At 54.5% G+C, this 96330-nt stretch carries 94 protein-coding genes, 2 tRNA genes and 1 other RNA gene; 40 read left to right on the top strand and 57 right to left on the bottom strand.

All coding sequences use genetic code 11. The features are described 5' to 3' along the window. Nucleotides 1–407 precede the first annotated feature (407 nt). The 5 genes from rnpB to garP all read right to left on the bottom strand — a co-directional run bounded on the left by rnpB (nt 408) and on the right by garP (nt 5207). An RNA gene (gene rnpB, locus ABLU67_RS26490) (RNase P RNA component class A) lies at nt 408–786 on the bottom strand. Nucleotides 787–818: 32 nt separating this feature from the next. After that, nucleotides 819–1964 (bottom strand): glycerate 2-kinase, encoded by a 1146-nt coding sequence (gene garK, locus ABLU67_RS26495; protein WP_025108329.1) that lies wholly within the window; start codon nt 1962–1964, stop codon nt 819–821. A 65-nt stretch (nt 1965–2029) separates the two neighbouring features. Beyond that, entirely contained in the window at nt 2030–2920 is an 891-nt protein-coding gene (gene garR, locus ABLU67_RS26500; RefSeq protein ID WP_004105999.1) for a 2-hydroxy-3-oxopropionate reductase, read from the bottom strand. A gap of 144 nt (nt 2921–3064) precedes the next feature. Beyond that, nucleotides 3065–3844, bottom strand: a complete 780-nt coding sequence (garL, locus tag ABLU67_RS26505) for a 2-dehydro-3-deoxyglucarate aldolase (RefSeq protein WP_048260510.1) — start codon at nt 3842–3844, stop codon at nt 3065–3067. A gap of 28 nt (nt 3845–3872) precedes the next feature. Beyond that, entirely contained in the window at nt 3873–5207 is a 1335-nt protein-coding gene (gene garP / locus ABLU67_RS26510; protein WP_064375026.1) for a galactarate/glucarate/glycerate transporter GarP, read from the bottom strand. Between the two features lie 518 nt (nt 5208–5725). On the opposite strand from garP, the gene garD reads away from it, so the two are divergent. After that, a complete protein-coding gene (gene garD, locus ABLU67_RS26515) occupies nt 5726–7297 on the top strand; it encodes a galactarate dehydratase (protein WP_172868753.1) in 1572 nt (523 codons plus the stop codon). A 60-nt stretch (nt 7298–7357) separates the two neighbouring features. Here garD and ABLU67_RS26520 read toward each other — a convergent pair whose 3' ends face one another. Next, entirely contained in the window at nt 7358–8167 is an 810-nt protein-coding gene (locus tag ABLU67_RS26520) for a DeoR family transcriptional regulator (protein WP_064358301.1), read from the bottom strand. Between the two features lie 250 nt (nt 8168–8417). Between ABLU67_RS26520 and kbaZ the strand changes: the two genes are divergently transcribed. The 9 genes from kbaZ (at nt 8418) to ABLU67_RS26565 (ending at nt 17775) form a co-directional block, all read left to right on the top strand. Continuing rightward, the gene (gene kbaZ, locus ABLU67_RS26525; protein ID WP_221841989.1) at nt 8418–9719 is read left to right on the top strand and encodes a tagatose-bisphosphate aldolase subunit KbaZ; all 1302 of its coding nucleotides are present in this window, start codon (nt 8418–8420) and stop codon (nt 9717–9719) included. 12 nt (nt 9720–9731) lie between these two features. Beyond that, a complete protein-coding gene (gene agaV, locus ABLU67_RS26530) occupies nt 9732–10205 on the top strand; it encodes a PTS N-acetylgalactosamine transporter subunit IIB (protein WP_038423719.1) in 474 nt (157 codons plus the stop codon). A 10-nt stretch (nt 10206–10215) separates the two neighbouring features. Further along, nucleotides 10216–10995 carry a PTS N-acetylgalactosamine transporter subunit IIC gene (agaW, locus tag ABLU67_RS26535; protein WP_009651887.1) on the top strand — a complete coding sequence of 260 codons (780 nt, stop codon included), beginning with the start codon at nt 10216–10218 and terminating at the stop codon, nt 10993–10995. Continuing rightward, nucleotides 10985–11863, top strand: coding sequence for a PTS N-acetylgalactosamine transporter subunit IID (agaE, locus tag ABLU67_RS26540; RefSeq protein WP_004125554.1), 879 nt, complete (start codon nt 10985–10987; stop codon nt 11861–11863). Before agaW ends, agaE begins: the two co-directional genes overlap by 11 nt. A 17-nt stretch (nt 11864–11880) precedes the next feature. Next, entirely contained in the window at nt 11881–12315 is a 435-nt protein-coding gene (agaF, locus tag ABLU67_RS26545; protein WP_004125557.1) for a PTS galactosamine/N-acetylgalactosamine transporter subunit IIA, read from the top strand. Next, nucleotides 12312–13442, top strand: coding sequence for an N-acetylglucosamine-6-phosphate deacetylase (nagA, locus tag ABLU67_RS26550; RefSeq protein ID WP_348852599.1), 1131 nt, complete (start codon nt 12312–12314; stop codon nt 13440–13442). The genes agaF and nagA overlap by 4 nt, the downstream gene beginning before the upstream one ends. 304 nt (nt 13443–13746) lie before the next feature. After that, nucleotides 13747–14901, top strand: coding sequence for an SIS domain-containing protein (locus ABLU67_RS26555; RefSeq protein ID WP_025108320.1), 1155 nt, complete (start codon nt 13747–13749; stop codon nt 14899–14901). Nucleotides 14902–14913: 12 nt separating this feature from the next. Continuing rightward, a complete protein-coding gene (gene kbaY, locus ABLU67_RS26560; protein ID WP_004125566.1) occupies nt 14914–15786 on the top strand; it encodes a tagatose-bisphosphate aldolase subunit KbaY in 873 nt (290 codons plus the stop codon). 99 nt (nt 15787–15885) lie between these two features. Beyond that, nucleotides 15886–17775 carry an enterotoxin gene (locus ABLU67_RS26565; RefSeq protein ID WP_116280636.1) on the top strand — a complete coding sequence of 630 codons (1890 nt, stop codon included), beginning with the start codon at nt 15886–15888 and terminating at the stop codon, nt 17773–17775. Between the two features lie 34 nt (nt 17776–17809). On the opposite strand, the gene rsmI is transcribed toward ABLU67_RS26565, so the two are convergent. After that, nucleotides 17810–18670 carry a 16S rRNA (cytidine(1402)-2'-O)-methyltransferase gene (gene rsmI / locus ABLU67_RS26570; RefSeq protein ID WP_009651852.1) on the bottom strand — a complete coding sequence of 287 codons (861 nt, stop codon included), beginning with the start codon at nt 18668–18670 and terminating at the stop codon, nt 17810–17812. Nucleotides 18671–18733: 63 nt separating this feature from the next. Here rsmI and ABLU67_RS26575 point away from each other — a divergent pair, with 63 nt between their 5' ends. From ABLU67_RS26575 to dolP, 4 genes are read left to right on the top strand one after another with little or no spacing between them, the layout of a single operon-like run. Continuing rightward, nucleotides 18734–20815 carry a penicillin-binding protein activator gene (locus ABLU67_RS26575; RefSeq protein ID WP_134898699.1) on the top strand — a complete coding sequence of 694 codons (2082 nt, stop codon included), beginning with the start codon at nt 18734–18736 and terminating at the stop codon, nt 20813–20815. Beyond that, the gene (locus ABLU67_RS26580; protein ID WP_014226966.1) at nt 20773–21159 is read left to right on the top strand and encodes a YraN family protein; all 387 of its coding nucleotides are present in this window, start codon (nt 20773–20775) and stop codon (nt 21157–21159) included. The genes ABLU67_RS26575 and ABLU67_RS26580 overlap by 43 nt, the downstream gene beginning before the upstream one ends. 22 nt (nt 21160–21181) lie before the next feature. After that, nucleotides 21182–21772: a DnaA initiator-associating protein DiaA gene (gene diaA / locus ABLU67_RS26585; protein WP_002918211.1), complete on the top strand. Its 591-nt coding sequence runs from the start codon at nt 21182–21184 to the stop codon at nt 21770–21772. A 9-nt stretch (nt 21773–21781) separates the two neighbouring features. Continuing rightward, complete coding sequence (gene dolP, locus ABLU67_RS26590) at nt 21782–22357, top strand: division/outer membrane stress-associated lipid-binding lipoprotein (RefSeq protein WP_004125578.1); 576 nt, start codon at nt 21782–21784, stop codon at nt 22355–22357. Between the two features lie 106 nt (nt 22358–22463). On the opposite strand, the gene ABLU67_RS26595 is transcribed toward dolP, so the two are convergent. Together ABLU67_RS26595 and ABLU67_RS26600 are read right to left on the bottom strand one after the other, a co-directional pair. After that, nucleotides 22464–23504 carry a permease gene (locus tag ABLU67_RS26595; protein WP_032720217.1) on the bottom strand — a complete coding sequence of 347 codons (1041 nt, stop codon included), beginning with the start codon at nt 23502–23504 and terminating at the stop codon, nt 22464–22466. Nucleotides 23505–23573: 69 nt separating this feature from the next. After that, on the bottom strand, nt 23574–24224 hold the full coding sequence (locus tag ABLU67_RS26600; protein ID WP_025108140.1) for an NAD(P)H-binding protein: 651 nt from the start codon (nt 24222–24224) through the stop codon (nt 23574–23576). A 128-nt stretch (nt 24225–24352) separates the two neighbouring features. Here ABLU67_RS26600 and ABLU67_RS26605 point away from each other — a divergent pair, with 128 nt between their 5' ends. Continuing rightward, nucleotides 24353–24871 carry a type 1 glutamine amidotransferase domain-containing protein gene (locus ABLU67_RS26605; protein ID WP_025108141.1) on the top strand — a complete coding sequence of 173 codons (519 nt, stop codon included), beginning with the start codon at nt 24353–24355 and terminating at the stop codon, nt 24869–24871. On the opposite strand, the gene ABLU67_RS26610 is transcribed toward ABLU67_RS26605, so the two are convergent. Beyond that, nucleotides 24851–25294 carry a YhbP family protein gene (locus tag ABLU67_RS26610; protein WP_025108142.1) on the bottom strand — a complete coding sequence of 148 codons (444 nt, stop codon included), beginning with the start codon at nt 25292–25294 and terminating at the stop codon, nt 24851–24853. The genes ABLU67_RS26605 and ABLU67_RS26610 overlap by 21 nt on opposite strands. A gap of 55 nt (nt 25295–25349) precedes the next feature. Here ABLU67_RS26610 and ABLU67_RS26615 point away from each other — a divergent pair, with 55 nt between their 5' ends. After that, nucleotides 25350–25634: a GIY-YIG nuclease family protein gene (locus ABLU67_RS26615; protein WP_004854522.1), complete on the top strand. Its 285-nt coding sequence runs from the start codon at nt 25350–25352 to the stop codon at nt 25632–25634. Here the strand turns inward: ABLU67_RS26615 and ABLU67_RS26620 are convergent. Both ABLU67_RS26620 and ABLU67_RS26625 read right to left on the bottom strand, forming a co-directional pair. Then, nucleotides 25621–26124, bottom strand: coding sequence for an N-acetyltransferase (locus ABLU67_RS26620; protein ID WP_004125592.1), 504 nt, complete (start codon nt 26122–26124; stop codon nt 25621–25623). The genes ABLU67_RS26615 and ABLU67_RS26620 overlap by 14 nt on opposite strands. Continuing rightward, the gene (locus ABLU67_RS26625; protein WP_004854523.1) at nt 26118–26642 is read right to left on the bottom strand and encodes an SCP2 domain-containing protein; all 525 of its coding nucleotides are present in this window, start codon (nt 26640–26642) and stop codon (nt 26118–26120) included. The genes ABLU67_RS26620 and ABLU67_RS26625 overlap by 7 nt, the downstream gene beginning before the upstream one ends. A 221-nt stretch (nt 26643–26863) precedes the next feature. On the opposite strand from ABLU67_RS26625, the gene ABLU67_RS26630 reads away from it, so the two are divergent. The 3 genes from ABLU67_RS26630 (at nt 26864) to ABLU67_RS26640 (ending at nt 29897) form a co-directional block, all read left to right on the top strand. After that, the gene (locus ABLU67_RS26630) at nt 26864–27859 is read left to right on the top strand and encodes a peptidase U32 family protein (protein WP_004106058.1); all 996 of its coding nucleotides are present in this window, start codon (nt 26864–26866) and stop codon (nt 27857–27859) included. Between the two features lie 8 nt (nt 27860–27867). After that, nucleotides 27868–28746: a U32 family peptidase gene (locus ABLU67_RS26635; RefSeq protein ID WP_025108144.1), complete on the top strand. Its 879-nt coding sequence runs from the start codon at nt 27868–27870 to the stop codon at nt 28744–28746. Nucleotides 28747–28889: 143 nt separating this feature from the next. Beyond that, nucleotides 28890–29897 carry an LLM class flavin-dependent oxidoreductase gene (locus ABLU67_RS26640; RefSeq protein WP_032693258.1) on the top strand — a complete coding sequence of 336 codons (1008 nt, stop codon included), beginning with the start codon at nt 28890–28892 and terminating at the stop codon, nt 29895–29897. Nucleotides 29898–29929: 32 nt separating this feature from the next. Here the strand turns inward: ABLU67_RS26640 and mtr are convergent, their stop codons facing one another. The 12 genes from mtr to ABLU67_RS26700 form a co-directional block, all read right to left on the bottom strand. Next, complete coding sequence (gene mtr, locus ABLU67_RS26645; protein WP_025108146.1) at nt 29930–31174, bottom strand: tryptophan permease; 1245 nt, start codon at nt 31172–31174, stop codon at nt 29930–29932. Between the two features lie 144 nt (nt 31175–31318). Then, nucleotides 31319–33280, bottom strand: coding sequence for a DEAD/DEAH family ATP-dependent RNA helicase (locus tag ABLU67_RS26650; RefSeq protein ID WP_014839626.1), 1962 nt, complete (start codon nt 33278–33280; stop codon nt 31319–31321). Next, complete coding sequence (yrbN, locus tag ABLU67_RS26655; RefSeq protein WP_085954934.1) at nt 33273–33353, bottom strand: protein YrbN; 81 nt, start codon at nt 33351–33353, stop codon at nt 33273–33275. The genes ABLU67_RS26650 and yrbN overlap by 8 nt, the downstream gene beginning before the upstream one ends. A gap of 100 nt (nt 33354–33453) precedes the next feature. Further along, nucleotides 33454–34338, bottom strand: coding sequence for a lipoprotein NlpI (gene nlpI, locus ABLU67_RS26660; RefSeq protein WP_004854535.1), 885 nt, complete (start codon nt 34336–34338; stop codon nt 33454–33456). Between the two features lie 107 nt (nt 34339–34445). After that, nucleotides 34446–36584, bottom strand: a complete 2139-nt coding sequence (gene pnp, locus ABLU67_RS26665) for a polyribonucleotide nucleotidyltransferase (protein ID WP_009651902.1) — start codon at nt 36582–36584, stop codon at nt 34446–34448. Nucleotides 36585–36825: 241 nt separating this feature from the next. Continuing rightward, nucleotides 36826–37095: a 30S ribosomal protein S15 gene (gene rpsO / locus ABLU67_RS26670; protein ID WP_002918244.1), complete on the bottom strand. Its 270-nt coding sequence runs from the start codon at nt 37093–37095 to the stop codon at nt 36826–36828. 147 nt (nt 37096–37242) lie between these two features. Then, a complete protein-coding gene (gene truB / locus ABLU67_RS26675) occupies nt 37243–38187 on the bottom strand; it encodes a tRNA pseudouridine(55) synthase TruB (protein WP_046878318.1) in 945 nt (314 codons plus the stop codon). Further along, on the bottom strand, nt 38187–38588 hold the full coding sequence (rbfA, locus tag ABLU67_RS26680) for a 30S ribosome-binding factor RbfA (protein ID WP_004106092.1): 402 nt from the start codon (nt 38586–38588) through the stop codon (nt 38187–38189). Before rbfA ends, truB begins: the two co-directional genes overlap by 1 nt. Before the next feature lie 91 nt (nt 38589–38679). Further along, nucleotides 38680–41370, bottom strand: coding sequence for a translation initiation factor IF-2 (gene infB, locus ABLU67_RS26685; protein WP_025108147.1), 2691 nt, complete (start codon nt 41368–41370; stop codon nt 38680–38682). Between the two features lie 24 nt (nt 41371–41394). Continuing rightward, nucleotides 41395–42882, bottom strand: a complete 1488-nt coding sequence (gene nusA / locus ABLU67_RS26690) for a transcription termination factor NusA (RefSeq protein WP_004854539.1) — start codon at nt 42880–42882, stop codon at nt 41395–41397. A gap of 27 nt (nt 42883–42909) precedes the next feature. Further along, nucleotides 42910–43362 carry a ribosome maturation factor RimP gene (gene rimP, locus ABLU67_RS26695; RefSeq protein WP_004125659.1) on the bottom strand — a complete coding sequence of 151 codons (453 nt, stop codon included), beginning with the start codon at nt 43360–43362 and terminating at the stop codon, nt 42910–42912. Between the two features lie 206 nt (nt 43363–43568). Further along, a tRNA-Met gene (locus tag ABLU67_RS26700) sits at nt 43569–43645 on the bottom strand. A 308-nt stretch (nt 43646–43953) separates the two neighbouring features. Between ABLU67_RS26700 and argG the strand changes: the two genes are divergently transcribed. Beyond that, nucleotides 43954–45297 (top strand): argininosuccinate synthase, encoded by a 1344-nt coding sequence (gene argG / locus ABLU67_RS26705; RefSeq protein ID WP_004106101.1) that lies wholly within the window; start codon nt 43954–43956, stop codon nt 45295–45297. A gap of 154 nt (nt 45298–45451) precedes the next feature. On the opposite strand, the gene ABLU67_RS26710 is transcribed toward argG, so the two are convergent. The 6 genes from ABLU67_RS26710 to rlmE form a co-directional block, all read right to left on the bottom strand. Further along, nucleotides 45452–45538: transfer RNA gene (locus tag ABLU67_RS26710), tRNA-Leu, on the bottom strand. Between the two features lie 14 nt (nt 45539–45552). Then, entirely contained in the window at nt 45553–45882 is a 330-nt protein-coding gene (secG, locus tag ABLU67_RS26715; RefSeq protein ID WP_004106103.1) for a preprotein translocase subunit SecG, read from the bottom strand. 229 nt (nt 45883–46111) lie between these two features. Further along, entirely contained in the window at nt 46112–47449 is a 1338-nt protein-coding gene (glmM, locus tag ABLU67_RS26720) for a phosphoglucosamine mutase (RefSeq protein ID WP_014226977.1), read from the bottom strand. After that, entirely contained in the window at nt 47442–48290 is an 849-nt protein-coding gene (gene folP, locus ABLU67_RS26725) for a dihydropteroate synthase (RefSeq protein ID WP_014226978.1), read from the bottom strand. Before folP ends, glmM begins: the two co-directional genes overlap by 8 nt. 98 nt (nt 48291–48388) lie before the next feature. Further along, a complete protein-coding gene (ftsH, locus tag ABLU67_RS26730) occupies nt 48389–50323 on the bottom strand; it encodes an ATP-dependent zinc metalloprotease FtsH (protein ID WP_004854549.1) in 1935 nt (644 codons plus the stop codon). A 99-nt stretch (nt 50324–50422) separates the two neighbouring features. Next, nucleotides 50423–51052 carry a 23S rRNA (uridine(2552)-2'-O)-methyltransferase RlmE gene (rlmE, locus tag ABLU67_RS26735; protein ID WP_004106110.1) on the bottom strand — a complete coding sequence of 210 codons (630 nt, stop codon included), beginning with the start codon at nt 51050–51052 and terminating at the stop codon, nt 50423–50425. A gap of 124 nt (nt 51053–51176) precedes the next feature. Here rlmE and yhbY point away from each other — a divergent pair, with 124 nt between their 5' ends. Beyond that, nucleotides 51177–51470 carry a ribosome assembly RNA-binding protein YhbY gene (yhbY, locus tag ABLU67_RS26740; RefSeq protein WP_004139797.1) on the top strand — a complete coding sequence of 98 codons (294 nt, stop codon included), beginning with the start codon at nt 51177–51179 and terminating at the stop codon, nt 51468–51470. A 152-nt stretch (nt 51471–51622) separates the two neighbouring features. Here the strand turns inward: yhbY and greA are convergent, their stop codons facing one another. Continuing rightward, nucleotides 51623–52099: a transcription elongation factor GreA gene (gene greA / locus ABLU67_RS26745; RefSeq protein ID WP_004854554.1), complete on the bottom strand. Its 477-nt coding sequence runs from the start codon at nt 52097–52099 to the stop codon at nt 51623–51625. Nucleotides 52100–52333: 234 nt separating this feature from the next. Here greA and dacB point away from each other — a divergent pair, with 234 nt between their 5' ends. Continuing rightward, nucleotides 52334–53767 (top strand): serine-type D-Ala-D-Ala carboxypeptidase, encoded by a 1434-nt coding sequence (gene dacB / locus ABLU67_RS26750; RefSeq protein WP_064358312.1) that lies wholly within the window; start codon nt 52334–52336, stop codon nt 53765–53767. A 45-nt stretch (nt 53768–53812) separates the two neighbouring features. Here dacB and cgtA read toward each other — a convergent pair whose 3' ends face one another. The 4 genes from cgtA to rplU all read right to left on the bottom strand — a co-directional run bounded on the left by cgtA (nt 53813) and on the right by rplU (nt 56650). Next, nucleotides 53813–54985, bottom strand: a complete 1173-nt coding sequence (cgtA, locus tag ABLU67_RS26755) for an Obg family GTPase CgtA (RefSeq protein ID WP_004125676.1) — start codon at nt 54983–54985, stop codon at nt 53813–53815. A 15-nt stretch (nt 54986–55000) separates the two neighbouring features. Then, entirely contained in the window at nt 55001–55966 is a 966-nt protein-coding gene (locus ABLU67_RS26760; RefSeq protein ID WP_014226981.1) for a DMT family transporter, read from the bottom strand. 95 nt (nt 55967–56061) lie between these two features. Then, a complete protein-coding gene (rpmA, locus tag ABLU67_RS26765; protein WP_003861831.1) occupies nt 56062–56319 on the bottom strand; it encodes a 50S ribosomal protein L27 in 258 nt (85 codons plus the stop codon). Nucleotides 56320–56338: 19 nt separating this feature from the next. Further along, on the bottom strand, nt 56339–56650 hold the full coding sequence (rplU, locus tag ABLU67_RS26770; protein WP_004106123.1) for a 50S ribosomal protein L21: 312 nt from the start codon (nt 56648–56650) through the stop codon (nt 56339–56341). A gap of 260 nt (nt 56651–56910) precedes the next feature. Between rplU and ispB the strand changes: the two genes are divergently transcribed. Continuing rightward, nucleotides 56911–57882 (top strand): octaprenyl diphosphate synthase, encoded by a 972-nt coding sequence (gene ispB / locus ABLU67_RS26775; protein ID WP_004854564.1) that lies wholly within the window; start codon nt 56911–56913, stop codon nt 57880–57882. A gap of 197 nt (nt 57883–58079) precedes the next feature. Next, nucleotides 58080–58352, top strand: a complete 273-nt coding sequence (gene sfsB, locus ABLU67_RS26780) for a DNA-binding transcriptional regulator SfsB (protein WP_004854566.1) — start codon at nt 58080–58082, stop codon at nt 58350–58352. A gap of 55 nt (nt 58353–58407) precedes the next feature. Here the strand turns inward: sfsB and murA are convergent, their stop codons facing one another. The 7 genes from murA to mlaF form a co-directional block, all read right to left on the bottom strand. Beyond that, a complete protein-coding gene (gene murA / locus ABLU67_RS26785; RefSeq protein ID WP_004854569.1) occupies nt 58408–59667 on the bottom strand; it encodes a UDP-N-acetylglucosamine 1-carboxyvinyltransferase in 1260 nt (419 codons plus the stop codon). Nucleotides 59668–59721: 54 nt separating this feature from the next. Further along, complete coding sequence (ibaG, locus tag ABLU67_RS26790) at nt 59722–59976, bottom strand: BolA family iron metabolism protein IbaG (protein ID WP_004106141.1); 255 nt, start codon at nt 59974–59976, stop codon at nt 59722–59724. Nucleotides 59977–60111: 135 nt separating this feature from the next. Next, a complete protein-coding gene (mlaB, locus tag ABLU67_RS26795) occupies nt 60112–60402 on the bottom strand; it encodes a lipid asymmetry maintenance protein MlaB (RefSeq protein WP_014839634.1) in 291 nt (96 codons plus the stop codon). Continuing rightward, nucleotides 60402–61037, bottom strand: a complete 636-nt coding sequence (gene mlaC / locus ABLU67_RS26800; RefSeq protein ID WP_004125682.1) for a phospholipid-binding protein MlaC — start codon at nt 61035–61037, stop codon at nt 60402–60404. Before mlaC ends, mlaB begins: the two co-directional genes overlap by 1 nt. An 18-nt stretch (nt 61038–61055) precedes the next feature. Further along, the gene (mlaD, locus tag ABLU67_RS26805) at nt 61056–61607 is read right to left on the bottom strand and encodes an outer membrane lipid asymmetry maintenance protein MlaD (RefSeq protein WP_014226983.1); all 552 of its coding nucleotides are present in this window, start codon (nt 61605–61607) and stop codon (nt 61056–61058) included. A gap of 4 nt (nt 61608–61611) precedes the next feature. Further along, nucleotides 61612–62394, bottom strand: coding sequence for a lipid asymmetry maintenance ABC transporter permease subunit MlaE (gene mlaE, locus ABLU67_RS26810; RefSeq protein WP_004125690.1), 783 nt, complete (start codon nt 62392–62394; stop codon nt 61612–61614). A gap of 7 nt (nt 62395–62401) precedes the next feature. Continuing rightward, nucleotides 62402–63214, bottom strand: coding sequence for a phospholipid ABC transporter ATP-binding protein MlaF (mlaF, locus tag ABLU67_RS26815; protein ID WP_004125691.1), 813 nt, complete (start codon nt 63212–63214; stop codon nt 62402–62404). Nucleotides 63215–63423: 209 nt separating this feature from the next. Here mlaF and ABLU67_RS26820 point away from each other — a divergent pair, with 209 nt between their 5' ends. The 11 genes from ABLU67_RS26820 (at nt 63424) to npr (ending at nt 71315) form a co-directional block, all read left to right on the top strand. Further along, complete coding sequence (locus tag ABLU67_RS26820) at nt 63424–64401, top strand: calcium/sodium antiporter (protein ID WP_004854581.1); 978 nt, start codon at nt 63424–63426, stop codon at nt 64399–64401. Nucleotides 64402–64415: 14 nt separating this feature from the next. Beyond that, nucleotides 64416–65402, top strand: a complete 987-nt coding sequence (kdsD, locus tag ABLU67_RS26825; RefSeq protein ID WP_004854583.1) for an arabinose-5-phosphate isomerase KdsD — start codon at nt 64416–64418, stop codon at nt 65400–65402. 14 nt (nt 65403–65416) lie between these two features. Continuing rightward, entirely contained in the window at nt 65417–65983 is a 567-nt protein-coding gene (gene kdsC / locus ABLU67_RS26830) for a 3-deoxy-manno-octulosonate-8-phosphatase KdsC (protein ID WP_004854584.1), read from the top strand. Next, nucleotides 65980–66555 carry an LPS export ABC transporter periplasmic protein LptC gene (gene lptC / locus ABLU67_RS26835; RefSeq protein WP_004854587.1) on the top strand — a complete coding sequence of 192 codons (576 nt, stop codon included), beginning with the start codon at nt 65980–65982 and terminating at the stop codon, nt 66553–66555. Before kdsC ends, lptC begins: the two co-directional genes overlap by 4 nt. Further along, the gene (gene lptA / locus ABLU67_RS26840; protein WP_004125703.1) at nt 66524–67069 is read left to right on the top strand and encodes a lipopolysaccharide ABC transporter substrate-binding protein LptA; all 546 of its coding nucleotides are present in this window, start codon (nt 66524–66526) and stop codon (nt 67067–67069) included. The genes lptC and lptA overlap by 32 nt, the downstream gene beginning before the upstream one ends. Nucleotides 67070–67075: 6 nt before the next feature. Then, entirely contained in the window at nt 67076–67801 is a 726-nt protein-coding gene (gene lptB / locus ABLU67_RS26845; protein WP_004125705.1) for an LPS export ABC transporter ATP-binding protein, read from the top strand. A gap of 47 nt (nt 67802–67848) precedes the next feature. Beyond that, nucleotides 67849–69282 (top strand): RNA polymerase factor sigma-54, encoded by a 1434-nt coding sequence (rpoN, locus tag ABLU67_RS26850; protein WP_025108150.1) that lies wholly within the window; start codon nt 67849–67851, stop codon nt 69280–69282. A 22-nt stretch (nt 69283–69304) separates the two neighbouring features. Further along, nucleotides 69305–69592 carry a ribosome hibernation promoting factor gene (gene hpf, locus ABLU67_RS26855; RefSeq protein ID WP_004106167.1) on the top strand — a complete coding sequence of 96 codons (288 nt, stop codon included), beginning with the start codon at nt 69305–69307 and terminating at the stop codon, nt 69590–69592. A gap of 65 nt (nt 69593–69657) precedes the next feature. Then, nucleotides 69658–70146 carry a PTS IIA-like nitrogen regulatory protein PtsN gene (ptsN, locus tag ABLU67_RS26860; RefSeq protein ID WP_004854593.1) on the top strand — a complete coding sequence of 163 codons (489 nt, stop codon included), beginning with the start codon at nt 69658–69660 and terminating at the stop codon, nt 70144–70146. A 45-nt stretch (nt 70147–70191) separates the two neighbouring features. Then, a complete protein-coding gene (gene rapZ, locus ABLU67_RS26865; protein WP_004106169.1) occupies nt 70192–71046 on the top strand; it encodes an RNase adapter RapZ in 855 nt (284 codons plus the stop codon). After that, the gene (gene npr, locus ABLU67_RS26870) at nt 71043–71315 is read left to right on the top strand and encodes a PTS phosphocarrier protein NPr (protein WP_004106170.1); all 273 of its coding nucleotides are present in this window, start codon (nt 71043–71045) and stop codon (nt 71313–71315) included. Before rapZ ends, npr begins: the two co-directional genes overlap by 4 nt. Nucleotides 71316–71367: 52 nt before the next feature. Here the strand turns inward: npr and mtgA are convergent, their stop codons facing one another. From mtgA to ABLU67_RS26890, 4 genes are all read right to left on the bottom strand, one after another. Further along, nucleotides 71368–72093, bottom strand: coding sequence for a monofunctional biosynthetic peptidoglycan transglycosylase (gene mtgA, locus ABLU67_RS26875; protein WP_014226984.1), 726 nt, complete (start codon nt 72091–72093; stop codon nt 71368–71370). Beyond that, nucleotides 72090–72743: an isoprenoid biosynthesis glyoxalase ElbB gene (gene elbB, locus ABLU67_RS26880; protein ID WP_014226985.1), complete on the bottom strand. Its 654-nt coding sequence runs from the start codon at nt 72741–72743 to the stop codon at nt 72090–72092. Before elbB ends, mtgA begins: the two co-directional genes overlap by 4 nt. Nucleotides 72744–72977: 234 nt before the next feature. Continuing rightward, nucleotides 72978–75317, bottom strand: coding sequence for an aerobic respiration two-component sensor histidine kinase ArcB (arcB, locus tag ABLU67_RS26885; protein WP_014226986.1), 2340 nt, complete (start codon nt 75315–75317; stop codon nt 72978–72980). 131 nt (nt 75318–75448) lie between these two features. Continuing rightward, nucleotides 75449–76384 carry a TIGR01212 family radical SAM protein gene (locus tag ABLU67_RS26890; RefSeq protein WP_014226987.1) on the bottom strand — a complete coding sequence of 312 codons (936 nt, stop codon included), beginning with the start codon at nt 76382–76384 and terminating at the stop codon, nt 75449–75451. 673 nt (nt 76385–77057) lie between these two features. Between ABLU67_RS26890 and gltB the strand changes: the two genes are divergently transcribed. Then, complete coding sequence (gene gltB, locus ABLU67_RS26895) at nt 77058–81518, top strand: glutamate synthase large subunit (RefSeq protein ID WP_025108152.1); 4461 nt, start codon at nt 77058–77060, stop codon at nt 81516–81518. A 9-nt stretch (nt 81519–81527) separates the two neighbouring features. Then, a complete protein-coding gene (gene gltD / locus ABLU67_RS26900) occupies nt 81528–82946 on the top strand; it encodes a glutamate synthase subunit GltD (RefSeq protein ID WP_004854608.1) in 1419 nt (472 codons plus the stop codon). A gap of 53 nt (nt 82947–82999) precedes the next feature. Here gltD and ABLU67_RS26905 read toward each other — a convergent pair whose 3' ends face one another. From ABLU67_RS26905 to zapE, 9 genes are all read right to left on the bottom strand, one after another. Continuing rightward, the gene (locus ABLU67_RS26905; protein ID WP_219558644.1) at nt 83000–83560 is read right to left on the bottom strand and encodes a hypothetical protein; all 561 of its coding nucleotides are present in this window, start codon (nt 83558–83560) and stop codon (nt 83000–83002) included. Next, a complete protein-coding gene (locus ABLU67_RS26910) occupies nt 83551–85944 on the bottom strand; it encodes a fimbrial biogenesis usher protein (RefSeq protein WP_064380283.1) in 2394 nt (797 codons plus the stop codon). Before ABLU67_RS26910 ends, ABLU67_RS26905 begins: the two co-directional genes overlap by 10 nt. A 9-nt stretch (nt 85945–85953) precedes the next feature. Next, a complete protein-coding gene (locus ABLU67_RS26915; RefSeq protein ID WP_224398802.1) occupies nt 85954–86685 on the bottom strand; it encodes a fimbria/pilus chaperone family protein in 732 nt (243 codons plus the stop codon). 85 nt (nt 86686–86770) lie between these two features. Then, complete coding sequence (locus tag ABLU67_RS26920) at nt 86771–87451, bottom strand: DUF1120 domain-containing protein (protein WP_032751486.1); 681 nt, start codon at nt 87449–87451, stop codon at nt 86771–86773. A gap of 754 nt (nt 87452–88205) precedes the next feature. After that, nucleotides 88206–88694, bottom strand: coding sequence for a ClpXP protease specificity-enhancing factor (gene sspB, locus ABLU67_RS26925; protein ID WP_014226996.1), 489 nt, complete (start codon nt 88692–88694; stop codon nt 88206–88208). Nucleotides 88695–88697: 3 nt separating this feature from the next. Continuing rightward, nucleotides 88698–89336 (bottom strand): stringent starvation protein SspA, encoded by a 639-nt coding sequence (gene sspA, locus ABLU67_RS26930; RefSeq protein WP_014226997.1) that lies wholly within the window; start codon nt 89334–89336, stop codon nt 88698–88700. A 311-nt stretch (nt 89337–89647) separates the two neighbouring features. Further along, nucleotides 89648–90040, bottom strand: coding sequence for a 30S ribosomal protein S9 (gene rpsI, locus ABLU67_RS26935; protein WP_000829815.1), 393 nt, complete (start codon nt 90038–90040; stop codon nt 89648–89650). A gap of 15 nt (nt 90041–90055) precedes the next feature. After that, a complete protein-coding gene (gene rplM / locus ABLU67_RS26940; RefSeq protein ID WP_004106200.1) occupies nt 90056–90484 on the bottom strand; it encodes a 50S ribosomal protein L13 in 429 nt (142 codons plus the stop codon). 219 nt (nt 90485–90703) lie between these two features. Further along, complete coding sequence (gene zapE / locus ABLU67_RS26945) at nt 90704–91837, bottom strand: cell division protein ZapE (protein ID WP_224385169.1); 1134 nt, start codon at nt 91835–91837, stop codon at nt 90704–90706. 190 nt (nt 91838–92027) lie between these two features. Between zapE and zapG the strand changes: the two genes are divergently transcribed. From zapG to degS, 3 genes are all read left to right on the top strand, one after another. Then, entirely contained in the window at nt 92028–92426 is a 399-nt protein-coding gene (gene zapG, locus ABLU67_RS26950) for a Z-ring associated protein ZapG (protein WP_004854637.1), read from the top strand. Between the two features lie 172 nt (nt 92427–92598). Then, on the top strand, nt 92599–93966 hold the full coding sequence (gene degQ, locus ABLU67_RS26955) for a serine endoprotease DegQ (RefSeq protein WP_014226999.1): 1368 nt from the start codon (nt 92599–92601) through the stop codon (nt 93964–93966). Nucleotides 93967–94052: 86 nt separating this feature from the next. Further along, nucleotides 94053–95114, top strand: coding sequence for an outer membrane-stress sensor serine endopeptidase DegS (gene degS, locus ABLU67_RS26960; RefSeq protein ID WP_009651894.1), 1062 nt, complete (start codon nt 94053–94055; stop codon nt 95112–95114). A 27-nt stretch (nt 95115–95141) separates the two neighbouring features. Here the strand turns inward: degS and ABLU67_RS26965 are convergent, their stop codons facing one another. Both ABLU67_RS26965 and ABLU67_RS26970 read right to left on the bottom strand, forming a co-directional pair. Continuing rightward, entirely contained in the window at nt 95142–95846 is a 705-nt protein-coding gene (locus tag ABLU67_RS26965) for a hypothetical protein (RefSeq protein WP_025108158.1), read from the bottom strand. Nucleotides 95847–96055: 209 nt separating this feature from the next. Then, nucleotides 96056–96330, bottom strand: a 275-nt coding sequence (locus ABLU67_RS26970; RefSeq protein WP_348852600.1) for a sodium ion-translocating decarboxylase subunit beta, incomplete at its 5' end; no start/stop codon positions are given.

Here is a 96330-nt window from a genome sequence, read left to right on the forward strand (position 1 = left end):
CTGGCAGGGGTTTTCTGAAAAGTTGAAGCTGACCGTTAAGCCGCTTTCTTTTGGGGTATAGCGTCGTGAACAGTCATTCATCTGTCCTGTATTTCAACCTGCCGTATGAAGCAAAAACCCCCGCCATCGCTGGCAGGGGTTTTCTGAAAAGTTGAAGCTGACCGTTAAGCCGCTTTCTTTTAGGTATAGCGTCGTGGACAGTCATTCATCTGTCCTGTGTTTTAAACTGCCGTATGAAGCAAAAACCCTCGCCATTTCTGACGAGGGTTTTCTTTGAATGAGGAAGCTGACCGTTAAGCCGCTTTCTTTTGGGTATAGCGTCGTGGACAGTCATTCATCTGCCCTCTGTTTCAACCTTTAGCCGAAAACAAAAACCCCCGCCATTTCTGACGAGGGTTTTCTTTGAATGAGGAAGCTGACCGTTAAGCCGGGTTCTGTCGTGGACAGTCATTCATCTAGGCCAGCAATCGCTCACTGGCTCAAGCAGCCTACCCGGGTTCAGTACGGGCCGTACCTTATGAACCCCTATTTGGCCTTGCTCCGGGTGGAGTTTACCGTGCCGCGAACTGTTACCAGACGCGCGGTGCGCTCTTACCGCACCCTTTCACCCTTACCTGATCCCACTTACGTGGGCCATCGGCGGTTTGCTCTCTGTTGCACTGGTCGTGGGCTTGCGCCCCCCAGGCGTTACCTGGCACCCTGCCCTATGGAGCCCGGACTTTCCTCCCCTCCGCCCGTCTCCCCCGAAGAGGACGACGACGAAGCGGCGACTGTCTGGTCAGCTTCGGCGCGAAGTATAGAGGGTTTACCGACGGTTGTCATCCTTCTGTCGCCATCCCAACCTGCAATGTCGCCGCAATATTACGCGACGCATGATAAATATTGTCCGCCGCGCCGCGAAACGCCTCTTCGAGCGTCGTTACGCTGGTCAGCACGCTAAACACCGCATCAATCCCATACTGGTGAACCACGCCGACGTCCCGGGTCAGACTACCGGCAATGCCAATTACCGGCTTATGATACTTTTTCGCCACGTTCGCCACGCCAACCGGCACTTTACCGTTAATACTCTGGCTATCCAGCCGGCCTTCACCGGTCACCACCAGCGAACAATCGAGGATATGCTCTTCCAGATTCAGCGCCTGGGTCACGATTTCAATCCCGCTGCGTAATTCAGCGTTCAGGAACGCCATCAGCGCTGCGCCCATGCCGCCCGCCGCGCCCGCGCCGGCAACCTGCTTCACATCGACATGCAGATCGGCCTTAATAACGTCCGCATAGTGCGCCAGGTTGCTGTCAAGCTCGCGGATCATCGCTTCGGTAGCCCCTTTCTGCGGACCAAATATCCTTGATGCGCCAGTATCGCCAGTCAGCGGATTGGTGACATCGCAGGCGACCCGAATAGCGCAATCATGCAGTCGCGCGTCAAGACCGGAGAGATCTATCGAATTGAGGCTACACAGACTACCGCCGCCGTTGCCAATCTCCGCGCCATTGGCATCGCAGAGACGCGCGCCCAGCGCCTGAACCATTCCCGCGCCGCCGTCATTGGTGGCGCTGCCGCCAATGCCAATGATGATATTTTTCGCCCCATGATCCAGCGCCTGCAAAATCAGCTCGCCGGTACCGCGCGACGTCGTCAATAGCGGGTTACGCTGAGCGGGCGGAACCAGCCCCAGCCCGCTGGCCGCAGCCATTTCGATAAACGCGGTTTTGCCGTCTCCGGAAAGCCCCCAGCAGGCATTAACCGGAACACCCAGCGGCCCCGTCACGCAGGCGCTCATTTCGGTTCCCTGCGTCGCGGCAATCATCGCCTCAACGGTACCTTCTCCGCCATCGGCGAGAGGAACCTTCACGTAGAGCGCATCGGGGAAAATTTCCCGAAAACCTTTTTCTATAGCCTGAGCAACCTCGGTGGCCGAGAGGCTTTCTTTATAAGAGTCTGGGGCGATTACGATTTTCATAGTTATGTAGCCTGACAGTGCCGCGCGAGGCAAGAATTACAGGGCGCGCATCCGCGCCCTTCTTGTTAGCGAGTGACTTCCACTTTCGCCAGTTTTTCGTAGTAGCATGCAAGCGCGCTGTGGTCGGCGGTACCCAGACCGTCGGCGCGCAGCGCCTGCATCATCTCCATCACCGCGGCGGTCAGCGGCAGCTGGGCGCCCACGCCGTGAGAAGTGTCCAGCGCATTCGCCAGATCTTTGATATGCAGATCGATACGGAAACCCGGCTTGAAGTTGCGGTCCATCACCATTGGCGCTTTGGCATCCAGTACGGTGCTTCCGGCCAGCCCGCCGCGGATGGCCTGATATACCAGATCCGGGTTCACGCCCGCTTTGGTCGCCAACGTCAGCGCTTCGGACATCGCCGCAATGTTCAGCGCCACGATCACCTGGTTGGCCAGCTTGGTCACGTTGCCCGCGCCGATCTCGCCGGTATGCACCACCGAACCCGCCATCGCTTTCAGCAGATCGTAATATTTGTCGAAAATCGCTTTATCACCGCCCACCATCACCGACAGCGTACCGTCGATGGCCTTCGGTTCGCCGCCGCTGACCGGCGCATCCAGCATATCGACGCCTTTCGCTTTCAGCGCTTCGCTGATTTCGCGGCTCGCCAGCGGCGCGATGGAGCTCATATCGATCAGCACGGTGCCCGGCTTCGCGCCTTCAATAATGCCGCCTTCACCCAACGCCACCTCTTTCACGTGCGGGGAGTTCGGCAGCATGGTGATGATCACATCGCACTGCTCGGCAATCGCTTTCGCTGACGCGGCGGTTTCTGCGCCTGCGGCAATCACTTCGGCAATCGCTTCCGGGTTACGGTCAGCAACCACCAACGAGTAACCTGCCTTGAGGAGGTTTTTACTCATTGGTTTACCCATGATACCGAGGCCAATAAAACCAACTTTCATTGTCATGTCTTTATCTCTCTAGTTTCGGTGGTGGTTATACCCTTCACCTTTCAAGCTGCCTCTTCGTTGGCGGCCTTCGCTCACCCCAGTCACTTACTCGTGTAAGCTCCTGGGGATTCGCTTAGTTGCCACCTTGATGCAGCTCGAAATTTATTGGGTAGATTTCTTAAAGGAGTCAGCCAGCTTCTGCGTGGCAGAACGGAAAACGCCCAGGTCGCTGCCGACGGCAACAAAGGTCGCGCCCCATTCCAGATAGCGGCGCGCGTCGGCTTCAACCGGCGCCAGAATGCCGCTCGGCTTACCGTGCTTTTTCGCGCTGGCAAAAATATGCTGAATAGCTTTCTGCACTTCCGGATGGGAAGCATTGCCCAGATGGCCCAGCGCAGCGGCCAGATCGCTTGGGCCGACAAAAATACCGTCAACGCCCGGCGTGGCGGCTATCGCATCAACGTTATCCACGCCCTGCTGGCTCTCAATTTGCACGAGAATGGTGATGTTGTTGTTCGACTGCGCGAAGTAATCCGGCACGGTGCCAAACATATTGGCGCGGTGCGAGACGGATACACCGCGAATGCCTTCTGGCGGATAGCGGGTTGAGGCGACGGCGTTAACCGCCTGCTCTTCCGTTTCGACAAACGGAATCAGGAAGTTATAAAAACCGATATCCAGCAGACGCTTAATAATCACCGGCTCGTTGGTCGGTACGCGAACGACCGGCGCGCTGGCGCTGCCTTTCAGCGCCATCAGCTGCGGGATAAAGGTTGAGATGTCGTTCGGCGCATGTTCGCCGTCCAGTACCAGCCAGTCGAAACCTGCCAGACCTAAAACTTCGGTGCTAATCGGGCTCGCCAGCGCGGACCAGCAGCCGATCTGAACCTGATGCGCCGCCAGGGCCGCCTTAAATTTGTTCGGGAAGATATCGTTGTTCATCGTTTATACCTTGTCACTTAACCGTTAATTATTTCTGCAGTTCCATGCGTTTGATGTCGCCGACCACAAACAGATAGCAAACCATCGCCATCAGGGCTGAGCATCCGACGAAGACCAGCGCTGCGTTGAATGAGTGCAGCTCGCTCACCAGGTAACCGATAACCAGCGGGGTTACGATGGAAGCGACGTTACCAAATACGTTAAAGACGCCGCCGCACAGGCCGACAATCTCTTTCGGCGCGGTATCGGAAATCACCGGCCAGCCCAGCGCGCCGAACCCTTTACCGAAGAAAGCCAGCGCCATCAGGGTCACCACCAGCGCGGTGTTATCGGTGTAGTTACACAGAATGATGGTGGAAGCCAGCAGCATTCCGAGGACGATCGGCAGCTTACGCGCCACGGTGATGGAAAAACCGCGTTTAATCAGATAGTCGGAGAACACCCCGCCCAGCACGCCGCCGGCAAAACCGCACAGCGCCGGAATCGATGCGACCAGACCCACTTTCAGAATCGACATGCCCTTTTCCTGCACCAGATAAATCGGGAACCAGGTGAGGAAGAACCAGGTGATGGTATTGATAAAATATTGGCCGAAGAACACGCCCAGCATCATGCGGTTGGTCAACAGCTGCTTGATATAGTGCAGTTTAGGTCCGCTGGTCGCCGCGCTGCCGGGCTTTTTATGGTCCATATCAACGACGGCGCCGTTCTCGGAGATAAACTTAAGCTCCTCCTGCGTCATGCGCGGATGGTCGGTGGGGTTATGGATCAGTTTTACCCACAGGCCGGTCAGCACAAAGCCAATCACGCCCATGACGGTGAAGACGTGCTCCCAACCCCAGGCAAAGGTCAGCCAGCCCAGCAGCGGCGAGAACAGCGCCAGGGAGAAATACTGCGCGGAGTTAAAGATCGCCGATGCGGTCCCGCGCTCTTTCGTCGGAAACCACGCCGCGACGATACGGGCGTTTGCCGGGAAAGATGGCGCTTCAGAGAAACCCAGCATAAAGCGCATAAAAAACATTGAGATACCCGCCCACGCCAGTGGAAACATATCCACAAAGCCTTGCAGGAAGGTAAACAGCGACCAGAAGAACAGGCTGTAAGAGTAGACTTTCTTCGAGCCAAATTTATCGAGCAGCCAGCCGCCGGGGATCTGCATCAGCAGGTAGGCCCAGCCGAAAGCGGAGAAAATATAGCCCATCGAGACCGCGCTCAGCTGCAGCTCTTTCGCCACCTCTGTACCGGCGATCGAGAGCGTCGCCCGGTCGGCATAGTTAACAGCGGTAACAATGAAAATGATCAACAGAATTAAATATCGAGTTGGCACTTCCTTTTTCTGTTCTATCGTTGCATCCAGACTCATCTAATATTCCTCAGGTACAACACACCTTCCATTATTTATTTTGGTGTGATTCTTCATTATTCAGAAATCAATATCAGGAGGTATCGATTTACTTATCCGGCGCATTGCAAGCATGACTCAGTATAATCAGCTTGCGAGCGTTAAACACTGTGCATATAACCTGTAAATGGCGTTTAATTATCGTTATTGTTGTGCAAATGCAATAATCAGTGGGCGCTGTTCCACAGTTCCAGCGTTTTCCCTTTTTAACGTATTCGCCCGCGCAGCAATGGGTGATTTAGATCACATTTTCAGATTCAAACACCTGACATTCTCTATTTCACAAATCTGCACATCAGAAATTGAATATACCCTAAATATTTCGAGTTGCATGAAGGCGGCAACGCAGGGAATCCCCAGGAGCTTACTAAAGTAAGTGACTGGGGTGAGCGAGGAAAGCCAACACATATGCAGCTTGAAATATGATGGGTATAAACGTTTTATTTTATTATTCGCACCTTGCTGGAGAATACTGGACAATGGCTGACATTGAAATTAGACAAGAATCGCCAACGGCGTTTTATATAAAAGTAGACGAAACGGATAACGTGGCGATTATTGTTAACGATCGCGGTTTAAAGGCCGGAACGCGTTTCCCTGACGGACTCACGCTCGTTGAACATATCCCGCAAGGCCATAAAGTCGCGCTGGTCGATATTCCCGTCCACGGTGAAATTATCCGCTATGGCGAGGTGATTGGCTATGCGGTACGCGATATTCCGCAGGGCAGCTGGATTGACGAATCGCTGGTCGAACTACCGAAAGCGCCGCCGCTGCATACCCTCCCGCTGGCGACCAAAGTCCCGGCGCCGCTGCCGCCGCTGGAAGGCTATACCTTCGAAGGCTATCGCAACGCCGACGGTAGCGTGGGCACCAAAAACCTGCTCGGCATTAGCACCAGCGTGCACTGCGTGGCGGGCGTCGTCGATTATGTGGTGAAAATTATCGAACGCGAGCTGCTGCCGAAGTATCCCAACGTCGATGGCGTTGTGGGTCTGAACCACCTGTATGGCTGCGGCGTGGCGATTAACGCCCCAGCGGCGGTCGTCCCGATCCGCACCATTCATAACCTGGCGCTCAATCCAAACTTCGGTGGCGAAGTGATGGTGATTGGCCTTGGCTGCGAAAAACTGCAGCCGGAGCGCCTGCTGGAAGGCACCGACGATGTGAAAAGTATCCCCGTGGATAGCGCCAGCATCGTCAGCCTGCAGGATGAGAAGCACGTTGGTTTTAAATCCATGGTGGATGACATTCTGCAGGTCGCCGAGCGCCACCTGGAGAAGCTGAACCAGCGCCAGCGTGAAACCTGCCCGGCCTCCGAGCTGGTTGTCGGTATGCAGTGCGGCGGCAGCGATGCGTTTTCTGGCGTCACCGCCAACCCGGCGGTGGGCTACGCATCCGATCTGCTGGTGCGCTGCGGGGCGACCGTTATGTTCTCGGAAGTCACCGAAGTGCGCGATGCGATCCACTTGCTGACGCCGCGCGCCATCAACGAAGAAGTCGGAAAACGCCTGCTGGAGGAGATGGCCTGGTACGATAACTATCTCGATATGGGCAAAACCGACCGCAGCGCCAACCCCTCCCCGGGCAACAAGAAAGGCGGCCTGGCGAACGTCGTCGAGAAAGCGCTGGGCTCTATCGCTAAATCCGGGAAGAGCGCGATTGCCGAAGTGCTCTCTCCGGGGCAGCGCCCGACCAAACGCGGGCTGATTTACGCCGCGACGCCGGCGAGCGACTTTGTCTGCGGTACTCAGCAGGTGGCTTCCGGGATCACGGTGCAGGTCTTTACTACCGGTCGCGGTACGCCGTACGGCCTGGTCGCCGTGCCGGTCATAAAAATGGCGACGCGTACCGAGCTGGCAAACCGCTGGTATGACTTAATGGATATCAACGCGGGAACCATCGCCACCGGAGAAGAAACCATCGAAGAGGTAGGGCTGAAGTTGTTTGAATTTATTCTTGATGTCGCCAGCGGCCGCAAGAAGACCTTCTCGGATCAGTGGGGATTGCACAATCAGCTGGCGGTGTTTAACCCGGCGCCGGTGACGTGATAATCCTTAGCAGAAAAGCCGGGCGGCGGTGAATGAGCATCGCCCCCGGCGTATCAATATTTACGCATTCACCAGAATGACTTCAACGCCGCTCTTACGCAGCCCCTCCAGGCTTTCTGGCGGGATACCATCATCAACGATGATGGTATCGATCCGCTGAGTGTCGACGATCTTATGCAAGCTGGAACGGTTGAATTTTGTCGAGTCGGTGACCACGATAATGCGCTCCGCAACCTCACACATCCGACGATTTAGTCTGGCCTCGTCTTCATTATGGGTGCTGACGCCCCGCTCCAGATCGATCGCATCAACACCAAGAAACAGCATATCAAAGTGGTAATTTTGCAACGACTGTTCTGCCTGGTCGCCATAGAACGAAAGCGATTGACGACGCAAGTGCCCACCGGTCATCAACAGCTCAACACCATCCGCTTCAAGTAATGCATTAGCAACATTCATACCGTTGGTCATAGCAATAACGTCAGTATGCTCGCGCAGCAGACGGGCGATCTCATATGTCGTGGTACCGGAATCGAGAATAACGCGATGCCCCGGCCCGATCAGCGCAATAGCAGCTCCGGCGATACGCCGTTTTATCGCCGTATTCAGCGAGCTTTTATCCTCAACAGAAGGCTCTCCGCCGGGGATATTACTGTCGCAAATCAGTGCACCACCATAAGCCCGAACGGCGATCCCCTGCTTTTCTAGAAACGCAAGATCGTTACGGATCGTCACCGTAGAAACGCCGAACAATTCAGAAAGATCGTTCACCTGCACGCTTCCATGCTGCCGCAACCGCTGGATGATCTGCTCCCGTCTTTCGCTGGTACCGGGTACCCGCTTATCTGCAGAATGGTCTGTGTTGCTCATAAGAAATCCTTTAACTAATTCTTTCGTTTTATTTCGTTTTCCTTATTAACGCCTTTCTTTTACCCGAATGCAAGCCCCGCGATAGGTATCTCAGCCCATAAACTCGCCGCAAAACACTTTCATTATGTTTCTTTTGTGAAACAGATCGGAAAACTATTATCTTTCGTTTTATTTTTATAACACCATGATGCAGTATAAAATGAAACAAAACGAAAGATAATTATCATAACCATCCAACCTGGAGAGGAAAGTGAAACATCTGACGACTATGGTGGAACAGCATAAACGGGGGAAAGCAAACGGTATATATGCCGTTTGTTCGGCGCATCCACTAGTTCTGGAGTCTGCAATACGCTACGCACATGCTAACCGAACTCCTCTGCTGATCGAGGCAACCTCCAATCAGGTTGATCAGTTTGGCGGTTATACGGGAATGACCCCAGCTGATTTTCGCCACTTTGTCTGCCAACTGGCCAACTCGCTTGATTTCCCCGAAGAGCAGTTAATTCTGGGCGGCGACCATCTCGGCCCAAATCGTTGGCAGCATCTGCCAGCAGAGCAGGCGATGGCCAATGCTGACGGTTTGATCAAAAGCTACGTGGCTTCTGGATTTAAAAAAATCCATCTTGATTGCAGCATGTCCTGTCAGGGCGATCCGGTTCCGCTAACCGATGCTATCGTCGCTGAACGTGCTGCACGTCTGGCAAAGATTGCCGAGGAAACCTGCGTGGAGCAGTTCGGCGAATCGGATCTCGTCTACGTCATTGGCACCGAAGTGCCTGTACCAGGCGGTGCCCACGAAACATTAGCCGAGCTAGAGGTCACTACACCCGATGCGGCACGCGCCACGCTGAAAGCCCATCGCCATGCGTTTGAAAAACTGGGTCTGAATGCCATCTGGTCCCGCATCATTGCCCTGGTTGTGCAACCCGGCGTCGAGTTCGATCATACGCACATCATAGATTACCAACCGCAAAAAGCCGTCGCTCTGAGCAAAATGGTTGAAGCTTACGACACGTTGGTATTCGAAGCACACTCCACGGATTACCAGACGCCGCAATCTTTGCGCCAGCTAGTGAAAGATCACTTCGCCATTCTGAAAGTTGGTCCGGCGTTGACTTTCGCCCTGCGCGAAGCGCTGTTCTCGCTAGCAGCCATTGAGGAGGAGCTGTTGCCGGCCAAAGCCTGCTCTGGCCTGCGTCACGTACTTGAGAGCGTAATGCTCGATCGCCCGGAATACTGGCAAAGCCACTATCACGGCGATGGCAACGCACGTCGTCTGGCCCGCGGCTACAGCTATTCCGATCGCGTTCGTTATTACTGGCCGGACAGCCAGATTGATGACGCATTCGAAAGATTGGTTCGCAATCTGGCGGGTGAGCCAATCCCGCTACCGCTTATCAGCCAGTATTTACCTTTGCAGTACGTAAAAGTACGCGAGGGAGATCTCAGTGCCACGCCGCGGGAACTCATCATGAGCCACATTCAGGACATACTGCAGCAGTACCATGCCGCCTGTCAGGGCGTTACTTCCATAACGGATAACAACTAAGAGGAAAACGCTATGCCAAATATCGTACTGAGTCGTATTGACGAAAGACTCATCCATGGCCAGGTAGGCGTACAGTGGGTCGGATTTGCGGGGGCAAATCTGGTACTGGTCGCTAATGATGAAGTCGCTGAAGACACCGTGCAGCAGAATCTGATGGAAATGGTTTTGGCCGAAGGGATTGCCGTACGTTTCTGGTCGCTGCAAAAAACGATCGATAACATTCACCGCGCCGCCGACCGGCAGAAAATTTTACTGGTATGCAGAACACCGACTGATTTTCTCAAGCTGGTCGAAGGCGGTGTGCCCGTCACACGCATCAATGTGGGAAACATGCATTACGCCGAAGGTAAAAAACAAATTGCCAAAACTGTTTCTGTCGACGCGAACGATATCAGCGCCTTTAACGGTCTGAAAGCGTCCGGAGTGGAATGCTTCGTTCAGGGTGTCCCGACAGAACCTGCTTTGGATCTCTTTAAACTACTTTGAGGGATTCACAATGGAAATTAGTCTGTTGCAGGCTTTTGCATTAGGTATTCTCGCCTTTATTGCCGGCCTCGATATGTTCAACGGTTTAACACACATGCACCGTCCAGTGGTACTTGGGCCGCTGGTTGGTCTGATTCTGGGCGATCTGCATACCGGTATTTTAACCGGCGGCACGCTGGAACTGGTGTGGATGGGTCTGGCGCCGCTCGCTGGCGCTCAGCCGCCTAACGTCATTATTGGCACTATCGTGGGAACAACTTTTGCCATAACCACCGGCGTGAAACCTGACGTGGCTGTAGGGGTCGCCGTACCGTTTGCCGTCGCAGTACAAATGGGCATTACCTTCCTGTTCTCCGTCATGTCCGGCGTGATGTCCCGCTGCGATCGCATGGCCGCAAATGCCGATACAGCAGGTATTGAACGGGTTAACTATCTGGCGCTGCTGGCGCTAGGCATTTTCTACTTCCTTTGCGCTTTCCTGCCAATTTACTTCGGAGCAGAACACGCGAAAACCGCCATTGATGTGCTGCCCGAACGTCTGATTGACGGCCTGGGCGTTGCAGGCGGCATCATGCCCGCTATCGGCTTTGCCGTACTGCTAAAAATCATGCTGAAAAACGTCTATATCCCTTATTTCATCATAGGTTTCGTTGCCGCGGCCTGGCTCAAGCTTCCGGTCCTGGCTATCGCCGCGGCCGCGCTGGCAATGGCGCTGATCGATCTGCTGCGTAAATCTCCCGAACCGACTAAACCAGCGGCACAGAAAGAGGAATTCGAAGATGGCATCTAACCAACATACCTTGTCGAATACGACTGAAAATGAAGAAACGCTGCTCACCGGGGTGAATGAAAACGTCTATGAAGATCAGAATATTGGCGCCGATCTCACTAAAAAAGACATTAACCGCGTGGCCTGGCGTTCCATGCTGCTGCAGGCTTCTTTTAACTATGAGCGTATGCAGGCATCTGGTTGGCTATACGGTCTGCTACCCGCGTTGAAAAAGATCCATACCAACAAACGCGATTTGGCCCGAGCCATGAAAGGCCATATGGGATTCTTTAATACCCATCCTTTCCTGGTGACGTTTGTTATTGGCATCATTCTGGCAATGGAACGCTCCAAGCAGGATGTCAACAGCATCCAAAGCACCAAAATCGCCGTTGGCGCACCGCTCGGTGGGATTGGCGATGCCATGTTCTGGCTGACGCTGTTGCCGATCTGCGGCGGGATAGGAGCCAGCCTGGCGCTGCAAGGCTCTATCCTTGGCGCAATAGTCTTTATCGTGTTGTTTAACGTCGTCCATCTCGGTCTACGCTTTGGTCTGGCGCACTATGCATATCGAATGGGCGTCGCAGCAATTCCGCTTATCAAAGCGAACACAAAGAAAGTGGGTCATGCGGCGTCAATCGTTGGGATGACGGTCATTGGGGCGCTGGTAGCAACCTATGTTCGCCTGAATACGACGCTCGAAATCAAGGCCGGCGATGCGGTGGTTAAACTGCAGGCCGACGTTATTGATAAATTGATGCCCGCATTTTTGCCGCTGGTCTATACCCTGACCATGTACTGGCTGGTACGCAGAGGCTGGAGTCCGCTGCGCCTTATTGGCATCACCGTGGTTCTGGGCGTCGTCGGTAAATTCTGTCACTTCCTGTAAAGCAAAAGAGGTCAGAGATGTTAGGTATCATTTTGACGGGGCATGGCGGATTTGCCAGCGGCATGGAAAAAGCGATGAAGCAGATCCTCGGCGAGCAGTCTCACTTTATCGCTATCGATTTTCCTGAGACTTCCACCACCGCGCTGCTTACCTCGCAGCTTGAGCAGGCTGTTGGAGAACTGGACGGCGAAGAAGGCCTCATATTCCTGACCGACCTGCTCGGCGGGACGCCATTCCGCGTTGCATCAACACTGGCGATGCAAAAAACCGGCCGTGAAGTGATTACCGGCACCAACCTGCAGCTACTGCTGGAAATGGTGCTGGATCGCGATGAACTCAGCGGCGAGGCGTTTCGCATACAGGCCCTGGAGTGCGGGCACCGTGGCTTGACCAGTCTGGTGGACGAGCTAGGACGCTGTCGCGAAGAGAGCACCGCCGAGGAAGGGATATGACACAAATTCTGCGCGCCAGACGTCTGCTGACGGAACAAGGCTGGCTGGACGATCATCAACTGCGTATTGAAGAGGGTGTCATTACGGCAATAGAGCCTATCTCCATGGGAACCATGCTCCGTGATGCTGAGCTACTCGCTCCCGCTTACATCGATACTCACGTCCACGGTGGCGCCGGGGTCGATGTGATGGACGATGCTCCGGATGTACTTGATAAACTAGCCATGCACAAAGCACGTGAAGGGGTTGCCGGCTGGCTCCCCACCACCGTTACGGCTCCGTTAGAGACGATACACCGAGTGCTGGCGCGTATAGCGCAACGCTGCTATTCCGGAGGTCCCGGAGCGCAGGTGCTGGGAAGCTATCTGGAAGGTCCTTATTTTACGCCGCAGAACAAAGGCGCTCATCCTGCGGAATGGTTCCGCGAACTGGATCTCGCAGAACTGGATGAAATGATAGCCATTTCTCGCGATACCCTGCGCGTGGTTGCGCTGGCACCGGAAAAAACCGGAGCACTTCAGGCGATTAACCATCTGAAGCATCGAGGTCTGCGGGTAATGTTGGGGCATAGCGCGGCGACCTGCGAGCAAACCCGGAGCGCTTTTGATGCCGGTGCGGACGGGCTGGTGCATTGCTATAACGGTATGACGGGATTACACCATAGGGAACCGGGCATGGTTGGCGCAGGGTTAACCGACGCACGTGCATGGCTGGAACTTATCGCCGACGGACACCACGTTCACCCCACTGCCATGAAGCTATGCTGCTGCGCGCAAGACCGGATAGTACTAATTACCGATGCGATGCAGGCCGCGGGAATGCCTGACGGGAGCTATACCTTATGCGGCCAAAAGGTAGAGATGCGTGGTGGTATTGTGCGGACCGCTTCCGGTAGTCTGGCGGGCAGTACGCTTTCGGTAGATGCGGCGGTTCGTAATATGGTCGAACTCACCGGTATCTCCCCTGAGAATGCTATCCATATGGCTTCACTACATCCAGCCCGTCTGCTGGGAATCGACAATCAGTTAGGTTCGCTAAAGGCCGGTAAACGCGCCAGCGCCATCGCCCTCAACGGTGGACTGCATTTACAAGGGATATGGATTCAGGGCCAGGTTTTCCCTCTATAGCCCTTCATTAAACGTCATAGTGGCCTTCGACTTACGATCGCAAGGCCTTTACTTTCTTTTCCTTTCGTAAAACAAAACTCTCACGTTGCTTTCATGGGATTTATTATCCATTTATCAATTACATATATAAAACCCCCGCTCCCTCGATCACAAATTTCGTTTTATTTCATTTTGCATCATTGAACTTTCGATTTCTTTCCTATAAATTTTAATCAATCGATCACATGAACAAGTGAAACAAAACGAAAGATAGCGACAATTTGCCAGCGTCTGATGTGGAGTTCACAAGATAAGGACTTACGTTATGTCAGAAATTTATACCCCTGCTGCCGCGGCGACCGGAACCTGGACAGAAGAAGAGATTCGTCAGCAGCCTGTCTGTTGGATGCACTCACTGAAAAACATCGACAATATTCGTCCGGCGATCGACAACTTTCTCACGCCACTGCTGCATAAAAACGATCTGCGGATCATCCTGACCGGAGCTGGCACTTCGGCATTTATCGGCGAAATCATCGCTCCATGGCTTGCTAATCACAGCGCAAAAAACATTAGCGCGGTACCAACTACCGATCTAGTTACCAATCCGATGGATTACCTGAACCCGGCGCATCCGCTACTGCTGGTCTCCTTCGCCCGTTCCGGCAACAGCCCGGAGAGCGTAGCCGCCGTTGAGCTGGCAAACCAGTTCGTCCCGGAGTGCTATCACCTTTCAATTACCTGCAACGAAGCGGGTAGCCTTTATCAAAACGCTCTTGAGAACGGGAACGCCTTTGCGCTATTGATGCCAGCAGAAACGCACGATCGCGGCTTTGCGATGACCAGCAGTATTACCACAATGATGGCCAGTTGCCTGGCGGCCTTTGCGCCAGAAGTTATTAACAGCCAGACATTCCGCGATGTGGCCGATCGCTGCCACGCAATACTGACCTCACTCGGCGATTTCAGCCACGGCGTATTTGGCAGCGAGCCCTGGAAGCGGATCGTTTATCTCGGCAGCGGTGGGTTACAGGGCGCTGCGCGTGAATCGGCGTTAAAGGTCCTGGAGCTAACGGCGGGTAAGCTGGCAGCGTTCTATGACTCACCGACCGGTTTCCGCCATGGACCAAAATCACTGGTCGATAACGAAACGCTGGTTGTGGTGTATATATCTAGCCACCCTTACACCCGCCAATACGATCTCGACCTGCTGGCAGAACTACGGCGCGATCGGCAGGCCATGCGTGTGGTGGCCATCGCCGCGGAGAGCGATGCCGTTATTGAAGCTGGCCCACATATTCTTCTGCCGCCAGCGCGTCACTTCGTAGATGTAGAACTGGCCTTCTGCTTCCTGATGTACGCCCAGGTATTCGCACTTACGCAGTCGATCGCCGTAGGAAATACGCCGGATACCCCCTCCGCCAGCGGCACGGTTAACCGCGTAGTGCAGGGCGTCGTTATTCATCCATGGCTGGCTTAAGAGGATCCGATCATGAGTATTATTTCTACCAAGTATCTCCTGCAGGATGCCCAGGCAAAAGGCTACGCGGTACCCGCGTTCAACATCCATAACGCCGAAACGATCCAGGCGATTCTGGAAGTGTGCAGCGAAATGCAATCACCCGTGATCCTCGCCGGAACCCCGGGTACTTTTAAGCATATTGCGCTGGAGGAGATCTACGCGCTATGCCGCGCCTACTCCACCAGTTTCGGCATTCCGCTGGCTCTGCATCTCGATCACCATGAATCGCTGGAAGATATTCGCCGGAAAGTGGACGCAGGCGTACGCAGCGCCATGATCGACGGCAGCCACTTCCCGTTTGAAGAGAATGTGAAACTGGTAAAATCGGTGGTGGATTTTTGCCATGCCCGCGACTGTAGCGTAGAAGCTGAACTCGGACGCCTGGGTGGAGTAGAAGACGACATGAGTGTGGATGCGGAAAGCGCGTTTTTGACCGATCCGCAGGAAGCCAAACGTTTTATTGAGCTAACGGGCGTAGATAGCCTGGCCGTAGCGATTGGTACGGCTCATGGCCTTTACACCAAAAAACCCAAAATCGACTTCCAGCGTCTGGCGGAAATCCGTGAAGTGGTGGATATTCCGCTGGTACTCCATGGCGCAAGCGATGTGCCTGATGAGTATGTTCGCCGCACCATCGAACTGGGTGTGTGCAAAGTCAATGTCGCTACTGAACTGAAAATCGCCTTTGCTGCTGCGGTGAAAAAATGGTTTGCCGAAAACCCGCAAGGTAACGATCCGCGTTATTACATGCGCGTTGGCATGAACGCGATGAAAGAGGTGGTACGCAGTAAGATCGCCGTATGCGGGTCGGCCAACCGCCTTTTACAAATCGCCGAAGCCTGAGTGTAGCCAGCCCCCAGCACCTCCCCCTTACCAAAGCGTTAACCCAATGGAGGCTAACGCTGCTTACCTCTGAAAAAAACGAAAACAAGGACTTTTCTCATGAAAAAAACGCTCAATGTTTCGTTACTGGCTCTGCTTATTTCCAACGGGGCTTTCGCCGCCCAATATGCACTGGATAGCGAATACCTTGCCGTTTCATTTAACGATGCGAATTCTGTGATGGCGCTTAAAGACGTTAAATCACAGCATCAGCTTTCACCCGAAGAGCTTTTCTTTCTTACTCTTCCGGATGAAGCGGTCATTCACGCCGCTGACTTTAAAATAAAGCATGTGGATAAGAAAGATAACACCATTATCATTGATTATGCTCATCCGGATTTTAACGTCGAGGTAAAACTGAATCTGGTTAAAGATAAATACGCCAGCATTGATTATACGATTACCGCCCTCGGGAAGGCGCAAGAGGTCTCGAAAATCACGTTTTTCCCCACCAGAAAACAGTCTCAAGCCCCGTGGGTAGAAGGTTCAATAAATAGCTCGCCGATTATTGCTGATTCATTTTTTATATTGCCGAATAAACCTGTAGTGAACACCTGGGCTTATGAAGCAACCACTAATCTTAATGTTAAACTAAAAACACCTTTACAGCCAGGCACCGCCGTTAGCTATACCACCTGGTTCGGTACATTCCCGGAAATCAATCAGCTACGCCGAAGCGTCAACCAGTTTATCGATGCGGTTCGCCCGCGGCCCTATAAGCCCTATCTGCACTACAACAGCTGGATGGATATTGGATTCTTTACCACCTATACCGAACCCGAAGTTCTACAGCGTATGGATGAATGGAATAAGGAATTCATTACCGGACGCGGTGTAATGCTGGATGCCTTCCTGTTAGATGATGGCTGGGATGATCGGACCGGAAGATGGTTATTTGGCCCGGCTTTTAGCAACGGATTCAGTAAGGTAAGAGAAAAAGCCGATAGCTTGCATAGTTCAATCGGACTCTGGCTTTCTCCCTGGGGCGGATATAACAAGCCGCGGGATATTCGCGTATCCCATGCTAAAGAATATGGCTTCGAAACCGTCGATGGAAAATTTGCGCTCTCCGGCCCTAACTATTTTAAAAACTTTAATGCACAGATTATTAATTTAATTAAAGAAGAGCATATCACTTCATTTAAACTGGATGGTATGGGGAACGCAAATTCACATATTAAAGGTAGTGAGTTCGCATCTGACTTCGATGCGTCAATTGCCCTACTTCATAATATGCGTAGCGCCAACCCAAATCAGTTTATTAATTTAACCACCGGGACCAACGCCAGCCCCTCATGGCTGTTCTATGCTGACGCTATCTGGCGTCAGGGTGATGACATTAATCTCTACGGTCCCGGCACGCCAGTACAGCAATGGATGACTTATCGGGATGCAGAAACCTGGCGCTCTATCGTACGAAAAGGTCCACTATTTCCACTTAACTCACTGATGTACCACGGCATAGTTAGCGCTGAAAACGCCTATTACGGGCTTGAGAAGGTACAAACGGATAGCGACTTTGCCGATCAAGTATGGAGCTATTTCGCTACCGGCACCCAGCTACAAGAGCTTTACATCACACCGTCCATGCTCAATAAAGCGAAATGGGATGTCCTGGCGCAGGCGGCAAAATGGTCCCGCGCTAACGCCGATATATTAGTCGATACCCACTGGGTGGGCGGCGATCCGACTGCGCTGGAAGTGTATGGTTGGGCATCCTGGAGCAAAGAAAAAGCTATCCTGGGGATACGTAACCCATCGGATAAACCGCAGCAATACTATCTCGACCTGACGAAAGCATTTGAGCTTCCGCATGGGGCAACATCAAACTTCACGTTAAGAAGCATCTACGGGAGCAATTCGACATTCCCTGATAAATACCAGGCCCCAATTGTCGTCACGTTGCAGCCATTACAGATGCTTGTATTCGAAGCAACCCCCGCTAAATAAGGTATTGGCCCGGGCAATCGCCCGGGCATTCTGCTTACCCCTGCTGCTCCAGGGCATACTTATACAGGGCGTTTTTCTTCACGCCGTGGATTTCCGCAGCCAGCGCGGCGGCTTTTTTCAGCGGCAGCTCAGCCTGCAGCAGGGCCAGCGTACGCAGCGCTACCGCCGGCAGCGCCTCTTCCTGCGCTTTAAAACCTTCTACGATCAGCACCATCTCGCCTTTACGGCGATTTTCGTCCTCTTTCACCCATGCCAGCAGCTCGCCGATCGGCGCTCCGTGAATCGATTCCCAGGTTTTGGTCAGCTCACGCGCCAGCACCACGTAGCGGGACTCCCCCAGCACAGCGCAGATATCCTCCAGGCTTTCCAGCAGACGGTGGGTAGACTCATAAAAAATAATCGTCCGCGGCTCTTCTTCCAGCGCCTTCAGCGTATCGCGACGCCCTTTGGATTTGGCAGGCAGAAAGCCTTCATAGCAGAAGCGATCCGAAGGCAGACCCGCCGCGCTCAGCGCCGCAATCGCCGCACAGGGGCCGGGCAGAGGCACCACGCGAATATTAGCTTCACGGCAGGTGCGCACCAGATGATAGCCGGGATCGTTAATCAGCGGCGTTCCGGCGTCGGAAACCAGCGCGATGTTTTGCCCCGCTTTAAGCTTCGCCACCAGCGTTTCCGCCTTTTGCTGCTCGTTGTGGTCATGAAGCGCGAATAAACGGGCGTTGATCGCAAAATGCTGCAGCAGCAAACCGGTATGGCGGGTATCTTCCGCTGCAACTAAATCAACGGCTTGCAACACTTCCAGCGCGCGTTGCGTGATATCAGACAGATTCCCTATCGGAGTGGGCACAATATAGAGCTGTCCCTGAGAATTATCTGCTGATTCGTGTTGTTTCATTGTCTCGTCCGTATTGCCGAATTAATATTGAGCATTGAGCCAAAAAAATATCACTGGACACATATGGTACCGTCAACATTTCTTCGTTCTAAACCCGTGCGTTGTCTGCCCGTACTGCTGGCCGCGCTGATCTTTGCCGGCTGCGGTACCCATACTCCGGATCAAAGTACGGCGTATTTGCAGGGTACGGCTCAGGCAGACTCCAGTTACTATCTGCAACAGATGCAGCAAAGCACGAATGATAGCAAGACCAACTGGCAATTACTCGCCATTCGTGCACTGCTGAAGGAAGGTAAGAAACCGCAGGCGATCGACCTGTTCAACCAGCTACCGTCTAATCTCAACGGTGCGCAAAGCCGCGAAAGGTCGCTGCTGGCGGTGGAAGTGAAGCTGGCGCAGAACGATTTCCAGGGCGCGCAGACGCTGCTCAGCAAGCTCGACCCGGCAAGCCTTGAGGAGAACCAACTGCCCCGCTACTGGCAGGCGCAAATTGACGCCAGCCAGGGTCAACCCTCGCTGAACCTGCTGCGGGCCCTGATTGCCCAACAGTCGCTGTTAAGCCTGCCTGCGCAAAAGCAGAAAAACATCGACGCGACCTGGAAAGCGCTCACCGCCATGACCAAAGATCAGGCCAACGCGCTGGTCATTAACGCCGATGAGAACGTCCTGCAGGGCTGGCTGGATCTGCAGCGCATGTGGTTTGATAACCGCAGCGATCCGACGATGCTCAAGGCGGGAGTGAAAGACTGGCAGACTCGCTACCCGCAAAATCCGGGGGCGAAAATGCTGCCGACGCAGCTAGTGAATATGCAGAACTACCAGGCCGCATCGACCAATAAAATCGCCCTGCTGCTGCCGTTAAACGGCCAGGCGGCGATTTTTGGCCGCACGATCCAGCAGGGCTTTGAAGCGGCGAAGAACGGCGCGCCTGCCGTTGCAGGAAGCGCAGTACCCGCCCAGGTCGCCCAGGCGGCGAACGTTGCCGAAAGCGCCGTAGTCAGCCCATCGCAGGCGGAGGTCACCGATCTGACGACCACCAATAACGCTCAGACCCCGGTACAGGCGCCAGCGGCCGACCAGGCGCAAACCGCGGCGCCGGTCACCGCGCCGGCGGCAGTACAAGCCCCGACGCCGGAGGCCACCAGCCAGCCGGCGGAAACGCCGCAGGCTCAGGCAGTCGCCGCAACGCCAGCCAACCCTTCCGCAGAACTGAAAATCTACGACACCACCGCTCAGCCAATGAGCCAGCTGCTGGCCCAAGTGCAGCAGGATGGCGCGACCATCGTCGTCGGTCCGCTGCTGAAAGATAATGTCGAAGATGTCATCAAGAGCAATACCTCGCTGAACGTGCTGGCGCTCAATCAGCCGGAAAAAGTCGAAAGCCGGGCCAATATCTGCTATTTCGCCCTCTCGCCGGAAGACGAAGCCCGCGACGCGGCGCATCACATTCACGATCAGGGCAAACAGACTCCGCTGCTGCTGGTGCCTCGCGGCGCCCTGGGCGATCGGGTGGTTACCGCCTTCGCCAACGAGTGGCTGAAGCTGGGGGGCGGTACTGTCCTGCAACAGCGCCTGGGCTCCACCGCCGAGCTGCGCGGCAGCGTCAACAGCGGTATTTCGCTAAGCGGTACGCCGGTCTCAACCCTGCCGTCAGCGCAGGACAGCGCCCTGAGTAGCCCGAGCGATGTGCCGGTCAGCAGCACCGGCGGCGTCGACGCCGCGTATATCCTGGCCACGCCGGAACAAATCGCTTACATCAAACCGATGATCGCCCTGCGTAACGGCAGTCAGAGCGGCGTAACGCTCTACGCCAGCTCCCGCAGCGCCCAGGGGACTTCCGGACCGGACTTCCGTCTGGAGATGGAAGGTCTGCAATATAGCGAGATCCCGATGCTGGCGGGAAGTAATCCTGCCCTGCAGCAGCAGGCGCTGGCCGCCGTTCGTAACGACTACTCGCTGGCGCGCCTGTACGCCATGGGCGCCGACGCCTGGTCCCTTGCCAACCATTTCTCGCAGATGCGCCAGGTTCCCGGCTTTGAGCTGAACGGCAATACCGGCGATCTTACGGCCACGCAGGATTGCGTGATCAACAGGAAACTGTCATGGCTCAAATACCAGGGTGGGCAAATCGTCGCGGCCAACTAAGTAAACAGACCGGCGATGCCTGGGAAACCCAGGCGCGCCGCTGGCTGGAGAGCCAGGGTCTGCGCTTTATCGCCGCCAACGTCCGCGAGCGCGGCGGCGAGATAGACCTCATCATGCGCGACGGCAGCGTCACCGTCTTTGTCGAAGTACGCTATCGTCGCAGCGCAAACTACGGCGATGCCGCCTCCAGCGTGACGCCGCAAAAGCAACAAAGACTGCTCAAAGCCGCGCGTCTGTGGCTCTGCCGACAGAATGGGAGCTTTGAGACTGTGGATTGCCGTTTCGATGTGGTAGCCTTCACCGGAAACGACATCCAATGGCTAAAAAACGCCTTTGGCGAATAGCGTAAACGAATTAAGGGATCCCGTGCTCGACAGAATCAAAGCCTGCTTCACCGAAAGCATTCAAACCCAAATTGCAGCAGCGGAAGCACTCCCGGACGCCATCTCACGTGCGGCGATGACGCTCGTTCAGTCGCTGCTGAACGGCAACAAAATCCTCTGTTGTGGTAATGGCACTTCCGCCGCCAACGCACAGCATTTTGCTGCCAGTATGATTAACCGTTTTGAAACAGAGCGTCCTGGTTTACCCGCCATTGCACTAAATACCGATAATGTGGTCTTAACCGCAATTGCCAACGATCGCCTGCATGACGAAATCTATGCTAAGCAGGTGCGAGCGTTGGGACACGCCGGCGACGTGCTGCTGGCGATTTCTACGCGCGGCAACAGCCGGGACATCGTGAAAGCCGTGGAAGCGGCGGTCACCCGCGATATGACTATCGTGGCGTTAACCGGTTATGACGGCGGTGAACTGGCTGGCCTGTTAGGGCAGCAGGACGTCGAAATCCGCATTCCGTCGCATCGCAGCGCGCGAATTCAGGAAATGCACATGCTCACCGTCAACTGTCTGTGCGATTTGATCGATAACACGCTTTTTCCACACCAGGACGATTAAGGAGAACACATGAAGGCTCTCTCGCCCCTCGCCATTCTGCTGTCTGCGCTACTGCTTCAGGGATGCGTTGCTGCCGCGGTAGTCGGAACGGCAGCAGTCGGCACTAAAGCCGCGACGGACCCGCGTACGGTAGGTACTCAGGTGGACGACAGCACGCTGGAGCTGCGCGTTAACAGCGCGCTGTCGAAAGATGAACAAATTAAGAAACAGGCCCGCATCAACGTGACCGCCTACCAGGGCAAAGTTCTGCTGACCGGGCAGTCCCCAACGTCCGATCTCTCCGCGCGCGCGAAGCAAATCGCTATGGGCGTAGAAGGTACGACGGAGGTGTTTAACGAAGTGCGTCAGGGCCAGCCGATCGGCTTAGGAACCGCGTCTTCGGATACCTGGATCACCACCAAAGTCCGCTCCCAGCTGCTGGGTACCGACCAGGTGAAATCCTCCAACGTGAAGGTGACAACCGAAAACGGTGAAGTGTTCCTGATGGGTCTGGTCACCGACCGTGAAGGACGCGCGGCGGCGGATATCGCCAGCCGGGTGAGCGGCGTGTCTCGCGTCACCACCGCCTTTACCTATATCAAGTAAGCGTCTCTGCCCCCGGCTTGCGCTACGCTGAGCCGGGCTACGGGTTCACCGTTGGCTGTGGGCCGGTAGCCCGGACAGGCGCGCAGCGCCGCCTCCGGGAAGATCATCAGAGTAAAGCGACTCCCCCGACCACCGCGCCGCACAGCGCCACCAGCCCACCGGTCAGCCACAGCGCCTTCGCCGGGAACGCTTTACGCAGCATAATCAGTGACGGTACGCTGACAGCAGGCAGCGTAATCAGCAGCGCCAGCGCGGGCGCCATGCCCATTCCTGCCAGCATCATGGTCTGCACAATCGGGATCTCCGCCGCCGTCGGTATCACAAACAGGCAGCCGGCAATCGCCATGGCAATCACCCAGAACAGCGTATTCTCCACCACGCCATCGGCGTGAGGGAATAGCCACACCCGCGCAGCGCCCAGCACCAGAACCGCCAGAATATAAACCGGGATGGTATTCCAGAACAGCGTCCACAGCGCGCGCAGCCAGCGGCTGAAGAAGCCGTCCTGCCCCGTTGTGACCGACATTTCAGGCACGGGAACCGGCTGCGTCGCCGCTTCTTTCACCCATTTCTGAACCAGCGTGGCGACCACCAGTACGGTCGCCAGTCCCGCCAGCAGGCGAATCAGCGCAAACTGCCAGCCCAGCACGAAGCCCATAAACACCAGCGTCGCCGGGTTGAGCAGCGGATTGCCCAGCCAGAATGCCAGCGCGCCGCCCATGGATACCTGCTGTTTACGCATTCCCGCAGCCACCGGCGCGGCGCAGCAGGTGCACATCATCCCCGGTAGAGAGAATGCGGTCCCCAGCAGCGTACCGCGAAAACGCGATTGCCCTAACGTGCGCCGCAGCCAGTCACGCGGGATCAGCACCTGAATGAGCGATCCCAGCAGCACGCCTAATACCGCCGCTTTCCATACCGCCAGGAAATAGACCAGCGCGTAATCCCAGGCCGCAGCGAAAGGATTCGCATCGCTATTTGCAAGAATGGATTTGCCGATACTGTGCGTCTCAGCGGCGGTAAAGGCTTTGCCGTAATAGGGCTGCCATTTAACGAACCACAGACCAACGATAACGACGAGAAAAAACAGCGCGGGCTTCCACCATTGAAACGGTGCTGCCGCCTGAGATGAAGACTGACCAGCCATAGCATTCCCCAGGGAGTGTCATGATAAATTGAGGACATGAATACTACGCCTCCGGGGAAACTTTGGAAATCAGTAATCCCCCGCGCGCGCGGCCCTCTCGCGCAGCTGCGACGAGGAGAGAATGCGGACGCCTTCCTGCGCGGGCGAGAGCGCCTCCGCGAGTAGCGCGCTTGCCACGTCCCGCGCGTCTATCGATTTCAGGTTTCCCGGCAGCAGGCTAAAAAGCGGCGCAAGGAGCGTCTCGCCGGCGCGTTTTTTTTCGCGCTCGCCTACCAGCATTGATGGACGGGCAATCGTCAACCTCGGCCACTGCTGCGCAATCAGCGCCTCTTCCATCTCGCCTTTTACCCGATTATAGAAAAAGGGGGAATGCGCGTTCGCCCCCATCGCGCTGACCACCAGCATATGCTGCGCGCCCAGCTTTTTCCCCACCAGCGCGGTATCAATGACCAGCGTATAATCGGCATGCACAAACGCCTCTTTGCTTCCCGCTTCCCGGCGGGTAGTTCCCAGGCAGCAGAAAACAATATCGACCGGATCGACCACCTGCGCCAGCGCGTCCGTGAGCTGCGGATCGTGGGGGTTAAATACGCCGGAGATATCGGTCAGCGGCCGACGCGTGGGCGCAGCAATGGACTTAACATCCGGCGCGTTGAGTAGCATTCGCAGTAAGTGACCACCAACTAACCCGGTTGCCCCCGTTAACAGTACCTGACTCATCGAAACTCCTTTGCAGATTTTTCTATGTTGCGATCCCAGCCTCATGTTCCAGACTTAATACTCTACGAGGTAATTATCCATCATCATCAGGGAAATGCCTCATTCCACACCGAAACACTGGAGGAAGAATGAGTAAGAAGATAGCCGTTTTAATTACCGACGACTTTGAAGACTCCGAGTTCACCTCACCCGCGGACGCCTACCGTCTGGCCGGACACAAGGTGGTGACCATTGAAAAACAGGCGGGGAAGAAGGTAAAAGGGAAAAAAGGGGAAGCTGAAGTCGTCATCGATAAAGCCATTGATGACGTCAGCCCTGCCGACTTCGACGCCCTGCTGCTGCCAGGCGGATATTCACCGGACTCGCTGCGCGGTGACGAACGCTTTGTCACCTTCACCCGCGATTTTGTCAACAGCGGCAAACCGGTCTTCGCCATCTGCCATGGTCCGCAGCTGTTGATTAGCGCCGATGCGATTCGCGGGCGTAAGCTGACGGCCGTGAAGCCTATCGTAGTCGACGTGAAAAACGCCGGTGGCGAATTCTATGACCAGGAAGTGGTTATCGACAACGAACAGCTGGTGACCAGCAGAACCCCGGACGACCTGCCGGCCTTTAATCGTGAAGCCTTACGCCTGCTCGGCGCCTGATTCGCGCAGCCAGTGCAGCTTTTTCCCAAAGCCCAGCGTGTTATCGGTGAACTTAAGCTCATCGGGACGAATCTCCCAGACGGATGCCGATAGCATGCGGGCGACAGGAAAACGGCTGACGTAGCGCTTGCGCATCGCCGCCTCTTCTTCCCCGGTGAGGCGGCGAATTTTACCTTTGAACTGTACGCCGCGGATCAGCGCCACGCTCTTTGGCTGGCCATTGACCGTCCCGGCCACGTTGGCGCTTTCCCCGGTCATTTGGCCGTGGCGCGTTTTTTCATCGCTGAGCAGATAAAATGCGACCTTCTCCGGGTCATAAACGTAAAAAGCATTGGCGCACCACAGCTCATCATCGCGGGCGACGCACCAGGTCACGACGTGCTGCTTACCCAGCCAGCGGCCGATCGCGGCGAGCGTATCCATCTTTACTCTCCAGTATGTTATGGTGCTCACACCTTAACATAGCGACCTCTGTACCGTGTGCTGGTTTCTCTATCTGATTCGTACCGCCGATAATCGTCTTTATACCGGGATTACCACCGATGTTTCACGCCGCTTTTGCCAGCACCAGACTGGCAAGGGCGCGAAAGCGCTGCGTGGAAAAGGCGAGCTTGAGCTGGCCTTCAGTCAGGAAGTTGGTGAACGCTCACTAGCGTTGCGGCTTGAGTATCGTATTAAGCAGCTAACGAAGCGCCAGAAAGAGCGCCTCGTTGCCGGGGACGGTTCATTTGAGGCGCTGCTGGAAAGCCTCAGAAGCGATTAAAGTGGTCGCTATATTCGACCAGCCCGCTCACGCCGTTCAGCGCGTCATCGGCCAGACGATGCACCTGGAAAGCCTCAGCGCTATCGGGCCAGCGGCAGCGCAGATCGAAACGCGCCGCGGGTTCAAAGCCCAGACGGCCATACAGCGCCGGATCGCCAAGCGTCACGACGGCGGCATAGCCAAACTCGTTCAGGGAATCGAGCCCTTCATAGACCAGCTGACGCCCGATGCCCTGACCGCGGTAGCTTTCATCGACCGCCAGCGGAGCCAGTCCAACCCACTGCAGCTCTTCGCCTTCGACGGCGACCGGGCTAAAGGCCACGTAGCCTACGACCTGACCTTCGTCATCCGTCGCCACCACGCCCAGCGTGATCAGGCCATCTTCACGAAGACTGTGCACCAGCTGCGCTTCCGCGTCGCCGCCGAAGGTACGACGCAATAGAGCATCGATACCCGGCGCATCAATCCCAATCTCTACTCGAATCAGCATGCCTCACCTACCGATGTCTGTTCAGGTTTCTGCGGGCCTTTCAGGCCAGCTTCAACAAAGTCCGCCAGCTGCAGCAGCATAATACGCAGCGCCTTTGGCATCTGCTCCAGCTCAATGGCATCCATCAGGTTTTTTACATACAGTCCCAGCTCGGTATCGCCTTCGATAACCAGGCGACGCTGGAAGAACAGCGTATCCGGATCCTGCTTACGCGCCGCGATCATCAGCAGGTCGCTGGCGTCGGCGCTGAAGCTAACGTCCGCTTCAGCCGCAGGGCTGACCACCAGACGACCGTCCACCACCGAGGTATACCACAGCAGGCCGATGTCGCGCACATGAATACTTAACCAGCGCCCCTCGAGAAACTCCAGTTCCCCATCCGCCAGCGCCTGGCGAAATTGCCAGCTTAATACCTGTTCCAGCACCTGGCGCTTGAGGGCAAATGGCGCCAGCTTAACCGGCACGCTCATCATCGACGGGCCAAAGTGAACCAGTTTGGAACGCAGTTTATCCAACACAAGCTTTACTCCATGAATGCAATAGTTCCTCTATTGTGCCATATCAAATAAACGACATAGCGGCGTAAATCAACAAAATCACGATGCCGGGCCGCAGGTATTGATCCCGCCAATACGCTTTTAACTGCCTCAAATCAAAAATTGTCACCAAAAGGTTAACTAAAATCCCAGCTCATTAACCATCCAGCGTCCCTGACGGGCCGCGTTTTTCAGGAAAAATTATGGAGCTGCTCTGCCCAGCCGGTAACCTTCCGGCGCTTAAGGCGGCCATCGAAAACGGCGCCGATGCCGTCTATATCGGGCTGAAAGATGACACCAACGCCCGCCACTTTGCCGGCCTTAATTTCACCGAAAAGAAACTGCAGGAAGCCGTCAGCTTTGTGCACCAGCATCGTCGCAAACTGCATATTGCCATTAACACCTTCGCGCATCCTGATGGTTATGCCCGCTGGCAGCGCGCGGTCGACATGGCGGCGCAGCTGGGCGCCGACGCGCTGATCCTCGCCGATATCGCGATGCTGGAATACGCCGCCGAGCGTTATCCGCATATTGAGCGCCACGTTTCCGTCCAGGCCTCGGCCACCAACGAAGAGGCGGTAAAGTTTTATCATCGCAATTTTGACGTCGCCCGCGTGGTACTGCCGCGCGTGCTGTCGATTCACCAGGTCAAACAGCTGGCGCGCGCCACGCCGGTGCCGCTGGAGGTTTTTGCCTTCGGTAGCCTGTGCATTATGGCGGAAGGACGCTGCTACCTTTCCTCTTATCTGACCGGCGAATCGCCGAATACCGTCGGCGCCTGTTCGCCGGCGCGCTTCGTGCGCTGGCAGCAAACGCCGCAGGGGCTGGAATCACGCCTTAACGAAGTGCTGATTGACCGCTATCGGGACGGTGAAAACGCCGGCTATCCCACCCTCTGTAAAGGGCGGTATCTGGTCGACGGCGAACGCTACCACGCGCTGGAAGAGCCCACCAGCCTGAACACCCTGGAGCTGCTGCCGGAGCTGATGGCGGCAAATATTGCCTCGGTCAAAATCGAGGGCCGCCAGCGCAGTCCGGCGTACGTCACCCAGGTGGCGAAAGTCTGGCGTCAGGCGATCGATCGCTGCAAAGCCGATCCGCAAAACTTCGTACCGCAGTCCGCGTGGATGGAGACCCTCGGTTCCATGTCCGAAGGGACGCAAACCACCCTTGGCGCCTATCACCGTAAATGGCAGTGAGAACAGCAATGAAATATTCATTAGGGCCGGTGCTTTATTACTGGTCAAAAGAGACGCTGGAAGATTTTTACCAGCAGGCGGCAAGCTGCAGCGCGGACACGATTTACCTCGGCGAAGCGGTATGCAGCAAACGTCGCGCCACCAAAGTCGGCGACTGGCTCGACATGGCAAAAACGCTGGCGGGAAGCGGTAAACAGGTGGTGCTTTCCACCCTCGCGCTGGTGCAGGCGTCCTCGGAGCTGGGCGAACTGAAGCGCTATGTCGATAACGGCGAATTTCTGATTGAAGCCAGCGATCTCGGCGTCGTTAACCTGTGCGCGGAACGTAAGCTGCCGTTCGTCGCCGGGCACGCGCTTAACTGCTACAACGCCGTCACCCTGCGTCTGCTGCTCAAGCAGGGCATGGTGCGCTGGTGTATGCCGGTCGAACTTTCCCGCGACTGGCTGGCGAATTTGCTGACCCAGTGCGACGAGCTGGGCATTCGCGACCGGTTTGAGGTAGAGGTCCTGAGCTACGGTCATCTGCCGCTGGCCTACTCCGCCCGCTGCTTTACCGCGCGCTCGGAAGACCGGCCGAAAGACGAGTGTGAAACCTGCTGCATAAAATACCCTAACGGGCGCGACGTGCTTTCGCAGGAGAACCAGCAGGTGTTCGTCCTCAACGGCATTCAGACCATGAGCGGCTACGTCTACAACCTCGGGAATGAGCTAAGCACCATGACCGGGCTGGTGGATATGGTTCGCCTGTCGCCGCTGGGTAGCGAGACCTTCGCTATGCTGGACGCCTTCCGGGCGAATGAAAACGGCGCGGCGCCGCTGCCGCTGACGGCGAACAGCGACTGCAACGGCTACTGGCGACGACTGGCCGGGCTGGAATTGCAGAGCTGATTAACCGCTCACTTTGTTAATGGCTATCGCTGCTTTTTAATGCACTATTAAAGATGCAGCTTTTCTGGCTGGCGTATCCTGGATACGCCAGGCTGGAAGAAGACCTTCAATCTGATGACGATGCTGTAGCAAAGTGAGCCTTTATGACTGACAAATCTGTTTCGTTCTCGGTGCTCGATCTGGCGCCGATCCCGCAAGGTTCTTCCGCAAAGGAAGCCTTCTCCCACTCTTTAGACCTGGCGCAGCTGGCGGAAAAGCGCGGCTATCACCGCTACTGGCTGGCCGAACACCATAATATGGTCGGTATCGCCAGCGCGGCGACTTCCGTACTGATTGGCTACCTTGCCGCGAATACCACCACTCTGCATCTGGGCTCCGGCGGCGTGATGCTGCCGAACCATTCGCCGCTGGTGATTGCCGAGCAGTTCGGTACGCTCAATACGCTCTACCCGGGACGCATCGATCTCGGCCTTGGCCGCGCGCCGGGCAGCGATCAGCCAACCATGCGCGCGCTGCGTCGCCATATGAGCGGCGATGTCGATAACTTCCCGCGCGATGTCGCGGAGCTGGTGGACTGGTTCGACGCCCGCGATCCTAACCCGCACGTGCGCCCGGTTCCCGGCTATGGCGAGAAGATCCCGGTCTGGCTGCTCGGCTCAAGCCTGTACAGCGCCCAGCTGGCGGCGCAGCTTGGGCTGCCGTTTGCCTTTGCCTCGCACTTCGCCCCGGATATGCTCTTTCAGGCTCTGCACCTCTACCGCACCCACTTCCAGCCGTCAGAGCGGTTAGCGAAGCCGTACGCGATGGTATGCATTAACATTATTGCCGCCGACAGCGACAGAGATGCGGAATTTCTGTTTACGTCCATGCAGCAGGCGTTCGTCAAACTGCGCCGCGGCGAGACCGGACAGCTGCCGCCGCCGGTGCAAAATATGCATCAGCTGTGGTCCGCTTCAGAGCAGTACGGCGTCGAAAAAGCGCTGAGCATGTCGCTGGTCGGCGATAAAGCGAAAATCCGTCACGGGCTGGAGTCGATCCTGCGGGAAACCCAGGCCGATGAAATCATGGTCAACGGCCAAATCTTCGATCATCAGGCGCGCCTGCATTCATTTGATTTGGCGATGCAGGTGAAAGAAGAGCTTCTCGGATAGTGAAAAATGCGGCATTTCTGCCGCATTTTCAACTAGTGATAGGTGGGTAATACGTTAAAGCTCGACAGGAAATGCACGATAACGTTACCCAGCCCGAACAGCAGGACCAAAGCAATCATCGGCTTTCCACCCCAAACGCGAAACAATGGGCTACCAAAGCGTTTGCGCGATGCGCGAGCCAGCAGCGCCGGTACAATTGCCGCCCAGATCGTCGCCGCCAGCCCCGCATAGCCGATCGCGTAGAGGAATCCGTTCGGCCACAGCAGGCCACCCGCCATCGGCGGAACAAAGGTGAGAAGCGCGGTTTTAAAGCGTCCCAGCGCGGAGTCATCGAACCCGAACAGATCCGCCAGATAATCAAACAGACCGAGCGTCACGCCAAGGAATGAACTGGCAACGGCAAAGTTCGAAAAAATGACTAACAGCAGATCCAGACTCCGGCTGTTCAGTACCCCACTGAGCGCCTGGACCAGGACATCTATGTTGCCCCCCTTCTGCGCAATACCGATAAACTCAGGGCGTGGGATATTACCCATCGTCACCAGCAGCCACACCACGTACAGGCCCAGCGCCAGCAGCGTACCGTAAACCAGACACTTAACGATTGTGCGCGGATCTTTGCCGTAGTACTTCATCAGGCTCGGCACGTTGCCGTGATAGCCGAAGGACGCGAGGCAGAACGGCAGCGTCATCAGCAGATAGGGCATATACGAGGCATTTTGTTCAGCCACGTTAAACAGGGTGGTCGGCTGGACGTGCCCCAACAGGCTGCCAAAGGTCAAAAAGAAGGTAATGACCTTAGCTCCCAGCACAATGGCCGTCATGCGGCTCACCGCTTTGGTGCTCAACCAGACGATAAACGCCACCAGCAGCGCAAAACCGAAACCTGCCGCCCTTGCCGGTACGTTCAGCGACATTTCGCTAAACGTATGGTGCAGAATCGAGCCGCTGGCGGAGATATAGGCGTAAGTCAGAATATAAAGAACAAAGGCGATCGACACGCCGTTAACCAGATTCCAGCCTTTGCCGAGCAGATCTTTAGTAATGGTATCGAAGCTCGAGCCAATCCGGTAATTCAGGTTCGCTTCGAGGATCATTAACCCGGAGTGAAGCATACAAAACCAGGTAAAAACCAGCGCCGCCAGAGACCAGAAGAACCACGCGCCGGACATCACAACCGGCAGTGAGAACATGCCCGCCCCAATAATCGTCCCGCCAATAATCACTACGCCGCCAAACAAGGACGGTCGGGTTGCCGTAGTGGTAAGTGTCGCCATTTGCCGAAATCTCCAGTCGAAAATACTTTTCTTTTTATCAACGTGACGCACTGTACCAGTACACGAGTACAAAGGGAATAAAAAAAGCCCCAATCATAAAGATCGGGGCTGTATCGTTTACTTTACGTTAGCGGAAAGCGCTAATTATGCATCGCCACCGAAACGACGACGACCTGCGGAGTCATCGCGACGCGGAGCTGAAGCATCATCGCGGCGCGGCGCGCGGCCACCTTCACGACGTTCGCCGCTGAAACGACGACCTTCACCACGGCCGCCTTCGCGACGCTCACCGCCGAAACCACGGCCTTCACGACGTTCACCGCCGCCGAAGCTACGACCGCCTTCACGACGCTCACCGCCGCCACGACGTTCGCCGCTGCGTTCAGGACGCGGCTGAGCATCGCCCAGCAGCTGCATGTTCATCGGCTTGTTCAGGATGCGGGTACGCGTAAAGTGCTGCAGCACTTCGCCCGGCATGCCTTTCGGCAGTTCGATGGTGGAGTGAGAACCAAACAGCTTGATGTTACCGATGTAACGGCTGCTGATGTCGCCTTCGTTGGCAATTGCGCCAACGATGTGACGAACTTCAACGCCGTCATCACGGCCCACTTCAATACGGTACAGTTCCATATCGCCAACGTCACGACGCTCACGCTTCGGACGATCTTCGCCGCTGCGTTCCGGACGGTCGCCGCGCGGGCCACGGTCGTTACGGTCGCCGCGACGTTCGAAACGATCGTCACGGTCGCGGAACTCGCGCTTAGGACGCATAGGCGCATCCGGCGGCAGGATCAGCGGACGTTCGCCCTGAGCCATTTTCAGCAGCGCGGCGGCCAGCGTTTCCACGTCCAGCTCTTCGCCTTCGGCAGACGGCTGGATTTTCGCCAGCAGCGCACGGTACTGATCCAGATCGCTGCTTTCCAGCTGCTGCTGAACTTTCGCCGCGAATTTTTCCAGACGGCGTTTGCCCAGCAGTTCTGCGTTCGGCAGTTCAACTTCCGGAATGGTCAGCTTCATCGTACGTTCGATATTGCGCAGCAGACGACGCTCGCGGTTCTCAACGAACAGCAGCGCGCGGCCAGCACGACCCGCACGACCGGTACGGCCGATACGGTGAACGTAAGACTCGGAATCCATCGGGATATCATAGTTAACCACCAGACTGATACGCTCAACGTCCAGGCCACGGGCTGCAACGTCGGTTGCAATCAGGATATCCAGACGACCGTCTTTCAGACGCTCCAGAGTCTGCTCACGCAGGGACTGGTTCATGTCGCCGTTCAGCGCAGCGCTGCTATAACCGCTACGCTCCAGCGCTTCGGCCACTTCCAGGGTCGCGTTTTTGGTACGAACGAAGATAATCGCCGCATCAAAATCTTCCGCTTCCAGGAAACGCACCAGCGCTTCGTTTTTACGCATACCGTAAGCAGTCCAGTAGCTCTGGCTGATGTCCGGGCGAGTTGTTACGCTCGACTGGATGCGCACTTCCTGCGGCTCTTTCATAAAGCGGCGGGTAATACGGCGAATGGCTTCCGGCATGGTGGCAGAGAACAGAGCGGTCTGATGACCCTCCGGGATCTGCGCCATAATGGTTTCTACGTCTTCGATGAAGCCCATGCGCAGCATTTCGTCAGCTTCATCCAGAACCAGACCGCTCAGCTTAGAGAGATCCAGCGTACCGCGTTTCAGGTGGTCCAGCAGACGACCCGGGGTACCGACAACGATTTGCGGCCCCTGACGCAGCGCGCGCAGCTGCACGTCATAACGCTGGCCGCCGTACAGGGCAACCACGTTTACGCCGCGCATATGTTTAGAGAATTCCGTCATTGCTTCAGCAACCTGTACCGCCAGTTCGCGGGTCGGCGCCAGCACCAGAATCTGCGGTGCTCTCAGCTCAGGATCGATGTTGTTCAGCAGCGGTAAAGAGAACGCTGCGGTTTTACCGCTACCCGTCTGGGCCATACCCAGAACGTCGCGGCCGCCCAGCAGATGCGGAATGCACTCAGCCTGGATCGGAGATGGTTTTTCGTAACCCAGATCGTTAAGCGCTTCAAGGATGGGAGCCTTCAGGCCCAGATCTGCAAAAGTGGTTTCGAATTCAGCCATGTAGTACGTGTGCCTCAAAATTAATGGCGGCCAGTCTACATAACTCATCGTGAAAATTTTCGGTAATTTTCATTGAAAAGTGTGAACCGGCTCAAAGTAGGTGTATTAACGAACAACAACGCCCTCACCCGCAAAGGTGATGGCAATCAAAAAAGGGCTGATGTGTTCGTCAGCTATTGCTGGTCCGATTCTGCCAGGTCATCTTGCTCCTGGCCCAAGAGCGATAATTCCAACAATGCGTATCGGTGCTCAACGTAGTTATGAACGTTGTTTGCGACCGCCAGTTTGAACAGTGCCGTAGCGCTGTCCTTGTCCCCCAGACTTAGGTAGTACTTACCTAAATAGAAGTTGGTTTCACTGAGATGCTCAGCGAGCGAGGTGTTATCCGTTGCGTCTGCCTTCAGACGGTCCATTAGCTCTTTTTCGCTAATGTCGCCAAGGTAGAACCCGACAATGTTCCATCCCCATTGTTCTTTATCCGACTTGTTTAAGCGCTGTCTCAGTGCTTCAAGCGCCTGCTTCTCATCGAGCTGACGCTCGGCGAGATAAAGCCACAGGCTTCGGAAAGGATCATTGGGATCGTCTTGATAAAACGCCAGCAGATCATCTTGCGCTAACTTAGCGCGACCGCCGTAATACAGGGCGATACCGCGATTTAAGTGCGCGTAGTTGTAAGTTGGATCAAGCTCAAGTACAGAATCAAACGCTTCATAGGCAGCATCAAAATTGCCTGCCTGCGTTAAGTAAATGCCTAAGTAATTGAATACTTCAGGCATATCCGGTCGGATTGCCAGCGCTTGTGAAAAATCATTTCGCGCTAATGCCCTCAGACCGAGACTATCATACAACACTCCGCGCTCATATAAAAGCTGTGCGCGTTCGTCATCGGTTAAAGCCCGACTGGCAAGAATTTGTTCCATGCGCGCCAGAATCACTTCCTGCTGCAAAGTCGGTTGCAATGGCACCGCGAGGACTGCGTCCTTACGCCAGGCAGAGTTGCTGCATCCTGCCAGCGTGAGAGCTGTCGCCACGAAACACCAGCGCAAAAAAGGCTTCATTTCCCACTCCCGAAGACAACGATTGGATGAACGTCCAGTTCCCCGGCTGCAAACAGGGCGTCCTGCCCGCAATGCGCCCTCCGCAATGCGGAGGGCAAACGGCAACCTTACTCGCCCTGCTGTTCGGCAGCCGGAGCTTCCGGCGCAGCCGCAGGCTGAGTTTGTTCAGTTGCTTCTTTGATGCTCAGACGGACACGGCCCTGACGGTCAACTTCCAGAACCTTAACCGGCACTTCCTGACCCATCTGCAGATAGTCGGTCACTTTCTCAACGCGCTTGTCGGCGATTTGAGAGATGTGAACCAGACCTTCTTTACCGCCGCCAATGGCAACAAACGCGCCAAAGTCAACGATACGGGTCACTTTACCGTTATAGATACGGCCAACTTCGATCTCAGCGGTGATCTCTTCGATACGGCGAATCGCGTGCTGCGCTTTGTCGCCGTCGGTTGCCGCGATCTTCACGGTACCGTCATCTTCGATTTCGATAGTGGTGCCGGTTTCTTCGGTCAGCGCACGAATAACGGAACCGCCCTTACCGATAACGTCTTTGATTTTGTCCGGACTGATCTTGATCGTGTGGATACGCGGTGCGAATTCAGAGATATCGCCGCGCGGCGCGTTAATCGCCTGTTCCATCACGCCCAGGATGTGCAGACGCGCACCTTTAGCCTGGTTCAGAGCAACCTGCATGATCTCTTTGGTGATACCTTCAATTTTGATATCCATCTGCAGAGCAGAGATACCTTCGCGGGAACCCGCTACTTTGAAGTCCATATCGCCCAGGTGATCTTCATCGCCCAGAATGTCAGACAGTACAACGAAGTTGTCGCCTTCTTTCACCAGACCCATTGCGATACCCGCAACGGCGGCTTTCACCGGCACGCCTGCGTCCATCAGTGCCAGAGAAGCGCCACAGACGGAAGCCATGGAGGAGGAGCCGTTAGATTCGGTGATTTCAGAAACCACGCGAACGGTGTACGGGAACTCTTCGATAGTCGGCATCACGGCCAGTACGCCGCGCTTAGCCAGACGACCGTGACCGATTTCACGACGCTTCGGAGAACCGACCATTCCCGTTTCGCCTACGGAGTACGGAGGGAAGTTATAGTGGAACAGGAAGGAGTCCGTGCGCTCGCCCATCAGTTCATCGATGTTCTGCGCGTCGCGTGCGGTGCCCAGGGTCGCAGTAACCAGCGCCTGAGTTTCGCCACGGGTAAACAGTGCGGAACCGTGGGTACGCGGCAGAACGCCGGTACGAACGTCCAGACCACGAATCATATCTTTTTCACGACCATCAATACGCGGCTCACCGGCCAGTACGCGGCTACGCACCACGTTTTTCTCGATTGCGTGCAGGATTTCACCCAGTTCGTTAGCGTCCAGAGCTTCATCTTCCGCAACCAGGGTCGCGATAGTTTCGGATTTGATCACGTCAACCTGAGCATAGCGCTCCTGTTTGTCGGTGATGCGGTAAGCATCGCTCAGGCGAGATTCAGCCAGCGCGGCAACGCGCGCGTTCAGCGCCGCATCAACCACTTCCGGCTGCCAGTCCCAGCGCGGCTTACCGGCTTCTTTCACCAGATCGTTGATGTTCTGAATAACCACCTGCTGCTGGTCGTGACCAAACACGACCGCGCCCAGCATCTGGTCTTCGCTCAGCAGTTCAGCTTCGGATTCAACCATCAGTACTGCGGCTTCGGTACCTGCGACAACCAGATCCAGTTTGCTGGACTTCAGCTCTTCCTGGGTCGGGTTCAGCACGTACTGGTCATTAATATAACCCACGCGAGCGGCGCCAATTGGGCCGTTGAAAGGAATACCGGACAGGGACAGCGCTGCGGAAGCGCCGATCATCGCGACGATATCCGGGTTAACCTGCGGGTTAACGGAAACCACGGTCGCGATAACCTGAACTTCGTTAACGAAGCCTTCCGGGAACAGCGGGCGAACCGGGCGGTCAATCAGACGCGCGATCAGGGTTTCGCCTTCGCTCGGACGGCCTTCACGACGGAAGAAACCACCCGGGATTTTACCTGCAGCGTAGGTACGCTCTTGATAGTTAACGGTCAGCGGGAAGAAATCCTGGCCTGGCTTCGCTTTTTTCTGGCCCACAACGGTAACGAATACCGCGGTGTCATCCATGCTAACCATAACGGCGGCAGTTGCCTGGCGCGCCATCATGCCGGTCTCCAGCGTTACGGTATGTTGGCCGTACTGGAATTTACGAACGATCGGATTAAGCAAAATTCTATCCTTTTATCTATAGATGATGTCAAATCCACGATAAGACATCGTATGACCCGATCTTCTGCATCCTCGCGACTAATGACAACCTTTACCCGCCCCTGCGAGTCAAGCCTCTCATTAGCCGCGCGAACCTCTGCATGAAGATCATTAATAGCAACAATACATGAGTTTTTAATGAATTGCTGCCGCCCGGTCGAAAAAAGGGGCCGTGAGGCCCCTTCTTCTGAAACTCGCAGAATTAGCGACGCAGACCCAGACGCTCGATCAGCGCAGAGTAACGTGCAACATCTTTACGTTTCAGGTAGTCGAGCAGTTTACGACGCTGAGAAACCATGCGCAGCAGACCACGACGGCTGTGGTGATCTTTTTTGTGCTCTGCAAAGTGACCCTGCAGGTGGTTGATCTGTGCAGTCAGCAGTGCAACCTGAACTTCAGTAGAACCGCTGTCGTTTTCGCCACGACCGAACTCAGAAACGATTTTTGCTTTAGCTTCAACGCTTAGAGACATTTTCGAACTCCAAAATTAAAAGAAAGAAAGGGTGCCGATCTCTAATTCAGCAACCCCTGATATAACGCTCGCAAATGTTAAAACACGTTGGCGAGTGTTAAGCGGCGATATTCTACTCGCAGCAGCCTTTTATCGCAAGGAAAGCGCTCAGACAGGGTATTCAACCACCAGACGACGAGGCGCCACGCGGCCTTCATCATCCATCTCACCCATACCAAGAAACTTCTCTTCAGCGCCTTCAGTAACGCGAACCAGCCCCTGCAGCGGCGCGCCCGATGTCCGCACCGGGTTACCGTTTTTAAAGTAGACGGCCGAGGTTTCCGGAATATTCACCAGCGGGTAATCCGAAGCCGGACTGTCCATCGGCATCAGCAGCGGGTCCAGCAGCTGGGCTGCGGGAATATCCTGCGCATTTGCTTGTTCGACAAGCGCCTGTAGCTGCTCCAGCGTCACCATCCGTTCGACGGGATATTTACTGACCGCCAGGCGACGCAGGAAAATGACGTGCGCGCCGCACCCGAGTTTCTCGCCTAAATCATCAATAATCGTGCGAATGTAGGTGCCTTTCGAGCAGTGAATCTCCAGCTCGAGCTCCGTCCCCTCATGGCGAATAAACAGCAGCTCGTACACCGTAATCGGCCGGGATTCACGCGGTACTTCAATCCCCTGTCGGGCATATTCGTACAGCTTTTTCCCCTGGTATTTCAGCGCCGAATACATCGACGGTACCTGCTGGGTTTCGCCACGGAAGCCGTCGAGCGCTGCCGCCAGCTGCTCCGGGCTAAAAGTCAGCGGACGCTCTTCCACCACCTGGCCATCGGCATCAGAGGTATCGGTGCGCTGGCCAAGCCTGGCAATCACGCGGTAGCGCTTGTCAGAATCGAGCAGATACTGGGAAAACTTTGTCGCTTCCCCGAGGCAAATCGGCAGCATACCGGTCGCCAGCGGATCCAGCGCCCCGGTGTGCCCTGCCCGATTAGCATTATAAAGCCGCTTAACTTTCTGCAGCACGTCGTTGCTGGATGCGCCCTGCGGTTTATCCAGCAACAGTACGCCATGCACGTCACGGCCGCGACGACGAGGACGACTCATTAGTCCTCCTTACTGTCGTCCGGGTTCACACGACGTTCATCGTCATGTTTTACCACGCTGGTCACCAGGTTCGACATGCGCATCCCTTCGACTAATGAATTGTCGTAGAAGAAAGTCAGTTCCGGCACGATACGCAGGCGCATCGCTTTGCCCAGCAGCGAGCGGATAAAACCAGACGCTTCCTGTAAGGCCTTGATCCCCGCTTTCACGGCGGCTTCGTCTTTGTCGTTCAGGAAGGTCACAAACACTTTGGCATAGGCCAGGTCGCGGGACATTTCAACGCCTGAAACGGTCGTCATCATGCCCAGACGCGGGTCTTTAATTTCGCGCTGCAGGATGATTGCGATCTCTTTTTGCATCTCCTGGGCCACGCGCTGCGGGCGACCAAATTCTTTCGCCATAATAAATTCTCCAGACAAATAAGGGGGCCACGCGGCCCCCTTTAATTTTGTATAACCGGGTGGCGCTGCGCTTCCCCGGCCTACTAAACGATTAATCGATGGTACGTTGAATCTCGATGATTTCGAACACTTCGATCATATCGCCAACGCGAACGTCGTTGTAGTTCTTAACGCCGATACCACACTCCATACCGTTACGAACTTCGTTAACGTCATCTTTGAAGCGGCGCAGGGATTCCAGCTCGCCTTCATAGATAACCACGTTGTCGCGCAGGACGCGGATTGGGTTATGACGCTTGATCGTACCTTCGGTAACCATACAGCCTGCGATGGCGCCGAATTTCGGCGATTTGAACACATCACGGACTTCAGCCAGACCAATGATCTGCTGTTTCAGTTCCGGAGACAGCATGCCGCTCATCGCTGCTTTCACTTCGTCGATCAGATGGTAGATGACGGAGTAGTAGCGCAGATCCAGGCTTTCCGCGTCGATAACTTTACGTGCGGATGCATCAGCACGTACGTTGAAGCCAACCAGAATCGCGTTGGATGCGGCCGCCAGGGTCGCGTCGGTTTCGGTGATACCACCTACGCCGGAACCGATAATCTTCACTTTCACTTCGTCGGTAGACAGTTTCAGCAAGGAGTCGGAGATCGCTTCCACAGAGCCCTGCACGTCCGCTTTGAGGACGATGTTCACTTCGTGAACTTCGCCTTCGGTCATGTTGGCGAACATGTTCTCAAGCTTAGATTTCTGCTGACGAGCCAGTTTAACTTCACGGAATTTACCCTGACGATACAGCGCAACTTCACGTGCTTTTTTCTCGTCACGCACAACGGTCACTTCGTCACCGGCAGCCGGTACACCTGACAGGCCAAGGATTTCCACCGGAATGGACGGACCCGCTTCCAGCACTTCCTGACCCAGTTCGTTACGCATCGCACGAACGCGACCGTATTCGAAACCGCACAGGACGATGTCGCCTTTATGCAGCGTACCTTCGCGTACCAGAACGGTGGCAACCGGACCACGACCTTTATCGAGGAAAGATTCGATAACCGCGCCGCTCGCCATACCGTTGCGAACCGCTTTCAGCTCCAGAACTTCAGCCTGCAGCAGGATAGCATTCAGCAGATCGTCAATACCGGTACCGGCTTTAGCGGATACAGGGATGAACTGCGCTTCGCCACCCCACTCTTCCGGCATAACGCCGTACTGAGAGAGCTCGTTTTTAACGCGATCCAGGTCCGCTTCCGGCTTATCGATTTTGTTCACCGCAACCACCAGAGGTACCTGCGCCGCCTTCGCGTGCTGGATAGCTTCGATAGTCTGCGGCATTACGCCGTCGTCTGCCGCCACAACCAGAACCACGATATCCGTCGCCTGCGCACCACGAGCACGCATAGAGGTAAACGCGGCGTGACCCGGGGTATCCAGGAAGGTGATCATACCGTTGTCGGTTTCGACGTGGTACGCACCGATGTGCTGGGTAATGCCGCCCGCTTCGCCAGAGGCCACTTTCGTTGAACGAATGTAGTCCAGCAGAGAGGTTTTACCGTGGTCAACGTGACCCATGATGGTCACAACCGGTGCGCGCGGTTCAGCCGCAGCGCCGGTGTCACGGTCGCTCATTACCGCTTCTTCCAGCTCGTTTTCACGACGCAGGATAACTTTGTGGCCCATCTCTTCGGCAACCAGCTGTGCGGTTTCCTGGTCGATGACCTGGTTAATCGTCGCCATGGCGCCCAGCTTCATCATCGCTTTGATGACCTGAGAACCTTTGACGGCCATCTTGTTGGCCAAATCGCCAACGGTGATGGTTTCGCCGATGATAACATCACGGTTAACCGCCTGAGCCGGCTTCTGGAAGCCTTGCTGCAGAGCAGAACCTTTACGATGCTTGCCACCTTTACCGCCGCGAACGGCCGCACGGGCTTCTTCACGATCGGCTTTCGATTCAGCGTGTTTGTTGCCTTTCTTAGCCGGACGCGCTGCTTTCGCATTACGTCCACGGCCGCGACCGCCTTCAACTTCACGATCGTTATCGTCTTCAGCCTGACGCGCATGCTGAGAAGTCGTTACGTGATAGTCAGTGGTCTCTTCAGGGGTTTCTGGCGCTTCAGTCCAGTTCTTTTCATTTTCTTGAGCCATACGGCGTGCTTCTTCCGCTACACGGCGCGCTTCTTCTTCAAGTTTGCGGCGTGCTTCTTCTTCCGATTTGCGCTTCAGCTCCGCAGCTTCGTTTTCGCGGCGTTGCTTTTCAGCCTGGGCGGTTTTGGTCATATCGTCGGTTTGTTGATTGCTCACTTTGTCTTTTTCCGCGGCTTCACGTTTCGCTTTATCGGCGAGTTCACGTTTCGCTTGTTCTGCGGCCTCACGTTCAGCTTTTAATTGCGCCTCGCGTTTGGCAGCTTCTTCTGCCTCACGACGGGCTTGCTCTTCCGCTTCACGCTGCGCCTGCTCTTCCGCGGCAAGGCGTTCGGCCTCTTGCGGATCGCGTTTCACAAAGGTGCGTTTCTTGCGGACTTCGATTTGTACCGACTTACTCTTTCCACCGGTACCCGGAATATTTAACGTGCTGCGCGTTTTGCGCTGCAGCGTCAGCTTGTCGGGCGCTGAGCCGTGTTCACGGTTCAGGTGCGTCAACAAGGTTTGCTTCTCTTGCGCGGTCACAGAATCATCAGCCGATTTGCGGATCCCTGCATCAGCAAATTGCTGTATCAGGCGATCCACAGAGGTCTGAATCTCCGAGGCCAGCGCTTTAATGGTCACATCTGTCATGCTGTTCCTTCCTGCTACAGTTTATTACGCTTCGTCGCCGAACCAACAAATATTACGAGCGGCCATGATAAGTTCTCCGGCTTTCTCGTCGGTCAAGCCTTCGATATCAGCCAGATCATCAATGCCCTGCTCGGCGAGATCTTCCAGCGTACAAACACCACGGGCGGCCAGGGTGAATGCCAGAGCGCGATCCAAACCTTCCAGATTCAACAGATCGTCGGCAGGTTTGCTGTCACCCAGGCTCTCTTCTTTGGCCAGCGCCAGCGTGGTCAGCGCGTTTTTCGCCCGCTCACGAAGTGCTTCAACGGTCGCTTCATCCAGACCGTCAATTTCCAGCAGTTCTTTCATTGGCACATAGGCCAGCTCTTCCAGAGTGGCGAAACCTTCTTCAACCAGCAGCGTGGCGAAATCTTCATCAATATCAAGATATTTAGTGAAGGTATCAATCGCTGCATGGGCTTCAGCCTGATGCTTAGCCTGGAGGTCATCAACGGTCATGACGTTGAGTTCCCAGCCGCTCAGCTGAGACGCCAGACGGACGTTCTGACCGTTACGGCCAATGGCCTGCGCCAGGTTGCCCGCTTCTACTGCGATATCCATGGTGTGCTTGTCTTCATCTACCACGATAGATGCGACATCAGCCGGAGCCATGGCGTTAATCACGAACTGCGCCGGGTTATCGTCCCACAGCACGATATCGATACGCTCGCCGCCCAGTTCAGTCGAGACTGCCTGAACGCGCGCGCCGCGCATACCGACGCAGGCGCCAACCGGATCGATGCGCTTGTCGTTGGTTTTAACCGCGATTTTGGCACGAGAGCCAGGATCGCGAGCCGCCGCTTTAATTTCGAGAACTTCTTCGCCAATTTCCGGAACTTCAATGCGGAACAGTTCAACCAGCATTTCCGGCTTGGAGCGAGTCACGAACAGCTGCGCGCCGCGCGCTTCCGGACGAACTGCGTACAGTACGCCGCGGATACGGTCACCCGGACGGAAGTTCTCACGCGGCAGCATGTCTTCGCGCAGGATCACGGCTTCAGCGTTGTTGCCCAGATCCAGCGTGATATTGTCGCGGTTCACTTTCTTCACTACGCCCGTGATGATTTCACCTTCGTGCTCACGGAATTGATCGACGACCATTGCGCGTTCGGCTTCACGTACTTTTTGTACGATAACCTGCTTCGCGGTCTGCGTAGTGATACGGTCAAAGGTGACAGACTCAATCTGGTCTTCGACGTAATCGCCAGGATTCATGCTTTCATCTTCGAAACGCGCAGCTTCCAGCGTGATTTCGCGAGTCGGCTGGGTCACTTCTTCAACAACCAGCCAGCGACGGAATGTGTCGAAATCACCGCTTTTACGATCGATTTCTACGCGAACGTCGATCTCTTGCTCATATTTTTTCTTGGTAGCCGTTGCTAGCGCACTTTCCAACGCTTCGAAAATTTTCTCACGCGGCAGCGCCTTTTCGTTGGAAACGGCTTCAACAACAGCCAAAATTTCTTTGTTCATCGGGGCCTTTCACCTCAATCCAGACTGTTAAAAGTGGGGAACCAGGTTCGCCTTCTGGATGTTACTCAGCGCGAACACTTCATCTTTGCCTTCGACGGTTACCGTGATCATCTCACCGTCTACCGCTTTGATAAGGCCCTGCCATTTGCGTCGGTTCTGTACCGCCATGCGCAAAACCAGCGAAACTTCTTCGCCGATGAAACGCTCATAGTGCTCGGCGGTAAACATAGGACGATCGAGACCTGGAGAAGAAACTTCCAGGTTATAAGCGACTGTAATCGGGTCTTCTACGTCCATAACAGCACTGACCTGGTGGCTCACATCAGCACAATCATCAACATTGATGCCATCTTCACTATCAATATAGATGCGCAGTGTGGACGTGCGACCGCGAATAAATTCGATGCCGACCAGCTCAAAGCCAAGCGCTTCAACTGGCGCTGTGAGCATCTCTGTTAATTTTTGCTCTAATGTGGACAAACCCACCCCCAAGACATAAAAAAAGGGCGTATAGCCCAGTTATTCTGAAGTCAGATAACAAAAAACCCCGATAAATCGGGGCTTTAGATAACTGAACCCTGAGATCGCAACTGCGATCTGGAACACTTTCCAGAAGAATTCTTTCAAATTCGTCTACGAAGGACCCGGTCCTCACAGTATATTTGAAAAAGTACTTAATGGGAAAGTGGTTGCGGGGGCCGGATTTGAACCGACGACCTTCGGGTTATGAGCCCGACGAGCTACCAGGCTGCTCCACCCCGCGCCTGAAACGTGGCATATTTTACTCGTTTTGAGTAAAAGACGCAAATACTGCTGGGATTTGGTACCGAGAGACGGGACATAAAATCGTAGTGAATTGTATTGATACTTCATATATTTTGTCAACATGAATTTCACATTGCCAGGTTTCGGTTCATGCTGGTATTTCTGGGTTTTTTGGCAAAAAGCGGCTCAGCCTCTTCCTGTCGCCAGCAAAAGATGATTAAATGAAAACTCACAATTAATGCATAAACATGCAATAAAGATTGTTGAGTCAAACTCACCACAGTCTATCTAGCAGGGTTTTATTTTATGACGACGATTCTCAAGCATCTCCCGGTTGGCCAACGTATTGGTATTGCTTTTTCTGGTGGGCTGGATACCAGCGCCGCGCTGCTGTGGATGCGTAAAAAGGGAGCAGTCCCTTATGCATATACCGCCAATCTGGGACAGCCAGACGAAGACGATTACGAGGCCATTCCTCGTCGTGCCAAAGAGTATGGTGCTGAAGGGGCTCGTCTGATCGACTGCCGTAAGCAGCTGGTTGCGGAAGGCATTGCCGCGATCCAGTGCGGCGCATTTCATAACACCACCGGCGGGTTGACCTACTTTAATACTACGCCGCTGGGCCGCGCAGTGACCGGTACCATGCTGGTCGCCGCAATGAAGGAAGACGGTGTTAACATCTGGGGCGACGGGAGTACCTATAAAGGCAACGATATCGAACGTTTCTATCGTTACGGCCTGCTGACCAACGCTGAGCTGAAAATTTACAAACCGTGGCTGGATAGCGACTTTATCGACGAGTTAGGCGGCCGCCAGGAGATGTCAGAGTTTATGATCTCCTGCGGGTTTGACTATAAAATGTCAGTTGAAAAAGCCTACTCAACCGACTCCAATATGCTGGGCGCGACGCACGAAGCTAAAGATCTTGAATTCCTGAACTCCAGCGTCAAGATTGTGAACCCGATTATGGGCGTCAAGTTCTGGGATGAAAGCGTCAAAATCCCTGCGGAAGAAGTCACCGTTCGCTTTGAACAGGGCCATCCGGTTGCGCTGAACGGACAGACCTTTAGCGATGACGTTGAACTGATGCTGGAGGCTAACCGCATCGGCGGACGCCATGGTCTGGGTATGAGCGATCAGATCGAAAATCGTATCATCGAAGCGAAGAGCCGCGGCATCTATGAAGCCCCGGGAATGGCGCTGCTGCATATTGCCTATGAGCGTCTGCTGACCGGTATTCATAACGAAGATACCATTGAGCAATACCACGCGCACGGTCGTCAGCTGGGTCGACTGCTGTATCAAGGGCGTTGGTTCGATTCCCAGGCGCTGATGCTGCGCGACGGCCTGCAGCGCTGGGTAGCAAGCCAAATTACCGGCGAAGTGACGCTTGAACTGCGTCGCGGCAACGACTACTCCATCCTGAATACCGTCTCTGATAATCTGACCTATAAAGCAGAGCGTCTGACGATGGAAAAAGGTGACTCGATGTTCTCCGCTGAGGATCGTATCGGCCAGCTGACGATGCGCAACCTGGATATCACCGATACTCGCGATAAGCTGTTTGGCTACGCGCAGTCTGGACTGCTGACCGCGTCTTCCGCAACTGGCCTGCCGCAGGTGGAAAACCTCGAAAATAAAGCGAAGTAACGCTCCAGAGAAATTCGCAAAGGCCGCTAACGCGGCCTTTTTTATGCAGAAAAATCCCGAACCCAACCGGAGTGACATATCTGCCGCTAATGCTGCTGCTCAACTTTTTGGGGACGAAAAAAAAGACGCTTTTCAGCGTCTTTCTTCAGGAAATTGGTACCGAGGATGGGACTCGAACCCACAAGCCCGTTAGGGCACTACCACCTCAAGGTAGCGTGTCTACCAATTCCACCACCTCGGTACGGATACTGCTTATCAGTGCGGGATGTCACTGCTCGGCTGCGCCGGCGCGGTCGGCTGAGTTTGCTCAGTTTTCGGCGCGCTCAGGTTATCCCACTCACTTCCTTTATTGGTCTTGTTGCTGTTGATATTGCCCAGCGCCAGACTGATGATGAAGAACAGCGCAGCCAGGATACCAGTCATACGGGTCATGAAGTTACCAGAACCGCTGGATCCAAACAGAGTGCCGGAAGCGCCTGCTCCGAAGGAGGCTCCCATATCAGCGCCTTTACCTTGCTGCAGCATAATCAGACCCACAAGGCCAATTGCCACAATAAGGAAAACAACTAAAAGAGCTTCGTACATAATCAACCTGTTCCTTGCGGATTTGCCGCATACCAAGTGCTTCGACCAATAAAGCGGGACGTTTTAACGTTTCCCACTGAAGCGGGTGTGAATACTAACCAAAGCGAATGACCTTCGCAAGGGCAATTTCAGCGCATTGTATCAAGTGCGGAAAAAAACAGCAAAAAGCGATTTTTTGTCGATTAAAAAGGCGGCAAGCGTCGCCTTTTTAATCACTTAGCAAGAGAGATTAAACGCTTTTTACGGCATCGGCGATACGGTGGGCAAATTCGTGCACCTGCTCTTCGTGCTCACCTTCCACCATAACGCGAATCAGCGGCTCTGTGCCTGATTTACGCAGCAGTACGCGCCCCCGATTACCCAGCGCCGCTTCTACTTCCGCGGTTACTGCTTTTACATGCTCATGTTCCAGCGGGTTGCCGCTACCTTCAGTAAAGCGAACGTTAACCAGAAGCTGCGGGAACATTTTCATTCCGCTGCACAGGTCGTGCAGGCTCATATGGTTACGCACCATCGCCGCCACCACCTGCAGGCTGGCGACAATTCCATCCCCCGTCGTGGTTTTATCCAGTAAGATCACATGACCGGAGTTTTCTGCGCCAATGCGCCAGCCTTTCTCCTGCAGCTTCTCCAGCACATAGCGGTCGCCCACCTTCGCGCGAACGAAAGGAATGCCCAGCTGTTTAAGCGCCAGTTCAAGGCCCATGTTGCTCATGAGCGTCCCGACGGCGCCGCCCCGCAGCTGCCCCTGGCGTAGCCCCTCACGGGCAATGATATAGAGGATCTGGTCACCGTCGACTTTGTTGCCTTCGTGGTCCACCATGATGACCCGATCGCCATCGCCATCGTAGGCAATACCCAGGTCGGCTTTCTCCGCCAGCACGCGCGCCTGCAGAGCACGAACGTCCGTCGCCCCGACCTCTTCATTGATGTTGAGGCCATCAGGCTCACAGCCCATCGCTATAACCTGAGCGCCCAGCTCGCGGAAAACATTCGGCGCAATATGATAAGTCGCCCCGTGAGCGCAATCGACTACCACCTTCAAAGCATTGAGGCTCAGTTCGTTCGGAAAGGTGCCTTTGCAAAACTCGATATAGCGACCGGCGGCGTCGACGATACGACTGGCTTTACCCAGCTCGGCGGAATCCACGCAGGTCAGCTCTTTTTCCATTTCGGCTTCAATGGCTTCTTCTACCTCATCCGGAAGCTTGGTACCTTCGATAGAGAAGAATTTGATGCCGTTGTCATAAAACGGATTATGTGAAGCGGAAATCACAATCCCGGCTTCCGCGCGGAAGGTGCGCGTCAGATAGGCAATTGCCGGCGTTGGCATCGGGCCGGTAAAAGAAGCGGATAATCCCGCGGCGGCCAGGCCAGCCTCCAGCGCGGACTCCAGCATATACCCTGAAATACGGGTATCTTTACCAATAATAATCTTCCGTGAACCGTGGCGTGCCAGCACCTTACCCGCCGCCCAGCCCAGCTTTAATACAAATTCTGGCGTTATTGGCGCATCGCCTACGCGGCCACGAATACCATCCGTACCAAAATATTTGCGGTTACTCATAACGTTTATTTTCCTTAGCGGCCAGGGTAGCTTCCACCACGCGCAGCGCTTCTACCGTTTCTTTGACATCATGGACGCGAATAATCTGCGCGCCCTGCATTGCAGCAATGACTGCGCAAGCCAGGCTGCCATTCAGGCGTTCCGTCGGCCCGACATTCAGCAACTGACCTACCATCGACTTACGTGACATGCCTACCAGCAGCGGAAGACCAAAATGATGGAACTCTCCAAGTCGGGCAAGCAGTTCATAATTATGAGAAAGATTTTTACCGAAACCAAATCCCGGGTCGAGCAACAATTTATCTTTTGCGATACCGGCCCGTTCGCAACGCACAATATGTTCGATAAAAAAGCGCTCAACGTCAGCAAACACGTCCGCGTACTTCGGGGCATCCTGCATTGTCTTCGGCTGACCCTGCATATGCATCAGGCACACCGGTAAGCCCGTTTCAGCCGCCGCCTCCAGCGCTCCCGGTTCGGTCAGCGAGCGGATATCATTGATGATATGCGCGCCAACACGCGCTGACTCGCGGATCACCTCCGGCTTTGAGGTATCAACGGAAATCCAGACTTCAAAGCGCTGGGCAATCGCTTCTACCGTCGGAATGACTCGCGCCAGCTCTTCCTCGACGCTGACATCTGCCGCCCCCGGACGCGTCGATTCCCCACCGATATCAATGATAGTCGCCCCGGCATTGATCATCAGATTGGCATGCTTCACGGCTTCGACCAGCGTGTTGTGGGTCCCGCCATCAGAGAACGAATCCGGGGTAACGTTAAGAATACCCATCACATGTGGGTGAGAGAGATCGAGGGTTGAGCCCTGGGCTACAAGTTTCATCGCTAAATCCCTGAGTCAGAGAAAGATTGAAAAAGAAAAACCCCGGAGCAAACGCTCAGGGGTTTTAGAAAAGTACAACAGCATCAATAACGGCTAACTTATTTGTCGCCCAGCTGTTCTGACATCGTATTACCCGGGTTTGGCGTACGCGGTTCATCGACCGGACGCGGCGCACGAGGCGTGCCATTGTTGTCAGAATTGTTGGACGAGCCCGGTTCTTCCCAGCCAGCTGGCGGGCGAACATCGCGGCGAGCCATCAGGTCATCAATCTGCGGGGCGTCGATGGTCTCATATTTCATGAGCGCGTCTTTCATCGCGTGCAGGATGTCCATATTATCGTTCAGAAGCTGGCGTGCACGATTGTAGTTACGCTCAATCAGTGACTTCACTTCCTGGTCGATGATACGCGCCGTTTCATCGGACATATGCTTCGCTTTCGCAACGCTGCGGCCAAGGAATACTTCACCTTCTTCTTCGGCATACAGCAGCGGGCCGAGTTTGTCAGAGAAGCCCCACTGGGTCACCATGTTACGCGCCAGGTTGGTCGCGACTTTAATGTCGTTCGACGCACCGGTAGAAACATGTTCTACGCCGTAGATAATCTCTTCCGCCAGACGACCGCCGTAAAGGGTAGAAATCTGGCTTTCCAGCTTCTGACGGCTGGCGCTAATCGCGTCGCCTTCAGGCAGGAAGAAGGTGACACCCAGCGCGCGACCGCGCGGAATAATCGTCACTTTGTGCACCGGGTCGTGTTCCGGCACCAGGCGACCAATAATTGCGTGACCGGCTTCGTGATACGCGGTGGACTCTTTCTGCGCTTCCGTCATCACCATGGAGCGACGTTCCGCACCCATCATGATTTTGTCTTTCGCTTTCTCGAATTCAACCATCGATACAACGCGCTTGTTGCCACGAGCGGCAAACAGCGCAGCTTCGTTCACCAGGTTTGCCAGGTCAGCACCGGAGAAGCCAGGCGTACCGCGGGCGATAATTGCCGCGTCGATATCCGGCGCCAGCGGTACGCGACGCATATGCACTTTCAGAATCTGTTCGCGACCGCGGACATCCGGCAGACCGACCACAACCTGACGGTCAAAGCGGCCTGGACGCAGCAGCGCAGGGTCAAGAACGTCCGGACGGTTGGTTGCTGCGATAACGATGATACCTTCGTTACCCTCGAAGCCGTCCATCTCTACCAGCATCTGGTTCAGCGTCTGCTCACGTTCATCGTGACCACCGCCCAGGCCAGCGCCACGCTGACGGCCCACGGCGTCGATTTCATCGATAAAGATGATGCACGGAGCCGCTTTCTTGGCTTGTTCAAACATGTCGCGCACGCGGGATGCACCCACACCGACGAACATTTCAACGAAGTCAGAACCGGAAATCGTAAAGAACGGTACCTTTGCTTCACCCGCGATGGCTTTTGCCAGCAAGGTTTTACCGGTACCCGGAGGGCCGACCATCAGGACGCCTTTCGGGATTTTACCGCCCAGCTTCTGGAAACGGCTCGGCTCGCGCAGGTATTCAACCAGTTCACCGACTTCTTCTTTCGCTTCGTCACAACCGGCGACGTCGGCAAAAGTGGTTTTGATCTGGTCTTCCGTTAGCATACGCGCCTTGCTCTTACCGAACGACATGGCGCCTTTGCCACCGCCGCCCTGCATCTGGCGCATAAAGAAGATCCAGACGCCGATAAGAAGCAGCATCGGGAACCAGGAGATGAAGATAGAAGCCAGCAGGCTCGGCTCTTCTGGCGGCTCACCTACCACCTTGACGTTTTTAGTCAGAAGGTTATCAAGCAGCTTAGGATCGTTCACCGGGATGTAGGTCGTGTAACGGTTACTATCTTTCTTGGTAACGTTTATCTCACGTCCGTTGATACGCGCTTCGCGAACCTGGTCCTGATTGACCTCCTGCAGGAAGGTAGAATAATCCACCTTGCGGCCATTCGACTCGCTGGGCCCAAAGCTCTGGAATACTGACATCAGCACAACGGCAATGACCAGCCAGAGTATTAGGTTTTTCGCCATGTCACTCAAGGGATTAACCTCATATTACAACTGTGTTAAAAACAGCGTCAGGATACTCTATATCCAGCGTCTTTCAAACTTTCGTTTGAAATCTGCCGGTTATGGTTTACGCCCGGTCGCTACAATATACACTTCACGCGAACGGGCGCGAGAAGAGTCCGGCTTACGAACTTTGACCTTCGTAAACAGGGAGCGAATCTCTCTTAGATACTCATCGAAGCCTTCGCCCTGGAACACCTTCACTACAAAACTACCACCTGGCGCTAATACATCACGAGCCATTCCAAGCGCCAGTTCCACCAGATACATGGCCCGGGGAATATCCACCGCCGGTGTTCCACACATATTTGGCGCCATATCGGACATGACAACTTGTACTTTACTGTCACCTACACGCTCAAGTAACGCTTTCAGGACTAATTCATCACGAAAGTCGCCCTGAAGGAAGTCCACACCAACGATTGGATCCATAGGTAAAAGATCGCAAGCAATGATGCGGCCGCTGTTACCGATCTGCGTAACCGCGTATTGCGACCAGCCACCGGGTGCAGCGCCGAGGTCAACTATCGTCATCCCCGGTTTAAAAATCTTGTCACTTTGCTGTATTTCATCAAGTTTAAACCAGGCACGGGAACGTAACCCCTTTTTCTGTGCCTGCTGAACATATTTATCGCTAAAGTGTTCCTGAAGCCAACGACTTGAGCTGGCAGAACGCTTTTTACCTGTCATTTAACATTCCCATTTCGGGTTCATCGTACTTCGCGACGTAAAAATCGACGCGGTAGTTTGGCGATATATGGGAGATGGCGGTAGAATGAACCGTTTTCAATCCCAACGTAAGCAAAAAAATACGATGAATCTGAGTACTAAACAAAAACAGCACCTGAAAGGTCTGGCACATCCGCTCAAGCCGGTAGTTATGCTTGGCAACAATGGTTTGACCGAAGGGGTACTGGCCGAGATTGAACAAGCGTTAGAGCACCATGAACTTATCAAGGTGAAGATCGCCTCGGAAGATCGCGAAACTAAAACCTTGATCGTGGAAGCTATCGTGCGCGAAACCGGCGCCTGTAATGTACAGGTCATCGGTAAAACGCTGGTTCTGTACCGCCCGACTAAAGAGCGTAAAATCTCGCTGCCACGCTAAGAATATCCTGGTTATCGACACAACTTTGTGTAAATCGAGGGTTTTCTGCGGGTAGACGAGCAAAATGCCATGCTCCGGACGCTGATAAAAGGCCGCTACGCGGCCTTTTTCCTTTCTTTACAATCCATCAACATCGTAGCGTTAAATTCGAATTAAAGGTACTCAACCTTAAGAATTTCGAATTCGACTTCCCCGCCCGGTGTACGGATAACCACCACATCGTCCTGCTCTTTACCGATTAAACCACGTGCAATCGGTGAGTTTACAGAAATCAGATTTTGCTTAAAATCGGCCTCGTCATCGCCAACGATACGATAAGTTTGCTCTTCATCCGTATCGAGATTCAGAACGCTGACCGTCGAACCAAAAATCACCCGGCCATTGTTGGGCATTTTGGTGATATCGATGACCTGCGCGTTCGACAGCTTCGCTTCGATATCCTTAATGCGACCTTCACAGAAGCCCTGCTGTTCACGGGCAGCATGATACTCAGCATTTTCTTTCAGATCGCCGTGCTCGCGGGCCTCAGCGATGGCCGCGATGATTTCAGGACGACGTACGGACTTCAGAAAATCCAGTTCTTCGCGCAGTTTTTCAGCGCCACGTAAGGTCATCGGAATAGCTTGCATTTGTTATACCTCTTTTTCATTCCTTCATGGAGCAGACAACGCCGCTCCGCAGCCGGTCAAGACTTGAGCAGGGCCGGAGCAAAAGAAAACCGACCCGGAAAGTCATCCCCAGGCCAGCAGCAATTTTCAATTTGATACGTATTTTACCCTGAAGTTCACTATGGGTCATCGTTTACTTTACAGGGCGATGCACCGTAGTATGACGGACTGGTTTCAGGTTGTTAGCGCGAGATTATGCGATTTTCCAGATTTATCATCGGATTGACTGCCGGTATAGCGCTTAGCGCTCAGGCGGCGAATATTGACGAGTACATCAATCAGCTTCCTGCGGGCGCAAACCTTGCCTTTATGGCGCAGAAGGTGGGATCCCCGACGCCGGAGATAGACTACCATAGCCAGCAGATGGCGCTCCCCGCCAGCACCCAAAAAGTGATAACCGCGCTTGCTGCGCTGCTGCAGCTGGGTCCGGACTTCCGCTTCACCACGACGCTGGAAACGAAAGGCAGCCTCGATGGCGGCGTCCTGAAAGGCGACCTCATTGCGCGCTTTGGCGGCGATCCTACCCTCAGGCGTCAGGATATTCGTAATATGGTGGCCACGCTGAAGAAAGCAGGCGTCCAGCGAATTGAAGGTAATGTGCTGATCGATACCTCCATCTTCGCCAGCCATGACAAAGCGCCTGGCTGGCCATGGAACGATATGACGCAGTGCTTTAGCGCCCCGCCGGCGGCGGCGATTGTCGATCGGAACTGCTTCTCCATCTCGCTCTATAGCGCGCAAAAGCCGGGCGATCTGGCGTTTATTCGCGTGGCGTCTTACTACCCGGTGACCATGTTCAGCCAGGTGCGTACGCTGCCCCGGGGCTCTTCTGAAGCCCAGTACTGTGAGCTTGACGTGGTTCCCGGCGATCTGAACCGTTACACCCTGACCGGCTGTCTGCCGCAGCGCAGCGAGCCGCTGCCGCTGGCTTTTGCCATTCAGGATGGCGCCAGCTACGCCGGTGCGATTCTGAAAGCTGAGCTGACCGACGCCGACATCACCTGGAGCGGCACGCTGCTGCGCCAGACGCTGGCAAACGATCCGGGTACCGTCCTGGCAAGTACACAATCTGCGCCGCTGCACGATCTGCTGCGTATTATGCTGAAAAAATCGGACAACATGATCGCCGATACGGTATTCCGCACCATTGGGCACGCTCGCTTCAACGTACCGGGTACCTGGCGAGCCGGTTCCGATGCGGTACGGCAGATCTTACGTCAGCAGGCCGGCGTCGATCTCGGGAATACCATCATTGCCGATGGCTCAGGTCTGTCGCGCCATAACCTCATCGCACCCGCGACGATGATGCAGGTGCTGCAGTACATCGCCCAGCACGATAATGAACTCAACTTTATCTCGATGCTGCCTCTGGCCGGCCATGATGGTTCTCTGCAGTACCGCGCAGGCCTGCATCAGGCGGGTGTCGATGGCAAAGTCTCGGCGAAAACGGGTTCACTGCAGGGGGTGTATAACCTGGCCGGTTTCATCACGACGGCCAGCGGGCAGAAGATGGCGTTCGTGCAATACCTTTCTGGCTACGCGGTGCCTCCGGCCGACCAGCGTAATCGCCGCATTCCACTGGTGCGGTTCGAAAGCCGATTGTACAAAGACCTCTATCAGAACAACTAAAGCAAAAGGGCCGCATCATTGGCGGCCCTTTTCGTTTGTTCAGGATTAACGTTTGTAGATGAATTCAACGCCTTCTTCGTCGTCTTCATCCCAATCATCATCCCAGTCTTCATCATCTTCCACTTCAGCTTCTTCAAGCTGCTGGCGGTGGTAGTCGTCCCACATAAACTCGACTTTTTCGGCAGGCTTCGCTTCTTCCGCATGCACAATCGGGTTTTCGATGATAAAGGTCATCACGTCCCAGCACAGGTCTTTTACGCCCTGCTGGCTGGCCGCCGAAATCAGGTAGAACTTATCTTCCCAGCCCAGCGCCTGCGCGATAGCTTTCGCTTTCGCTTCCGCCTCAGCTTTGTCCATCAGGTCAATCTTGTTAAAGACCAGCCAGCGCGGCTTAGAAGCCAGTTTCTCACTGTATTTTTCCAGCTCACCGATAATAATCCGCGCGTTCTCCACCGGATCGGAACCATCAATCGGCTCGATATCGATGAGATGCAGCAGCACGCGGCAGCGCTCCAGGTGCTTCAGGAAGCGAATACCGAGACCCGCGCCTTCAGCGGCGCCTTCAATCAGCCCCGGGATATCCGCCACCACGAAGCTCTTCTCGTTGTCCATACGCACCACGCCGAGGCTCGGCACCAGCGTAGTAAACGGATAGTCAGCGACTTTAGGCTTCGCGGCGGAAACGGCACGAATAAAGGTCGATTTACCCGCATTCGGCATTCCCAGCATGCCGACGTCCGCCAGCAGCATCAGCTCCAGCTGCAGATCGCGCTTATCGCCCGGCGTCCCCATCGTCTTTTGACGTGGAGTACGGTTAACGGACGATTTGAAACGGGTGTTACCCAGACCGTGCCAGCCGCCTTTGGCGACCATCAGGCGCTGACCGTGCTTGGTCATATCACCCATCGTCTCGCCGGTGCCCTGATCGATGACGCGAGTCCCTACCGGTACCTTCACCGTTACGTCTTTACCGCGTTTACCGGTACAGTCACGGCTCTGACCGTTCTGCCCGCGCTCAGCGCGGAAAGACTTCTCAAAACGGTAGTCGATCAGGGTGTTGAGGTTTTCGTCCGCCTCAAGCCAGACGTCGCCGCCGTCACCGCCGTCACCGCCGTCCGGGCCGCCTCTCGGGATATATTTTTCGCGGCGGAAGCTAACGCAACCATTGCCGCCATCGCCTGCTACGACCAGGATCGTTGCTTCATCAACAAACTTCATTTTACTCTCCGTAAATCATTCGCCTGAGCGGGGGAGCGGCACAACCGCTTCTCGCTTACGCCATCGTCCCCAAAGACGATGACCGACGGCGGAATACATCGCGCCCGCAACCACGACAAACGCACCGAGATAACCCATCAGGTTCAACAGCGGTCTGGCGAAAACGTCGGGCCAGGCCAGTGATAATAAATCTGAAAACAGCAGCGTAAACAGCGGCGTTAAGGTAATCAACGCGCTCACCTGCGCCGCCTGCCAGCGCGCCATTGCTTCCGCCAGAGCGCCGTAGCCGACCAGGGTATTGAGCCCGCAAAAAACCAGACAGGCCAGCTGCCAGTCGCTTAATGCCAGCACCTGCGAAGGCTTCGCTAATGGCAATAGCGATATCGTACATAAAGTGTACAGCAAAAAAAGGATTTGCTGTGATGCCAGACGGCGCAATAACACCTTTTGCGCGACGCCGTAGCACACCCACACCGTCGCCGCACCTACGCCGAAAATTACCCCCCACGTGTAGTCCGTCAGGCGGGTAAAAATCTCGATCAGGCTGGTGTTAAAAAACATCACCAGACCGCTCACCAGCATCAGCGCTCCCACAACCTGAGTGCCGCGCATTTTCTCTTTAAGGACAAAAACGCTGGCCACCATCATGCCGACCGGAGACAGCTGGCCAATCACCTGGGAAGCGGTGGGGCTGAGATATTGCAAGGAAGAACTAAACAGAATGAAGTTACCGAACAAACCCGCTGTCGCAATAACCAGCAGTACCAACCACCGCGGCTTGCGAAAAATCCGCAGCGGGGGCAGCTTTCTTTTCATGGCGAGGATAGCGCCAAGACCAAAACTTGCCATCAAAAAGCGGTAAAACACCACCGTCGGCGGTTCCATCACTTCAAGAACCTGCTTCATTGCTATCGGCAGGGCACCCCAGCACATCGCCGTGGTGAGCGCTAAAATAATGCCGATGCCGGCCTGCTGCTTCATGCCCGTTTTCCCTGCAGAAAATTTTCCGGGGTTTCAATGTAAAAAGCCCCGCAACACGTTGCGGGGCTTTAATCCGTTACCGGACCACGAAAAACTTACTCAGCAACGATGCTGATGTATTTACGGTTGTTCGGGCCTTTAACTTCGAATTTCACTTTACCGTCTGCTTTAGCAAACAGAGTGTGGTCACGACCGCAACCTACGTTAGTGCCAGCGTGGAATTTGGTACCACGTTGACGAACGATGATGCTACCCGCCAGAACGGATTCGCCACCGAAACGCTTAACGCCCAGGCGTTTAGCTTCTGAATCGCGACCGTTACGAGTTGAGCCGCCAGCCTTTTTATGTGCCATTTAAATCTCTCCTCAGGTCTTAGGCGCTGATGCCAGTAATTTTCACATCAGTGAACCACTGACGATGGCCCTGCTGCTTACGGTAGTGTTTACGACGACGAAACTTAACGATTTTAACTTTCTCGCCACGACCGTGTGCAACAACTTCAGCTTTGATTACGCCGCCCTCAACGAAAGGAACGCCGATTTTAATTTCTTCACCGTTTGCGATCATCAGCACTTCTGCGAACTCAACAGCTTCGCCAGTTGCGATGTCCAGCTTTTCCAGGCGAATGGTTTGACCTTCGCTTACTCGGTGTTGTTTACCACCACTTTGGAAAACCGCGTACATATAAAACTCCGCTTCCGCGCACCTCTTCGTATGATTCAGAGTGCGCTATAAATATTCACAATAGGGCGCGAATATTACGCAAAACGCGAGCCTTTGACAAGAGCGATCAGCGATCAACGCAGAAAAAAAACACAACTTTCACTCCAGCGTTTAACTACGGCAATTTTTCAGTACAATCATAGCTTCTTTTAATTCTATCTTAATCCTTCTGTGATCCCATTCGGATACGCGGTAACAGGACATTTGGCCCGGCTTTTGCGATGAATTTAGAAAAAATCAATGAGTTAACCGCGCAGGATATGGCGGGCGTCAATGCGACAATTCTTGAGCAACTCGACTCTGATGTTCAGCTTATCAATCAGTTAGGCTATTACATTGTTAGCGGAGGCGGTAAACGCATTCGCCCGATGATTGCCGTACTGGCCGCGCGTGCCGTTGGATATCAGGGAAACGCTCACGTCGCCATTGCCGCGCTGATCGAATTTATCCATACCGCCACCCTGCTGCATGATGATGTCGTCGATGAGTCTGATATGCGCCGGGGAAAAGCCACCGCAAACGCCGCTTTTGGCAATGCGGCTAGCGTGCTGGTCGGTGATTTTATCTACACCCGCGCCTTTCAGATGATGACCAGCCTTGGGTCATTGAGAGTGCTGGAAGTGATGTCGGAAGCCGTTAACGTCATTGCCGAAGGGGAAGTCCTGCAGTTGATGAACGTTAACGACCCGGATATCACTGAAGAAAACTACATGCGGGTCATTTACAGCAAGACCGCACGTTTGTTTGAAGCCGCAGCCCAGTGCTCCGGCATTCTGGCCGACTGCAGCGCGGAACAAGAGAAAGCGTTACAGGATTACGGACGCTATCTGGGTACCGCTTTCCAGCTGATCGACGATCTGCTTGACTACAGTTCAGACGGTGAGCGTCTGGGTAAAAACGTCGGTGACGATCTGAATGAAGGCAAACCCACCCTTCCGCTGCTGCATGCTATGCAACACGGCAACGCAGAGCAGTCCGCCATGATCCGTGGGGCGATTGAGCAGGGTAATGGCCGTCATCTTCTCGACGCCGTACTGGAAACGATGGCAACCTGCGGCTCGCTGGAATGGACCCAAAAACGCGCGGAGGAAGAGGCTGATAAAGCGATTGCCGCGCTTCAGGTCCTTCCCGATTCTCCGTGGCGTGAAGCGCTAATCGGTCTTGCCCACATCGCTGTGCAACGCGATCACTAACCCCTCCTCTTGCTTTCCCGCGCAAACCGCGGGAAAGTTCCAGTAAGCGTCAAAAAACCAAGAACCAGCCGTATACCTTGATATATTCCTAATATCAAACCCATTAAAAGAACTTGTTAGAACATTACTGGAACCCACGGTATAGTCATTTTGTCGTCCATTAAGGACGCCAGGCATGTTTATTACCAGGAGAATTTATGGATAAGTTCATCGACTGGCATCCGGCGGATATTATTGCCGGATTACGCAAAAAAGGGACGTCGCTGGCAGCTGAATCGCGGCGTAATGGTTTAAGTTCTTCAACGCTCGCCAATGCGCTGACCCGGCCCTGGCCCAAGGGCGAGCTGATTATTGCTAACGCGCTGGAAACCGATCCGTGGGTAATATGGCCATCGCGCTATCACGATCCCCATACCCATCAGTTTATCGACAGAACGCAAATGATGCGCCCAAGGAAGAACAACAAGTAAAGCGAGGTTGCAGACAACAGCCCCCGGACAAACGTCAGAGGGCTGCTGCTACGGCTTATTCGCCTTTGACGCGTTCGATATTCGCACCAAGCGCCTGAAGCTTGTCTTCGATACGTTCGTAGCCGCGGTCAATGTGGTAAATACGATCGACAATCGTCGTACCTTCCGCAATACAGCCCGCCAGTACCAGGCTAGCTGATGCACGCAGATCCGTCGCCATCACCTGGGCGCCGGAAAGCTGCTTCACGCCGTGGCAAATCGCCGTATTGCTTTCGATTTCCGCATGCGCGCCCATACGGATCAGTTCCGGGATATGCATGAAACGGTTTTCGAAGATCGTCTCGGTGATCACGCCGGTGCCCTCGGCAACCAGATTCAGCAAGGTGAACTGAGCCTGCATGTCGGTCGGGAAGCCTGGGTGTGGGGCAGTACGCACGTTGACGGCCTTCGGACGATTGCCGTGCATGTCCAGGCTAATCCAGTCTTCGCCCGTTTCGATATCCGCACCGGCGTCGCGTAGCTTGGCCAGAACCGCATCAAGGGTATCCGGCTGGGCATTGCGGCACAGGATCTTACCGCCAGAAATCGCCGCCGCCACCAGGAACGTCCCGGTTTCAATACGATCCGGCAGAACGCGGTAGACGCCGCCGCCGAGGCGCGCTACGCCTTCGATGGTGATACGATCGGTACCCTGACCTTTGATCTTCGCACCCAGCGTGTTGAGAAAGTTCGCGGTATCGACAATTTCCGGCTCGCGCGCGGCGTTTTCGATAACGGTCGTACCTTCCGCCAGCGTCGCAGCGCTCATGATGGTCACGGTAGCGCCAACGCTGACCTTATCCATCACAATATGCGCGCCTTTCAGACGTCCATTAACCGACGCCTTGACATAACCTTCTTCCAGCTTGATTTCCGCACCCAGCTGCTCAAGGCCGGTAATGTGTAAATCAACGGGGCGCGCGCCGATGGCGCAGCCCCCGGGAAGAGAAACCTGCCCCTGGCCAAAACGCGCCACCAGCGGTCCCAGCGCCCAAATAGACGCGCGCATGGTTTTGACGAGGTCATACGGAGCACAGAAAACGTCGACCGGGCCGGCATCGATCCATACGGAGCCGTTGCGCTTAACGTTCGCGCCCAGCTGGCTCAGCAGTTTCATGGTGGTATCGATGTCTTTCAGCTTCGGTACGTTTTGGATCTCAATCGGCTCTTCGGCTAATAGCGCGGCAAAGAGGATTGGCAGGGCGGCGTTTTTCGCGCCGGAAATGGTGACCTCGCCCTGAAGACGAGTTGGCCCCTGAACACGGAATTTATCCATTGATTCTGTTCTCTGTTAAGAATTCACATACGCTGCGGGGAACATCCCCACAGCTTATAAGCCATTAAGTTTGCGGTCTCGCGCCCACTCCTGCGGAGTAAACGCTTTAATCGACAGAGCATGGATGCGGTTATCGGCAATATATTCCATCAGCGGGGCATAGATAGCCTGTTGCTTCTTGACCCGACTCATGCCGTCGAACATCTCACCCACAGCAATAACCTGAAAGTGGCTGCCATCGCCAGAGACGTGGACTTCCTGAAGGGAGAGTGCGTTCATCAGCACGGTCTGAATTTCATGATTTTCCATGGGCTACATTTATCTGATAGTGAAAACAGCCCAACATCTTAGAGGAAAGTGGCGCCGTCTTAAACAAGCAAAAAGCCCCATCGAAAAGTTTGATGGGGCTTTCAGAATAGCTTCAGCACTAAGGCACTGAAAAAGTTATGGGATCATATCAGCAGGAAGGTTATACAACCTGACCAGGGTTTGCAGATTTTCACTCTTCCCGGTCAACTTCGCTTCCCCGCCCTGCCGACGAACCAGTGCGATAAAATGCACTAATAGCGCCAGCCCGGCGGTGTCCACGCGGGTCACGGCGCTCAGGTCGATGGCAGACACGCCATCCGTCGCCTGCGCGCGCGCTTCCCACAGCGGGACCAGAAGATCCTGGTCCAGCTCTCCGCGCAGCGCCAGCGTCTCACCATCGCGAGCCCAGCTCAGCTGCCCGGTCATTATTTTTTCTGTTCCAGCGTAATCGGCTGCGCGGAGCTTGCCTTCAGCTGCGCCGTCAGACCATCAACGCCTTTAGTACGCAGCAGATCGCTCCACTCGTTTTGTTTAGTGGTGATCATGCTCACCCCTTCCGCAATCATGTCGTACGCCTGCCAGTTACCGGTCTGGGTATTTTTACGCCACTGGAAATCCAGGCGCACCGGCGGACGGCCATTCGGATCAAGGATGGTGACGCGGATAGGAACAATGGTCGCGCTGCCCAAAGGCTGCTCAGGGGCAATCTGATAGGTCTGACCGTGATACATCGCCAGCGCCTGGCCATAGGCCTGCTTCAGATATTCGCGGAAGGCGGCAAAATAGGCTTCACGCTGCGCCGGGGTCGCTTCTTTGTAATAACGACCTAACACCAGCGCGCCGGCGTATTTCACCTGAACATAGGGCAGCAGTTCCTGATCGACGATATCGCGCAGGTAGTTCGGGTTGGCCTGAATCTTCGGCTGCTCGTTCTTGAGGCGATCGAAGGTTTTCTGCGCCGCTTCGTCCATCAGCTTGTACGGATTGGACTGATCCGCGGCGGTGGCCGCAGTCAAGGGGGCAATCACCAGCATGGCGACCATTAGTAAGCGTTTAAACATATCTTAACTCTCCTGAAATTAGTGCGTCGTGCCGGCTGGCGGCGTAGCGTCAGTATGACTCTCTCCAGCAGCCTGTTCATCGCCAGAATTCTTATTGTCGCTACCTTTACTGTTATAAAGGAACTGGCCTATCAAATCTTCCAGCACCATTGCGGATTTGGTGTCCTGAATGGTACCGCCATCTTTAAGGATAGTGGTTCCCAGCTCAGGATCTTCAAACCCGATATTCATCGCCAGGTACTGTTCGCCCAGCAGACCGGAAGTTCGGATCGCCAGCGAGCTGGTATCCGGAATATGGTTGTAGCGCTCATCAATATCGAGCGCGACGCGAGGCAGGTAGGTCTTAGGATCGAGCGTAATATCCGCCACGCGTCCAACGACAACGCCGCCAATCCGCACCGGAGAGCGCGCTTTGAGACCGCCGATATTGTCAAAAGTGGCATAGAGCCGATAAGTCGGTTCGGTACGTAAAGAGGTTACGTTTGCCGCCTTCAGGCAGACAAACAGCGCGGCCAGCAGCGCAACCAGTAAAAACACCCCTACCCAGATTTCATTTTTTCTCGTTTGCATGAACTCAATTCCCAAACATCAGCGCAGTCAGCACAAAATCCAGCCCCAGAACCGCCAGCGACGCATGCACCACGGTACGCGTCGTCGCCCGGCTAATCCCGGCGGAAGTGGGGATAGCGTCATAACCGTTAAATAACGCGATCCATGTTACCGTAATGGCGAAAACCAGGCTCTTAATCAGGCAGTTAACCAGATCCATCCGCCAGTCAACGGCGTTTTGCATCGCGCTCCAGAAGAAGCCGCCATCGATGCCCTTCCAGCTGACACCAACCAGCGAGCCGCCCCAAACGCCGACCGCCACAAAAATAATCGTTAACAACGGCAGTGAAATCACCCCCGCCCAGAAGCGCGGAGAGATCACGCGGCGAAGCGGGTCGACCGCCATCATCTCCATACTGGAGAGCTGCTCCGTTGCGCGCATCAGGCCAATTTCAGCAGTCAGCGCCGAGCCGGCACGCCCGGCAAACAGCAGCGCGGCGACCACCGGCCCCAGCTCACGCAGCAGCGACAGCGCCACCAGCATGCCCAGACTGGTTTCGGCGCTATAGGTGGTCAACACCAGATAGCCCTGCAGACCCAGCACCATACCGATAAACAGACCCGATACAATGATGATCAGCATCGATAGCACGCCAACGTTGTACAGCTGACGCACCAGCAGCGGCGCATGCTTGCGAAACTCAGGCTTGCCCACAACCGCGTTGAAGAGCATTAATCCAGCACGCCCGAACGTCGCGATAGTTTTTATACCGCGATGCCCAAGCGCGGCTAGCGCATTTAACAACATGAGTCGCTTAACTCCCTTTGCCCAATAAATCATGATGATAATCACCCGCCGGATAGCGGAACGGCACCGGGCCGTCGGCGATACCATCAATGAACTGACGAACCCGAGGATCGGCATTTTCACGCAGCGACTGCGCGCTCCCATGCGCTACGACCTTTTTGTCCGCCACGATATATGCAAAGTCCGCGATGCTGAGCACCTCCGGCACATCATGCGAAACCACGATACAGGTGACACCCAGGGTGCTATTGAGTTCAGAAATCAGCTTCACCAGCACCCCCATCGTAATGGGGTCCTGCCCGACAAAGGGCTCATCGAACATGATTAAATCAGGTTCGAGCGCAATCGCCCTCGCCAGGGCGGCACGGCGCGCCATGCCGCCGGAAAGCTCAGAAGGCATCAGCTTCGCGGCTCCGCGTAGCCCAACGGCTTCCAGCTTCATCATCACCGTGGTGTGCAGCAGCGCTTCCGGCAGACGCGTATGCTCGCGCAGCGGATAAGCGACGTTATCGAACACATTCAGATCGGTGAACAGCGCGCCGGACTGAAACAGCATGCTCATGCGCTTGCGGACGGTATACAGGCGCGAACGCGACATCTGCGGTACGTTTTCACCATCAAACAGGATTTCGCCTTTATCGGGCGGGATCTGACCGCCGATGAGACGTAACAGGGTGGTTTTGCCGATCCCTGATGGCCCCATTATCGCGGTGATCTTGCCGCGGGGTACCGATAGCGAGATATCATCGAAGATCACGCGATCGCCCCTCGAGAAGCGAATACCGCGCACTTCGACTAGATTCGCCGAACTCTGGCTCATAAAATCATCCTTACTAGACACCCGTCGGGCTAAGCATGGCGCTTTCTTTCACCACAAACCCAACATTTTTACAGAATCTTACCCGCCCGGGTTAGCGAAAGCTGGCATTTGTTTTACTTTTGGCACACATAAAGTCAAAATTAAGAATTCGTTACGCTGCCTACGGACGGCCAGCGAGGCGACGATTATACCTGAAGAAAGGACTTTAGATGCTCTTAGCGACGGCTCTGTTAATTATTGGTTTATTGCTGGTTGTCTACAGCGCCGATCGTCTGGTCTACGCCGCTTCAATACTCTGCCGTATGCTGGGGATCCCTCCCCTGATTATTGGCATGACGGTAGTCAGCATCGGTACCAGTTTGCCGGAAGTGATTGTTTCCGCCGCCGCTTCCCTGCATGGGCAAACCGATCTGGCGATCGGCACCGCTCTCGGATCGAATATCACCAATATCCTGCTGATCCTCGGCCTCACCGCGCTGTTTCAACCTTTTACCGTGCATTCTGATATCCTGCGCCGCGAATTGCCGTTAATGTTGCTGGTTAGTTTACTGGCAGGATTTGTGCTGTACGACGGCCAGCTTACGCGGATAGACGGCCTTTTTTTGCTGGCGCTGGCCATTCTGTGGCTGCTGTTTACCCTTAAAATTGCCCGCCTTGCGGAACGCCAGGGTAACGACAGCCTGACCCGTGAACAGCTGGCGGAGCTGCCGCGAGAAGGCTCGCTTCCCGTCGCGCTGCTCTGGTTGGGCGTCGCGATGATTGTGATGCCGATGGCTACGCGGATGGTGGTCGATAACGCCACGGTGCTGGCAAACTTTTTTGCTATCAGCGAACTGACCGTCGGCTTAACGGTCGTCGCTATCGGCACCAGCCTGCCCGAGCTGGCCACGGCCATCGCCGGAGCGCGAAAAGGCGAAAATGACATCGCTATCGGCAATATCATTGGCGCTAATATTCTTAATATTGTACTGGTCCTCGGGCTCCCCGCGCTGATTGCGCCAGGCACCTTTGCCGCCGAGGCCTTTACCCGCGATTATGGCGTCATGCTGCTGGTCAGCCTGATCTTCGCCGCGCTGTGCTGGCGCCGTAAGCAGCAGCCCGGTCGCCTTGCCGGTGCCCTGCTGCTGGGTGGTTTTGTGCTTTGGTTAGCGATGCTGTACTGGACAGCGCCGCTCTTCGTTGAATGATTCGGGATAACATTATGTCGCAAATAGATTTGCCAGCGGATTTTGACTTTCAACGGGCAGGCCGCGAGGTTCTGGACATTGAACGTGAAGGTCTGGCCCAGCTCGATCAATACATTAATGAAGATTTTACCCGTGCCTGTGAGACCATTTTCCGCTGTACCGGTAAAGTTGTGGTGATGGGAATGGGGAAATCCGGCCATATCGGGCGAAAAATGGCAGCCACTTTCGCCAGTACCGGAACGTCATCTTTCTTCGTTCATCCCGGTGAGGCCGCGCACGGCGATTTAGGCATGGTAACTCCATGCGACGTGGTGATCGCGCTATCCAACTCGGGCGAGTCAAATGAAATCCTCGCCCTGATTCCGGTGCTTAAGCGCCAGCAGGTGGCGCTGATTTGTATCACCAGCCGACCGGAAAGCAGCATGGCGCGCGCGGCGGATATTCACCTGTGCGTGAAGGTGCCCAAAGAGGCCTGCCCGTTAGGGCTGGCCCCCACGTCAAGCACCACCGCCGCGCTGGTCATGGGCGATGCCCTTGCCGTAGCGCTGCTGGAAGCCCGCGGTTTTACCGCTGAAGATTTTGCGCTATCGCATCCTGGCGGCGCTCTGGGCCGTAAGCTACTGCTGCGGGTCAATGATATCATGCACACCGGCGATGAAATTCCGCACGTTGGCCTGGAGGCCACGCTCCGCGATGCGTTGCTGGAAATCACGCGCAAAAATTTAGGCATGACCGCCATTTGCGATGATGAAATGAATATCATCGGCATCTTCACCGATGGCGATCTGCGCCGCGTATTTGATACCGGCATTGATATGCGTAACGCCAGTATTGCCGAAGTGATGACGCGAGGCGGAATCCGCATCCGTCCCGGCACGCTGGCCGTTGATGCGCTGAACCTGATGCAGTCCCGTCATATCACCTGCGTGCTGGTTGCTGATGGCGACCGTCTGGTAGGTGTGATACATATGCACGATCTCCTGCGCGCGGGCGTAGTGTAAGTAAGGAAAAAATAATGAATAATGCTGATGCCCTGATAGCGACCTGCTACGGGCCGGTAAGCCAGGACTTTCTTGACCGGGCGGCGAAGATCCGTTTATTGATACTTGATGTAGACGGCGTTTTGTCCGACGGTCTTATCTATATGGGTAACAACGGCGAAGAGCTGAAGGCGTTTAACGTGCGCGACGGCTACGGTATCCGCTGCGCCCTGACTTCAGATATTGAAGTGGCGATAATTACCGGGCGAAACGCTAAACTGGTGGAAGATCGCTGCCAAACGCTGGGCATTACGCATCTCTACCAGGGGCAGTCGGATAAGCTGCTGGCGTTTCGTGAACTACTCAATAAACTGGCCGTTAGCGCGGATGAAGTCGCCTATATTGGCGACGATCTGATCGACTGGCCGGTGATGGCTGAAGTAGGTTTAAGCATAGCGGTAGCCGATGCGCATCCGTTGCTGCTCCCGCGCGCGGATTACGTTACTCGTATCAACGGGGGTCGCGGAGCGGTACGCGAAGTGTGCGATTTGCTACTATTGGCGCAGGGCAAGCTGGATGAGGCCAAAGGGCAATCTATATGAGTAAAACCAGACGTTGGGTTATCATTTTACTGTCGCTGGTCGCGCTGATCCTGATCGGCCTGAACCTGGCGAGTACGGACGATACCACCCAGCAAGCGATCAATCCTGACGATCCAACGTATACCAGCGAGCATACTGATACCGTCGTGTATAGCCCCGAAGGGGCGCTTAACTACCGGCTCATCGCGGAACACGTGGAGTATTTTTCCGAACAGCAGCTCTCGTGGTTCACAAAACCGGTGATGACCACCTTTGATACCAATAAAGTACCAACCTGGTCTATCAAAGCGGATAAAGCTAAGTTGACGAATGACCGCATGCTGTATCTTTACGGGCACGTTGAGGTAAATGCGCTGACGGCGGATTCTCAACTGCGCAAAATTACGACGGATAACGCCCAGATAAACCTGGTGACGCAGGATGTTACCTCCGATGACATGGTGACGTTGTACGGAACAACATTTAATTCCAGCGGCCTGAAAATGCGCGGGAACCTGCGCAGTAAAAATGCCGAGCTGATTGAAAAGGTTAGAACCTCATATGAAATTCAGAACAAACAAACTCAGCCTTAAGATTGCGCTCGCCAGCGCCTTACTGGCCGCCAGCCTGTCGGCACAGGCAAAGACAGGTGATACCGATCAGCCGATTCACATTGAATCCGATCAGCAGTCGCTGGATATGCAGGGCAACGTCGTCACCTTTACGGGGAATGTTGTCGTCACTCAGGGAACGATCAAAATCAACGCCGACAAAGTTGTTGTGACCCGTCCGGGTGGAGAGAAAGGCAAAGAGGTTATTGATGGCTACGGTAACCCGGCCACCTTCTACCAGATGCAGGACAACGGTAAGCCGGTAAAAGGCCGCGCGTCGAAAATGCATTATGAACTGCAAAACGACTTTGTCGTCCTGACCGGCAATGCGCATCTGGAACAGATCGATAGCAATATCCAGGGCGACAAAATCACTTACCTGGTGAAAGAGCAAAAAATGCAGGCCTTCAGCAATAAAGGCGGGCGCGTGACCACGGTTCTGGTTCCTTCGCAGCTGCAGGACAAGGGTAGCGATCAGTCAAAGAAGGGTAAGTAATTCGTTATGGCAACATTAACTGCAAAGAATCTTGCTAAAGCCTATAAAGGCCGCCGCGTTGTAGAAGACGTCAGCCTGACCGTGAATTCGGGCGAGATTGTTGGTCTGCTCGGTCCGAACGGTGCCGGTAAAACCACCACGTTCTATATGGTCGTTGGTATCGTACCGCGCGACGCCGGCAACATTATCATCGATGATGAAGATATCAGCCTGCTGCCCCTGCACGCGCGCGCGCGTCGCGGAATCGGCTATTTGCCGCAGGAGGCCTCCATATTCCGCCGCCTGAGCGTTTACGATAACCTGATGGCGGTACTGCAGATTCGCGACGACCTGAGCAACGAGCAGCGTGAAGACCGGGCGAAAGAGCTGATGGAGGAGTTTCACATTGAGCATCTGCGCGATAGCCTCGGCCAGGCGCTCTCCGGTGGTGAACGCCGCCGCGTCGAGATCGCCCGCGCGCTGGCCGCTAACCCGAAATTTATCCTGCTGGATGAACCCTTCGCCGGCGTGGACCCCATCTCCGTCATTGATATCAAACGCATTATTGAACACCTGCGCGACAGCGGTCTTGGCGTCCTGATAACCGACCATAACGTCCGGGAAACGCTGGCCGTGTGTGAGCGTGCTTATATCGTCAGCCAGGGCCACCTGATAGCTCACGGTACGCCACAGCAAATCCTTGAAGACGAGCAGGTTAAGCGCGTGTATCTTGGGGAAGACTTCAGACTCTGATAGGGTAGAGGTTACAGACGTTTTAGCCGGAGATATTGGCCCTGAATATGAAGCAAGGTTTGCAATTAAGGCTAAGCCAACAGCTTGCCATGACGCCACAACTGCAGCAGGCGATTCGTCTACTGCAGCTGTCCACGTTAGAACTCCAGCAAGAACTCCAGCAGGCGCTGGACAGCAACCCGTTGCTGGAGCAAACCGATCTTCACGATGAGGTAGAAACCAAAGAGGCCGAAGATCGTGAGTCTCTGGATACCGTCGATGCCCTTGAGCAGAAAGACATGCCCGAAGAGCTGCCGCTTGATGCCAGCTGGGATGAGATTTACACCGCCGGAACGCCGTCAGGCAACGGCGTTGATTACCAGGATGATGAACTGCCCGTCTACCAGGGCGAGACCACGCAAAGCCTGCAGGATTATCTGATGTGGCAGGTTGAACTGACGCCCTTCACCGATACCGATCGCGCGATCGCGACCTCTATCGTCGATGCCGTTGATGATACTGGCTACCTGACCGTTCCTGTCGAAGACATCGTGGAAAGTATTGGCGATGATGAAATCGGGCTTGAAGAAGTAGAAGCGGTTCTCAAGCGCATTCAGCGTTTCGATCCCGTCGGCGTAGCGGCAAAAGATTTACGCGATTGCCTGCTGGTTCAGCTTTCACAGTTTGCCAAAGAGACGCCGTGGATTGATGAAGCTCGCCTGATCATCAGCGAACACCTTGATCTGCTTGCCAATCACGACTTCCGTAGCCTGATGCGCGTGACCCGCCTCAAAGAAGACGTGCTAAAGGAAGCGGTAAATCTGATCCAATCGCTGGATCCGCGCCCGGGCCAGTCGATCCAGACTGGCGAGCCAGAATATGTCATTCCTGACGTTCTGGTGCGTAAAGTGAACGATCGTTGGGTCGTTGAGCTCAATTCAGATAGCCTTCCGCGCCTGAAGATCAACCAGCACTATGCCGCCATGGGTAACAGTACGCGCAATGACGCGGACGGCCAGTTTATCCGCAGCAACCTGCAGGAAGCGCGCTGGCTTATCAAGAGCCTCGAGAGCCGCAACGACACCCTTCTGCGCGTCAGCCGCTGCATTGTCGAACAGCAGCAGGCTTTTTTTGAACAAGGTGAAGAGTTTATGAAACCGATGGTGCTGGCGGACATCGCTCAGGCCGTCGAAATGCATGAATCCACCATTTCACGCGTTACTACGCAAAAATACCTGCACAGTCCGCGCGGTATTTTTGAGCTGAAGTATTTCTTCTCCAGCCATGTAAACACCGAAGGCGGCGGCGAAGCATCGTCGACGGCCATTCGTGCGCTGGTGAAGAAATTAATCGCCGCGGAAAACCCCGCGAAACCATTGAGTGACAGTAAGCTCACCACCCTGCTATCCGATCAGGGTATTATGGTGGCGCGGCGAACCGTTGCTAAGTACCGAGAGTCTTTATCCATTCCGCCGTCAAATCAGCGTAAGCAGCTGGTTTGACCCAACCGATAAGGAAGACACTATGCAGCTCAACATTACAGGACACAACGTTGAAATAACCCCCGCGATGCGCGATTTCGTTACCGCGAAGTTCAGCAAACTGGAGCAGTTTTTCGACAGGATCAACCAGGTCTACATTGTGTTAAAAGTGGAGAAGGTGACGCAAATAGCGGACGCCAATCTGCATGTCAACGGTGGTGAAATCCATGCCAGTGCGGAAGGGCAGGATATGTATGCTGCGATCGATGGTCTTATCGATAAGCTGGCAAGACAGCTAACAAAACATAAAGATAAACTGAAACAACACTAATTGTCCGGGCAATAGCCTACGCCAACCGCCCGCAGGCGGTTGGCCAGGAGAGCTCAGGTGAAATTATGATAAATAACGATTCGGCTCTACAACTGAGCAATGTCCTTAACCAGGAATGTACCCGTAGCCAGGTTCACTGCCAGAGCAAAAAACGCGCGCTGGAAATCATCAGCGAGCTGGCGGCAAAGCAGCTAGGCTTACCGCCCCAGATCGTCTTCGAGGCGATCCTCACCCGTGAGAAAATGGGCAGTACCGGGATTGGCAACGGTATTGCGATCCCACACGGTAAACTCGAAGAGGATACGCTGCGGGCCGTGGGCGTTTTTGTTCAGTTGGAAACCCCAATTGCCTTCGATGCTATCGACAATCAACCCGTCGATCTGCTGTTTGCCCTTCTTGTCCCGGCCGATCAAACTAAAACGCATCTGCATACGCTCTCGCTGGTGGCGAAACGTCTGGCAGATAAAACTATTTGCCGCCGCCTGCGCGCTGCGCAAAGTGATGAAGAGCTGTATGAAATCATTACTGAAGCGGGAAGTAATAATGAGGCGTAACGGAAGTCGCACCTTACTCTTTTTCGTACTGAGGAGAAACGGTACATGGTACTGATGATCGTCAGCGGCCGTTCAGGGTCGGGGAAATCCGTCGCCCTGCGAGCGCTGGAAGATATGGGTTTTTACTGCGTCGATAACCTGCCGGTTGTGCTGTTGCCCGAGCTGGCGCGCTCGCTCGCCGACAGAAACATCTCGGCAGCCGTCAGCATTGACGTGCGTAACATGCCCGAGTCGCCGGAAATCTTCGAGCAGGCGATGAAAAATCTGCCCGCAGAATTTTCACCTCAGCTGCTGTTCCTGGATGCCGATCGTAACACCCTGATTCGCCGCTACAGCGACACGCGTCGTTTACATCCTCTGTCCAGTAAAAACCTGTCGCTGGAAAGCGCCATCGATGAAGAGAGCGACCTGCTGGAGCCTCTGCGTTCCCGCGCCGACCTGATCGTCGATACCTCAGAAATGTCGGTGCATGAGCTGGCAGAAATGCTGCGCACGCGTTTATTAGGCAAACGCGAGCGCGAACTGACGATGGTGTTTGAATCCTTTGGCTTTAAGCACGGTATACCTATCGATGCCGACTACGTTTTTGACGTGCGCTTTCTGCCGAACCCGCACTGGGATCCGAAGCTTCGTCCCATGACCGGCCTCGATAAGCCCGTCGCCGCCTTCCTCGACCGGCACACGGAAGTTCACAATTTTATCTACCAGACCCGCAGCTATCTTGAGCTATGGTTACCTATGCTGGAGACCAATAACCGCAGCTATTTGACGGTGGCCATTGGTTGTACCGGTGGTAAACACCGTTCGGTTTACATCGCCGAACAGCTGGCTGACTACTTCCGCTCGCGCGGTAAGAACGTGCAGTCTCGTCATCGGACGCTGGAAAAACGCAAATCATGACCGTTAAGCAAACCGTTGAAATCACCAATAAGCTGGGCATGCACGCTCGCCCGGCGATGAAGCTGTTTGAATTAATGCAGAACTATGATGCCGAGGTGCTGCTGCGTAATGATGAAGGTACCGAAGCGGAAGCAAATAGCGTGATTGCGCTGCTGATGCTCGATTCAGCTAAAGGGCGTCAGATCGAGATTGAAGCCAACGGCCCACAGGAAGTGGAGGCGCTGGCAGCGGTTATCGCGCTGTTCAACGCCGGGTTTGATGAGGATTAGCTTTCATTCCCCCGGCAGCAGCGTGCCTTCCGGGTTACCGGTTGTGAAATCATCAATGCAGCTTATTCGCCTGCATAAACCCTTCCCCACCTAACTGCCTCATCTGGCGCAGGATCCACGCCTGACGGCTGCGAACATAACCCGATGGCGCATCGGCGCGGAAGCGTATTGGGTTAGGCAGCACCGCAGCGAGCAGCGCGGCTTCGGAAGCCGTCAGTTTACTGGCCGGTTTGTGAAAATAGCGCTGCGACGCGGCTTCAACGCCAAACGTCCCCTCACCAAATTCAGCAATATTGAGATAGACCGTGAGGATCCGCTTTTTACTCCATACTGTCTCAATGCCGACGGTCAGTCCCGCCTCCAGCCCTTTTCTCAGCCAGCTGCGGCCGTCCCACAGAAACAGGTTTTTTGCCGTCTGTTGCGACAGGGTTGAGGCGCCGCGAATGCGGTTCTCATTGCGTTCATTATGCGCCAGCGCCTTCTCAATGGCCGTGACGTCAAATCCCCAGTGTTCCGGGAATTTCTGATCTTCTGCGGCAATAACCGCCAGCCCCATCCACGGCGAAATTTCATCCATGTCCACCCAGTCGGAATGGGCGAGGTAATGAAAATCCCCTGAAAGCCAGGCGCCGACCTGCCGCTCCAGCATCACCGCCGAAAAAGGAACAGGTACGAAGCTAAACAGGGCAATCCCGCCGCCCCATAGCACCGCACAAGCCAACAGCAGCCTCAGCACAAAGCGCTTAATCAACCGCAACGGCGAAAAGCGAAATGTCATGCCGTCAGAACCAATACGCGAGAGACCAGTTTTTCAATGCCGCTCGCCGCTTCGGCGATGTTCTGCGCCAGCATATACGCGGGGGTCGTCACCACTTTGTTGTCTTCATCCACCACAATATCGTCGACCGGGCAAGGCACGTGTTCAGCCCCCATCTCCTCAACCGCGTCGGCAGTATCAAGATCGGTACCAATGGTCACGCGTAGCGGTATAGCAAATATTTTCGGCAACAGTGCCGGAGCGATACAGATAAAGCCCAACGGTTTACCCGCCTGATGCATCGCCAGCGCCAGCGCCTTGAGATCGCGATCGACTTCACATTCGCTCCCCTGTGAAGCAAAGCTGCTGAGGTTCTTTGCTGCACCAAAACCGCCGGGGACGATCAGCGCATCCAGCGCATCCGCTCGGGCATTGGCCAAAGGCTGAATCTCTCCGCGTGCGATACGCGCCGCTTCCACGAGCACATTACGGCTTTCCGCCTGCGCTTCGCCGGTCAGGTGATTGATAACATCGGTTTGCACTTTATCTGGCGCATAGCAGATGGCCTGAGCGCCGCTGCGGGCTATTGCCAGCAGGGTAATGACGGCTTCATGAATTTCACTTCCGTCATAAACGCCGCAGCCGCTCAGCACCACACCAATTTTCTTCATCACATCAGCCCCTTAGTACAACTTTATGAAAGCAGTCAAAAATTTTGAATTACTCGCTATGCTTCACATATTTTACTGTTTCATGTAACAAACTATTTAAGGTTTGCTATCTTAATGAGCGAGTAAGCCAAATCCTCAGGTTGCGCCGTGTAAAAAAATCACTCAAATGATTCTGGCGTAACGACCAGTTCCCTGGTGTTGGCGCAGTATTCGCGCACCCCGGTTTATCCGGGGTCATTTTTTATCTGCCGCCGCGACCCACGCTTTCAGCACCGCGACATCGTTTTGCCACTCTGATTTCATCTCTTCAACCCATTCACCCACGTTATCCGACCACGCAGGTAAATCCGGCGTTTGAATCTGCTGCCCTAACTGCTGGATATGGCGCAAACCGATTGAGCCCGCAGCCCCTTTAATCTTATGACCCTCATCGACAATGCCTTTCTGGTCGCGAGCGGTTAAATTGGATTCCAGGACCGCCAGGTAGCCCGGCATCATTCTTTCAAAAACGGCCAGACCGTCATTAATCAGCTTCGGCCCTACCAGTTCGATATACTGCTCAAGCATCGGAATATCCAGTACAGAAGCCGATTTACTGCTATCTACAGATGGCATTGCATTCTCCTCTTCTTCCGGCGCATCCCAGAATTTTTTGATAATCGCGGTTAATGCCGGAACCGATAATGGCTTACTAAGAACATCATCCATTCCCGCATCCAGATACTCATTCTTGTTCTTCAGCACGTTAGCAGTAAGCGCCACCAGCGGCGGGAGCTCATCGGCGGCAAAGCGTTGTTTCAGCTGACGAGAAATATCGAGTCCAGTCATATCCGGCAGTTGAATATCAAGCAGAACCAGATCGTACTCGCCGGGTACAAACATCTCCAGCGCAGCCTTGCCGGTCATCGCCACATCCACGCTGTTGCCCAGCTTCTCCAGTACCGAGCGCGCCACGATCACGTTGAGCTCAATATCTTCCACCAGCAGCACGTTCAGCGCAGGTAATGGCATTTCATCTTCCGCCAGCGTGTCCTCGACCTCTTCAGCCACGGCCGGAGCGTGTACGGTAAGCGTAAAAGTCGCGCCTTTACCCGGGAGGCTGGTAACGCAAATATCACCGCCCATATTCCGCGCCAGGCGCCGCGATACGGCGAGGCCGATACCGGTACCCGTCGCTGGCTTGCCGCCCTGGCTATCTTTCACCTGGTAATACATAGCGAAAATTTTATCCTGTTCCGCTTCAGGGATGCCAATCCCTGAATCTTCTACTTCAAAGTGCAGGATATCTCCTTCGTCGTAGCGCACGCGGACGTTCACATTCCCTCCTTGCGGAGTAAATTTCACGGCATTACTAATAAGATTCCACAAGATTTGGCGCAAACGCGTTCCATCGGTGATCACTTTATGCGGCAGCGGAAGCGTGGGGTCCAGCACAAAATGCAGGCCTTTCTGCTGCGCCTGCAGGCCGGAGAGATTTTCCAGGTCGGCCAGGAAGCCGGTAAAGTCCACCGGCTGGTTATCCAGCTGAATTTTACGCCGCTCCATCTTATCCATCTCAATAATATCATTGAAGATATTACCCAGCGTTACCGCTGAGACGTGGATGGTTTTCAGGTATCTTTCCTGTTCATCGGTAAGATCGGTATCCAGAAGGATTCGGCTAAGGCCTACGATGCCGTTAAGAGGCGTACGCAGCTCGTGGCTGATCGTTGAGATAAAGGTGGTCTTATCACGGCTGGCCCGCTCCAGCGCGTCCTGATAGCGCTTACGCTCCGTAATATCGCGGCCAAACCCCATCAGACCGCGGCGCTTACCGACGCGGTCATAATAAGGCACTTTGCGGATTTCAAAGCAGGCCTTGCGCCCGTCCGGATAATCCAGCCACTGCTCGTAGGTGAGCGATACGTTATGGCGGAAGACTTTCTCATCCGTCTCCAGCACCTTCTCCGCCACCTCTTCGCTGTAAACATCCTGCGGCTTAAGATGAATAAGCTGCTTTTCACTTTTACCGGTCAACAGTTCCATGGCTCGGTTACAGCCAGAAAACTCTTTATCTTCATTACGATAGAAAACCAGGTCCGGAGAGGCATCCAGGAAGGAGCGCAAGAAGGAGGATTGCTGTTCCAGCTGAATTTGCGCCTCTTCACGCTCTTTCATCTCAATTTTCAGCTGCTCAAGCGTCGTTTCACGTTCCGCTTCCGCCTTTTCACGTTCGCCGATTTCCTGATTAAGCTGGGCGATGTTGTCCTTAAGCTGCACATTCAGCTTGAGATCGCGTTCGCGCATCTCCTCCAGTTTCTCCACCAGCCTCGAGAGGCGCTGCCGGGACTCTTCCAGCTGCTCAACCACCACCGACAGGAAATAGACCGCCCACGGGGTAATCAGCAAGCCAAAGAAGATGGAGCGGATCACATCAATACTTTCCACCTGGCCGTGCAGCACCATCGTCACGGCCATCTGCACAACGATCGCCAGCACCACCAGCGCAAAGGCCAGCAGCATTGAAAAGCGCACCAGACCCAGCTTCATCATCAGGTCAACATAATACTGCGCCAGCATACGGATTTGCTTCATAAGGGATTCCTTCGCGACAACTTCGCACAATAATACTCAATTCTGAGCAAGACGCTGTAAGTTGTGCCAAAAATGCGGGAAGGATTGTAGTTACGCGCCTGACGGTGGAGAGCCGTCAGCCGGAAAAGACGTTATTCGGCAGCAGCCGGAGAGATCCAGCAACGCCCGATGGCTGACCCCTGCACGCCGTATTCATTGAGATATTTATCCAGCTCAACCATCCCGGTCCAACGGTTCTCACACCACAGCGGCGCCAGCAACGTCGGGCGTCGGGCGCTGGCGGAGATACGGTGATAAATCACGTCTGGCGGAGTATGGCGAATCATCTCTCCTGCAGTGACCGTATACGCTTCCAGCGCAATACCGTTTAACCTGCCGGCCTGCCACGCCCTGGCCATGATACTGCCCTTCACAATATGAAGTGGATGCAGCTTAATGCCGTCTACACCGGTCTCTACCACCTGCGCTAAGGTCTCCAGACATTCGCGCTGCCCTTCGCCCGGCAGGCCCACGATAAGGTGGCTACACACTTTGAGGCCGCGCTCGCGTGCCAGACGGGTGGTTCGCTGATAGCAGGCAAAATCGTGGCCGCGATTGATTCGGTGCAGCGTTTTATCGTGCGCGGTCTGTAAACCCAGCTCGAGCCAGACTTCATACCCCTGCTCCCGATATTCAGTCAGCAGATCCAGTACCGCGCCGGGGACGCAGTCCGGGCGAGTCCCTACGCATAGCCCGACAATATTCGCCTGGCTGACCGCCTGCTGATACATGGCGCGCAGCACCTGCACCTCGGCAAAAGTGCTGGTATAAGCCTGGAAATAGGCCAGATAGCGCTTTGCACGATTCACCCGCTGCGCCTGATGGGCCAGCTGTTCCGCAATCGAGCGGTGCTGCTGCTCTTCATCGGCAAAAGAGGCCACATTACAGAACGTACAGCCGCCGCGACCAATAGTGCCATCGCGATTTGGGCAGCTAAATCCACCATGCAGCGTCAGTTTATGAACCTTTTCACCATAGCGGCGCATAAGATCCCCACCAAACATATTGACTAATTTTTGTAACTGCATAATCTGATAGACCGGCCTTAAGAAAGGGGCCAAGCCTGCCATTTTTAGCTACCGACGGCGATGACCTGGATCAATCGTCAACGCGGCTGCCTATCTCATTGCATAAACACTCAAGATAACTGCAATTTAATTCATCCGTATGGTAATGAGTTTTCCTTATATATAGCCGCTGATTTGCCATTATCTTTACCAGGGCATAAAACAGTATCAGTCACCGCAAATCAAACAAAAACCAGTTTAAAAAACTGCAATGAAAAAACAATTCAGCACAGAAGGATAATGTCTCGCCGTCGATATAGTGAGACAGATCACACTCAATTATGACGACCGGTACGTTTCCCTGGCATTTAAAATGCCATTATTTTCTTAAAAATCATTAAATTAGGTGTTGTATAGCACATTTTTGTATAAATAAGATTGCCATTTGACGTATGTGTGGATTCCCGATAAGTTGGGAATCCGCTGGAAGCTTTCTGGATGAGTGCTCTGCTCATCATATTTATGCAGTAATTGAGATTCCCTCTTAACAGCAAGTCCTCAAACTTGTGTACCGATGCGAAAAGGATTTAAAGAGGGCGAATGCGAGGTGTAAACCCCGTCGCCATGCTCTTTCTGTGCCCGTGCGCAATCGGTATCGGAGGGTGTCCCGTAGAGCCTGGGGAGGTTCACTGATATGTTGTACGATAAATCCCTTGAGAGGGATAACTGTGGTTTCGGCCTGATCGCCCACATAGAAGGCGAACCTAGCCACAAGGTAGTGCGAACCGCTATACACGCACTGGCCCGAATGCAGCACCGCGGCGCGATTCTTGCCGATGGAAAAACCGGCGACGGTTGTGGCTTGCTGCTACAAAAACCCGATCGTTTCTTCCGAATTGTTGCGGAAGAGCGCGGCTGGCGTTTAGCCAAAAATTATGCCGTTGGGATGCTGTTCCTTAATAAGGATCCTGAACTGGCCAAAGCGGCGCGCCGCATCGTCGAAGAAGAACTTCAACGCGAAACGCTGTCTATCGTCGGCTGGCGCGATGTGCCGACCAATGAAGGCGTTCTCGGTGAAATCGCCCTCTCCTCGCTGCCTCGTATTGAACAAATCTTTGTGAACGCCCCGGCTGGCTGGCGTCCGCGCGATATGGAACGCCGTTTATTCATCGCGCGTCGCCGTATCGAAAAGCGTCTGCAGGAAGATAAAGATTTCTACGTTTGCAGCCTGTCGAACCTGGTCAACATTTATAAAGGTCTGTGTATGCCGGCGGATCTGCCGCGCTTCTACCTGGACCTCGCGGACCTGCGCCTGGAGTCGGCAATCTGCCTGTTCCACCAGCGCTTTTCCACCAACACCGTGCCGCGCTGGCCGCTGGCGCAGCCGTTCCGCTATCTGGCGCACAACGGCGAGATCAACACCATCACCGGTAACCGCCAGTGGGCCCGCGCCCGTACCTATAAGTTCCAGACGCCGCTGATCCCGGATCTCCACGACGCCGCGCCGTTCGTCAATGAAACCGGCTCTGACTCCAGTTCGATGGATAACATGCTGGAGCTGCTGCTGGCGGGCGGGATGGACATTATCCGCGCTATGCGCCTGCTGGTTCCGCCAGCCTGGCAGAACAACCCGGACATGGATCCTGAGCTGCGTTCGTTCTTTGACTTTAACTCCATGCATATGGAACCGTGGGACGGCCCGGCGGGCATCGTGATGTCCGATGGTCGTTTCGCCGCCTGTAACCTCGACCGTAACGGCCTGCGTCCGGCGCGCTATGTGATCACAAAAGACAAGCTCATCACCTGCGCCTCCGAAGTCGGTATCTGGGATTACCAGCCGGATGAAGTGGTTGAAAAAGGCCGCGTCGGCCCGGGCGAGCTGATGGTTATCGATACCCGCGAGGGGCGTATTCTGCACTCCGCGGAAACCGACAACGATCTGAAAAGCCGTCACCCGTATAAAGAGTGGATGGCGAAAAACGTCCGTCGTCTGGTGCCGTTCGAAGAGCTGCCGGACGAAGAAGTCGGTAGCCGCCAGCTGGATGATGATACCCTCGCCAGCTACCAGAAACAGTTCAACTACAGCGCCGAAGAGCTGGACTCCGTCCTGCGCGTACTGGGTGAAAACGGCCAGGAAGCGGTCGGCTCAATGGGCGACGATACCCCATTTGCCGTGCTCTCCAGCCAGCCGCGTATCATTTACGATTACTTCCGCCAGCAGTTCGCGCAGGTGACCAACCCGCCGATCGACCCGCTGCGCGAAGCGCACGTCATGTCGCTGGCCACCAGCATCGGCCGTGAAATGAACGTCTTCTGCGAAGCGGAAGGCCAGGCGCACCGCCTGAGTTTCAAGTCGCCGATTCTGCTGTACTCCGATTTTAAACAGCTGACCACCATGGAAGAGGAGCACTATCGCGCCGACGTCCTGGATATCACTTTTGATGCCACCGAAACCACGCTGGCTGAAACCGTGAAGGCGCTGTGCGATAAAGCCGAACAAATGGTGCGCAGCGGTACCGTTCTGCTGGTGCTCTCTGACCGCAACATCGCCAAAAACCGTCTGCCGGTACCGGCTCCGATGGCGGTAGGCGCGATCCAGACCCGACTGGTCGATAAAAGCCTGCGCTGCGATGCCAACATTATTGTCGAAACCGCCAGCGCCCGCGATCCGCACCACTTTGCCGTGCTGCTCGGCTTCGGCGCGACGGCTATCTACCCGTATCTCGCCTATGAAACCCTGGCGAAGCTGGTGGATAACAAAGCCATCGACAAAGCGTACCGCGCGGTGATGCTGAACTATCGTAACGGCATCAACAAAGGTCTGTATAAGATCATGTCGAAGATGGGGATTTCGACCATTGCCTCCTATCGCTGCTCGAAGCTATTTGAGGCGGTCGGTCTGCATCGCGAAGTGTCCGACCTGTGCTTCCAGGGCGTCGTCAGCCGTATCGGCGGCGCGGGCTTCGAGGATTTCCAGCAGGATCTGCTGAACCTGTCGAAACGTGCCTGGCTGGCGCGTAAACCGTTGGATCAGGGCGGCCTGCTGAAATACGTCCACGGCGGCGAATATCACGCCTATAACCCTGACGTGGTGCGCACGCTGCAACAAGCGGTACAAAGCGGCGAATACAGCGATTACCAGCAGTACGCGAAGCTGGTTAACGAGCGCCCGGCGGCAACGCTGCGCGATCTGCTGTGCGTAACGCCGGACGGAACCACGGTGAACCTGGACGACGTTGAGCCGGCCAGCGAACTGTTTAAACGCTTCGATACCGCGGCGATGTCTATCGGCGCGCTGAGCCCGGAAGCGCACGAAGCGCTGGCGGAAGCAATGAACAGCATCGGCGGTAACTCCAACTCCGGCGAAGGCGGCGAAGATCCGGCACGCTACGGCACCAATAAAGTCTCGCGCATCAAGCAGGTCGCCTCCGGCCGCTTCGGCGTGACCCCGGCTTACCTGGTTAACGCCGACGTTATTCAGATTAAAGTCGCTCAGGGCGCGAAGCCCGGCGAAGGCGGCCAGCTGCCGGGTGATAAAGTCACCCCCTATATCGCCAAGCTGCGCTATTCCGTACCCGGCGTAACGCTGATCTCCCCGCCGCCGCACCACGATATTTACTCTATCGAGGATCTGGCTCAGCTGATTTTCGACCTGAAGCAGGTTAACCCGAAAGCGATGATCTCCGTGAAGCTGGTTTCTGAACCGGGCGTCGGGACTATCGCCACCGGCGTAGCCAAAGCCTATGCGGATTTGATCACCATTGCCGGCTACGACGGCGGCACCGGCGCCAGCCCGCTCTCTTCCGTGAAGTATGCGGGTTGTCCGTGGGAACTGGGACTGGTGGAAACCCAGCAGGCGCTGGTTGCCAACGGGCTGCGCCACAAAATTCGTCTGCAGGTGGACGGCGGTCTGAAAACCGGCCTTGATATCATCAAAGCGGCCATCCTCGGGGCTGAGAGCTTCGGCTTCGGTACCGGCCCGATGGTCGCGCTGGGCTGTAAATATCTGCGTATTTGCCACCTGAACAACTGCGCAACCGGCGTAGCGACTCAGGATGACAAACTGCGTAAGAACCACTATCACGGTCTGCCGTTTAAGGTCACCAACTACTTTGAATTCATCGCCCGCGAAACGCGCGAGCTGATGGCGCAGCTGGGCGTGAAGCGTCTGGTGGATCTGATTGGCCGTACCGACCTGCTGAAAGAGCTGGACGGTTTTACCGCCAAACAGCAGAAGCTGGATCTGAGCAAGCTGCTGGAAACCGCGGAGCCGCATCCCGGCAAAGCGCTGTACTGCACAGAGAACAATCCGCCGTTCGACAATGGCGTACTCAATGCTCAGCTGCTGCAGCAGGCAAAACCGTACGTTGACAGCAAGCAGAGCAAAACTTTCTGGTTCGATATCCGCAACACCGACCGCTCCGTTGGCGCATCGCTGTCCGGCTATATCGCCCAGACCCACGGTGACCAGGGCCTGGCAGCCGATCCGATTATCGCCCACTTTAGCGGTACCGCGGGTCAGAGCTTCGGCGTGTGGAATGCCGGCGGCGTTGAGCTGCATCTGACCGGCGACGCGAACGACTATGTGGGTAAAGGGATGGCCGGCGGCCTGCTCGCCATTCGTCCTCCGGTAGGCTCGGCCTTCCGTAGCCATGAGGCCAGCATCATCGGCAACACCTGTCTGTACGGTGCGACCGGTGGTCGTCTGTATGCTGCGGGTCGTGCAGGCGAGCGTTTCGCGGTACGTAACTCCGGTGCGATCACCGTCGTCGAAGGCATTGGCGACAATGGCTGTGAATACATGACCGGCGGTATCGTCTGCGTGCTGGGCAAAACCGGCGTCAACTTTGGCGCAGGCATGACCGGCGGCTTTGGTTACGTTCTGGATGAAGACGGCGACTTCCGCAAACGCGTGAACCCTGAGCTGGTAGAAGTGCTGGACGTTGACTCTCTGGCCATCCATGAAGAGCACCTGCGCGGTTTAATTACCGAGCACGTGCAGCTTACCGGTTCGCAGCGCGGTGAAGAGATTCTGGCCAACTGGCCGGCCTTCTCAGCGAAGTTTGCGCTGGTTAAACCGAAGTCCAGCGATGTTAAAGCACTGTTGGGTCACCGTAGTCGTTCCGCAGCTGAGCTGCGGGTGCAGGCGCAGTAAGGGGTTAAGATGAGTCAGAATGTCTATCAATTTATCGACTTACAGCGAGTTGATCCGCCAAAGAAAGCGCTGAAGATCCGTAAAATTGAATTTGTGGAAATTTACGAGCCGTTTTCAGAAGGCCAGGCTAAAGCGCAGGCAGACCGCTGTCTGTCCTGCGGCAACCCGTACTGCGAATGGAAGTGCCCGGTTCATAACTACATCCCGAACTGGCTGAAGCTGGCCAACGAAGGGCGTATTTTTGAAGCGGCGGAACTGTCGCATCAGACCAATACCCTACCGGAAGTGTGCGGGCGCGTTTGCCCGCAGGACCGCCTGTGCGAAGGTTCCTGCACGCTGAACGATGAGTTCGGCGCGGTAACCATCGGTAACATTGAGCGCTATATCAACGATAAAGCGTTCGAAATGGGCTGGCGTCCTGACCTTAGCGGCGTAAAACAAACCGGTAAAACCGTCGCCATCATCGGCGCGGGCCCGGCGGGCCTGGCGTGCGCCGACGTATTGACCCGTAACGGCGTGAAGGCGGTGGTCTTCGATCGCCATCCGGAGATCGGCGGCCTGCTGACCTTTGGTATTCCGGCCTTTAAGCTGGAGAAAGAGGTGATGACCCGTCGTCGCGAGATCTTTACCGGTATGGGCATCGAGTTCAAACTGAATATCGAAGTGGGCCGCGATGTACAGCTCGACGATCTGCTGAAAGATTACGATGCGGTGTTCCTCGGCGTCGGAACCTATCAGTCTATGCGCGGCGGGCTGGAAAACGAAGACGCCAGCGGGGTCTTTGATGCGCTGCCGTTCCTCATCGCCAATACCAAGCAGATCATGGGCTTTGGTGAAACGGCGGATGAACCGTACGTTAGCATGGAAGGCAAGCGCGTCGTGGTTCTCGGCGGTGGCGACACCGCAATGGACTGCGTGCGCACCTCGATTCGCCAGAACGCCACCCACGTCATCTGCGCCTATCGCCGTGATGAGGAGAACATGCCGGGATCGAAGCGCGAAGTGAAAAACGCGCGTGAAGAAGGCGTGGAATTCCAGTTCAACGTTCAGCCGCTGGGCATTGAAGTGAATGCCAACGGTAAAGTCTGCGGCGTGAAGATGGCGCGTACGGAGATGGGCCAGCCGGATGCAAAAGGCCGCCGCCGCGCGGAAATCGTGGCCGGTTCTGAGCATGTGGTGCCCGCCGATGCCGTGGTGATGGCATTTGGTTTCCGCCCACACAGCATGGAATGGCTGGCGAAGCACAGCGTCGAGCTCGATTCTCAGGGCCGCGTGATTGCGCCGGAAGGTAGCGACAACGCCTTCCAGACCAGCAACCCGAAAATCTTCGCCGGTGGCGATATCGTTCGCGGCTCTGACCTGGTGGTCACCGCGATTGCCGAAGGCCGTAAGGCGGCTGACGGCATCCTGAACTACCTGGAAGTGTAAAAAACAAAACGCCGGATGAGAAAATCGTCCGGCGTTTAGCGTTTAGCTAAGTGCTATTTGATGAGCAGTCGCCAGGCGATATCCGCTTCCATTGTTGTGTTATCGGTATTTCCACTGAACATACTCTCGTTGAGCACGGGGAACAGCATCACGCGAAAACTCATCTGCTTCCCTTGCGGCACGACATTATTTTCTACGGCGATCACCGCCTCATTGTTACGCACATACAGAGGAGATGTTGTCCCGCTCTCCGGCGTAAAGTTCAGCTGGTCCGCTGTTTTTCCAGCGCTGTAGGACTTGCCATCAACGGTAATATTTTCAACCTTAAGCCCAACCCCACCGCGAGCGCCAAACAAAAAGCGACCTTTCTCGCCAGCAGAACCCTGAACCAGCACCGCCATCTGATGCATTTCAGAACAGGAAACATTCACATTCACTTCCCACTCAGACAGTTTGTGCCAATTCTGGGTAGTGGAAACAATGTCATCACGGCGTATCTGGTTATAATCAATTTTTGTCCGGGAGAGCGTAATCTGGCACTCTTCGGCACGAACGGTGCCTGACAGCAACATTCCCGCAGATAACAGCATCCCTATCCACTGATTCATCGACATACGCCGTCCACCTCTTCGTAAAATGCGTCTTCATCCCTCTTGTCGCTTAAGATGTAATCAATCTTGCACAGTCGGTTATTATCATCGTCCATGACATACAGTGCCGAAACCTGCTCAGCCTCATTAAGGAAAACATGCCCGTCATCCACGCTGGTGACAATATAATTGCCTTTCTCATCAACGATGGATAATCCCTTATCCAGCGCCCTGTTATCCGCACGCTTAACGCGGATCATCACCCGACGGTTATTCAGGACTTTAAAACCGACTTCGCTCACCGAAGCATGCGCAGCTGCCACATACTTTGTTCCATTTGCCAGCGTCATACTCGCTGGCAGCTTGTTCGCGTCAATTTCAATGCGCGAATTACGCCACTCATTCAGCCCAGGGATAACAGCCTGCCCCCAATAATCGGTCCAGACCGTCCCCTGCGGAGTACTGATTTCAACGCCAGCTTTCGATTCACTCAGTTTTGCAATGGCAAACGTATTCCGAATGGTATAAGGCGTGAAGGTGACGCCGCTTTTATGCGCCGCAACCCCACCTGAGAGCGTGGCATTATAATTACGGTGGCGGGAACCCACGCGCCCGCCGCCTATGCCTAATTGCGTATAATGCAGATTGCTATTCAAACTGCCGTTAAGGCTATTTTCACTTCCTTTATTATCACGGTCAGCGGAGATGTAGTAATTCATATTCTGCGACAAGGAACCGGAATTCTGCACACCGTAGCTAGTATCTTTCCCTTGTTTACGCATATAAGTGCTAACACTCTGCGGACCACCGAGCGGAATACTTAGATTAACGTAGAACGTGTCATCATTCTGGCTCCCTATCGCTCTCTGCCAATTCACTGAAAGAGAGGCATATTTAAAGGTTTTTCCCCAGAAGAAAAACAAATTACGCGAATCACTGCTTCCTTTACTGTAGTTAAAACCTGCGCTGACCGTACCGGCCAGCGACGTAGACCAGGCCAGGCTAGTCGAGTATGTACTGGTATAGGGCTGGAAATCATCACTCAGAGCATCCGTCAGTTCACGATAGCCGTCGCTAAAATGTGCTGCACTTGTGGATAAACGCAGGGTTTCCGCCAGCTTGACCGAGGTCTGTAGCTCAGTTTTCACGCCATTTTTTTTCTCACCATACTTTTTCTGACTTGCAGCGACACCGGTGGATACACTCCAGTTATCCGCTGGTAAGTATTCAGTCTGAACACCCGAGGCAATATACTTTTCCGCCATTGCGCCAGAGAACAGTAGATTCAGTTGCTGTAATACACGCCAGTCGTTAGAAAGGTTAAACACCCAAGGATTTTCATGATCGCCCTTAATCTTGTTCACCTGACCAACTGAAACAGACACTCCCTGGGGACGAGAAAACGATGAACGCCTTACGGAGGCGGCAGGAACAATAAAGCGACTGGTTGAGCCATCGGATTCAACAACGGTAACCTCAAGATCCACATTACTACGGACCTCTGGCATATCCTCAATCGTGAATGGTCCGGCTGGCACCAGTGTGTTATAGATCAGCAGCCCGCTCTGGCGTACTTCAACGCGAGCCTGGGCATTACGTGCAATCCCTGAAATACTGATACCACTCCCGCGGCTTTGCAAAGCGCGTGTAGGCGTCAACTGAACACCAAGGATCGGCGCCCCACTCAATACGTACGATCTGGCATTAATCTCCCCGAGCTGCATTGTCATCTTCATTATGTCGAAAACATGCTCGGCGTAGGTATAAATACTTTCAGCATTTTTAATGCCATTATCGTCGGTGAGGATATAGCGGCTACGCAACGACCAGCTAGCAGCATTCAGGCCACCTTCCAGACTGGCCTGTGAGTAGAGACTGGCATCACTACCATCATATTCGCTGCGTGTACTGAACAGATTATAGTTAAGCGACCCGGCGATCCCGCCGCGCTGAAAACTCTTAATGTCGCCATTTAAGTCGTTCAACGCTTCTGCCGGTAGGAACAGCTCTACCGCTTCCTGACCCGGTAGGGCTTTAACCACTGCCTGTGCATAATCATTAACTATGTCATGACACTCTTCATCTTTTTTCAACGGAACCGGCATTAACCCGGCAAATTCAATAAAATCATTATCAATGCAAAGCGTACCATCCTCACCAAAACGCGCCGCCACGGTTCCTTTATCCCTATTATTAATTTTCACCTGCACTGAATGTGTACCGGGAAGAAAACGTGGAGCCAGGGCAAAGTAGCGGTTAAGGTTGATATTCAACCCACGTGAGTGAATCATTTCGGAGTCAAAAGTAACCTCTTCGGCTTGTAGAACAGCAGAAAAAAATATAGTCAGCGATAAGGTACAACATAAAGATACGTAGTTGCAGGAAGAAAAATGGCGTTGTTTATGCATAGATATTTCTTATCTTTCATTTAATTCCGTAATAAAACTTGGAACTTCAACACCATACCGACTGGCAGGGAAAAATTTAACTTTATTGTCACTAACGATATTTTTTGAAATAGTTATCTTTAATGTTTCCCCGGGCAAAATATAGCTTTTATTAATATACCCCGTTGCTTCCGAAGGAAGAAAAATCATATCACGAGCCAACCGCACAACATATTTACTTGGATTAACGACTTTCCCTTCATTTCCTTTTGCTGACCATTGAAGATACTTCCATGCATCAGTAACAACAGCCAGGTTAGCAGGGCGAATAAGAACTGGCAAATCCTGGCGAATATTAAAACCAATTTTAATTCTTTTATCATTATTTTTAGGCGGAATACCTTCAAACGTTACGCGTTTAAAATGCTCCACTTCCAGTGGTGTGTTATTCTGCAGAATAAACCGAATTTGTTGTGTTTGCCCAGGTTCGACGCGGATGACAGGCTGTGTAGGCATTATTTTTATATCTTCACTTTCATCTGGTAAATCGATAATAGCGGTATACAGTAATGCAGGATGCGCATCCGTGTTTTTAACATTCATTGTACCACTATGGGTAGCTTCATCAATCACCAGTAAACTTGTCTCCGGCACCATACCTTCCGCAAAAACTGAATGCGCGGTCAGACAAAATGCAGAGACAATACACAATCTGATAGCTGAAGAATTAAATAAACTCATAATAAAATCCTTCTTAAGCATTAACACTCCGTGTTAATCTGGTCGTTCTATATAGGGGATAGCCAAAACACTTCCCCTATTAATTATTAATTTATGATATTAAAAATTACAGATAACGCAGGCTGATGGTAAGTTGGCCATCCAGAGGGGTATCGTCAGTAATAGCCAGCGTGCTGGTGTTTTGAATTGCCAGAGAGGTTGCCATTGGGAAAGTGGCGGTTTTGAATGCCAGCGGTTCTACAGAACCGGTATTCGCAACAGTAATATCGCGATAGGAGCTACCTACCGTGGTACCATTAGTATTATTCCTCCAAGTTCCACCTAAATCATAATAATCGACAATGATATTGTCAACGTTATTCCCGTCTGCTGTTACGCTATTATTTTTTATAAAAAGAGAATATGAACCAATATTTACCTCGCCAGCCTTACCAACTCCGTAAGTCTGATCGATACTTTGAAGAGAAATTCCATTAAAGGTCGCGTTTTCAACGACAAGATTTGCGTTAGAACTGCTGCGCTCATCAACCAGGTTCCATGATACTTTGGTTGGTGAAGTACAATTAATAGTTAAATCGATATCTTTCTGCCCCAGCTGATTAACTTGAGTAGCAGAAAGCATACCCAAGTTAATAATGCCATAATCAACCACACCACCATTACTCAAAGTTGGGGTACATGCAGCATTAGTCAAAGTACCTTTTACTTTTAATACTGCGGAGGGGTTAGCAGCAATAGCAGAAGTCGCGCTCATTGCCAGAATGGCAGCCAGAAGTGTTTTTTTCATGAGTCAATCCTTAACGTATAATATGTTTATATATCTAATAAACGCATTTTAAATGAAAGCATGCGTATTAAATACGAAACGAACAATACATGAAAGGGTACAATAAAATACACTTAGAAAAATTAACTTTAAATGTAGAAAAACTTAATCAATAATTAAGCCATATAAATACCCTTCTGAAATTCACGTAAATAAAAACAAAAAAACAATGAATCGTAGCAAAAACTCAACGATTTTTGCGCCTTAACATGAATATTCATTGACTTTAATTATAAAACCGCCATAAACGATAAAAATAATATTGATATATTTTATCATCATAGCGGCAATAAAACACCATTATTCCGAACAGTCATTTACAAGGAAAATAAGTTAATATCAAACACTAGAATATTAATTATATGAATTCAATAAATTCACAAAAATTTACCGCGCTATATTATAATTTCAGCCACCCCCTGATGTATTACAGACTCAGCAAGCTCTTTCGCTCATCGGCAACCCAGCTTAATAGCTTAACTAAAGACGTACCAGATAGCGGATATACAGTTAAAAGGGGGTGGAAAGGGGAATACAATCAACCCAGGAGCCCTACACGGAGTGTAGTAGAAATATGAAGTTTATTAGCGGAGTTTGAAATCAGCGCCACGTCCCCGCATCGGAGAGTATGAAATAGAGAATTAAAGAGGGATGCTTTACGGCAATCACGGTGAATGGCAGAAAGTAAAACAGGCCCCGAAGGGCCTGATAAACATTATTTAACGACGCGCAGCGCCGGACGGCCGCCGCGAGGAGGCGGCGTATCGTCGGGATCGTCGTCGTGATTATCCGGCTTATCGCCATCGATCACCGACATGACCGTTTCGCTGTCAGGCAGCTCTTCGTCATCGTTCAGGCTAGTGACATCTTCATCATAAGCCGCTTCTGGTTCGAACATGGTTCCCGCACCATTCTCGCGCGCGTAAACCGCCAGCACGGCCGCCATCGGCACGGAGACATTGCGCGGCACGCCGCCAAAGCGCGCGTTAAAACGCACTTCGTCGTTGGCCAGCTCGAGGTTACCGACAGCACGTGGGGCAATATTGAGAACAATTTGCCCATCGCGAGCGTACTCCATCGGGACCATTACGCCCGGCAGAGTGACGTCAACGACCAGATGCGGAGTCAGCTGGTTATCCAGCAGCCACTCATAGAACGCTCGTAACAGGTACGGGCGACGCGGCGTCAGCTGTGATACATCCATCATTTAGCCCCGACCGAGACGCATTTCACGTTCGGCTTCAGTTAAAGAAGCGAGGAAAGAGTCGCGCTCAAACACGCGAGTCATATAGCCTTTAAGCTCTTTCGCGCCAGCACCGACCAGCTCTACGCCGAGAACCGGCAGACGCCACAGCAGCGGTGCCAGATAGCAGTCTACCAGGCTGAACTCATCGCTCAGGAAGTAGGGCTTCTGGGTGAATACTGGCGCAATCGCCTGCAGTTCTTCACGCAGCTGCTTACGCGCAGTATCAGCCTGCGCAGCGGTACCGGTCTGAATGGTATTCATCAACGAATACCAGTCCTTTTCGATACGGTGCATGTACAGACGGCTTTCCCCACGCGCCACCGGGTAAACCGGCATTAGCGGCGGATGTGGGAAACGCTCATCCAGGTATTCCATAATGATGCGAGATTCCCACAGAGTGAGCTCACGATCCACAAGCGTCGGTACGCTTTGATTCGGGTTGAGGTCAATCAGATCCTGAGGCGGGTTGTCCTTCTCCACGTGCTCTATCTCAAAACTAACACCTTTTTCGGCCAGCACGATGCGGACCTGATGGCTATAGATGTCAGTAGGACCAGAAAACAGCGTCATTACCGAACGTTTGTTGGCAGCGACAGCCATGAAAACCTCCAGGTATATTCAGAATTTTTGTACTGCTGCCGACCACGCATGGCCAGCCAGATGTAAAAACCCCATTTGCGTGACTTCATTTCGTTCGTCATCCAAACAAAAAATGAACAATCACCTGCATTTGGGCAGAAAATTGGATGATAGTTTACCAGATTTTGAAGACGTTGTGGTGAGGGGATTCTGGAAATGCTGAAAAAGTGGTAATAATGGGGCGTTTGTAGAGGGAAAATGGCAAATTTATCCATAAAAAAACCCGCCGAAGCGGGTTTTTTCGCAAATTGTTCTGCGTGAGCAGAAAACAATTAACGTTTGGAGAACTGCGGACGACGACGTGCTTTACGCAGGCCGACTTTCTTACGTTCAACCTGACGAGCATCACGAGTAACGAAGCCAGCTTTACGCAGTTCGCCACGCAGGGACTCATCGTACTCCATCAGAGCGCGGGTGATACCGTGACGGATCGCACCAGCCTGACCAGAGATACCACCACCTTTAACGGTGATGTACAGATCTAATTTCTCAACCATGTCGACCAGTTCCAGCGGCTGACGAACTACCATGCGGGCAGTTTCACGACCGAAGTACTGTTCCAGAGAACGCTGGTTGATAACGATTTTACCGTTGCCCGGTTTGATGAAAACGCGAGCTGCGGAACTTTTGCGGCGACCGGTGCCGTAGTATTGATTTTCAGCCATTGCCTATAATCCCGATTAGATGTCAAGAACTTGCGGTTGCTGTGCCGCGTGGTTGTGCTCGTTACCCGCGTAAACTTTCAGCTTACGGTACATAGCACGACCCAGCGGGCCTTTTGGCAGCATGCCTTTAACCGCGATTTCAATCACACGCTCAGGACGGCGGGCAATCATCTCTTCAAAGGTCGCTTCTTTGATACCACCGATGTGGCCGGTGTGGTGGTAGTACATTTTGTCTTCGCGCTTGTTGCCGGTTACAGCAACTTTTTCTGCGTTCAGAACGATGATGTAATCACCGGTATCAACGTGCGGAGTGTATTCCGCTTTATGCTTGCCGCGCAGGCGCAGAGCCAGTTCGGAAGCCAGACGGCCCAGAGTTTTACCGGTCGCGTCAACAACATACCAGTCGCGTTTTACGGTTTCTGGTTTAGCTGTAAAAGTTTTCATTAAAAGCTTACCCAAATAAATAAGTTACACGTTGGTGAACACCCAAACGTTTAGTCAGTTGAGGTTCACACGACATTGTCCAGCAAACCTACCCCTTCGAATAGCCTATGCCGGCACATAGAAAGTTTTGGGAAAAAAACCTTCTCGTAACGTGGGGTCGCAAGATTATAGAGAAGTCGGGGTCAAAGATCGACCCCTTTATGTGATTTGTCCCCGGTTTTACCCCGCCAGGTGTTCCCGCTTCAGATACTCCTCGCTCTGCATCTCCTGCAGGCGCGATAAACAGCGCTGGAACTCGAATTTTAATCTCTCGCCCTGATAGATCTCATACAGCGGTACCGCCGCGCTGACCACCAGTTTAACGTGGCGCTCATAGAACTCATCGACCAGGGCGATAAAGCGCCGCGCCTCGCTCTCCATCAGCCCGGTCATCACCGGCACATCTAAGAGCATCACGGTATGAAACAGACGCGAGAGCGCAATATAGTCGTGCTGGCTACGCGCATCCACGCACAGCGTGGCGAAGGAAGCCGCCAGCGTCTGGTTCTCAACGCCCAGCGTCGGCAGCGGGCGATGGTTGATCTCCAGCGTTGGCATCTGCTGGCGCTTCGCCCCCGCCAGCGCCAGCCACAGTTTATCCATCTGCTGCTGCGTCTCAGCGTTCAGCGGCGACAGCCACAAATGCGCCTGGGTTAGCGTGCGCAGGCGGTAATCAATACCGGCGTCGACATTCATCACATCGCAATGCTGTTTAATGGCGTCGATGGCGGGCAGGAAACGAGCGCGCTGAAGGCCGTTGCGGTACAGCTCGTCAGGCGGAATATTCGACGTCGCCACCAGGGTTATGCCGCGGGCAAACAGCGCTTTCATCAGGCCGCCCAGCAGCATTGCATCGGTAATATCAGAAACGAAAAACTCATCGAAGCAGAGCACATCGGTTTCAGCTTTAAAGCGATCCGCGACGATTTCCAGCGGATCGCTGTGCCCCTGCAGCGACGTTAACTCTTCATGAACCCGCAGCATAAAGCGATGAAAGTGCAGACGTTGTTTACGTTCTCCCGGCAAACTTTGATAGAACAGATCCATCAACCAGGTTTTTCCTCTGCCGACGCCGCCCCACATGTAGAGGCCGCGAACGGCAGCCGTTTCGGCAACGGGTTCGCGCTTGCCCAGCAGTTTGCCGAATTTGGCCCGCAGACCGCCGCCGGTTTGCGGCGCGACCGAAGGTTTATTCTGCAGTTCTTGATAAATCGTATCGAGGCGGCTGACCGCTTCTCGCTGGACGTCGTCAGGTTGATGGCTCCCCTCCTTGAGAGAGGAAAGGTAACGCGATGTTGGGGACAGGCTTTGCATGATCTAATTGTTATTCCTTGAAAACCGTAATGCCGTAGCTCACGATTGACGAAAAAAAGGCCGCTCTACACTACGTGATGATACGCCAGGATTCCACTTCTGTGGAATTAGCGGTTATAGTGGCACTATCGGGCGCAGGCGGAGAGCCTCACAGCCACCCTACGGAACCACAAAACAACGGGAGATGTTCATGACCTGGGAATACGCGCTAATTGGGCTAGTTGTCGGCATCATTATCGGTGCCGTCGCGATGCGTTTTGGCAATCGCAAATTACGCCAACAGCAGGCGCTGCAGTTCGAACTGGAAAAGAATAAAGCAGAGCTGGAAGAGTACCGCGAAGAGCTGGTGAGCCATTTTGCCCGGAGCGCAGAGCTGCTGGATAACATGGCGCATGATTACCGCCAGCTGTATCAGCATATGGCGAAAAGCTCCAACAACCTGCTGCCGGACAGCATGGCGGACGCCAACCCGTTCCGCAATCGTCTGGAAGAGTCCGAAGCGGGCAACGATCAGGCCCCGGTCCAGATGCCGCGCGACTACTCTGAAGGTGCATCCGGTCTGCTGCGCGGCGGCGTAAAGCGCGACTAAACCGGCAACGACAGTAAAAATATTTTCCGGGCGCACCCTCTGCGCCCGTTTCCACCTTCCATCCCAGCTACAATTTAACGATTGCCCACGTTGTTACCGGGTCGAAAATTCAATAACATCGGGCCATTCGGGACGTTTCCCATACACCTTAGGTTACGAGAGCCAGCAACTAATGAATAAACCGACTTTGCTGTTGAGTGCGTTAGCGTTAAGCATTGGGTTGTCGTTGTCCGCCTTACCTCCGGCAGCAGCGTCTTTACCGACACAGGTTCCCGGCCAGGGCGCGTTGCCAAGCCTCGCGCCGATGCTGGAGAAAGTGTTGCCGGCGGTGGTGAGCGTACAGGTTGAGGGTACCGCGTCACCCGCGCAAAATATGCCGGAAGAGCTGAAGAAGTACTTTGGCGACAACGCGCCGCAAGAGCAGGCGCAGCCTTTTGAAGGCCTGGGCTCAGGGGTCATTATTGACGCTGCAAAAGGCTACGTGCTGACCAATAATCACGTCATTAATCAGGCCCAGAAAATCAGCGTCCAGCTCAACGACGGGCGTGAGTTCGATGCCAAACTGGTCGGCAGCGACGAGCAGAGCGATATCGCCCTGCTGCAGCTGCAAAAACCCAGCAACCTGACGCAAATCGCGATCGCCGACTCCGATAAACTGCGGGTGGGCGACTTCGCCGTCGCCGTCGGTAACCCGTTTGGTCTGGGCCAGACCGCCACTTCAGGGATTATTTCAGCCCTTGGCCGCAGCGGCCTGAACCTTGAGGGGCTGGAGAACTTTATCCAGACTGATGCCTCAATCAACCGCGGCAACTCCGGCGGCGCGCTGCTGAACCTCAACGGCGAGCTGATTGGTATCAATACCGCTATTCTGGCCCCGGGCGGCGGCAGCGTCGGCATTGGCTTCGCGATCCCCAGCAATATGGCGAAAATCCTCTCCCAGCAGCTTATTCAGTTTGGTGAAATCAAACGCGGCCTGCTGGGTATTAAAGGTATGGAAATGAGCGCGGATATCGCCAAAGCGATGAACCTTGACGTCCAGCGCGGCGCGTTCGTCAGCGAGGTGCTGCCAAACTCCGGATCGGCCAAAGCGGGAATTAAATCTGGTGACGTTATCGTCAGCCTCAACGGTAAACCGCTCAACAGCTTCGCCGAACTGCGTTCACGCATCGCCACGACCGAGCCGGGCACCAAAGTGAAGCTAGGACTCTTGCGCGAAGGAAAACCCGTTGAAGTGGAAGTCACTCTGGACAAGAGCACCTCTTCTTCCGCCAGCGCCGAGCTTATCGCACCGGCCCTGCAGGGCGCATCGTTAAGCGACGGTCAGATGAAAGACGGAACCAAAGGCATCGTCATTGATAATGTCGATAAAGGCAGCCCGGCCGCGCAGGCGGGCCTGCATAAAGACGATATCATTATTGGCCTCAACCGCGAGCGCGTGCGCTCCATTGCCGAACTGCGCAAAGTGCTCGAAAGCAAACCGACGGTGATTGCGCTGAACGTCATTCGCGGCAGCGAAAGCATCTATCTGCTGCTGCGTTAACTCGCCTTCCGGGCATCGCGTGCAGTGCGATGTCCGGACAAGACGTGTTATGCTGCGCCTGTCTATCCATCAACGATATCTGCATCATGCCTGGAAAGTTTTTACGTTCGATACTTATCGGTTTGATTGTCGGCGGCCTGCTGCTGGCCGTTATGCCTTCGCTGCGCCAGTGGCAGCTTTCGCCGACCACGCAGTACGATAGCGCGGATGAATCCCCCGCCAGCTATAATTCCGCCGTTCGCCGCGCCGCCCCAGCGGTCGTGAACGTCTATAACCGCGCCCTCAACAGCACCAGCCATAACCAGCTAACGCTCGGTTCCGGCGTGATCATGGATCAGCGCGGCTATATCCTGACCAATAAGCACGTTATCAACGATGCCGACCAGATTATTGTTGCTCTGCAGGATGGACGGGTCTTTGAAGCGCTGCTGGTCGGCTCCGATACCCTCACCGATCTGGCGGTATTAAAAATCAACGCCAGCGGCGGCCTGCCGGTCATTCCGATTAATCCGAAACGCGTGCCGCATATCGGTGACGTCGTGCTGGCGATTGGCAACCCGTACAACCTCGGGCAAACCATTACCCAGGGCATTATCAGCGCCACCGGCCGTATCGGCCTGAACCCCACCGGGCGCCAGAACTTCCTGCAGACCGACGCGTCGATCAACCACGGTAACTCAGGCGGCGCGCTGGTGAACTCGCTGGGCGAGCTTATGGGTATCAACACCCTGTCATTTGATAAAAGCAACGACGGCGAAACGCCGGAGGGCATCGGCTTTGCGATCCCCTTCCAGCTGGCAACCAAGATTATGGATAAGCTGATCCGCGATGGCCGCGTGATTCGCGGCTATATAGGGATCAGCGGCCGCGAAATTGCGCCGATGCATGCGCAGGGCGGCGGCGGTATCGATCAGCTGCAGGGGATTGTGGTGAATGATGTTGCGCCGGAAGGCCCGGCCGCCCAGGCGGGTATCCGCGCCAACGACGTGATTATTTCCGTTAACGACAAGCCCGCCGTTTCCGCCCTCGAAACCATGGATCAGGTCGCAGAGATTCGTCCGGGTTCGGAAATTCCGGTGGTGATTATGCGCGACGATAAAAAAATCACGCTGCATATCGCCGTACAGGAATATCCGGCAACCAATTAACAGGCTCCCCCGCAGGGGGAGCACCTTTCAATCAGCAAATAGCGGCCCGGCCGGGAATGTCGCCAGAAACCCGGTTATGGCCAGCAGCGACCGCAGGTCAGGCCACGCAAACTGGCGCTCCCGCAGCTCGTCATCCAGCGTCATGAGCGCAAACTCGCCTTTATCCCCCAGAACGCCGCCCTGCCAGAGCAACCGTTGAGCCTGCTGCCGGGCCCAGGGGGAATCGCTCTTCCAGGCCAGCAGGTGCAGCAGCGCCTGCTGCAGACAGATGCCAGAAGGATGCTTATCCCGCAGCAGCCGCCGGTAAACCGGCAGCGATATGCTGCGTACGGTATAAAAACCGCTGCGGGTTTCGGCATCAGCATCCGCCACGCTGGCGCAATACTGACCGGCCAGATCGCATAGACGATTGTGCGTCAGCGGCTGGCCCAGGGCATTCAGGCGACCCGCTGCGGCACACAGCAGCGCGCATCTTTGCTGCTCATGTGACAGCGAATCAGGCAGCGCTGATACCGTTTCAGCGACTCCCGCTTGCGCATGCTGTACGCCAGCATCATAACACTGGAAAAAGAAATCATGACTCCCCTGACCGATTGATGGATGCGCCAGCAGATTCAGCGCCGGATGCAGTTGCTCGAGCTCGTTGAGCGACGCCAGCATGTCATCCACGACCACACCCTTTGTCGATATCGATGCCCTGCTTTCGGGGCGTAATGTTATGGTTTCATTCATCAAAGCCTCCTTATAGGAAATCTCCCGGTGGCGCTGCGCTGACCGGGCTACGGGTCCGTGCAGTCTGGTAGTCCGGACAAGGCGCGTTAAGCGCCGCCTCCGGGATAATCCCCGGGTCGCGGCTGACGCCTTACCCGGGCTACGGGTTTACAGCCGTCTGCGATCCGGTAGCCCGGCTAAGCGCAGCGCGAGCCGGGAACAACGCGTTTTTACATCGCCAGCACGTACTTGAGCATCACCCCGGCGGCAATCGCCGAGCCAATCACCCCCGCCACGTTCGGACCCATCGCGTGCATCAGCAGAAAGTTCTGCGCGTCCGACTCCAGACCCACTTTGTTCGACACCCTGGCCGCCATCGGCACCGCCGACACCCCGGCCGAGCCAATCAGCGGGTTGATTTTGTTCCGGCTGCACAGGTTCAGCAGCTTCGCCATCAGCACCCCCGCCGCCGTCCCCACGCAGAACGCAATCACCCCCAGCACCA

This window comes from Klebsiella sp. GN_Kp190, from assembly GCF_040061795.1.
Lineage (GTDB): Bacteria > Pseudomonadota > Gammaproteobacteria > Enterobacterales > Enterobacteriaceae > Klebsiella > Klebsiella michiganensis.

Bases quoted from the DNA above. Each gene is read 5' to 3' on its own strand.
- rplM (WP_004106200.1), bottom strand. From the start codon at position 90,484: ATGAAAACTTTTACAGCTAAACCAGAAACCGTAAAACGCGACTGGTAT.
- ABLU67_RS26910 (WP_064380283.1), bottom strand. From the start codon at position 85,944: ATGCATAAACAACGCCATTTTTCTTCCTGCAACTACGTATCTTTATGT.
- ABLU67_RS26890 (WP_014226987.1), bottom strand. From the start codon at position 76,384: ATGCAGTTACAAAAATTAGTCAATATGTTTGGTGGGGATCTTATGCGC.
- garD (WP_172868753.1), top strand. From the start codon at position 5,726: ATGGCTGACATTGAAATTAGACAAGAATCGCCAACGGCGTTTTATATA.
- ABLU67_RS26605 (WP_025108141.1), top strand. From the start codon at position 24,353: ATGAGTAAGAAGATAGCCGTTTTAATTACCGACGACTTTGAAGACTCC.
- folP (WP_014226978.1), bottom strand. From the start codon at position 48,290: ATGAAACTTGTAGCCCAGGGCTCAACCCTCGATCTCTCTCACCCACAT.
- secG (WP_004106103.1), bottom strand. From the start codon at position 45,882: ATGTACGAAGCTCTTTTAGTTGTTTTCCTTATTGTGGCAATTGGCCTT.
- mtgA (WP_014226984.1), bottom strand. From the start codon at position 72,093: ATGACATTTCGCTTTTCGCCGTTGCGGTTGATTAAGCGCTTTGTGCTG.
- ABLU67_RS26580 (WP_014226966.1), top strand. From the start codon at position 20,773: ATGGCTCAAATACCAGGGTGGGCAAATCGTCGCGGCCAACTAAGTAAA.
- ibaG (WP_004106141.1), bottom strand. From the start codon at position 59,976: ATGGAAAATCATGAAATTCAGACCGTGCTGATGAACGCACTCTCCCTT.
- ABLU67_RS26760 (WP_014226981.1), bottom strand. From the start codon at position 55,966: ATGAAGCAGCAGGCCGGCATCGGCATTATTTTAGCGCTCACCACGGCG.
- lptA (WP_004125703.1), top strand. From the start codon at position 66,524: ATGAAATTCAGAACAAACAAACTCAGCCTTAAGATTGCGCTCGCCAGC.
- rpmA (WP_003861831.1), bottom strand. From the start codon at position 56,319: ATGGCACATAAAAAGGCTGGCGGCTCAACTCGTAACGGTCGCGATTCA.
- ABLU67_RS26635 (WP_025108144.1), top strand. From the start codon at position 27,868: ATGAAATATTCATTAGGGCCGGTGCTTTATTACTGGTCAAAAGAGACG.
- rbfA (WP_004106092.1), bottom strand. From the start codon at position 38,588: ATGGCGAAAGAATTTGGTCGCCCGCAGCGCGTGGCCCAGGAGATGCAA.
- cgtA (WP_004125676.1), bottom strand. From the start codon at position 54,985: ATGAAGTTTGTTGATGAAGCAACGATCCTGGTCGTAGCAGGCGATGGC.
- arcB (WP_014226986.1), bottom strand. From the start codon at position 75,317: ATGAAGCAAATCCGTATGCTGGCGCAGTATTATGTTGACCTGATGATG.
- yrbN (WP_085954934.1), bottom strand. From the start codon at position 33,353: ATGAAAATTACCGAAAATTTTCACGATGAGTTATGTAGACTGGCCGCC.
- ABLU67_RS26520 (WP_064358301.1), bottom strand. From the start codon at position 8,167: ATGAGCAACACAGACCATTCTGCAGATAAGCGGGTACCCGGTACCAGC.
- ABLU67_RS26575 (WP_134898699.1), top strand. From the start codon at position 18,734: ATGGTACCGTCAACATTTCTTCGTTCTAAACCCGTGCGTTGTCTGCCC.
- ispB (WP_004854564.1), top strand. From the start codon at position 56,911: ATGAATTTAGAAAAAATCAATGAGTTAACCGCGCAGGATATGGCGGGC.
- rsmI (WP_009651852.1), bottom strand. From the start codon at position 18,670: ATGAAACAACACGAATCAGCAGATAATTCTCAGGGACAGCTCTATATT.
- nagA (WP_348852599.1), top strand. From the start codon at position 12,312: ATGACACAAATTCTGCGCGCCAGACGTCTGCTGACGGAACAAGGCTGG.
- ABLU67_RS26630 (WP_004106058.1), top strand. From the start codon at position 26,864: ATGGAGCTGCTCTGCCCAGCCGGTAACCTTCCGGCGCTTAAGGCGGCC.
- ABLU67_RS26600 (WP_025108140.1), bottom strand. From the start codon at position 24,224: ATGAGTCAGGTACTGTTAACGGGGGCAACCGGGTTAGTTGGTGGTCAC.
- hpf (WP_004106167.1), top strand. From the start codon at position 69,305: ATGCAGCTCAACATTACAGGACACAACGTTGAAATAACCCCCGCGATG.
- garK (WP_025108329.1), bottom strand. From the start codon at position 1,964: ATGAAAATCGTAATCGCCCCAGACTCTTATAAAGAAAGCCTCTCGGCC.
- kdsC (WP_004854584.1), top strand. From the start codon at position 65,417: ATGAATAATGCTGATGCCCTGATAGCGACCTGCTACGGGCCGGTAAGC.
- ABLU67_RS26555 (WP_025108320.1), top strand. From the start codon at position 13,747: ATGTCAGAAATTTATACCCCTGCTGCCGCGGCGACCGGAACCTGGACA.
- ABLU67_RS26610 (WP_025108142.1), bottom strand. From the start codon at position 25,294: ATGGATACGCTCGCCGCGATCGGCCGCTGGCTGGGTAAGCAGCACGTC.
- rpoN (WP_025108150.1), top strand. From the start codon at position 67,849: ATGAAGCAAGGTTTGCAATTAAGGCTAAGCCAACAGCTTGCCATGACG.
- rpsO (WP_002918244.1), bottom strand. From the start codon at position 37,095: ATGTCTCTAAGCGTTGAAGCTAAAGCAAAAATCGTTTCTGAGTTCGGT.
- sspB (WP_014226996.1), bottom strand. From the start codon at position 88,694: ATGGATGTATCACAGCTGACGCCGCGTCGCCCGTACCTGTTACGAGCG.
- mlaE (WP_004125690.1), bottom strand. From the start codon at position 62,394: ATGTTGTTAAATGCGCTAGCCGCGCTTGGGCATCGCGGTATAAAAACT.
- rapZ (WP_004106169.1), top strand. From the start codon at position 70,192: ATGGTACTGATGATCGTCAGCGGCCGTTCAGGGTCGGGGAAATCCGTC.
- rplU (WP_004106123.1), bottom strand. From the start codon at position 56,650: ATGTACGCGGTTTTCCAAAGTGGTGGTAAACAACACCGAGTAAGCGAA.
- ABLU67_RS26650 (WP_014839626.1), bottom strand. From the start codon at position 33,280: ATGGCTGAATTCGAAACCACTTTTGCAGATCTGGGCCTGAAGGCTCCC.
- ABLU67_RS26905 (WP_219558644.1), bottom strand. From the start codon at position 83,560: ATGTCGATGAATCAGTGGATAGGGATGCTGTTATCTGCGGGAATGTTG.
- rlmE (WP_004106110.1), bottom strand. From the start codon at position 51,052: ATGACAGGTAAAAAGCGTTCTGCCAGCTCAAGTCGTTGGCTTCAGGAA.
- glmM (WP_014226977.1), bottom strand. From the start codon at position 47,449: ATGAGTAACCGCAAATATTTTGGTACGGATGGTATTCGTGGCCGCGTA.
- ABLU67_RS26920 (WP_032751486.1), bottom strand. From the start codon at position 87,451: ATGAAAAAAACACTTCTGGCTGCCATTCTGGCAATGAGCGCGACTTCT.
- ABLU67_RS26915 (WP_224398802.1), bottom strand. From the start codon at position 86,685: ATGCTTAAGAAGGATTTTATTATGAGTTTATTTAATTCTTCAGCTATC.
- ABLU67_RS26595 (WP_032720217.1), bottom strand. From the start codon at position 23,504: ATGGCTGGTCAGTCTTCATCTCAGGCGGCAGCACCGTTTCAATGGTGG.
- kbaY (WP_004125566.1), top strand. From the start codon at position 14,914: ATGAGTATTATTTCTACCAAGTATCTCCTGCAGGATGCCCAGGCAAAA.
- agaW (WP_009651887.1), top strand. From the start codon at position 10,216: ATGGAAATTAGTCTGTTGCAGGCTTTTGCATTAGGTATTCTCGCCTTT.
- greA (WP_004854554.1), bottom strand. From the start codon at position 52,099: ATGCAAGCTATTCCGATGACCTTACGTGGCGCTGAAAAACTGCGCGAA.
- agaE (WP_004125554.1), top strand. From the start codon at position 10,985: ATGGCATCTAACCAACATACCTTGTCGAATACGACTGAAAATGAAGAA.
- dacB (WP_064358312.1), top strand. From the start codon at position 52,334: ATGCGATTTTCCAGATTTATCATCGGATTGACTGCCGGTATAGCGCTT.
- argG (WP_004106101.1), top strand. From the start codon at position 43,954: ATGACGACGATTCTCAAGCATCTCCCGGTTGGCCAACGTATTGGTATT.
- elbB (WP_014226985.1), bottom strand. From the start codon at position 72,743: ATGAAGAAAATTGGTGTGGTGCTGAGCGGCTGCGGCGTTTATGACGGA.
- gltB (WP_025108152.1), top strand. From the start codon at position 77,058: ATGTTGTACGATAAATCCCTTGAGAGGGATAACTGTGGTTTCGGCCTG.
- npr (WP_004106170.1), top strand. From the start codon at position 71,043: ATGACCGTTAAGCAAACCGTTGAAATCACCAATAAGCTGGGCATGCAC.
- garP (WP_064375026.1), bottom strand. From the start codon at position 5,207: ATGAGTCTGGATGCAACGATAGAACAGAAAAAGGAAGTGCCAACTCGA.
- ABLU67_RS26620 (WP_004125592.1), bottom strand. From the start codon at position 26,124: ATGCTGATTCGAGTAGAGATTGGGATTGATGCGCCGGGTATCGATGCT.
- ABLU67_RS26820 (WP_004854581.1), top strand. From the start codon at position 63,424: ATGCTCTTAGCGACGGCTCTGTTAATTATTGGTTTATTGCTGGTTGTC.
- kdsD (WP_004854583.1), top strand. From the start codon at position 64,416: ATGTCGCAAATAGATTTGCCAGCGGATTTTGACTTTCAACGGGCAGGC.
- garL (WP_048260510.1), bottom strand. From the start codon at position 3,844: ATGAACAACGATATCTTCCCGAACAAATTTAAGGCGGCCCTGGCGGCG.
- nlpI (WP_004854535.1), bottom strand. From the start codon at position 34,338: ATGAAGCCTTTTTTGCGCTGGTGTTTCGTGGCGACAGCTCTCACGCTG.
- mlaD (WP_014226983.1), bottom strand. From the start codon at position 61,607: ATGCAAACGAGAAAAAATGAAATCTGGGTAGGGGTGTTTTTACTGGTT.
- degS (WP_009651894.1), top strand. From the start codon at position 94,053: ATGCCTGGAAAGTTTTTACGTTCGATACTTATCGGTTTGATTGTCGGC.
- ABLU67_RS26565 (WP_116280636.1), top strand. From the start codon at position 15,886: ATGAAAAAAACGCTCAATGTTTCGTTACTGGCTCTGCTTATTTCCAAC.
- lptB (WP_004125705.1), top strand. From the start codon at position 67,076: ATGGCAACATTAACTGCAAAGAATCTTGCTAAAGCCTATAAAGGCCGC.
- ftsH (WP_004854549.1), bottom strand. From the start codon at position 50,323: ATGGCGAAAAACCTAATACTCTGGCTGGTCATTGCCGTTGTGCTGATG.
- garR (WP_004105999.1), bottom strand. From the start codon at position 2,920: ATGACAATGAAAGTTGGTTTTATTGGCCTCGGTATCATGGGTAAACCA.
- lptC (WP_004854587.1), top strand. From the start codon at position 65,980: ATGAGTAAAACCAGACGTTGGGTTATCATTTTACTGTCGCTGGTCGCG.
- mtr (WP_025108146.1), bottom strand. From the start codon at position 31,174: ATGGCGACACTTACCACTACGGCAACCCGACCGTCCTTGTTTGGCGGC.
- infB (WP_025108147.1), bottom strand. From the start codon at position 41,370: ATGACAGATGTGACCATTAAAGCGCTGGCCTCGGAGATTCAGACCTCT.
- mlaF (WP_004125691.1), bottom strand. From the start codon at position 63,214: ATGAGCCAGAGTTCGGCGAATCTAGTCGAAGTGCGCGGTATTCGCTTC.
- sspA (WP_014226997.1), bottom strand. From the start codon at position 89,336: ATGGCTGTCGCTGCCAACAAACGTTCGGTAATGACGCTGTTTTCTGGT.
- yhbY (WP_004139797.1), top strand. From the start codon at position 51,177: ATGAATCTGAGTACTAAACAAAAACAGCACCTGAAAGGTCTGGCACAT.
- degQ (WP_014226999.1), top strand. From the start codon at position 92,599: ATGAATAAACCGACTTTGCTGTTGAGTGCGTTAGCGTTAAGCATTGGG.
- nusA (WP_004854539.1), bottom strand. From the start codon at position 42,882: ATGAACAAAGAAATTTTGGCTGTTGTTGAAGCCGTTTCCAACGAAAAG.
- sfsB (WP_004854566.1), top strand. From the start codon at position 58,080: ATGGATAAGTTCATCGACTGGCATCCGGCGGATATTATTGCCGGATTA.
- rpsI (WP_000829815.1), bottom strand. From the start codon at position 90,040: ATGGCTGAAAATCAATACTACGGCACCGGTCGCCGCAAAAGTTCCGCA.
- gltD (WP_004854608.1), top strand. From the start codon at position 81,528: ATGAGTCAGAATGTCTATCAATTTATCGACTTACAGCGAGTTGATCCG.
- truB (WP_046878318.1), bottom strand. From the start codon at position 38,187: ATGAGTCGTCCTCGTCGTCGCGGCCGTGACGTGCATGGCGTACTGTTG.
- mlaB (WP_014839634.1), bottom strand. From the start codon at position 60,402: ATGACCGGGCAGCTGAGCTGGGCTCGCGATGGTGAGACGCTGGCGCTG.
- murA (WP_004854569.1), bottom strand. From the start codon at position 59,667: ATGGATAAATTCCGTGTTCAGGGGCCAACTCGTCTTCAGGGCGAGGTC.
- mlaC (WP_004125682.1), bottom strand. From the start codon at position 61,037: ATGTTTAAACGCTTACTAATGGTCGCCATGCTGGTGATTGCCCCCTTG.
- dolP (WP_004125578.1), top strand. From the start codon at position 21,782: ATGAAGGCTCTCTCGCCCCTCGCCATTCTGCTGTCTGCGCTACTGCTT.
- ABLU67_RS26965 (WP_025108158.1), bottom strand. From the start codon at position 95,846: ATGAATGAAACCATAACATTACGCCCCGAAAGCAGGGCATCGATATCG.
- ptsN (WP_004854593.1), top strand. From the start codon at position 69,658: ATGATAAATAACGATTCGGCTCTACAACTGAGCAATGTCCTTAACCAG.
- agaF (WP_004125557.1), top strand. From the start codon at position 11,881: ATGTTAGGTATCATTTTGACGGGGCATGGCGGATTTGCCAGCGGCATG.
- zapG (WP_004854637.1), top strand. From the start codon at position 92,028: ATGACCTGGGAATACGCGCTAATTGGGCTAGTTGTCGGCATCATTATC.
- zapE (WP_224385169.1), bottom strand. From the start codon at position 91,837: ATGCAAAGCCTGTCCCCAACATCGCGTTACCTTTCCTCTCTCAAGGAG.
- ABLU67_RS26640 (WP_032693258.1), top strand. From the start codon at position 28,890: ATGACTGACAAATCTGTTTCGTTCTCGGTGCTCGATCTGGCGCCGATC.
- agaV (WP_038423719.1), top strand. From the start codon at position 9,732: ATGCCAAATATCGTACTGAGTCGTATTGACGAAAGACTCATCCATGGC.